This window comes from Tenggerimyces flavus, assembly GCF_016907715.1.
Lineage (GTDB): Bacteria > Actinomycetota > Actinomycetes > Propionibacteriales > Actinopolymorphaceae > Tenggerimyces > Tenggerimyces flavus.
In genome coordinates this window covers 5291038-5403957 of sequence record NZ_JAFBCM010000001.1, presented here as the reverse complement: position 1 = coordinate 5403957, position 112920 = coordinate 5291038, and the positions used below count along the sequence as shown (strand labels likewise).

The 112920-nt window shown below is 69.0% G+C and carries 103 protein-coding genes, 1 tRNA gene, 1 pseudogene and 1 riboswitch (2 of these 106 cut by a window edge); of the genes and pseudogenes, 40 read left to right on the top strand and 65 right to left on the bottom strand.

Going from position 1 to position 112920, the window contains the following annotated elements; all coding sequences use genetic code 11:
- Positions 1-945, top strand: the 3' portion of a protein-coding gene (locus tag JOD67_RS25275; RefSeq protein WP_205120179.1) for an MFS transporter. 291 nt of this gene lie to the left of the window's left edge; the window shows 945 of its 1236 coding nt (coding positions 292-1236); its start codon lies off the left edge, out of view; the stop codon is at positions 943-945.
- On the opposite strand, the gene JOD67_RS25270 is transcribed toward JOD67_RS25275, so the two are convergent.
- Both JOD67_RS25270 and JOD67_RS25265 read right to left on the bottom strand, forming a co-directional pair.
- Complete coding sequence (locus JOD67_RS25270) at positions 903-1730, bottom strand: MBL fold metallo-hydrolase (RefSeq protein ID WP_205120178.1); 828 nt, start codon at positions 1728-1730, stop codon at positions 903-905. The two genes, JOD67_RS25275 and JOD67_RS25270, sit on opposite strands and share 43 nt — an antisense overlap.
- 57 nt (positions 1731-1787) lie before the next feature.
- Positions 1788-2339, bottom strand: coding sequence for a TetR/AcrR family transcriptional regulator (locus JOD67_RS25265; protein WP_205120177.1), 552 nt, complete (start codon positions 2337-2339; stop codon positions 1788-1790).
- A gap of 131 nt (positions 2340-2470) precedes the next feature.
- On the opposite strand from JOD67_RS25265, the gene JOD67_RS25260 reads away from it, so the two are divergent.
- Positions 2471-3931 (top strand): MFS transporter, encoded by a 1461-nt coding sequence (locus JOD67_RS25260; RefSeq protein WP_205120176.1) that lies wholly within the window; start codon positions 2471-2473, stop codon positions 3929-3931.
- On the opposite strand, the gene JOD67_RS25255 is transcribed toward JOD67_RS25260, so the two are convergent.
- From JOD67_RS25255 to JOD67_RS25235, 5 genes are all read right to left on the bottom strand, one after another.
- Complete coding sequence (locus JOD67_RS25255; RefSeq protein WP_205120175.1) at positions 3879-4511, bottom strand: (2Fe-2S)-binding protein; 633 nt, start codon at positions 4509-4511, stop codon at positions 3879-3881. The genes JOD67_RS25260 and JOD67_RS25255 overlap by 53 nt on opposite strands.
- 592 nt (positions 4512-5103) lie before the next feature.
- Positions 5104-6573 carry an ABC transporter substrate-binding protein gene (locus tag JOD67_RS25250; RefSeq protein WP_205120174.1) on the bottom strand — a complete coding sequence of 490 codons (1470 nt, stop codon included), beginning with the start codon at positions 6571-6573 and terminating at the stop codon, positions 5104-5106.
- 32 nt (positions 6574-6605) lie between these two features.
- Complete coding sequence (locus JOD67_RS25245) at positions 6606-7472, bottom strand: carbohydrate ABC transporter permease (protein ID WP_205120173.1); 867 nt, start codon at positions 7470-7472, stop codon at positions 6606-6608.
- The gene (locus JOD67_RS25240; protein WP_205120172.1) at positions 7469-8461 is read right to left on the bottom strand and encodes a carbohydrate ABC transporter permease; all 993 of its coding nucleotides are present in this window, start codon (positions 8459-8461) and stop codon (positions 7469-7471) included. Before JOD67_RS25240 ends, JOD67_RS25245 begins: the two co-directional genes overlap by 4 nt.
- Before the next feature lie 22 nt (positions 8462-8483).
- Entirely contained in the window at positions 8484-10205 is a 1722-nt protein-coding gene (locus JOD67_RS25235; protein ID WP_205120171.1) for a GH39 family glycosyl hydrolase, read from the bottom strand.
- A gap of 131 nt (positions 10206-10336) precedes the next feature.
- Between JOD67_RS25235 and JOD67_RS25230 the strand changes: the two genes are divergently transcribed.
- The gene (locus JOD67_RS25230) at positions 10337-11020 is read left to right on the top strand and encodes a GntR family transcriptional regulator (protein ID WP_205120170.1); all 684 of its coding nucleotides are present in this window, start codon (positions 10337-10339) and stop codon (positions 11018-11020) included.
- Positions 11021-11103: 83 nt separating this feature from the next.
- Here JOD67_RS25230 and JOD67_RS25225 read toward each other — a convergent pair whose 3' ends face one another.
- Positions 11104-11553, bottom strand: coding sequence for an SDR family oxidoreductase (locus JOD67_RS25225; protein WP_205120169.1), 450 nt, complete (start codon positions 11551-11553; stop codon positions 11104-11106).
- Positions 11554-11824: 271 nt separating this feature from the next.
- Here JOD67_RS25225 and JOD67_RS41340 point away from each other — a divergent pair, with 271 nt between their 5' ends.
- Complete coding sequence (locus JOD67_RS41340; protein ID WP_275577175.1) at positions 11825-11956, top strand: hypothetical protein; 132 nt, start codon at positions 11825-11827, stop codon at positions 11954-11956.
- On the opposite strand, the gene JOD67_RS25220 is transcribed toward JOD67_RS41340, so the two are convergent.
- From JOD67_RS25220 to JOD67_RS25200, 5 genes are all read right to left on the bottom strand, one after another.
- Positions 11953-12879: a thermonuclease family protein gene (locus JOD67_RS25220; protein ID WP_205120168.1), complete on the bottom strand. Its 927-nt coding sequence runs from the start codon at positions 12877-12879 to the stop codon at positions 11953-11955. The genes JOD67_RS41340 and JOD67_RS25220 overlap by 4 nt on opposite strands.
- 108 nt (positions 12880-12987) lie before the next feature.
- Positions 12988-14817: a type 2 periplasmic-binding domain-containing protein gene (locus JOD67_RS25215; RefSeq protein ID WP_205120167.1), complete on the bottom strand. Its 1830-nt coding sequence runs from the start codon at positions 14815-14817 to the stop codon at positions 12988-12990.
- A 28-nt stretch (positions 14818-14845) separates the two neighbouring features.
- The gene (locus tag JOD67_RS25210; protein WP_205120166.1) at positions 14846-15838 is read right to left on the bottom strand and encodes an ABC transporter permease; all 993 of its coding nucleotides are present in this window, start codon (positions 15836-15838) and stop codon (positions 14846-14848) included.
- Positions 15839-15842: 4 nt separating this feature from the next.
- Entirely contained in the window at positions 15843-16742 is a 900-nt protein-coding gene (locus JOD67_RS25205; RefSeq protein ID WP_205120165.1) for a carbohydrate ABC transporter permease, read from the bottom strand.
- Positions 16743-16856: 114 nt separating this feature from the next.
- Positions 16857-17555: a GntR family transcriptional regulator gene (locus JOD67_RS25200; RefSeq protein WP_205120164.1), complete on the bottom strand. Its 699-nt coding sequence runs from the start codon at positions 17553-17555 to the stop codon at positions 16857-16859.
- A gap of 260 nt (positions 17556-17815) precedes the next feature.
- On the opposite strand from JOD67_RS25200, the gene JOD67_RS25195 reads away from it, so the two are divergent.
- Positions 17816-18064, top strand: coding sequence for an SDR family oxidoreductase (locus JOD67_RS25195; RefSeq protein ID WP_239554037.1), 249 nt, complete (start codon positions 17816-17818; stop codon positions 18062-18064).
- Here the strand turns inward: JOD67_RS25195 and treZ are convergent.
- Entirely contained in the window at positions 18061-19779 is a 1719-nt protein-coding gene (gene treZ, locus JOD67_RS25190; protein WP_205120163.1) for a malto-oligosyltrehalose trehalohydrolase, read from the bottom strand. The two genes, JOD67_RS25195 and treZ, sit on opposite strands and share 4 nt — an antisense overlap.
- A gap of 19 nt (positions 19780-19798) precedes the next feature.
- On the opposite strand from treZ, the gene JOD67_RS25185 reads away from it, so the two are divergent.
- Positions 19799-20812, top strand: a complete 1014-nt coding sequence (locus tag JOD67_RS25185) for a zinc-dependent alcohol dehydrogenase family protein (protein WP_307782544.1) — start codon at positions 19799-19801, stop codon at positions 20810-20812.
- On the opposite strand, the gene JOD67_RS25180 is transcribed toward JOD67_RS25185, so the two are convergent.
- Entirely contained in the window at positions 20799-21293 is a 495-nt protein-coding gene (locus JOD67_RS25180; RefSeq protein ID WP_205120162.1) for a class I SAM-dependent methyltransferase, read from the bottom strand. The two genes, JOD67_RS25185 and JOD67_RS25180, sit on opposite strands and share 14 nt — an antisense overlap.
- Positions 21294-21389: 96 nt before the next feature.
- Here JOD67_RS25180 and JOD67_RS25175 point away from each other — a divergent pair, with 96 nt between their 5' ends.
- Positions 21390-22574 carry a serine hydrolase domain-containing protein gene (locus tag JOD67_RS25175; RefSeq protein WP_205120161.1) on the top strand — a complete coding sequence of 395 codons (1185 nt, stop codon included), beginning with the start codon at positions 21390-21392 and terminating at the stop codon, positions 22572-22574.
- Here JOD67_RS25175 and JOD67_RS25170 read toward each other — a convergent pair.
- Positions 22571-24616 carry a HelD family protein gene (locus JOD67_RS25170; protein ID WP_205120160.1) on the bottom strand — a complete coding sequence of 682 codons (2046 nt, stop codon included), beginning with the start codon at positions 24614-24616 and terminating at the stop codon, positions 22571-22573. The two genes, JOD67_RS25175 and JOD67_RS25170, sit on opposite strands and share 4 nt — an antisense overlap.
- Before the next feature lie 226 nt (positions 24617-24842).
- Between JOD67_RS25170 and JOD67_RS25165 the strand changes: the two genes are divergently transcribed.
- Entirely contained in the window at positions 24843-25067 is a 225-nt protein-coding gene (locus JOD67_RS25165) for a hypothetical protein (RefSeq protein ID WP_205120159.1), read from the top strand.
- A gap of 77 nt (positions 25068-25144) precedes the next feature.
- Here the strand turns inward: JOD67_RS25165 and JOD67_RS25160 are convergent, their stop codons facing one another.
- From JOD67_RS25160 to JOD67_RS42055, 3 genes are all read right to left on the bottom strand, one after another.
- The gene (locus JOD67_RS25160) at positions 25145-27910 is read right to left on the bottom strand and encodes a glycosyl hydrolase (RefSeq protein WP_205120158.1); all 2766 of its coding nucleotides are present in this window, start codon (positions 27908-27910) and stop codon (positions 25145-25147) included.
- Between the two features lie 67 nt (positions 27911-27977).
- Complete coding sequence (locus JOD67_RS25155; protein WP_205120157.1) at positions 27978-29054, bottom strand: ribonucleotide-diphosphate reductase subunit beta; 1077 nt, start codon at positions 29052-29054, stop codon at positions 27978-27980.
- 13 nt (positions 29055-29067) lie between these two features.
- Positions 29068-33039 carry a ribonucleoside-diphosphate reductase subunit alpha gene (locus JOD67_RS42055; RefSeq protein WP_205120156.1) on the bottom strand — a complete coding sequence of 1324 codons (3972 nt, stop codon included), beginning with the start codon at positions 33037-33039 and terminating at the stop codon, positions 29068-29070.
- A 145-nt stretch (positions 33040-33184) separates the two neighbouring features.
- A riboswitch (cobalamin riboswitch) is annotated at positions 33185-33449 on the bottom strand.
- A gap of 138 nt (positions 33450-33587) precedes the next feature.
- On the opposite strand from JOD67_RS42055, the gene JOD67_RS25145 reads away from it, so the two are divergent.
- From JOD67_RS25145 to JOD67_RS25135, 3 genes are all read left to right on the top strand, one after another.
- On the top strand, positions 33588-34640 hold the full coding sequence (locus tag JOD67_RS25145) for a sensor histidine kinase (protein ID WP_205120155.1): 1053 nt from the start codon (positions 33588-33590) through the stop codon (positions 34638-34640).
- A gap of 112 nt (positions 34641-34752) precedes the next feature.
- The gene (locus tag JOD67_RS25140; RefSeq protein WP_205120154.1) at positions 34753-36027 is read left to right on the top strand and encodes a TolB-like translocation protein; all 1275 of its coding nucleotides are present in this window, start codon (positions 34753-34755) and stop codon (positions 36025-36027) included.
- Between the two features lie 9 nt (positions 36028-36036).
- Complete coding sequence (locus tag JOD67_RS25135; RefSeq protein WP_205120153.1) at positions 36037-36687, top strand: GNAT family N-acetyltransferase; 651 nt, start codon at positions 36037-36039, stop codon at positions 36685-36687.
- Position 36688: 1 nt separating this feature from the next.
- Here JOD67_RS25135 and JOD67_RS25130 read toward each other — a convergent pair whose 3' ends face one another.
- Both JOD67_RS25130 and JOD67_RS25125 read right to left on the bottom strand, forming a co-directional pair.
- A complete protein-coding gene (locus JOD67_RS25130) occupies positions 36689-37345 on the bottom strand; it encodes an adenylate kinase family protein (protein WP_205120152.1) in 657 nt (218 codons plus the stop codon).
- 4 nt (positions 37346-37349) lie between these two features.
- The gene (locus JOD67_RS25125; RefSeq protein WP_205120151.1) at positions 37350-38651 is read right to left on the bottom strand and encodes an alpha-amylase family protein; all 1302 of its coding nucleotides are present in this window, start codon (positions 38649-38651) and stop codon (positions 37350-37352) included.
- A 178-nt stretch (positions 38652-38829) separates the two neighbouring features.
- Here JOD67_RS25125 and JOD67_RS25120 point away from each other — a divergent pair, with 178 nt between their 5' ends.
- From JOD67_RS25120 to JOD67_RS25110, 3 genes are all read left to right on the top strand, one after another.
- A complete protein-coding gene (locus JOD67_RS25120) occupies positions 38830-39024 on the top strand; it encodes a hypothetical protein (protein WP_205120150.1) in 195 nt (64 codons plus the stop codon).
- 106 nt (positions 39025-39130) lie between these two features.
- Positions 39131-39544 carry a hypothetical protein gene (locus JOD67_RS25115; protein WP_205120149.1) on the top strand — a complete coding sequence of 138 codons (414 nt, stop codon included), beginning with the start codon at positions 39131-39133 and terminating at the stop codon, positions 39542-39544.
- A gap of 96 nt (positions 39545-39640) precedes the next feature.
- Positions 39641-41656 (top strand): ABC1 kinase family protein, encoded by a 2016-nt coding sequence (locus JOD67_RS25110; RefSeq protein WP_205120148.1) that lies wholly within the window; start codon positions 39641-39643, stop codon positions 41654-41656.
- Between the two features lie 16 nt (positions 41657-41672).
- Here JOD67_RS25110 and JOD67_RS25105 read toward each other — a convergent pair whose 3' ends face one another.
- The gene (locus JOD67_RS25105; RefSeq protein WP_205120147.1) at positions 41673-43706 is read right to left on the bottom strand and encodes a glycosyltransferase family 39 protein; all 2034 of its coding nucleotides are present in this window, start codon (positions 43704-43706) and stop codon (positions 41673-41675) included.
- A gap of 145 nt (positions 43707-43851) precedes the next feature.
- On the opposite strand from JOD67_RS25105, the gene JOD67_RS25100 reads away from it, so the two are divergent.
- The 3 genes from JOD67_RS25100 to JOD67_RS25090 all read left to right on the top strand — a co-directional run bounded on the left by JOD67_RS25100 (position 43852) and on the right by JOD67_RS25090 (position 47586).
- Positions 43852-45435: an amino acid adenylation domain-containing protein gene (locus JOD67_RS25100; RefSeq protein WP_205120146.1), complete on the top strand. Its 1584-nt coding sequence runs from the start codon at positions 43852-43854 to the stop codon at positions 45433-45435.
- Entirely contained in the window at positions 45432-46679 is a 1248-nt protein-coding gene (locus JOD67_RS25095) for an FNR domain-containing protein (RefSeq protein WP_205120145.1), read from the top strand. Before JOD67_RS25100 ends, JOD67_RS25095 begins: the two co-directional genes overlap by 4 nt.
- A gap of 190 nt (positions 46680-46869) precedes the next feature.
- On the top strand, positions 46870-47586 hold the full coding sequence (locus JOD67_RS25090) for an MBL fold metallo-hydrolase (protein ID WP_307782543.1): 717 nt from the start codon (positions 46870-46872) through the stop codon (positions 47584-47586).
- On the opposite strand, the gene JOD67_RS25085 is transcribed toward JOD67_RS25090, so the two are convergent.
- The 6 genes from JOD67_RS25085 to JOD67_RS25060 form a co-directional block, all read right to left on the bottom strand.
- Positions 47562-48296, bottom strand: coding sequence for a class I SAM-dependent methyltransferase (locus tag JOD67_RS25085; protein ID WP_205120143.1), 735 nt, complete (start codon positions 48294-48296; stop codon positions 47562-47564). The two genes, JOD67_RS25090 and JOD67_RS25085, sit on opposite strands and share 25 nt — an antisense overlap.
- A 4-nt stretch (positions 48297-48300) precedes the next feature.
- Entirely contained in the window at positions 48301-49269 is a 969-nt protein-coding gene (egtD, locus tag JOD67_RS25080; protein ID WP_205120142.1) for an L-histidine N(alpha)-methyltransferase, read from the bottom strand.
- Between the two features lie 13 nt (positions 49270-49282).
- Positions 49283-50017: an ergothioneine biosynthesis protein EgtC gene (gene egtC / locus JOD67_RS25075; protein WP_205120141.1), complete on the bottom strand. Its 735-nt coding sequence runs from the start codon at positions 50015-50017 to the stop codon at positions 49283-49285.
- The gene (egtB, locus tag JOD67_RS25070; protein ID WP_205120140.1) at positions 50018-51370 is read right to left on the bottom strand and encodes an ergothioneine biosynthesis protein EgtB; all 1353 of its coding nucleotides are present in this window, start codon (positions 51368-51370) and stop codon (positions 50018-50020) included. It abuts the gene before it with no gap.
- The gene (gene egtA / locus JOD67_RS25065) at positions 51367-52566 is read right to left on the bottom strand and encodes an ergothioneine biosynthesis glutamate--cysteine ligase EgtA (protein ID WP_307782542.1); all 1200 of its coding nucleotides are present in this window, start codon (positions 52564-52566) and stop codon (positions 51367-51369) included. The genes egtB and egtA overlap by 4 nt, the downstream gene beginning before the upstream one ends.
- Before the next feature lie 244 nt (positions 52567-52810).
- Complete coding sequence (locus JOD67_RS25060) at positions 52811-53281, bottom strand: carboxymuconolactone decarboxylase family protein (protein ID WP_205120138.1); 471 nt, start codon at positions 53279-53281, stop codon at positions 52811-52813.
- 81 nt (positions 53282-53362) lie between these two features.
- On the opposite strand from JOD67_RS25060, the gene pdxR reads away from it, so the two are divergent.
- Positions 53363-54772: a MocR-like pyridoxine biosynthesis transcription factor PdxR gene (gene pdxR / locus JOD67_RS25055; protein ID WP_205120137.1), complete on the top strand. Its 1410-nt coding sequence runs from the start codon at positions 53363-53365 to the stop codon at positions 54770-54772.
- Positions 54773-54776: 4 nt separating this feature from the next.
- On the opposite strand, the gene JOD67_RS25050 is transcribed toward pdxR, so the two are convergent.
- Positions 54777-55367, bottom strand: coding sequence for an SDR family NAD(P)-dependent oxidoreductase (locus JOD67_RS25050; RefSeq protein ID WP_205120136.1), 591 nt, complete (start codon positions 55365-55367; stop codon positions 54777-54779).
- Positions 55368-55427: 60 nt separating this feature from the next.
- Between JOD67_RS25050 and JOD67_RS25045 the strand changes: the two genes are divergently transcribed.
- Complete coding sequence (locus JOD67_RS25045) at positions 55428-55787, top strand: MerR family transcriptional regulator (protein ID WP_205120135.1); 360 nt, start codon at positions 55428-55430, stop codon at positions 55785-55787.
- Between the two features lie 252 nt (positions 55788-56039).
- Here the strand turns inward: JOD67_RS25045 and JOD67_RS25040 are convergent, their stop codons facing one another.
- A complete protein-coding gene (locus JOD67_RS25040; protein WP_205120134.1) occupies positions 56040-56813 on the bottom strand; it encodes an alpha/beta hydrolase family protein in 774 nt (257 codons plus the stop codon).
- Positions 56814-56984: 171 nt separating this feature from the next.
- Here JOD67_RS25040 and JOD67_RS25035 point away from each other — a divergent pair, with 171 nt between their 5' ends.
- A complete protein-coding gene (locus JOD67_RS25035) occupies positions 56985-58106 on the top strand; it encodes a peptidoglycan recognition protein family protein (RefSeq protein WP_205120133.1) in 1122 nt (373 codons plus the stop codon).
- On the opposite strand, the gene JOD67_RS25030 is transcribed toward JOD67_RS25035, so the two are convergent.
- Positions 58103-59062: an RNA polymerase subunit sigma-70 gene (locus JOD67_RS25030; RefSeq protein ID WP_205120132.1), complete on the bottom strand. Its 960-nt coding sequence runs from the start codon at positions 59060-59062 to the stop codon at positions 58103-58105. The genes JOD67_RS25035 and JOD67_RS25030 overlap by 4 nt on opposite strands.
- Between JOD67_RS25030 and JOD67_RS25025 the strand changes: the two genes are divergently transcribed.
- Complete coding sequence (locus JOD67_RS25025; protein WP_205120131.1) at positions 59061-59810, top strand: SDR family oxidoreductase; 750 nt, start codon at positions 59061-59063, stop codon at positions 59808-59810. The two genes, JOD67_RS25030 and JOD67_RS25025, sit on opposite strands and share 2 nt — an antisense overlap.
- Here JOD67_RS25025 and JOD67_RS25020 read toward each other — a convergent pair.
- Positions 59807-60265, bottom strand: a complete 459-nt coding sequence (locus tag JOD67_RS25020; protein WP_205120130.1) for an SRPBCC family protein — start codon at positions 60263-60265, stop codon at positions 59807-59809. The genes JOD67_RS25025 and JOD67_RS25020 overlap by 4 nt on opposite strands.
- A 66-nt stretch (positions 60266-60331) precedes the next feature.
- Positions 60332-61126 carry a phosphotransferase gene (locus JOD67_RS25015; RefSeq protein ID WP_205120129.1) on the bottom strand — a complete coding sequence of 265 codons (795 nt, stop codon included), beginning with the start codon at positions 61124-61126 and terminating at the stop codon, positions 60332-60334.
- Positions 61127-61161: 35 nt separating this feature from the next.
- Here JOD67_RS25015 and JOD67_RS25010 point away from each other — a divergent pair, with 35 nt between their 5' ends.
- Genes JOD67_RS25010 through JOD67_RS24995 form a run of 4 tightly spaced genes read left to right on the top strand, consistent with a single transcriptional unit; the run spans position 61162 to position 64760 of the window.
- A complete protein-coding gene (locus tag JOD67_RS25010; protein ID WP_205120128.1) occupies positions 61162-61731 on the top strand; it encodes an aquaporin in 570 nt (189 codons plus the stop codon).
- Positions 61673-63037 (top strand): amidase, encoded by a 1365-nt coding sequence (locus tag JOD67_RS25005; RefSeq protein ID WP_205120127.1) that lies wholly within the window; start codon positions 61673-61675, stop codon positions 63035-63037. The genes JOD67_RS25010 and JOD67_RS25005 overlap by 59 nt, the downstream gene beginning before the upstream one ends.
- A 13-nt stretch (positions 63038-63050) precedes the next feature.
- The gene (locus tag JOD67_RS25000; RefSeq protein ID WP_205120126.1) at positions 63051-64241 is read left to right on the top strand and encodes an aminoglycoside phosphotransferase family protein; all 1191 of its coding nucleotides are present in this window, start codon (positions 63051-63053) and stop codon (positions 64239-64241) included.
- Between the two features lie 27 nt (positions 64242-64268).
- Positions 64269-64760, top strand: a complete 492-nt coding sequence (locus JOD67_RS24995) for a metallophosphoesterase family protein (RefSeq protein ID WP_205120125.1) — start codon at positions 64269-64271, stop codon at positions 64758-64760.
- Here the strand turns inward: JOD67_RS24995 and JOD67_RS24990 are convergent.
- Positions 64757-65914, bottom strand: a complete 1158-nt coding sequence (locus JOD67_RS24990) for a diaminopimelate decarboxylase family protein (RefSeq protein WP_205120124.1) — start codon at positions 65912-65914, stop codon at positions 64757-64759. The two genes, JOD67_RS24995 and JOD67_RS24990, sit on opposite strands and share 4 nt — an antisense overlap.
- Before the next feature lie 17 nt (positions 65915-65931).
- Between JOD67_RS24990 and JOD67_RS40425 the strand changes: the two genes are divergently transcribed.
- Complete coding sequence (locus JOD67_RS40425; RefSeq protein ID WP_205120123.1) at positions 65932-67173, top strand: transglutaminase-like domain-containing protein; 1242 nt, start codon at positions 65932-65934, stop codon at positions 67171-67173.
- On the opposite strand, the gene JOD67_RS24980 is transcribed toward JOD67_RS40425, so the two are convergent.
- From JOD67_RS24980 to JOD67_RS24970, 3 genes are read right to left on the bottom strand one after another with little or no spacing between them, the layout of a single operon-like run.
- The gene (locus JOD67_RS24980) at positions 67130-67453 is read right to left on the bottom strand and encodes a YciI family protein (protein WP_205120122.1); all 324 of its coding nucleotides are present in this window, start codon (positions 67451-67453) and stop codon (positions 67130-67132) included. The genes JOD67_RS40425 and JOD67_RS24980 overlap by 44 nt on opposite strands.
- Positions 67454-67463: 10 nt before the next feature.
- Positions 67464-68045 carry a dihydrofolate reductase family protein gene (locus tag JOD67_RS24975; protein ID WP_205120121.1) on the bottom strand — a complete coding sequence of 194 codons (582 nt, stop codon included), beginning with the start codon at positions 68043-68045 and terminating at the stop codon, positions 67464-67466.
- Positions 68046-68072: 27 nt separating this feature from the next.
- A complete protein-coding gene (locus JOD67_RS24970) occupies positions 68073-68585 on the bottom strand; it encodes a GNAT family N-acetyltransferase (RefSeq protein WP_205120120.1) in 513 nt (170 codons plus the stop codon).
- Between the two features lie 45 nt (positions 68586-68630).
- On the opposite strand from JOD67_RS24970, the gene JOD67_RS24965 reads away from it, so the two are divergent.
- Positions 68631-69560, top strand: coding sequence for an SDR family oxidoreductase (locus tag JOD67_RS24965; protein WP_205120119.1), 930 nt, complete (start codon positions 68631-68633; stop codon positions 69558-69560).
- 34 nt (positions 69561-69594) lie between these two features.
- Here the strand turns inward: JOD67_RS24965 and JOD67_RS42050 are convergent, their stop codons facing one another.
- Positions 69595-70758: a helix-turn-helix domain-containing protein gene (locus JOD67_RS42050; protein WP_205120118.1), complete on the bottom strand. Its 1164-nt coding sequence runs from the start codon at positions 70756-70758 to the stop codon at positions 69595-69597.
- Between the two features lie 168 nt (positions 70759-70926).
- On the opposite strand from JOD67_RS42050, the gene JOD67_RS24955 reads away from it, so the two are divergent.
- Positions 70927-71226: a putative quinol monooxygenase gene (locus tag JOD67_RS24955; RefSeq protein WP_205120117.1), complete on the top strand. Its 300-nt coding sequence runs from the start codon at positions 70927-70929 to the stop codon at positions 71224-71226.
- Positions 71227-71430: 204 nt separating this feature from the next.
- Entirely contained in the window at positions 71431-72273 is an 843-nt protein-coding gene (locus JOD67_RS24950; protein ID WP_205120116.1) for an SGNH/GDSL hydrolase family protein, read from the top strand.
- A 100-nt stretch (positions 72274-72373) separates the two neighbouring features.
- On the opposite strand, the gene JOD67_RS24945 is transcribed toward JOD67_RS24950, so the two are convergent.
- The 5 genes from JOD67_RS24945 to JOD67_RS24925 are packed head-to-tail and all read right to left on the bottom strand — an operon-like array spanning position 72374 to position 76984.
- Positions 72374-73108, bottom strand: coding sequence for an ABC transporter ATP-binding protein (locus tag JOD67_RS24945; RefSeq protein WP_205120115.1), 735 nt, complete (start codon positions 73106-73108; stop codon positions 72374-72376).
- Positions 73101-73835, bottom strand: coding sequence for an ABC transporter ATP-binding protein (locus tag JOD67_RS24940; RefSeq protein ID WP_205120114.1), 735 nt, complete (start codon positions 73833-73835; stop codon positions 73101-73103). Before JOD67_RS24940 ends, JOD67_RS24945 begins: the two co-directional genes overlap by 8 nt.
- Entirely contained in the window at positions 73832-74854 is a 1023-nt protein-coding gene (locus JOD67_RS24935; protein WP_239554036.1) for a branched-chain amino acid ABC transporter permease, read from the bottom strand. The genes JOD67_RS24940 and JOD67_RS24935 overlap by 4 nt, the downstream gene beginning before the upstream one ends.
- On the bottom strand, positions 74838-75731 hold the full coding sequence (locus tag JOD67_RS24930) for a branched-chain amino acid ABC transporter permease (protein ID WP_205120113.1): 894 nt from the start codon (positions 75729-75731) through the stop codon (positions 74838-74840). Before JOD67_RS24930 ends, JOD67_RS24935 begins: the two co-directional genes overlap by 17 nt.
- Positions 75728-76984: an amino acid ABC transporter substrate-binding protein gene (locus JOD67_RS24925; RefSeq protein ID WP_205120112.1), complete on the bottom strand. Its 1257-nt coding sequence runs from the start codon at positions 76982-76984 to the stop codon at positions 75728-75730. Before JOD67_RS24925 ends, JOD67_RS24930 begins: the two co-directional genes overlap by 4 nt.
- Positions 76985-77098: 114 nt before the next feature.
- On the opposite strand from JOD67_RS24925, the gene JOD67_RS24920 reads away from it, so the two are divergent.
- Complete coding sequence (locus tag JOD67_RS24920) at positions 77099-77788, top strand: sulfotransferase domain-containing protein (protein WP_205120111.1); 690 nt, start codon at positions 77099-77101, stop codon at positions 77786-77788.
- Between the two features lie 319 nt (positions 77789-78107).
- Positions 78108-79091, top strand: coding sequence for a phosphotransferase enzyme family protein (locus JOD67_RS24915; RefSeq protein ID WP_205120110.1), 984 nt, complete (start codon positions 78108-78110; stop codon positions 79089-79091).
- Positions 79092-79196: 105 nt separating this feature from the next.
- Here JOD67_RS24915 and JOD67_RS24910 read toward each other — a convergent pair.
- The 9 genes and pseudogenes from JOD67_RS24910 to JOD67_RS24870 all read right to left on the bottom strand — a co-directional run.
- Positions 79197-79493, bottom strand: a pseudogene (locus JOD67_RS24910) (family 43 glycosylhydrolase); the annotation flags it as partial.
- Positions 79494-79668: 175 nt separating this feature from the next.
- On the bottom strand, positions 79669-81411 hold the full coding sequence (locus JOD67_RS24905; RefSeq protein ID WP_205120109.1) for an FG-GAP repeat domain-containing protein: 1743 nt from the start codon (positions 81409-81411) through the stop codon (positions 79669-79671).
- 10 nt (positions 81412-81421) lie between these two features.
- On the bottom strand, positions 81422-83884 hold the full coding sequence (locus JOD67_RS24900; protein ID WP_205120108.1) for a hypothetical protein: 2463 nt from the start codon (positions 83882-83884) through the stop codon (positions 81422-81424).
- Positions 83885-84114: 230 nt separating this feature from the next.
- Positions 84115-86418 (bottom strand): polysaccharide lyase 8 family protein, encoded by a 2304-nt coding sequence (locus tag JOD67_RS24895; RefSeq protein WP_205120107.1) that lies wholly within the window; start codon positions 86416-86418, stop codon positions 84115-84117.
- A 72-nt stretch (positions 86419-86490) separates the two neighbouring features.
- On the bottom strand, positions 86491-87342 hold the full coding sequence (locus tag JOD67_RS24890) for a PT domain-containing protein (RefSeq protein WP_205120106.1): 852 nt from the start codon (positions 87340-87342) through the stop codon (positions 86491-86493).
- 30 nt (positions 87343-87372) lie between these two features.
- Positions 87373-87870 carry a SigE family RNA polymerase sigma factor gene (locus tag JOD67_RS24885; RefSeq protein WP_205120105.1) on the bottom strand — a complete coding sequence of 166 codons (498 nt, stop codon included), beginning with the start codon at positions 87868-87870 and terminating at the stop codon, positions 87373-87375.
- A gap of 59 nt (positions 87871-87929) precedes the next feature.
- On the bottom strand, positions 87930-89036 hold the full coding sequence (locus JOD67_RS24880; protein ID WP_205120104.1) for a glycoside hydrolase family 183 protein: 1107 nt from the start codon (positions 89034-89036) through the stop codon (positions 87930-87932).
- 199 nt (positions 89037-89235) lie between these two features.
- The gene (locus JOD67_RS24875) at positions 89236-89472 is read right to left on the bottom strand and encodes a hypothetical protein (protein WP_205120103.1); all 237 of its coding nucleotides are present in this window, start codon (positions 89470-89472) and stop codon (positions 89236-89238) included.
- Positions 89473-89486: 14 nt separating this feature from the next.
- Positions 89487-91160, bottom strand: a complete 1674-nt coding sequence (locus tag JOD67_RS24870) for a sodium:solute symporter family protein (RefSeq protein ID WP_307782541.1) — start codon at positions 91158-91160, stop codon at positions 89487-89489.
- 166 nt (positions 91161-91326) lie between these two features.
- Between JOD67_RS24870 and JOD67_RS24865 the strand changes: the two genes are divergently transcribed.
- On the top strand, positions 91327-92319 hold the full coding sequence (locus JOD67_RS24865) for an NAD(P)-dependent alcohol dehydrogenase (RefSeq protein WP_205120102.1): 993 nt from the start codon (positions 91327-91329) through the stop codon (positions 92317-92319).
- On the opposite strand, the gene JOD67_RS24860 is transcribed toward JOD67_RS24865, so the two are convergent.
- Positions 92244-93032 (bottom strand): class I SAM-dependent methyltransferase, encoded by a 789-nt coding sequence (locus tag JOD67_RS24860; protein WP_205120101.1) that lies wholly within the window; start codon positions 93030-93032, stop codon positions 92244-92246. The genes JOD67_RS24865 and JOD67_RS24860 overlap by 76 nt on opposite strands.
- Before the next feature lie 69 nt (positions 93033-93101).
- On the opposite strand from JOD67_RS24860, the gene JOD67_RS24855 reads away from it, so the two are divergent.
- Entirely contained in the window at positions 93102-93800 is a 699-nt protein-coding gene (locus JOD67_RS24855) for a phytanoyl-CoA dioxygenase family protein (protein WP_205120100.1), read from the top strand.
- Between the two features lie 79 nt (positions 93801-93879).
- Entirely contained in the window at positions 93880-95082 is a 1203-nt protein-coding gene (locus JOD67_RS24850; RefSeq protein WP_239554035.1) for an MFS transporter, read from the top strand.
- On the opposite strand, the gene JOD67_RS24845 is transcribed toward JOD67_RS24850, so the two are convergent.
- From JOD67_RS24845 to JOD67_RS24820, 6 genes are all read right to left on the bottom strand, one after another.
- The gene (locus JOD67_RS24845) at positions 95079-95219 is read right to left on the bottom strand and encodes a hypothetical protein (protein WP_205120099.1); all 141 of its coding nucleotides are present in this window, start codon (positions 95217-95219) and stop codon (positions 95079-95081) included. The genes JOD67_RS24850 and JOD67_RS24845 overlap by 4 nt on opposite strands.
- 311 nt (positions 95220-95530) lie before the next feature.
- The gene (locus JOD67_RS24840; RefSeq protein ID WP_205120098.1) at positions 95531-96643 is read right to left on the bottom strand and encodes a hypothetical protein; all 1113 of its coding nucleotides are present in this window, start codon (positions 96641-96643) and stop codon (positions 95531-95533) included.
- A 138-nt stretch (positions 96644-96781) separates the two neighbouring features.
- The gene (locus JOD67_RS24835) at positions 96782-97714 is read right to left on the bottom strand and encodes a hypothetical protein (protein ID WP_205120097.1); all 933 of its coding nucleotides are present in this window, start codon (positions 97712-97714) and stop codon (positions 96782-96784) included.
- Positions 97711-100191 carry an Hsp70 family protein gene (locus tag JOD67_RS24830; RefSeq protein ID WP_205120096.1) on the bottom strand — a complete coding sequence of 827 codons (2481 nt, stop codon included), beginning with the start codon at positions 100189-100191 and terminating at the stop codon, positions 97711-97713. Before JOD67_RS24830 ends, JOD67_RS24835 begins: the two co-directional genes overlap by 4 nt.
- Positions 100184-100690, bottom strand: a complete 507-nt coding sequence (locus JOD67_RS24825) for a nucleotide exchange factor GrpE (protein WP_205120095.1) — start codon at positions 100688-100690, stop codon at positions 100184-100186. Before JOD67_RS24825 ends, JOD67_RS24830 begins: the two co-directional genes overlap by 8 nt.
- Positions 100690-102888: a hypothetical protein gene (locus JOD67_RS24820; protein ID WP_205120094.1), complete on the bottom strand. Its 2199-nt coding sequence runs from the start codon at positions 102886-102888 to the stop codon at positions 100690-100692. Before JOD67_RS24820 ends, JOD67_RS24825 begins: the two co-directional genes overlap by 1 nt.
- A 400-nt stretch (positions 102889-103288) precedes the next feature.
- Between JOD67_RS24820 and JOD67_RS24815 the strand changes: the two genes are divergently transcribed.
- Positions 103289-104248, top strand: a complete 960-nt coding sequence (locus JOD67_RS24815; RefSeq protein WP_205120093.1) for a phosphotransferase enzyme family protein — start codon at positions 103289-103291, stop codon at positions 104246-104248.
- A 51-nt stretch (positions 104249-104299) separates the two neighbouring features.
- Here the strand turns inward: JOD67_RS24815 and JOD67_RS24810 are convergent.
- A tRNA-Leu gene (locus tag JOD67_RS24810) sits at positions 104300-104384 on the bottom strand.
- A gap of 113 nt (positions 104385-104497) precedes the next feature.
- Here JOD67_RS24810 and JOD67_RS24805 point away from each other — a divergent pair.
- Positions 104498-105820, top strand: a complete 1323-nt coding sequence (locus JOD67_RS24805) for a M20/M25/M40 family metallo-hydrolase (protein WP_205120092.1) — start codon at positions 104498-104500, stop codon at positions 105818-105820.
- Between the two features lie 59 nt (positions 105821-105879).
- Here the strand turns inward: JOD67_RS24805 and JOD67_RS24800 are convergent, their stop codons facing one another.
- The 3 genes from JOD67_RS24800 to JOD67_RS24790 all read right to left on the bottom strand — a co-directional run bounded on the left by JOD67_RS24800 (position 105880) and on the right by JOD67_RS24790 (position 108522).
- On the bottom strand, positions 105880-106422 hold the full coding sequence (locus JOD67_RS24800) for a PIN domain-containing protein (protein WP_205123163.1): 543 nt from the start codon (positions 106420-106422) through the stop codon (positions 105880-105882).
- A 2-nt stretch (positions 106423-106424) separates the two neighbouring features.
- A complete protein-coding gene (locus JOD67_RS24795; RefSeq protein WP_205120091.1) occupies positions 106425-107543 on the bottom strand; it encodes a helix-turn-helix domain-containing protein in 1119 nt (372 codons plus the stop codon).
- A 223-nt stretch (positions 107544-107766) separates the two neighbouring features.
- On the bottom strand, positions 107767-108522 hold the full coding sequence (locus JOD67_RS24790) for a tyrosine-type recombinase/integrase (RefSeq protein WP_205120090.1): 756 nt from the start codon (positions 108520-108522) through the stop codon (positions 107767-107769).
- Here JOD67_RS24790 and JOD67_RS24785 point away from each other — a divergent pair.
- A complete protein-coding gene (locus tag JOD67_RS24785) occupies positions 108448-109866 on the top strand; it encodes an MFS transporter (RefSeq protein ID WP_205123162.1) in 1419 nt (472 codons plus the stop codon). The genes JOD67_RS24790 and JOD67_RS24785 overlap by 75 nt on opposite strands.
- Here JOD67_RS24785 and JOD67_RS24780 read toward each other — a convergent pair.
- On the bottom strand, positions 109843-110508 hold the full coding sequence (locus JOD67_RS24780; RefSeq protein ID WP_205120089.1) for a maleylpyruvate isomerase N-terminal domain-containing protein: 666 nt from the start codon (positions 110506-110508) through the stop codon (positions 109843-109845). The genes JOD67_RS24785 and JOD67_RS24780 overlap by 24 nt on opposite strands.
- A gap of 83 nt (positions 110509-110591) precedes the next feature.
- Between JOD67_RS24780 and JOD67_RS24775 the strand changes: the two genes are divergently transcribed.
- Positions 110592-110987, top strand: a complete 396-nt coding sequence (locus JOD67_RS24775; RefSeq protein WP_205120088.1) for a VOC family protein — start codon at positions 110592-110594, stop codon at positions 110985-110987.
- Here the strand turns inward: JOD67_RS24775 and JOD67_RS24770 are convergent.
- Positions 110971-111168, bottom strand: coding sequence for a DUF5703 family protein (locus tag JOD67_RS24770; RefSeq protein WP_205120087.1), 198 nt, complete (start codon positions 111166-111168; stop codon positions 110971-110973). The genes JOD67_RS24775 and JOD67_RS24770 overlap by 17 nt on opposite strands.
- 153 nt (positions 111169-111321) lie before the next feature.
- On the opposite strand from JOD67_RS24770, the gene JOD67_RS24765 reads away from it, so the two are divergent.
- Positions 111322-111996: a DedA family protein gene (locus tag JOD67_RS24765; RefSeq protein ID WP_239554034.1), complete on the top strand. Its 675-nt coding sequence runs from the start codon at positions 111322-111324 to the stop codon at positions 111994-111996.
- A gap of 200 nt (positions 111997-112196) precedes the next feature.
- On the top strand, positions 112197-112920 hold the start of the coding sequence (locus JOD67_RS24760; protein ID WP_205120086.1) for an RHS repeat domain-containing protein. The gene runs 5675 nt beyond the window's last position; 724 of the gene's 6399 nt are visible here — the first part of the coding sequence; its start codon is at positions 112197-112199; its stop codon lies off the right edge, out of view.

Genomic DNA, 112920 nt, shown 5'->3' with positions numbered 1-112920 from the left:
GCCGTGCTGAACGTCCTCAGCATCGAGCAGCTCTTCGTACTGGCGCTGATCGTCGGCACGCTCGACATGTGCTGGCTCACCGCGTACCGGACGTACGTTCCGGCCGTCGTCCCCGAGGAGCACCGAGCCCAGGCGTACGCGCTCGTCGGCGCGAGCGACGGCGTGACGCGAACGGCCGCACCGAGTCTCGCCGGCGGTCTCATCCAGCTGCTCGGCCCGCCCGCCGGCATCGGCGTGACCAGCGGAACGTACGTCGCGAGCGCCATCGCGAACGCGCTGATCAAACGTGCCGACGAGCCGCGTCCCGAGGCCAACCCGCACCCCGTCCAGGCCTTCAAGGAGGGCCTCGCCCATGCCTGGCAGCAGCGCACGATCCGCGCGCTCGCGCTGTCCGAGGCGACGTACATCTTCTTCTGGGCCAGCATGCAGAGCGTTCTGCTGGTGTTCCTCACCGACGACCTCGGGCTCGCGCCGACCGTCATCGGACTGGTCTTCACGCTCGGCACGATCGGTGGGCTCGTCGGCGCAGCGCTCGCGAAGCCGGTCAGGACCTGGTTGGGGGAGAGCCGCGCGATCGTGGTCGGCAACGTGCTGCGCAGCGTCGGCATGGCACTGATGCCGCTGGCCGCGATCCTCGGGCCGCTCGCCGTTCCCGCGCTGATGGTGACCCGTCTGGTGAACAGCTTCGGCTGGACGGTGTGGGAGGTGCATCGCGAGACCGTTCAGCAGCGGCTGCTCGCCGATGCCGTACGCGGACGCGTGAACGGCACCGTGTTGTTCCTCGGCGGCGCCGCGCTCGCGGCGGGCATGGCGGCGGGAGCGGGCATCGTCGCGGTGGTCGGCGTCGTGCCCACGCTCGTCATCGGCGGCGTGGGCACGTTGCTCGCGACGGCTTGGCTCCCTCAGATGTCGTCGTCGAAGTCGCCGCGGATCCAGGCGAGGTAGCGCTCGGCGGAGGCCTTGACGCCGGCCTTCGCGTTCGGGCGGACGACCGTGCCGAAGTTGCTGTAGAGCCGGTCGTACTCGTACGGCTCGAGGTTGGCGACGATCTTGCGCACGGCGGCCTGGGAGAGCGGGATCATGTTCGGGAAGCTGCGCATGAACGAAGCCGAGCCGACGCGCCGGCCGGGCATCACGGTGTCGCCGGCGAGCAGCACGCCGTTGTCGTCGGCGGCGCCTGTCCAGTGCACGGCGGCGCTGCCGGGGAAGTGGCCGCCGACCTGGATCAGCGTCGTGCCTGGCAGCAGCTTGACCGTTCCCTCCCAGAAGCGCACGACGGGATCGGGGCGCATCAGCCAGCGCTTGTCGGCCTCGGGGACGAGCACGGGGGCGTTGCCGAACGCGTGCGACCACTCGACCTGGACGCCGTACATGTGCGGATGGCTGGCGACGACGAACGCGATCCCGCCGAGCTCGCGGACCTTCTCGATGGCCGCGTCGTCGACGTAGCCGACCGGGTCCCACAGCAGGTTGCCGTCGTCGGTCTGGAGCAGCAGCGCGCGCTGGCCGATGCCGACGGCCGGGGTGGTCGAGAGCCCGTACAGCCCGGGCTCGACCTCGGCGAGGTCGATCGTCGTGCCGGCCTCGCGCAGCTCCGTGAGCGTGGTCCAGCGCTGGCCGTCCTCGGGAACGTACTGCCGCTCGTCCGCGCAGATCGCGCACTCGCCGTTCGGCGGCGCCGCCGAGTCACGGTGCTCCACCGCGCAGGTGGCACAGATCCATACGGTCATGACTGCTCACCCTAGGCACCGCCTGCGGCGAGCACATCGGGCTTGCGGCCTAGGTCCTTAGGTCCTTGGGCGCATCGCGTCGAGGAGGAAGTCGAGCAGCCGGTCGGCCTCGCCGTCGCTGACGGAGGCTTCCGAGCAGGTGAGGGCGACGCCGCTCACCAGGCGGAGGACGTCGGGGACGGACAGGTCGGTGCGGGCGGTGCCAGCCTGCTGGGCGTTCGTCAGCAGCTGACCGGCGACCTCACGGATCGCCTGGTGGCAGTACGAGAACAGCTCCGAGTCCATGTCCAACGTGCGCTTCAACGCCATCGCGAGGCCGCGCTTGCCGATCGCGTGCCGGACGAACAGCCTGAGCCAGCTGAAGAAAGCGCGCTCCGGTGGCTCGGTCGAGATCAGCTCCTGGCCGCGGGCGCAGATCGCCTCGACCTCGTTCCGGTACACCGCCTCCTGCAGCGCCAGCCGCGTCGGGAAATGCCGGTAGAGCGTGCCCGAACCCACGCCGGACCGCTTGGCGATGTCGTCCAGCGACGCCTCCGGACCGTGCTCGGCGAACGACTCCTTCGCCACCTCGAGCAGGCGGTCGTAGTTGCGCCTCGCGTCGGCGCGCATGTTGACCGTTCCTTTACTTGCCAAAACGGAGATTGTCTCCGTATCGTACATCGTAGAACCGGGGACTGTCCCCGCTTAGGGTCTGCGGCCGCGAACCCCTCTACCCAGCATTATCCGTACGAAGGAGTCCCATGTCCGAGCGGACCGTCGTGTCGCGCCCTGACTCGTTGAACAGTACGACCCCGGACGGCAATTCCCCGCTGCTCAAACGTCCGGGCATCACCCTCGCGATCCTGCTGTCGTGGGCGCTGATCTACATCCTCGACGCGAGCATCGTCACGATCGCGCTGCCGCACATCCAGACCGACCTCGGCTTCTCGAACGCGTCACTGTCGTGGGTCCTGAACGCCTACACGCTCGCCTTCGGCGGCCTGCTGCTCCTCGGCGGCCGCGCCGGCGACATCCTCGGCCGGCGGCGGGTGTTCGTCGCCGGTGTCATCCTCTTCACCGCCGCCTCGTTCCTCGGCGGCCTCTCGACGTCGGCGGAAATGCTGCTGGTGGCTCGCGCCCTGCAAGGCGTCGGCGCCGCGATCGCCGGCCCGAGCACGTTGGCCCTGATCGTCACGAACTTCTCCGAAGGCCCTGCGCGGAGTCGCGCGTTGTCGATGTTCGCCGCCGTCGCGAGCTCTGGCCTGGCGATCGGCATGATCGCCGGCGGTCTGCTGACCGGGCTGAGCTCCTGGCGTTGGGTGTTCTTCGTGACCGTACCGATCGGGGTCGCGGTCGCGATCCTCGCGCCGCGGTTCCTCGAGGAGTCGCCGCGCAGTCCGGGGCGGTTCGATCTCGCCGGCGCGGTGACGGCGACGCTGGGCATGACGTCGTTGGTGTACGGGTTCATCCGTACGGCCGAGGGCGGTTGGAACGACGGCATCGCCCTCGGCAGTCTCGCGCTGGCGGTGGTGTTGCTGGTGACGTTCGTTCTGCTGGAGGCGCGGGCACGGCAGCCGTTGATGCCGCTCGGGCTGTTCGCCTCCCGGCGTCGGACGAGCGCGTTGCTGATCATGCTGATGGTGCCTGCGACGATGTTCGGGATCTTCTACTTCCTGACCCTGTTCATGCAGACTTTCCTCGGGTTGTCGCCGTTGCTCGCGGGGCTGGCGTTCATGCCGTTCGCGGTGACGATGTTCCTGATGTCGCGGTTCACCTCGCGGATCATGGAGCAGCTGGGCGCGCGGCGGATGCTGATCGTGGGCCTCGTGCTGATGGTCGCGGCGGTGCTGTGGCTCACGCAGATCTCCGCCACGACGCGCTACGACCTCAACCTGGTGGGGCCGCTGGTCATGCTGTCGGTGGGCGCGAGCATGACGTTCCTGCCGGTGAACGTGACGTTCCTGTCCGGCCTGCGCCCGGACGAGTCCGGCGCGGCGTCGGGGCTGCTGCAGACGATGCAGCAGGTGGGCGCGGCCGTGGGCCTGTCGGTGCTGGTGACCGTGTACGGGAACGTGACCGCGCACGCCGCGACGGTCTCGCACGCGGCTCAGGCGGCGGGGATGGCGACCGGCTTCACTGTCAGCGTGGCGTTCGCCCTTACGGCGTTGGTCATCGCGGTGGTCGGTCTACGAGAACGCAGTCCCCGCACAGCCCTCCGTTAGGAACGCGGTAGAACAGGCAGCAGGTCGTACGCCGGAAGCCGGCACCGGGCTCTCCGAAGTGCCCGGCGCCGGCGAGGCGTTCGTCCTGCAGGAGCTGGTCTCTGGGCTCGGTGTTGGCGTTCGGCCTGGCCGTCAAGAGGACCTTGACGGTGCCGGCGAGGGCGGAGGCGGCGTTGCCCCAGAGGAGCTTGGCGGAGATGTTGGTGGTGTGCTTGATGGTGGCGACGAGCGGCTCGAGGTGGTGATCGAGGACGTCGCTCGGCTTGCCACCCGTTGTGGGATTGGCGAGTTGGAGCCTTCCGCCGTCCCAGCGTGTGGTGGCGGGATCTATCGCGGGAACGTCGAGGCCGAGCGCGGCGGCCCCGACGACGGGAGACCAGAGCCGCGCGGCGAGCCCCTGGAACCAGATCGACGCTCCGACCCGCCGCTCGTCCGTGCCGAGTTGCGCGCACACCCGCTCGATGCGCGCGTCGAGCTCCCGCCCCCCGGCGTACAGCTCGGCCAGCGGGGGAGCGTCGGAGGGCCCGACGTCCACGGCGAAGTACTCGCCAACGGCGGCAAGCTCCGCGAACACCTCCACCCGCCCGAACCTACCGCCCACCCGCCAGGTGCGCTCAACGCGCCGTGATCATGAACGTGATCATGAAGCCGAACTGGTCGTATACGCCGGGTTTGCCTTCATGATCACGTACATGATCACGGGTCGGTGGCGGGGGTTTGGGTGAGGGGCACCCTGGTCCCATAGGTTCGGACCGGGGTGCCCCCGACCCAGCCAGACCTCGCCATGCCACCCGCACCAGCTACCCCGACACGTTTGTATGAAGGGCACCTTCATCCAATAGGTTTGTATGAAGGTGCCCTTCATGCAATGGGTCCGCGGAGTGTTGCGGGTGGTGCGGCTCGGGCTCTTCTTGGCGAAGCTCTTCTCGAGGTGGTGCTGTCCGTGGGCTGTTGCGGCGGTCGAGTGTGGTGGCCGGTCCGGGGCGCTTCGCGATCTTCGACCTTGACTCGCCCCGGCCACCAGTTTCTAACGCGCCGCCCCCGCCTCCGGGAACGGGTGCCCGGGCTAGGTCTGTTTGCGGTTCCTGTTTGTTGCCGTGCTTGGGTTGCTTGTGGAGCCCCCGGTCTCTTGTGGTTCAGATGAAGCCGGGTGGTTCGAAACGAACCTGGGGTCAGCTGGCTTGGTAGTCGGCGCCTGGCTTCCAGTCGCTGAAGATGTAGTCGTCCTCCGACACCTCGGCCCCCGAGCCTTTGGCCTTCGTCATCGCCTGCTCGCGGTCGGCCTCCGAAGCGTCGCTCAGCTTCTGCAGCGCCGCGCGCAGGTCCTTGATCGACCCACCCAGGTAGCCCTGCAGGATGTTGCCCACGTGCGGCGTGATCGGCTTGCGCTGCGCGTCGACCGCCGCGACCGCGGGGTTCTTCACGATCGCCTGCGGCATCAGGAAAACGTTCTCCTTGCAGAACGTCACCGCCTTCTTGTACGCGTCGATCGCGTCCGAGCTCTCCACCAGGTCGAGGTTCAGCGGCGGCTGGTCCATCGCCGCGATCATGCCCTTCTGGTACTCGTCGTCCATGAACGACTCCAGCAGCTTCGTCGCCGCCTCCGGGTCCGCGCTGTCCGCCGCCACGAACCAGGTCGCGCCCGGGCGACCTCGATAGGCGAACGACGACGTGCTGGCCGTCGGCTTCAACAACGGCCCCGACCCGATCCGGTCGACCGACTCCGGGACGAGCGCCTTCGAGCCGCCCGCGCACCAGATGCCGTCGATGAACATCCCCACCTGGCCGGCCGCGTACCGGGTCCGCGCGTCCACGACGCCGAAGTTGTTCGAGCCCGGCAACATCAGCTTCGCGTCCCAGAGGTCCTTGAAGAACTCGATCACGGTCACGTACGCGTCGTCGTGGTACGCGTACTCGCCCGTCGTGAACTTCAGCCCCTGGTAGCCGGGGAACCCCGCGGTCTGCGCCAGGTCGTCGATCTGGTCGCGGATCCGACCACCGTCGGCGCCCATCGCGAGCGTCATCGGCTGCACGCCGGCGTCCTTCAGGGCCCCGCAGGCTTCCTTGAACGCCACGTAGTCGCCCGGCGGCGAGTCCGGATCGAGCCCAGCCTTCTCGAAGTGCTCCTTGTTCAACCACACCAGGGTCGAGCTCTGCTGGTAGCTGAACAGCGGGAACCCGTACTGCTTCTTCTCCAGCGTCGTGATCCCGTCGGTGAGGATGTCCGGCGGGATCTTCGCCGTCGCCTCCGAGGACAGCGTCAGTTCGCGCACCCACTTGCCGCTCACCAGTGCGGACAGCGGCAGGCCGATGATGTTCGAGTAGACGTCCGGCATCTTCTTCGCCTGATGCGCCAGCTGGAACGCCTGTTGCGCCTTGGACGCGTCGTAGTACGTGTGCACGACCTTCTTGCCCAGCGCCGTCGACTGCTTCGAAGCCCACTCGTCGTGCAGCTTCTGGAACGAGCTGAAGTGGTCCCACCAGTCGACGCCACCGGAAGCGCCGCCGCCGCCCGAGCCGCCACCCGCGCTGCCGGAACCACCCGACCCGCTCGAGCCGCCGCAGCCGGCAGCGATCCCCGCGACAGCCAGTGCCGAGGCGCCAAGCAAGCCGCGGCGAGTCAGTCTTTTCGAGGCAGTCATGATCGACTCCATCCTTGAAGGTGGAAATTGAGCTAGGACTTCACCGCCCCCGAGATGCCCTCCATGAAGTAGCGCTGCATGAAGACGAAAACCGCGACGACCGGCAGGATCGAGATCACGCCCGCCGCGGCCATTCCCGTCCAGTCCGTCGCGGTCTCGCCGACGAACGCCTGCATGCCGACGCTGACGGTCCGGATCTCCGGGCGGCTGAACGAGAACACCAACGGCAGGAAGAACGAGTTCCAGGTCGTGATGAACGTCAGGATCGCCACGGTCGCGGTGACCGGCATCGCCAGCGGCAGCATCACCGAGAAGAACGTCCGGAAGAAGCCCGCGCCGTCGATCACGGCGGCCTCTTCCAGCTCGCGTGGGATCTGCCGGAAATAGCCGTAGTACAACAGGATCGCGGACACGTACGCCGCGCCGCTCAGGGCCAGGATCATGCCGCCGAGTGAGTCGATCAGGCCGAGCTGCATGGAGACCTTGACGACCGGGATGATCGTGTAGCCGGTGGGCACGAACAGCGTCGCGATCAGCACGCCGAGGAAGAGCTTCGAGCCCTTGAAGCGGTAGCGAGCCAGGACATACCCGCACGTCGCGCAGCGCACGGTGACGATCACGACCGTGATGACCGTGACGACGACGGTGTTGATCAGGTAGCGGCCGAAGTTCGCGTCGTTCCACGCACGGACGTAGTTCTCCCAGACGAGGGTGTCCGGCAGCAGGTTGAGCCCGCCGGAGAACATCTCCAGGTTGTCCTTGAGCGACGCCGAGATCATCCAGACGAACGGGAAGACCCACACCGCGGCCGTACCGACCAGGAACGCCGCGCCGAGCCACCACGGCAGCCGGCGCAGGAACCGGCTCCTCGGACGCGTGACCGCGGCGACATGGGTCATGGGTTCGCCCTCCGCATCCGCCGGCTGGCGTAGACCGCCCAGAGCTGGATGGCCCCGAAGACGGCGACCAGCAGGCCGAAGAACACCGCGGCCGCGGACGCGTGTCCCAGTTGGGGAATTGAGGCCGCGAACGCCCAGCGGTAGATGTAGATCTCGATGATCTCGGTGTTGAAGTACGGACCGCCGCCGGTCAGCGTGTACATCAGGTCGAAGTTGTGGAACGTCTCCTCGATCGTCAGCACGGTGATGATGATCAGGAACGGTTTCATCAACGGCAGCGTAATGTGCAGGAACGTCTGCCGTACGTTCGCGCCGTCGATCCGCGCGGCCTCGTAGATGTCCCGCGGGATCGTCTGCAGCGCCGCCAGCCAGTAGATCATCGTGATGCCGAAGAACTTCCAGACGTACAACGCCGCCGCGACGGGCAGCGCCGTCTTCTGGTCGCCGAGGAAGTCGACGCCTTCCAGACCGAACAGCTGCAGCATGCCGTTCACCGGACCGCTCGCCGGATCGAGGACGAACCGCATCACCACGCCGATGATCGCCGTCGTGGTGACCACCGGGATGAAGAACGCCGACCGCAGCACACCGACGAGCGGGAGCTTGGGGGAGTTCAGCACCATCGCCATCAGCAGGCTGAGCAGGACTCGCGCCGGGACCACCAACAGCATGAACAGCAGCGTGATCCGGAACGAGTTCCAGAAGAACGGATCGGCGAACACCGCCTGGTAGTTGGCGATTCCGACGAAGCGCTGCTCGGAGTCGAACCCGTTCCACTCCACCAGCGAGTACCAGTAGCTCGCGATGATGGGGTAGATCGTGTAGATGCCGTAGAGGATTATGGTCGGGAGCAGGAAGAGCCAGATCCAGGTCGTCCGCTTCCACCCGCGCTCGGGCGCGACCATCTGCTCGTCGACGGTCGAGGCGCGCCTGGCGTTCTTCGCGTTCCTCGACTCGCGCCGGGTGAGCTGTACGGATCTGATCGACATGGCCCGCCCGCTCCCCTCGCAGTCAGTCGGTGGGCTCCAGCACCAGCAGCGACGCCGCCGGCAGCGGAAGGGAGATCTCGACCTGGACGCGTCCCTCGTCCGCCTCGATCGTGCGCGCGGGTTCGAGCTCCTCGAGCCCCTGCCGCGCCTTGATCTGGGCGAGCTCCTCGTCGGTCGGATCTTGCGGTTCGCCGAGTTCCTTCCACCTGGTATGGGCGTTGCTGTGCTCGGCGTCGATGCGGTAGTGGCGTACGCGATAGCCGCGGCCCGGCAGGTTGCGTACGGTCAGCGCGACCGTCGTCTCCTGCTCGCTGGTCTGGTACTGGTCGTCGGTGTGCCGCCACACCAGCGCGGCCACCGCACCGTTGTCGTCGCGCGAGGCGAGAACGTCGACTTCCTCCGGCATGCTACTGCCGTCGGTCTCGTCGAGCGCGCCGAGATCCCAAGCCACGTTGGAGTTTGCCGCGACGCGTTCCCCGCCGAGCAGCGAGAGCATGCGGTAAGCGTTCAGCAGTGGCTTCTCGATCCGGCCCGCGGTCATGAACGAACGGGTGCCCTCGAAGTACCGCTCGGCCTCGAAGTAGAAGCTCCACGAGGTCGCCCGCTGGACCTGCACGATCTCGTTCGCGTTCAGGTCGAGGATCTTCTTCATCAGTTTGACCTGGAACACGGGGTAGTACTCGGTGTTCTGGAACTCGTAGTTGCGGTTGTCGTAGCGGCCGAAGTGCGCGGGAACGGCGGCATCGCATTCGTCAACCACAGCAGGGAGATCGCGGTACTGCTCGTACGTGGCGATGGCCCGGTTGAACTCGCGCAGGTCGTACAGCATCTTCGTCGACGACGGGCTCGCCTGCTCGCTCGGCGGGCTGTCGAACGGGAGGTACTCGCGGGTCGGGAAGCGGCTGCCCTTGGTGTGGTACGAGATGAAGTCGAGCGGCTCGTTCCGGCTCGAGGTGTAGTCGAGGAAGCCCTTGAGGAACTCCAGGCCGCCGCTGGTGACTGTTGGGCCGCCTACCTTCGCGTTCGGGATCACGCTGCGGACGGCTGCCGCCGTGACCGAGTAGAGCTCGTTGAACTGCTGCAACGTGCCGCGCCAGTAGTTGATGTCGGGCTCGTTCCACAGCTCCCACAGCCAGGCGGTGACCTCCTCCTCGGCGTAGCGTTCCAGGCAGTGCTGGGCGGTCGCCGCGATCAGGCCGCCCCACTTGTCGTAGTCCTTCGGCGGGTAGCCCCAGGTGCCGGCCTCATAGGAGGTGTAGACGGTCGGGCTCGGCACGACCTTCAGCTCCTCGGCCTCCGGCGGCACCAGGTCGCGCGGGGTGAACGCGAGCTCGACGAGCACGTGGTGGCCGGCGTTCACGATCGCGTCGTACGTCTGGTCGACGATCGTGAAGTCGTAGTAGGGCTTGCCGTTCTCGTCCTCGTGGTAGACGTTCCCGTTGCCCCAGTGCGGGATGCCGAAGCCGCTGCCGGAGCAGAAGACGTAGTGCGGGCGGACGAGGTAGCCGCCGCCGGAGAAGTCGGCGAACGTCTGGAGCAGGCGCTTGCCGGTGGGGGTGTAGGTCCAGTTGATCTCGTCGTAGCCGAAGCTCTCCCAGACGCGGGTGAGCTCGCCGCGGCTGGCGCTGGCGTCGACCTCGACGGTGGCCTGGAGGACGTGCGGCGCGTCGGGATCGCTGGGTGCCGCGGGCGGGAACGGACCGAGCCGGACTCTGCTGACGTGTGCGGACGTATCGGTGCTCATGGCCCCGGACCAGCCTCGCATTCGGTAGGGAGGCGCTTCCTGGCGAACGTTCGCTCAACCGTGTATCCGAGCTTGGAAACTGTCAACAACAATCGTTTACAATGTACAATCTTGGCCGTACTGTCGTGGGCGTGGTGATCCCCGACGGCGTTGTCCCGCCGCTGCCTTCGCAGCGCGCACTCGGCGATCTGGTCACCGACGTTCTCCGCTCGATGATCACCGAGGGGAAGGTCCAGCCCGGGGAGCACCTGAAGGAGTCCGCGCTCGCCGACGCGTTGAAGGTGAGCCGCGGCCCGATCCGGCAGGCCCTCGCCCGGCTGGAGACCGAGGGCCACGTCGAGCTCCGCCGCCACCGCGGCGCGTTCGTGAGCACGTTGACCGCGAACTCCGTCGAGGAGGTGCACACCCTGCGCGGCGCGATCGAACGGCTGGCCGCGAGCCGGGCATGCATGCGGATGCGGGGTGCGGGGTTCGCGGAGATGGACGAGGTGCTCGAGCAGATGAAGAAGGTCGACACGCGGATCGACCCGGAGGACGCGGTCGTGCTCGACCTGCGGTTCCACGACATCATCTACGCGTACTGCGAACACAGCTGGGTGCAGCGGGTGTGGGCCTCGATCCGCGGTCAGGTCACGGTGTTCCTGCGGGCTCGGAACGCGAGCTTCCCCGACTTCCTCGAGGTGGGGTACGTCGAGCACCTCGAACTGCGCGACGCCCTCGCGCTGGCGGATCCGGAGGCGGCGCAGGACGCGATCGACAGGCACATCACCGGCGCGTACGAACGGCTGAAGCGCCTCAACCTCCCCGCCCGCTGACTCCACCACACCGTGATCATGTACGTGATCATGAAAGGAAATCGGCGTATATCACCAGTCTGGCTTCACGATCACGTACATGATCACCGCCACTGGCGGTCGCCGAGCAGGGCGGCTTCGGCGCCGCCGTCGGCGAAGATCACCTGACCAGTGACGAAGCGGTTCTCCGGGCTCGCCAGCCAGCCGATGAGATGACCGACCCACTCCGGTTGGCCCGGAAAGCCGCCGAACGGTTGTGGTGCGGCTGCCTCGACGGACTCGCGTACCTCGTCGTCGGCGAGGATCCAGGCGGCGGCCGGAGTGTCCTCCACGCCGGAAGCGACCGCGTTGAGCGCGATGCCGGCGCCGGCCCATCCCGGTGTCGGGGCGGATCGTCGTACCCACCCGTTCAGTGCTCGCTTGGCAATGCCGTAAGCAGCAGCGCGCAGTGCGGGATCGGCGTCCACCAAGGCGATCGCCTTGGCTTCGTCGCCGTCCGCACAGGCTTGCAGGACCCGTTCGTCCGCGGGTGCGAGCGAGGAGGTCGAGGACACGGCGACGGCTCGGGGGGGGGGGCGTCGCCGCGCGCCCAGCAAGGGGCGCAGACAGGTCGCAGCCGACGACCTGGCCACCGAGGTCGCGAAGGATCGACGCGGTCGCGGCGCCGATGCCCGACGCCGAGCCGGTGACGACGTAGGTACGCCCGCTCATGCGCCACCCCGGCAGGTACGGTCCGCCCTTGCGCCGGAAGTAGAGCTGACTGCTCACCTCGGCGAGGACGATCAACACCACGAGCTTGAGCGCACCGATCAACGGAACGCTGTCATGGCCGTCACCTACCAGGGCTCGATCGACGTCATGCTCGCGCACCTCGATCAGCATCCCGAGCTCGATCCGCGCGACTACGCGGCCGAGCTCGCGAAGATCCTGCTCGGCGGCATGCAGGCCAAGGCCTAGTCGGCGCTGACCAGTCTCGGGGCGGGGGTGAGGTTGAGGGTGCCGATCGCGGTCTGCACGTCGGCGGGCCAGATCCACAGGCGGTACACCGGCGGGACGTCGATGTAGTCCTCCGGCCCGTGCAGCACCCGGGTCCGCAGGTCGGCGCAGTACCGTTCGCGCCAGCCGTATCGGGCCGCGCCCGTCACCGGCTTGCCGTCCTCGATCCCCTTCTTGGCAATGGAGAACAGCTTCTCCATCGCGCGGTACTCGTACGCCAGCAGGGTGTTCTTGTCGCTCCAGATCCCCTTCTTGCCCTTCACCGCCGCGGCGGCCGCCTCCAGGAACAGCGGCAGGTCCAGCTCGCCCGGGATCGAGGGGTAGAGGATGAACGGCGCGGCCCAGCCGGCGGCGATCAGGTCCAGGTTGAACGTGCCGCGCTGCGCTCGCGTGAGCTTCGCCAGCTCGGTCGTCGAGTAGTTCGGAGCGATGTAGGCGAGCAGTCGGTTGTTGTTGTCGAACGGGGCGTCGGCGATCCGGATGAACAGGTTGCGCTTCTCGTCCTCGTTCGGCGGATCCTTGCGCAGCCGCTTGTCGATGTTCTCGTGCTCGAACGCCGAGGCCGACTTCCCCTGCGTGAAGTGCAGGGTCCCCGCCGATCCCGTGGCCAGCTTGGGCTCCAGCACCTTCGACAGCCGAGCGGAGATGGGCACGTCCGCAGGGCGTTCGCGCATCCACTCCGCGAGCTGCAGGAACTTCTTGTCGACCTTCGCCGCCCCGTCGGGCGTACGAGCCGTCACCTCCGGCGTGTCCACCGACAGCATCCGGATCGGCATCCGGATGTTCGGGGTGTCCCCGTCGGTGACGTCGACGAGCGCGCGTGCGCCCAGCGACGGCATCGACAGGCCGGCAGGCGACCACAGGACCTGAATGGGATCGATCATCGCGAACGTGCCCCCACGGTGGTAGCCGGTGCGTCCCGTACCCCGTGTCCACCGGATGGCTACAGGCTAGGGACCGACCACGACCGTGGGGGCCAGTTCGGGCAATCTTTACTTGTTGTACGCGTCCAGGGCCTCCTGATACGTCTGCAGGTACGACTCCAGACCGATCTGCTCGATCGTGTCGACGTACTTCGTCCAGACCGTGTCGTCCTCGACGTTCAGGCTGCCGATGATGAACTGCGCGGTGCTCGCGTTGATGTGGCTGTTGAGGTTCGTCGCGATCTCCGCCGCGGTCGCGGCCTGGTCCTCGTTCAGATAGACCGGCGGCAGCTGCAGCTCCTGCGCCTGCTTGTGCGGGAAGTAGTTGTCCCGGCTGTTGGTGTACAGCGGCTGCTCGAACGTGGGGTTCTTCGGGTCGACGACCTCACCGAGCCGGTAGTCGTTGGACCGGTAGTTCGTGCCGTTCTGACCCCACCACGTACCGTCGGGCAGCTCCGACCAGGTGCCGATCGTGGTCCAGAGCGCCTGCTTGCCGCTGATGCCCATCTCGCCCTGCTTCGCCCAGCGCCAGGTCTTGTCCTTCACGCCGCTGTACGAGCGCATCTGGGTCTCGAGCTCGTACTGCCCGTCGGCCCACATCACCGCCACCGCGGGGTTCTTGCAGGCGTTGGTGACGACGAACCGGCCGTTGGCCCACGGCGCGTAGTAGTCCCACGTCGAGATCTGCGTTCCGGACGGCCCCTTGAGCGTCGGGACACAGACGTAGTCGCGCCACGGGGCGTCGGGGGAGTCGTCGTCGATGGTGAGGAACGAGCCCCAGTAGAACGCGCGGACCGCGCCGAGGATCCGGTCGCCCTTCTTGTCGCCGACGCGCCGCAGCTGGTCGCCGTTCTGGGTGAAGCTCTCCTTCGCGATCAGGCCTTCCTTGTAGAGGCCGGCGATGTAGCGCAGCCCCGCGCGCCACTCGTCCCTGTTCGCGACGAACTGGACCTTGCCGTCGTCGCCGACCACCAACCAGGGGTCACGCGCGTTCGTGCCGGTGAACGGGATGTACATGAACGAGCCCATGAAGTAGTTCGTGAGGAACGTCTCCGAGTCCGCCATCAACGGCGCTTCGTCGTTCTTGCCGTTGCCGTTCGGGTCGCGCGTCTTGAACGCGATGAGCATGTCGCGGAACTCGTCGAGCGTCTCCGGCATCTTGAGCCCGAGCTTGTCCAGCCACGGCTTGTAGACCCACATCCGCTGGCCGCCGGCCTTGCAGTGGTAGCAGTCGTTGACGTACGGCATCGAGTAGATGTGTCCGTCCGGCGCCGTGATGACCTTCTCGGTGTCCGGGTAGTCCTTGTAGACGCGCTTGATCTCCACGCCGTAGTCGGCGATGTACTTCTCCAGCGGGAGGAACAGCCCTTGCTGGCCGTACAGCATGAGCTGGGAGTTGGAGAACTGGATGTTCATGAAGACGTCGGGGATCTCGCCGGCAGTGATCATCGCGTTGACCTTGGCCATCGTCTCCGGCCACTGGTCCTCGATGCCGACGGATTGGAACTCGGCGTGCACGCCGGTGCGTTCCTCGTACCACTTCGAGAACTGGTTGTTGTTCCAGTCCGCGGTCTCCTTGTCCTTCGGGACCACGATCTTGAGCGTGACCTTCTCTTCCCCGACGACGAGCTTGCCCTTCTCGGACGCCATCGGGCCGATGTACCCGTCGGGGTAGATGACGCCCTTCAACGGTGTGGTCTTCGGGCCGCCCTTGACCGCGGCGGCGTCCGCGACCGGAGCCGCACCGGACCCGCCGCTGCCCTTGCCGCCGGAACAGGCGGCCAGCAGGCTGCTGCCGGCGGTGGCGGCCAAGCCGATGCCCAAGGCGCCGAGTACGAACTCGCGACGTGATCGCGCTCGGCCAGGTGACTGAGCCCCGTGCGTGTTGTCCTGCGTCATCGTCCTTTCCTTCCTGCTACGAGGTTCCTCACCAGAGGCTTGTCTTGGCGAGACGGCGGGCGATCTGGTTGGCGATCACGAGCAGGACGAGCCCGATCACCGCGCGGAACAACCCGATGGCGGCCGCGTACGAGATCTGCGGGACCTGAGACGCGATCCCGACCTTGTAAACGTAGGTGTCGATGACCTCGGCCGTTCCCATGTTCAGCGGCGTCTGCATCAGCAGCACCTTCTCGAAGCCGACGCTGAGGATCGAACCGATGTCGAGAATGAGCAGGATGACGGCGATCGGCATGATGCTCGGGAGGTCGATGTGCCACATACGTTGAAGTTTCGTGGCGCCGTCGACGACCGCCGCCTCGTGGAGCTCCTGCGGAACGCTCGAGAGCGCGGCGAGGTAGATGATCGCGGAGAAGCCCATGCTCTGCCACGCGCTGGACCACACGTACACGTGCCGGAACATGCCCGGGTCGCCCATGAAGTTGACGCCCTCGATGCCGACGAGGCTCATCAGGTTGTTGAGCAGCCCGGTGCGCGGGTCGAGGAGCAGGAACAGGATGCCAACCACGACGACAGTGGAGATGAAGTGCGGTGCGTACGTGATCATCTGCACGGAGGCCCTGAACCAGCGCACCCGAACGTGGTTGAGCGCGAGCGCGAGGATGATCGGCAACGGGAACCGCACGACCAGCTCGTACACATGCAGGAACACGGTGTTCTCGATCAGCGGCCAGAACTGGTACGCGTTGATGAACCGCTCGAAGTGCTGCAGCCCGACCCACGGGCTCGCGGAGATTCCGTCGATGGGGTTGAAGTTCCGGAACGCGATCTGCACGCCATACATCGGCCAGTAGTGGAAGACGATCATGTACGCGACCGGCAGGATCAGCATGACGTACAGCTGCCAGTTGTGCTTGATCTGCCGGCCGATCGCCGCGCGCTTGGCTCGGCGGACGCCTCGGTCCCGGCCCGAACCGCTTCGACGGGTCTGAGGCCGGCGCTCTTTCGTCAGGGTCGCCATGTCCTCATCCCTTCAACGAGCCGATCATGATCCCCTTGACGAAGTGCTTCTGCACAAAGGGATACGCGATCAAGGGCGGTATCAGTGCGATCACGATCAGGCAATACTTCAGCAGGTCGCGAAGCTCCTGGCGTCTGGCGAGCTCGCTCGCGTCGACCATCGCGCCGGGGTCGATGCGGTTCTGGATGACGATCTCGCGCAGGACCAGCTGTAAGGGGAACAACGTCTGGTCGGTGAGGTAGATCAACGCGTTGAAGAACTGGTTCCAGTGGCCGACCGCGTACAGCAGCGCGTTCACCGCGATGATCGGTTTCGACAGCGGGACGACGACCCGCCAGAAGAAGTTGAAGTCGTCGCAGCCGTCGAGCCGGGCGGCCTCGTGCAGCTCGTTCGGGATCGTCACCTGGTAAAAGGTGCGGGTGATGATCATGTTCCAGACACCCATGGCCGTAGGGAGAATCAGCGCCCAGCGGGTGTCGAGGAGGCCGAGGTCCTTGACGACGAGGTAGGTGGGGATGAGGCCGCCGCCGAACAGCATCGTGAACGCGAAGAAGAACATCAGCACGTTCCGGCCGTAGAGGTCACGGCGGGCCAGCGGGTACGCGGCGAGCAGCGTCAACGTGACGTTGATGATCGTGCCGACGCCCGCGTAGAACAGCGAGTTGAGGAAGCCGGAGACGATCGTGCGGTACTCGATCACCGCCTGGTAGCCGTTGAACGTGATGTCGACCGGCCACAACCAGACCTCGCCGCTCGACACCGCGATCGGCGAGCTGATCGAGGCGCTGATGATGAACACCAGGGGATAGAGCACGACCAGCAGGAAGATCGTCAGGACGAAGTAGTTGACGACGTTGAACGCCTTGTCCTGTTTGGGTTCCTTGACCGCAGTAACTGTCGTCATGGTCGCTACTCCGCTCCCTTCTTCTGGTCTGGCACGAGGGCGCACTGAGGTACGCCACGCTCCACCCGCGTGCGTTTCTCCGTTGTCTGGTGCGGCTTTGTCGCTGTGTCGGCGTTAGCGGTCGGTCGGGTCGTCGTAGACGGGCAACAGCCGGTCGCGCGAGGCCTCGAGGTGTGCGCACATGGCCGCCTCGGCGGTCTTGGCGTCACCCGACGCGATCGCGGCGACGAGCTGTCTGTGTTCGCGCAGGGCTGCCGTTCCCATACCCCCGCGATACCGCAGCCGCAAAATGTGCAGATGACAGTGCGTCCTGGCCAGGGCGCGCCGCATGTGGTCGTTGCCGGACAAGGACTGGATCAGGTCGTGCAGGCGTTCGTCGTGCGCGGACAGGCCGCGGTAGCTCTGGTAGTACTGCCCGGTCGGTGCCTTCGGGCAGGTGGCCAGTTCGGCCTTCAACGCCGCGACGCCCTCGGGCGTGATGCGTTCGGCCGCGCGGGCTGCCGCCCACGGCTCGACGACGAAGCGGAACTCGAACAGGTCGTACAGCTCCTCCTTGCTGAACAGGGGAGTCGTGGAGTAGCCGCGGAACGGTTCCTTGGTGACCAGGCCGACCGCTTCCAGCCTGACCAGCGCCTCACGCAGCGGAGACTGCGAGACGCCGAGCTGCCGGGCGGCCTCGTCGAGGTTCACTCGCGAGCCGTGGTCCAGGTTGCCGTCCATGATGAGCTCTTTGAGCGCCTCATAGACGCCGTCGGCGAGATTCTGTCGACGGGGCAGCGGCGCGGAGGTCTGCCACGTCACGTCTCCCGCCATCGCAGACCTCCGAGGGGTTGGATCAGTTCATCCTCGATCCACGATCCTATTTTCCGTACGATCCCGCAATAGCTCCGATGTTTACACGGCTGACCACATGAGGACACCGGAACGACATACCGACTGCATAATCAGCGCGTGCTGTTCTGCGTCCTCGGACCTGTTGAGGTCCTGGCGGCTGACGGGTCGGCCTCAGCTCTGGTGGACGTTCGGGACCTGCCGTTCGCCGAGGCGTCGTCGGTGTGGCTGGAGGAATGCGGTTGGCGGTCGAGGTCGCTGGACGTGAAACGTCGGAGGTCTGCTTCGTGGACCTCGCACCTGTTCCCGCCGGATCATCCGATCTTCTCCTGGTGGCCGTCGCCAGCGTGACGGCGCTTGGGCGGATCGGCCAGCCGGACGAGATCGCGAACGTCGTCGCCTTCCTCGCCTCCGACGAGGCCAGCATGATCACCGGTGCGACGGTCGACGTCAGCGGCGGCACTTGGCTCGGGCCCAAGATGCCCGCCTAGCGGACAACAGCCACCGAACGGCCGGGCACGGAGACCACTCCGTTCCCGGCCTTCGTGTCGTCCGGCCGCCACGCGAGCACGACCGACCCGGTCAGCGGGACGTCTTGGGCGTCCTCGGCCACGTTGAGCACCACCCGGAACCTCCCCCGCGCGACCACCAGCCACCCGGCGGCCTCGTCGTACGACACGTCGACCCGATCCAGCCGTGGATCGGCGAGGTCCGGCTCGGTGCGGCGCAGCTGGATCAGGTCCCGGTACCAGCGCAGCAACGCGTCGTGCGGTGCCCGAGCGGGCTCCGACCAGTCCAGCTTCGACCGTTCGAACGTCGCCGGGTCGCCGGGATCGGGCACCTCCGAAGGCTTCCAGCCGTACGGCTCGAACTCCCGCCGCCGCCCCGTCCGCACCGAGGCCGCCAGCTCCGGATCGGGGAAGTCGGTGAAGAACTGCCACGGCGTCGCAGCGCCCCACTCCTCGCCCATGAACAGCATCGGCGTGTACGGGCTCGTCAAGATCAACGCGGCGCCGATCGCCAACTCATCGACGGACAACCGGTCGCCAGCAGCCCGGTTGCCGATCTGGTCGTGGTTCTGCACAGAGGCGACGAACCGCCACCCGGCGGTCCGCTCCCGATCCACCGGCCGGCCGTGAGTACGGTCCCGGTAGGCCGACCAGGTCCCGTCGTGGAAGAACGCCGACGACAGCACTTTTGCCAAGCAGGCAAGGGATCCGAAGTCGCAGTAGTACCCGTCCCGCTCGCCGGTCACCAGAGCGTGCAGCGCATGGTGGACGTCGTCGTCCCACTGCCCGTGCACGCCGTACCCGCCCGCCTCGCGCGGCGTCACCGTCCGCGGGTCGTTCCGGTCGCTCTCGGCGATCAGCCACAACGGTCGCCCAAGCGCGGCAGCGGTGGCGTCGATCTCCTCCGACAGCACCTCCAGGATGTGCACCGCGCGCTCGTCGTGCAGCGCGTGGACGGCGTCCACCCGGAGCGCGTCGACGTGGAAGTCGCGGTACCAGCCGAGCGCGTTGTCGATCACGAAGCGCCGCACCTCGTCGGAGCCGGCGTCGTCCAGGTTGACCGCGGATCCCCACGGCGTCGAGTGCTTGTCGGTGAAGTACGGCCCGAACTCCGCGAGGTAGTTGCCGCTCGGCCCGAGGTGGTTGTAGACGACGTCGAGGCACACGCCGAGCCCGCGCGCGTGGCAGGCGTCGACGAGGCGCTTCAGCCCGTCGGGGCCGCCGTACGGTTCGTGCGGCGCGAACAGCGCGACGCCGTCGTACCCCCAGCCGTGGACGCCGTCGAACGCGGCGACCGGCATCAGCTCGACCAGCGTCACCCCGAGCGAGACGAGGTGGTCGAGGCGTTCGATCGCGGCGTCGAACGTTCCTGACGCGGTGAACGTGCCGACATGGACCTCGTACGCCACGGCGCCGGCCAGCCCGACGCCCCGCCACGCGTCGTCGGTCCACGCGAACAGGGAGTGCTCGTACACAGCGCTCGGCGCGTGCACGCCGTCCGGCTGCCAGCGCGAACGCGGATCGGGACGAGCCGGACCTTCGTCGACGGAGAACGCATAACGCGTGCCCTGACCGGCATCGGACACCTCCGCGGTCCACCACCCGCGGTTGTGCCGCTCCATCGGCACGGTCACCGGACCGAGGTGCACGGTGACGGTGTCCGTCGCGAGCGGCGCCCAGAGGCGGAACGTGGCCATGACCCGTACCTTGTCAGACGTGGCAGCTGCCAAACCTGAGGCGATGCGGGCGTGGGTGGTGAAGGCGCCGGGGGAGCTCGAGCTGGTGGAGCTGCCCGTGCCGGCTCCGGCGCCGGACGAGCTGTTGTTGCGCGTGGTCGCCTCGGGCGTCTGCCGTACGGACCTGCACGTGCTCGACGGCGACCTGCCACCGCACAAGTCGCCGGTCGTGCCGGGCCATCAGGTGGTCGGCGAGCTCGTGGCCTCGGGATCGAAGGTGCCGCCGACGTACGTGCCAGGCGTCCGCTACGGCGTCCCGTGGCTGCGGCGGACCTGTGGCGCGTGCGTGTTCTGCCTGCGGGGCAAGGAGAATCTCTGCCCCTCGTCGGTCTACACGGGGTGGGACGCCGATGGCGGGTACGCGGAGTACGTGACGGTGCCGGCCGCCTACGCCTACCAGCTGCCGTCCAACTACTCCGACGAAGAGCTGGCGCCGTTCCTGTGCGCGGGCATCATCGGCTACCGCGCGCTGCGGCGCTCGGAGCTGCCGCCGGGTGGCCGGCTGGGGATCTACGGGTTCGGCGCGTCCGCGCACCTCACAGCGCAGGTCGCGCTGGCGCGGGGTGCCGAGGTGAACGTGCTGACCCGGTCCGCCGCGGCGCGGGCGCTGGCGCGCGACCTCGGCGCGTCGTGGGTCGGCGACTCGACCGACCGGCCGCCGGAGCCGTTGGACGCGGCGATCATCTTCGCGCCGGCGGGGTCGTTGGTGCCGGTGGCCTTGGAGGCGCTCGGGCGGGGCGGGACGTTGTCGATCGCGGGGATCTACCTGTCGGAGATCCCGCCCCTGGACTACGACCGGCAGCTGTTCCAGGAGCGCGACGTGCGGTCGGTAACGGCGAATACGCGGCAGGACGGGAACGAGTTCATGTCGCTGGCCGCGATCCACCCGTTGCGCGTGGAGGTGTCGCCGTACCCGTTCGCGCGCGCCGACGCCGCCCTGGCCGACCTGCGCGCCGGCCGCATCCGTGGCGTCGGCGTGCTCACCATGCCCTGACACCCATGCAGTGCTCGGTGCGGACCGGCTCGGTCTCGAAGCCGCCGGCACGCAGCGCCGCGGTGATGGGCGCGGTGACGCGATCGGCCGAGCTGGGGCCGTCGGTGCCGTAGAGAACGTGCAACGTGCCTTGGGGCTTGAGGGCCGCGCGGAGGATCGCGACCTCGTGGGCGGGGTCGCGCGTCCAGAACAGGTTGACGTTCAGGCAGAACGCCTTGTCCAGGCTCGCAGCCGGCAGGTCCAGCTCTTCGAGCGATGCCTGGCGGACGACCAGCCGGCCGGCGGCGAGGTGCTCGGCGTTTCGCGCCTCGGTCCGCTGAACGGCGACCGCCGACCGGTCGACGGCCAGCAGCTGCCCGTCGCCGAGCCGTGCGCAGACGAGGCCGGCGGAGACGCCAGGCCCGCCGCCGAGCTCGAGAATCCGCTCGCCTGGTTGGGGATCGACGAGGTCGACGGCCGCACGTACCCGGTCCGGAATCATGCTCCATCATGCGCACGAAGTGCGGGTCGGGCCAGGGGAGGGCGGGGGAACATCCCCGATGGTCAGCGGTGGCCGGTCGCTGCGAGGGTCGGACGCATGGGCTTTCGTGCGACTATCAGGAAGAACTGGCGGTCCGGCGTCGCGGTCGTCGCGGCGGGGGCCGTCGTGGCCGCGGGACTGAGCGGAGGGGCGGCGGCACAGACTGTGGACGATCGAGGCGACAGACCGAAGCAGTTGCAGCGTGACGCCGACGCGGTCCTGGCCACGGAGGCCAGCGGCGTGCTGGCCTCGGTGACCACCCCCGAGGGGCGGCAACGCGCGCGCAGCGGCGTCGCCGACCTCCGTACCAAGCAGCCGGTGCCCTGGGACGCGTACTTCCGGATCGCCAGTACCACCAAGCCGTTCGTGGCGACGGTCGTATTGCAGCTGGTGGGCGAGGGCAGGCTCTCCCTGGACGACAAGGTGGAGCGGTGGTTGCCCGGTCTGGTGCGGGGCGACGGCATGGACGGCCGCGAGATCAGCATCCGGCAGCTCCTCCAGCACACCAGCGGAATCCCGGAGTACGACGGCGTGGCACTGGAGCAGGTAACGACGCCGGAGGGGTGGCGCGCGGAACGCTTCCGTACGTACGAGCCCGAGGAGCTCGTCGCCATGGCGATGCGGCAGGAGCCGGTGGAGGGCTGGTCGTACTCCAACACCAACTACGTCCTGGCCGGGATGGTCATCGAGAAGGTGACCGGCAACCCGTGGCAGCAGGAGGTCCACCAGCGCATCATCGAGCCGCTCGGCCTGCGGCACACCCTGATCCCGGGCACGTCCGCGAACCTGCCGGAGCCGAGGCTGTCGGTGTACAAGCGGCTGAGTCCGGACGGCCCACTGACCGACATCTCCGAGTACGCCGCCGGCCACCCGGACAGCTCGATGATCAGCACCACCGACGACGTCGGTCGCTTCTTCCGCGCGCTGCTGGGCGGCAAGCTGCTTCGCCCCGCCGAGCTGAAGCAGATGACTGAGCAGACAGTTCCGGCGGGGCAGTACCAGCAGGTCTGGAAGGACGCTCGGTACGGCCTCGGCCTGATGAAGCGGAAGCTGGACTGCGGCGACTGGGTCTGGTTCCACGCCGGCGGGGTGTGGAATTCCCTGTCGGACAACGCGGTCACCTCCGACGGCCGCGCGAGCGCGTCGGTCGCGATCGCGAGCCTGCTCGGACCCGGCGTGCCTCCGATCGAGCAGTACCAGAGCAGCGCCGCGCTCATCGACCACGCGCTGTGTCGGACCTAGCTGGCGAGTGCTTCCGGCAGCGGGGTCGAGTGCACCACGTGCAGCGTGGAGACGGCTCGCGTGAGCACGACGTACAACCGGTGCAGGCCGCGCGGCTCGGCGGCGACGATGTGGGCTGGCTCGGCGACGACGACGCCGTCGAACTCGAGGCCCTTGGCCAGGCGGGCGGGGACGCAGACGAGCCGTGCGGACTCCATCGCGTCCTCGGTCTCGCCGAGCATCGCCGACTCCAATCCTGAAGCCAGCAAGGCCTTCCGGAACGAGGCGATGTCCTCGTCCGCGGCGATCAGCGCGACCGAGCCCTCGCCGGCGAGCGCCGAACGGCAGGCCGAAGCGAGCCGCGCGGCGAAGTCGTCCGACCCCGTCGCCACCACCTGCAGCGCGTCGGGCATCGACCGGACGCTGCGGGTCCGGGCCAGCGTCGGCGCGATCGTCGGCAGCAGCCTGGAGGCGAAGTCGATGATCTGCGCCGGCACCCGGAAGCCCCGGTCCAGCTCGACCAGCGTCGCGTCGGCGATGCCCAGGTGTCCCAGCACGTCCGCCCACGACAACGGAGCCCATGGCGTGGTCGCCTGCGCGAGGTCGCCGAGCACGGTGACCGACCCGTTCCGGCACCGCCGCGACAGTGCCCGCAGCTGCATCGCCGACAGGTCCTGCGCCTCGTCCACCACGAGATGGCCCAGGGCGGTCGGCTGGTGCTCGAGCAGGTCGGCGAGCTCGTCCAGCAGAACGGAGTCCGCCTCGGTCCACTTCACCGACTTCACCGACCGCGGCGCCTTCGCCCACAGCAGGTCGGTCTGCTCCTCGGCGGAGAGCACGCCGTCGGCGGCCGAGGCGAGGAACGAGGCGTCCGACAGCAATCGGTGCAGGACGAGCTCCGGCGTGAGCTTCGGCCAGACCGCGGTCACGACGTCCTTGACCGGCTTCGAGCGCGCGGCCGCGTTCTGCGTCCGGTCGTCGGTGATCTCGCCGCGTTCCTCCATCTTCACCAGGACGGCGTGCGCCAGCCGTTGCGGGAGCGCTGCCCGCGCCGGCTCGTACCTCGTCGCGCTCTGGTGCAGCGCGGCGACGATGTCGATGACCTGGTCGGCATGGACGCGGTACCGCATCGAGCCCTTCGCGTAGAGGATCCCCTCCGACGGCGTGCCGACGTTCAGCCACACCGCCCGGCGCAGCACCGCGGCCATCCGCGCGTCGCCCTTCACCCGCGGGGCAGGGCCGGACTCCGGATGCAGCACCCGATAGGGCGCGATCACCTCGTCGATCGTCGACTGCTTGACGTTCACCTCACCCAGCGCCGGCAGGACCTTGCGGATGTAGGAGAGGAACGACTTGTTCGGCCCGACGATCACGACGCCGTCGCCGCGGCCGAGCCGCTCGCGTTCGGTGTAGAGCAGGTACGCGATCCGGTGCAGGCCGATCGCGGTCTTGCCGGTACCGGGCGCGCCCTGCACGCAGATCGACGGGTGCAGCGGTGCGCGGACCAGGTCGTCCTGCTCGGGCTGGATCGTCGCGACGATGTCGCGCATCGGGCCGGTACGAGGCCGTTCGATCTCCGCCCGCAGGTACGCCTCGCCGTCGGCGGGAACGGAGCCGTCGGTCAGCGGCTCGTCCTCGAAGCCGGTCAGCTCGGCGGCGTCGGAGTAGCCGTACCGCCGGCGCAGCAGCACGTGCTGGCGGTCCGTGCGGGTGGCTCGATAGAAGGGAACGGAGACCCGGGCCCGCCAGTCGATGACCAGCGGCATGCCCCTGTCGTCGATCACATGGCGGCGGCCGATGTAGAGCCGGTCGGACTCCTCGACGGTGCCGTGCTCGTAGTCGAGCCGGCCGAAGAACAAGGGGACGTCGGGGAGGTCGACGAGTGCCTGGGCGCGGATCCAACGGTCCCGCTGGTAGGCCTCGTTGGTGAACCGTTCGTCGTTGTCCTCGCCGCCGATCAGCGGGGTGTCGAGGTTGACGACTTCGGAGTGCATGCGGCGCAGGGCCGCACGGGCTTGCAGGAGGTAGGCGCGTTCGATGGCGAGTGCAGGGTCTTCTTCCATGGGAGTGGAGGCTCCTGGGAGGCGATCGGCTGGGTGGTGAGGGGAATCCCGCCCCGGACTGCTGTCCGGTTCGTTCCGATCCCAGACGGACCGACGAACGTATCAGGCCGTCCAGATGGCCAGCTACCGAATATTCCTCGAACGAATTCTGCCGGCAGCGATGATTTCTCGAGCTCGGCTCCGTCTACCTAGCAACAGGGCAAGAAACCAGGAAGGAAGGCCCGACATGAGCACCGTACTCACTCTCCCAGCAGTCCACGCTCGTACCTCCCGCGGCGACCTGCTCGGTCAGCTCGAAGACCTGGCCGAGGTCCTGCACGACCAGGGCTGCGGCTGCCGCGCCGTCGGCGACCGCCGCGGCTGCTGGGCCTGGACCTCCGGCCGCTTCCACCGCGCCGCCGAGCGCGCCCAGCGTGACGGCGTCCGCCTCACCGACCGGGTGGCCGCGTGAGCTACCTGACCCAGAAGTGAACGTGCGGCCCTGCCTGCGCTGCTCCGAAGGGGAGCAGAACGGACAAGGCCGCATGATCACGCGACAGACACCCGCACCGGCCCGATCAGGCCGCTGGGACGCTCGACCTCCTCGAACGCGTTCGTGTTCGTGTTCGCCACCTCGATCTCGAGCAGGTTGTCCCCGACGACCACGTGCTCGGTGACGTCGAGCCGGTACGGCGGAAACGCCAGGGGAGCGAGCGGTAGGCAGTTGACGAAGACCTGTGCGGTCTCGAGCACGGTGCCGAGGTCGAGGAGGACGCGGCCGCGACCTGCGACCTGGAACCGGCTCGTGTAGCGGCCGACCCCGGAGTATCGCGCCAGCCCGAGCTCGTGCCAGCTGCGTAGCGGGCCGCGGAACGTCCGGCCGGCGACCTCCAGCTCCCAATCGTTCAACGCCTGCGTCACACCGCCCTCGACGTCCCGGTCCGGTGCCGCCGATCCCTCGCTGGACAGGACCAGCAGGTACGACTGCCACGGTGCGAAAGCGAGGTCGACCTCGACGGCTCGTCCCGCATCGACGGTGGCGGCTCGGCTCCACCGCTCACCCGTCACCGGATCCCATTCCTCGACCCGCTGGACGGGACCACCGGCGGCGAGGCGGACGTGCGCCGCGAGTTCGTGGCCGGACTCGTTCACGAGGAAGTAGACGTCGTCGTGACCGACCCGGCGACGGACATACCGGACGAAGCTGGACGGGCGATGGAGCTTGGTGTCCTTGCGGCCTCCGCGCCGGGCCTCGTCGACGAGCACCAACGCGGTGTCGCCGTCGCCGAGGTCGACCACGACGTCGGGTGATACGGCCTCGGCGAGCAGGGACGAGACCGCGCCGACGCCTGCTGGCACGTACCCGAGCCGGCCGGCTCCCCACGGCACGTACCCGGGATCGCGCAACGCCACCAGCCGCGCGCGAACATCTGCCCAGGACGGCGGCAGGTCGCTCCACACCGCCCGGCTCGGCGGCTCCTCGACGAACACGACGGTGCCGCCAGCCTCCGCGAACGCCAGCAACTGACCGAGCGCCGGTCCGGAAATCGTCTGGAGCGGCGGGACGACCACCGCGCGGAACGTCTCGTCGCCGACCTGCAGCAGTTCGCCGTCGACCTTGGCCTCCTCGACCGCGACATGGTCGAGCAGGTCGACGTCCCACTGGGTGCCGAGCAGGGTCTGGGTCAGCCGGATCATCGCCAGGTCGGTGCGCTGCAACGCGAGGCCGCGTTCGGGCAGCTCCCACGGCTCGGTCGCCGCGCCGTCGAACGGCCCTGGTGCCGTCGGCGTGAGCTCTGCCCACGCCGCGTCGATCGGGTAGTAGACGCCGACCGGTGCCGCATGCCGTCCGGCCGACAGCACAGCGGACAGCCGCGACACGTACGTCCAGAGCGGACCGCTGTGCTCCCACCAGGGGTTCTGGAAGAACTCCGAAGGCGGGCACTCGTACTTCCGGTGCCCCTCAATGCTGTAGTAGAAGCCGTGGCAGGACAGCCAGTTGACGCCGCGGACGTACTGGTAGTCGACGATGCGTTTCATGTACGCAGGCGCGAGCTTCCAACCGGCCAAGGCGAACGTCTCGCTCAGCACCCGCGACCGGCCGTTGAGGTGCGCGATCGACGACACCAGCTTCTCGGTGATCTTGTCGGTGGCCTCGTCGATCCGGTCGAGCGCGGGGACCTGGAACGGGGCGAGCGCGCGGAACGGGCTGGCGGAGTGGCGGGTCATCGTGAACAGCCACTCTTCCCACTCCAGGTGGCCGGTGAGGCTCACGCCGTGGGCCGCGCACCAGCGGGCGAGCTTGCCGAAGAACCGTTCGTCCAGCAGCTCCGCGACCGTCTTCCACAGGTCCGCGCGCAGTTCGTGGCTGTGCACGCCGAGGTCTTCCCAGAGTCCGGGCAGCAGCGGGAGGAGCTCGTACCCGCGCCGCGCCGCGAACTGCTCGGCGAAGTCGCCGGTCCACGGGATCGAGCCGGGGTTGCGATCCCAGAAGTTGTTGTAGAAACCGGGTTCGTCGACGAAGAAGCCGATGATCGTGTCGCCGAAGTACTCCTCGAACCGGCGGTAGTACTCGTCGTGCGTCTCCTCGATGAACGCCGTCGTCGCGCCGTCGTTGATGAGGTCGGTGTACGGGAACGCGCTGTAGACGGCCATCCAGTCCGTGGCAGTGACCCGTGCCACAGTCACACACCACCGTCCCGCCGGCGCCTCCCAGGTGACGCCGCCGTCGTCGAACGCGACGGCCTGCGGTGCCTCCTGCGCGTAGGTGTGCTCGAACGCCGCGGTGTCGGACCAGTCGGTGGGCAAGGCCGCGTTGACATGATGCACGCGCAACGGGTCGACTGGCTTCGGCCGCGCCTCGGCGATCCGCGCGGCTCCGACCGCGACCACCTCGTCCGGCCGGTCGAAGTCTCGTGCTACGCCGAGGAAGTCCAGCCGGAGGACGTCCGGGCCTTCCACGTAGTGCCGCTCGATGCTGAGGTTCTGCCCCACGTAGCCGGGATCCCTCGCCACGACCCGGCCGCCGGCGTAGCCACTCGGCCAGTTCAGGTCGTCGTAGACCCACACCTTCATTCCGAGCCGGGCGGCCTCCTCGATGACGAGCCGGCAGCGGTCGAACCAATCCTCAGACAGGTAAGGGATCCCGAGCCCTTCGCGGCCGTGGATGACGAACCCGAGCACCCCTCGTTCGTGCATGAGGTGCAGTTGGCGCAGCAGCTCGTCCGGCTCCAGGTCGCCGTTCCAGAACCAGAACGGGCAGGCGCTGTGCTCGGCGGCCGGGTTCGCGAAGAGTGCGCGCAGGTCGGCTGACATGGCCAAGACGCTGCCGCCCCGCGCGCACTCTTCGGAACCCCGGTTCACATGCCTGAACCTGTGGCCGTCAGTCCCAGGTCAGGGCGCCACCGCTCTGGTACTCGATCACGCGGGTCTCGAAGAAGTTCTTCTCCTTGCCGAGGTCCATCAGCTCCGACATCCACGGGAATGGGTTCTCGGTCTCGCCGAAGACCGGAGCGAGCCCGATCTGCGCGCACCGCCTGTTCGTGATGAAGTGCATGTACTGCGTGCACACCTCGGCGTTCAGGCCGAGCACGCCGCGGGGCATCGTGTCCCGCGCGTACGCGATCTCCAGCTCGCACGCCTCGGTCAGCATCCGCCGCAGCTCGGCCTGGAACTCCGGCGTCCACAGGTGCGGGTTCTCCAGCTTGATCTGGTTGATCGCGTCGATGCCGAAGTTCAGGTGGATCGACTCGTCGCGCAGGATGTACTGGTACTGCTCGGCGATCCCCACCATCTTGTTCCGCCGGCCGAGCGACAGGATCTGCGCGAAGCCGGTGTAGAACCACATCCCCTCGAAGATCACGTAGAACGCCACCAGGTCGCGCAGGAACGCCTGGTCCCGTTCCGGCGTGCCGGTCGAGAAGTCCGGGTCCTCCAGGTGCTGGGTGTAGTCCAGCGCCCACGCGGCCTTGTCGGTGATCGACGGCACCTCGCGGTACATGTTGAACAGCTCGCCCTCATCCAGGCCGAGGCTCTCGCAGATGTACTGGAACGTGTGCGTGTGGACGGCTTCCTCGAAGGCCTGCCGCAGCAGGTACTGCCGGCACTCGGGGTTGGTGAGGTGCCGGTAGACGGCGAGCACGATGTTGTTCGCGACCAGCGACTCCGACGTCGCGAAGAAGCCGAGGTTGCGCTTGATCATCAGGCGCTCGTCGTCGGTGAGCCCGGTCGGCGACTTCCACAGCGCGACGTCGGCCTGCATCGAGACCTCCGTCGGCATCCAGTGGTTGTTGCAGCCGGCGAGGTACTTCTCCCAAGCCCAGCGGTACTTCAGCGGCAGGAGTTGGTTGACGTCGGCGCGAGCGTTGATCATCGCCTTGTCGTCGACGCTGATGCGGCCCGCGCCGCGCTCGATCTCACCGAGCCCGGTGGTGTCAATGCTGGATTGCGTATCGGTCATGTCCATGAACTTTCTACTGGCAGGCTTCGCAGTCGGGGTCGTCGATCGAGCAGAACGCGGCATCGCTGTCCGGCAGCTCGATGTCGACGGTAGGCACGGTGGCCGGCACCGGCACGGCGGGAACGGTCGCCGCCGGCGTGGGCACCGGTGCCGGAGCAGCCGCTGGAACGGGGATCACCGGCGAGACCGCGTTCAGCTTCCCGTCGGTGCCCTTGATCGTCGACTTCTCCACGTGCGTTGCCGATTGCGAACGCAGGTAGTACGTGGTCTTGAGCCCGCTCCGCCACGCGTGCCGGTACAGCTCGTCCAGCTTGCGCCCGTTCGGCGCCGCGACGTACAGGTTCAGCGACTGCGCCTGGTCGATCCACTTCTGCCGGCGCGACGCCGCGTCGACCAGCCAGCTCGAGTCGATCTCGAACGCCGTCGCATACAAGTCCTTCAGGTCGTCCGGCACCCGGTCGATCGGGCCGAGGCTGCCGTCGTAGTACTTGAGGTCGCTCACCATGACCTCGTCCCACAGCTCGCGCTCCTTGAGGTCGCGCACGAGGTGCGGGTTGACGACAGTGAAGTCGCCGGACATGTTCGACTTCACGTACAGGTTGCGGTACAGCGGCTCGATCGACTGCCCGACGCCACAGATGTTGGAGATCGTGGCGGTCGGCGCGATCGCCATCACGTTGGAGTTGCGCATGCCGACGGTCTTGACCTGCTCGCGCAACGTCGCCCAGTCCAGCGTCGACGAGGTGTCCATCAGGACGTCGCCGCCACGTGCCTCGGAGACCAGCGCCACGGAGTCGATCGGCAGAATCCCCTTGCTCCACAGGGATCCGGGGAACGAGGCGTACGAACCGCGCTCGGCCGCGAGCTCCGACGACGCCGCGATCGCGTGGTACGAGATCACCTCCATCGACTCGTCGGCGAACTCCACCGCCTGCTGCGACGACAGCGGGATCCGCAGCGCGAACAGAGCATCCTGGAAGCCCATCAGCCCGAGCCCGACCGGCCGGTGCTTGAGGTTGGAGCGTCGTGCCTCCGGGATCGTGTAGAAGTTCACGTCGATCACGTTGTCCAGCGCGCGAACGGCGGCGCGCACGGTCCGCGCGAGGTGCTCCTTGTCGAGCTTACCGTCCCGCACGTGGTTGAGCAGGTTGACCGAGCCGAGGTTGCAGACCGCGACCTCGTCGACCGTCGTGTTGAGCGTGATCTCCGTGCACAGGTTGGACGAATGCACCACGCCGGAGTGCTGCTGCGGCGAGCGCAGGTTGCACGGGTCCTTGAACGTGATCCACGGGTGCCCGGTCTCGAACACCATCGACAGCATCCGGCGCCACAGCTCGACCGCACGCATGCGGCGGTGCACCTTGAGCTCGCCGCGTTCAGCCGCCGCCTCGTACTCCTCGTACCGCTTGGCGAAAGCCGTTCCGTAGAGGTCGTGCAGCTCCGGCACCTCGTTGGGGGAGAACAGTGTCCACGGCCCGTCCGCCTCGACCCGCTGGATGAACAGGTCGGGCACCCAGTTCGCGGTGTTCATGTCATGCGTCCGGCGCCGATCGTCCCCGGTGTTCTTCCGCAGATCGAGGAACTCCTCGATGTCGATGTGCCACGTCTCGAGATACGCGCACGCCGCCCCCTTACGGCGCCCGCCGTTGTGAGCGAGCCCCGCGACGGTCATGTAGGACTCGTCGCCCTCGACCTCGAGGTCGAAGACCGTGGGTGCGATCTCGGTCTCGTGCACGTCGCGAACCCTCGTGAAGAGCATGCCGCGGTGCTCGAGCCAGTTCTTCTTGTGGATCGGCCGAGCGCCGACGAGCTCGGCGATCTCCGGGACCGCGGGGACTCGGACGTCGAACGCCTTGGTCACTCCACTGAACGTGATCTCGGACCCGTCGGAGCGATGACCCACATGGCTCGTGTCCCGTACTCGATACTGGCCGGCGGTAGGGATCCCCAGACGCAGCAGCTGGTACCGGAGGCCGGCGGTGAGCGGCCTCGAAGTGGAGGTGAAGGAGATCTCTACGCCGCGCGACACACCCCCGTCTGTCTCGAGCAGGCCGCGCAGGAGCGCACGGGTCTGAGCATGCGGCAGGTGCGAGAAGCGTCGGGAGATGCGCTTGTCGCCATGCTCGTCGTAGAGATCGTCGCCCGTCAAGGGAAGCGTTGGCTCACCCGACGCCCATCTGATCGAGGCGAAGGTGTGGCCGCGGTGAGCTTCCCAGAAGTGGATACCGCGAGCATTGAGGTAGTCGCGGACGAACGACAGATGGGCGTCTCGCTGCGGGTTTCCGCACACTCCCCACTCGAGTCCGTCCTTCGCCAGGTGTCCGTCACCCAGCAGGACCCCGTAGAGGCGCGCGTCGTCGTCGGTGAAGCCAGGGACGGGAACGACTTCCTTCGGCACGACCTGGGCGACATAGTCGCCCTTGCAGAGCTTGCCGGCCGCTACCCAGTCGGGGCGTACCTTGCCGCTGGCCAGCGATGCGTAGGTGCGCTTGGTGTCTTGTTCGAGCGGAACCCCCTGGATGGCGTAGAACGGGTGGCCTGCCGTGACCGTCACGGGGTCGATCGCATGCTTGACGTTCACGTCGACGGTGATGTCGACGTTGTCGTAGACGAACTTCTGGGTGACCTCGCGGTACGTTCCACTGATTCCCAGAACAAGGTCGCCCACCTCGACGGCCTGGATCTCTTTGACGCCATCTGCTGTGTAGACGGGTGTTGCTGGCGCAAAGCATTGATTGACAGCCACCGCGGTGTCGTTCGCGACCTTGAGGAACGGGACGACGCCCTGGGACTTGCCGTTCGTGCCCTTGATGTGGGCGCCCATGCCGCGCACAGGCGTCCAGTCGTTGCCGAGTCCGCCGGAGTACTTCGCGAGCAGGGCGTTGTTCTTGATGCCCTGGAAGATGCCGTCGAGGTCGTCGTCGACCGTGGTGAGGAAGCAGGACGACAGCTGCGGCCTGGTCGTCCCCGCGTTGAACAGCGTCGGCGTGGAGTGCATGAAGTCGAACGAGGAGAGCAGCTCGTAGAACTCGATCGCGCGTGCCTCGCGGTCGATCTCGCGGATCGCGACACCCATCGCGACGCGCATGAAGAACGCCTGCGGCAGCTCGAAGCGGATGCCGTCGGAGTGTTGGAAGTACCGGTCGTACAGGGTCTGCAGGCCGAGGAACTGGAACTGCTCGTCGCGCTCGGGCTTGAGCGCCTTGCCGATCCGGTCCAGGTCGAACCGGGCGAGCTCGGGGTCGAGCAGCTCCAGCTCGATCGCGCGGTGCACATACGACTTGAAGTACGCCGGGTAGCGCGAAGCCATCTCCTCGCGGCGCGCCTCGTCGGGACGGTCGGCGAGGAACGTGAGCGCCTCGCGCCGCAGCTTGTCCAGCAGCAGCCGGGCACTGACGAACGCGTAGTCGGAGTCGGCCTCGACGAACGTCCGGGCCGCCATGATCTGGGCGACCTCGAGCTCCGCGACCGTCATGCCGTCGTACAGGTTGCGCCTGATCTCGGCGAGCACCGCCTCGGCGTTCGCTCCGTCGAGCCCGGCGCAGGCGTCCTCGACGAGACGCGTGAGGCGGGCGGTGTCGAGCGGGCGAAGCTCGCCGTCGATCTGCTTGACCTGTAGCTGCGGCGTGGCTTCGGACTCACCGGGGACGTCGCGCTCGAGCCGTGCGCGGGCGTGCTCCTCGCGGTACAGGACGTACGCGCGAGCGACCCGGTGGTGGCCGTCGCGCATCAACGCGAGTTCGACCTGGTCCTGGATGTCCTCGATGTGGAACGTCCGGCTCTGGTGCCTCGTCAGGGAAGCGGCGACCGACGCCGTGAGCTCTCGTACGGTCTCGTGGACGCGGCTGGAGTCACCGGCCTGGCGTCCCTCCACCGCCAGGAACGCCTTGGTCAGGGCGACCGAGATCTTGCTGGGGTCGAACGGCGACGTGCTGCCGTCGCGGCGGACGACCTGCTGGGTGGGTGCTGGTGGTGCTTGGGTCACGGAACTCTCTCCTCGCGAGCTGCGGTCTGGCGTTCGCGGCTTCGACTTCGCGGCAGGGGAGAGGGCAGCGCCCGACCGAGGGGTCGGCGCTGCGCGTCCCTGAGCCCTCCCGCGAGGCTCGGCACCTTGCGCGCCCGCTTGTCCTCGCGGGCGCACACCGATGGCAGGTCTTCGGACTCGCGGGCAGACCACCGACCGGAGGGGGAAGGTCGGCGGGGGTGGCCTAATAGCCGTCGCTTCCCAGGCTCGTGGTGACACCCAGTGCTCGACCCTCCAGCGATTGGGGCTCGCTGGATGGTGACGGCGTTCGTTCCCGCTCACCGCTGCGGGGCAGTCCCCGATTCGCACGGGGTTCCCTCTTGCCTCGACCGGCCTGGCGAGCCGGTCGAACCATCAGCTCGACAGACACTACATGCGGGGTCCGACAAGTCGTTGGACCGCAAGATCTGGCGTGTCGTGACCTCCGTCGTCCGTACGCCTGCGCCGCGCCTAGGCTGTCCGCCAACGGGCGAACGAACGGGGATCCGCGACACATGAGGCGAGTTTGCGTGGCGTTACTGGGCGTGGTGATCGCGGCCACCGCCTGTACGTCGACCACCGACGAACCGGCCGTTCCCGAGCCGCGACTCCCTTCTCCCGACGCGTGCGCGCTGGTCTCACCGGCGACGCTCGACGAGGTGGTCGGCCCGGCCGTGGCGGACCCGACCGTGTCGGAGACCGTCCCCAACAACACGCGGTCGAGGTGTGGGTGGGACTTCTCCGCGGACACCAGCGGAGCCGACCCTGGCCGGCGCCCGTTCACCCGCAAGCTGTCGGTCGCGACGGAGGCGAGCTCCGAACAGGACTGCGACGAGTACGCCACGTACCGCGCCGGCGGCGGCAAGGACGAGAACGTGCGGCCCGTCGAGGTTCCCGGGACACGGGCGTGGATCGACTCCGATGCCGTCGACGAGGAGCTGTTGGTCTGCCGGCCGGACGGCGTGCTCGAGGTGGAGCTGTACGCCCGCGACTGGGCGAACGGGAAGCAGGTGCGGGTCGACCGCGCGACGATCGAGCGGATCCTGCTCGCCGTCGGCCGCGAGGCCAACGCGGCTTGGTCGAAGGTGCCGACGGTCGAGGCGGTGTACACGCCGCCGCCCTCGGAGACTCCCGTTCCCGAGCCGACCGCATTCGACCTTTGTGCGCTGGTGCCGGCGGACACTCTCGCGGCGGCGGGTACGCCGAAGGAGACCGTCGGCTTCCGCGCCGAAGCGCCTCGTGCCGCGGCGTGCGACTGGTCGGACAACGGTGAGCCGTTCGAGGTGCGACCCGACCAGGTCTCCCGTGCGCATGCCGGTCTGTCAGTGAGCCTGCGCGTGCACGACGACGCTAACGACGCCGAGCTCGAGGTCCGGCAGTGGGCACACGGCTGGTCTGCCAAGCCTGTCTCGCTCGGAGACCTTTCCGCGACGAGCACGGTCGGCAACGTCGCCAGGATCGCCGTGGCCGCCGGTCGGTACCAGCTCACGTTCCTGCACTTCGGGCCGCGTCCACCAGCACAGGTGGAGGCGTCCGTGCTGCGCGTCGCGCGGGAGCTCGTCACCGCCTTGCCTGCTCGCTGAGGCGAAGTGGTCTACGCCTGACAGCTTGCTGCCGCGAGAAATCGCGAGAAACCAATGCGATCGACATCCCCTCGGCTTGGATGACCCGCACGGTCTTACGGGAGGGGATCACATGCGCAGGTCTGTCACGTTGCTTGTCGTCGGCCTTCTCGGCCTGGGGATGTCAGTGGGGACCGCGTACGCGGCGCCTTCGACCGAGCGCGCGAGCGTGAGCTCTGCTGGTGCGCAGGGGAACGACGACTCCGGAAACCCCGCGATCAGCGGTTCCGGGCGGTACGTCGCGTTCCAGTCGGGGGCGACGAACCTGGTGCCGGGCGACAACGGTGCGGGCTTCGACGTGTTCGTCTGGGACCGCGTTGCCGGGACCACTTCTTTGGCGAGCGTCGCCTTGGGCGGTGGGTACGCCAATGGCGGCAGCAGCGAGCCGAACCTCAGTGCTGACGGCCGGTACGTCACGTTCAGCTCTTCCGCGTCGGACCTGGTCGCCGGGGACACGAACGGGCAGAGCGACGTGTTCGTGCGCGATCTCGTCGCAGGGACAACGGTTCTGGTGACTCCAGGTGGGAACGGCTTCAGCGGGCGGCCGGGGATCAGCCCGAGCGGGCGCTACGTGGCGTTCATCGCGGGTGCGTCGAACCTCGTTGCTGGGGACACGAACGGCGTTGCCGACGCGTTCGTCGCCGACCTCACGACGGGCGCGATCGCGCGGGTGAGCTTGAGCACGGCGGGCGTGCAGGGGAACGCCGAGGCGTACGCGATGCCCACCGCGGTGAGCGACAACGGCCGCGTGGTGTTCCGCTCCGGTGCGACGAACCTGGTGGCGGACGACACGAACGGGCGTTGGGACCTGTTCGTACGCGACACTCTGGCGGGCACCACCGTGCGGGCGAACCTGAACAGCTCGGGTGCGCAGACGCAGGGCGACGTCTTCGACGAGTCGATCAGCGCGGACGGCCGGTACGTCTCGTTCGCCTCGTACGCGACCGACCTGGTGGGCGGGCCTTTCGTCGGTGGCCCGGAGGTCTACGTACGCGACCTGCAGCTGGGCGCGACGAGCAAGGCGAGCGTCGGTCCGGCCGCGGCGAACGGGTGGAGTGACCAGTCTTCTGTCAGCCCCAACGGGCGGTACGTGACGTTCCGCTCGGTCGCCTCCAACCTGGTGGCGGGGGACACGAATGAGACGGCGGATGTCTTCCTGCGCGATCGCCAGGCGGCGACGACGACGCGGGTGAGCGTGAGCACGTCGGGCGCGCAGATCACGTCGGGAATCGGGAACGGCTTCCCGACAGTGAGCGACGACGGTGTCGTTGCGTTCGCCTCGGACGCCGCCAACCTGGTCGCGGGGGACAGCAACAACGCGGACGACATCTTCGTGCGTACTCGCTAGCCTGTCGCCATGCTGATCGACCACATCCCCGTGCTAGGCCTACGTGTCCGGACCTCTCGGCTGGAACTGCGGTTCCCCTCCGGCGACGAGCTGGCCACGCTGGCTGAGCTGGCCGCCGAGGGGATCCACGAGCCGGACATGATGCCGTTCGGGAACCCGTGGTCGGAGCTGCCTGGTCCGAAGCTTTCTCGCCGGGTGATCCAGCAACATTGGAAGCGCCAGTCCGAGATCAAGCCGGACTCGTGGGCTCTGAACCTGGTCGTCTTCGTCGACGGCGACCCGGTGGGCGTGCAGGAGGTGGAGGCCGACGACTTCGCCATCCAGCGCCAGGTGACTTCCGAGTCGTGGCTGGGGTTGCGTTACCAGGGTCGTGGCATCGGCACCGAGATGCGCGCGGCGATGCTGCACCTGGCCTTCGCCGGCCTGGGCGCGGAAGAAGCGGTGTCGACCGGCTACCTGCACAACCCCGCTTCGCTGACGGTGTCGCGCAAGCTCGGGTATGCGGAGAACGGGATGGGGCGGGGCATCTCTCGCGGCAAGGTCGCTCTGGAGCAGCACTTCCGGCTGACGCGGGAAGCGTGGGAGCAGCACCGTACGGTCGACGCGACCCTCGAAGGCGTCGAACCCTGCCTGGCCTTTCTGGGCGCGGAGAAGGAGTAGCTCAGCTCTCCTCGCCCTGGTAGGGCGGGAGGTTGAGCTTGGCGCGGATCTCCTGTTGCACGGTCGCCTTGTCGGCGCGGGCGTCGACGGCGAAGACGAACTCCTTGCGGCGGAAGAGATCCAGCAGGGGATTCGTCTTCTCGTGGTAGTCCTTCAGCCGTGCCGCCAACGCCTCTTCGGTGTCGTCCTCGCGGCTGACGAGCTCGCCGCCGCAGACGTCGCAGCGGTCGGGCACCGTGGGGCGGTCGGCGATGAGGTTGTAGTCCATGCCGCACTTGGAGCACAGGCGACGGGCGAGGATGCGGCGGCGGACCTCTTCGTCGGGCAGGTCGAGCTGGATCACGCCGTCGATGTCGTAGCTCTCCAGGAAGAACTCGGCCTGCCGCGCGTTCCGCGGAAATCCGTCGACGATGAAGCCGAAGTTCCAGTCGTGCTGCTCCAGGCGCTGACGTACGAGCGACTCCACCAGGTCGTCCGGCACCAACTCGCCGGCGGCCATCACGCGGCGGACCTGGGCGCCGATCTTCGTGTGGTTCTTCACGTGCCAGCGGAACATGTCGCCGACGCTGATCTGCACCAGGTCGAGGTCGACCGCCAGCAGGTCGGCCTGGGTGCCCTTCCCGCTGCCCTGGACGCCCATGATCACGTACTTGCGCATCACATCACCCCAGGATCGACCACCCGTGTGCTTCGACGATGGCAGGTTCTCCCGCCTCGCGCGAGCCTTTCAGCTTCACCATGCCCGCTGGGACGTCGAACCGAAACGGATCGTCGGCCAGGTTGAGCAGAACGAGCAGCCGTTCCTCGGTGTCCGCGGCGGAGACGGTGTACGCCAGCTGCTGGTTCGCGAGCTTGTCCACCCGCACCGACGCCCGCACCAGCCAGGCATGTCGCCGGCGCAGGCCGATGAGGTCCTGGTGCAGCCGATACAGCGGCCAACCCTCCGACGCCAGCGCGTCCGGCGCGGCCGGGAACGCCGGCCGGATCTCGTCGTCGCCGCCCTCCCGATCCTCCTTGACGCCGCGGAACGCCTGCTCGTCGCCGGCATAGACGCTCGGCACGCCGCCCAGCGTGAACAGGACCGCGAGCGCGTGGCCGAGATGCCGTTCGTCCACCAGCTTGCTGACGATCCGCGTCACGTCGTGGTTGCCGACGAACGTCTGGGGAACGAACTCCTCGAGCAGCTTCGCGTGCCGGTCGAACGCCCACGCCAGCTCGAAGAGGTTGCGATCGTTCAGCGAGCTCCAGATCGCCTTCCACAGTTCGTACTGCGTGGTCGAGTCCAGGCCACCCTCGCGGACGAAGCCGGCGTAGTCACCGTGGATCACCTCGCCGAACAGCCACGCGTCCGGGTGCCGCGCGTGCACCCGATCGGTGACCTGGCGCCAGAACGGCAACGGCGCGGCGTAGGCGACGTCGAGCCGCCACCCGTCGATGCCGCGGTCGAGCCAGTGCGTCATCACCTCGGCCACGTACTCGACGACGGCGGGCTCGTCGTGGTTGAGCGCGACGAGCTGCCGGTGACCCTCGAAGTCCGCGTAGTCGAAGCCGTCGTCGGTCCAGTCGAGCCGGAACCAGTTCGCGTACGCCGACGCGCGGCCGTGCGCGAGCACGTCCTGGAACGGGCCGAACCCGCGTCCGACGTGGTTGAACACGCCGTCGAGCAGCACGCGGACACCCTTCGCCTGGCAGGCGGCGATCAGCGCGTCGAGGTCGTGCGTGTCGCCGAGCCTGGGGTCGACCCGGAGGTGATCGACGGTGTCGTACCCGTGCGTCTCCGACGCGAACACCGGCCCGAGCGCGAGCCCGTTGCAGCCAAGGCCGACGAGGTAGTCGAGCCACGCCTCCAACCGGTCGAGGCGATGCACCGGTTCAGCGTCCGGCGGCAGGGCGGAACGTTCCGCGCCGACGAAGCCGAGCGGGTACACCTGCCACCAGATCGCGTGGTCGGCCCAAGCTGCCATGGCCGCGTCCCTTCCTCGCCGGATCGACCTCACGCTATCGGCCGGTACGGGATCGCCTCAGGTCACCTCGAACGTTTGTCCACACCTCCTCGACGCAACTGGTTCATGTCGGTGAGCTGTGCAACCCTTGACCTAGTGATGCGTTGGCGATGCGCAAGTGACCGAGAGGAGGCTGGCCATGAGCCCCATTACCGGGGAGCCCGGTGTTGTCGAGCTCGACCGCGCCGAGGGCCGCGAGATGCTGGACGAGCGTACGCGGCGGCTGCTCAATCTGACGCTGGAGCAGTTCGAGGCGGCGTACGACGCAGGCCAGTTGGATCTCGATGATCGCGACGTTCTCCACCTGATCATGCTCCTCCCCTTTGCCCGGTAGGTCAGCTGCCGCAGCCAAAGCTGCGTTCCTCGAGCCCCTCAAACGGGCCTTGTCGTGCGTGACGAACGCTCAGGTGTTGGCGAGTGGGGGCAAGGGACATGACCAAGTGGGGGCGCTGACTCTGTCCGTCGAACCTCTCAAGCTGCGCTCGACGAAAGGCGATGTCCACTTCGGCCTCGCGCACAGCTTCCGGATGGTGGAGGAGGCTCCGAAGGTCTGGCATGTCAGCACGGTCGCCTACGACTACCGCCTCGATGACGCCGACGGGCGGGAGCTGATCTCCTGGCATTGGCACCCCACGCCGCTACCCGGTGTCGACTTCCCGCATCTCCACGTGAGTTCCAGCGCGCTGGATCGGCACGCCCACATCCCCACCGGCCGGGTCAGCATCGAGTCCATCCTCCGGCTTCTGTTGACGGACTTCGGCGTCCATCCAACTCGCGAGCACAGGACCGACTACCTGGACGTCCTGGACGCGAGCGAGCAACTCTTCGTCGACCATCGGCGCTGGCACGCCTGACGGCTATAACTGGCGACGCCATCGACGACGCGCCGAGGCCCGGGTAGACCCCTTACCTGTAAGCCGTTCACCGGCCGCAGCCCTAGACTCCGGCGGGTGAACCAGCCACCGCCGTTCCTCGACAACCCGGTGTTCATCGTCATCATCGCCGTGGTCACGGTCACGACGTTCATCGTCACGATGACGCTGTTCTCCCTCGCGGCCCGGCGAATCCTGGGCATGCAGGTCGGGTTCCTCCGCAGCGTGATCGCCGGGTTCATCGGGCTGATGGTCAGCAACGGGCTCCTCCAGCTGCCCTGGCGAGTCGAGGCAACGAGCTTCACCCCGGCGTGGATTGGTGTGTTCACGATCTCGCTCGGCTTCGGCCTGCTGGTCGCGATGATCTTCCTCGTCGCGCTCGAGGCGGCGGCCGCGAGTGGTCTCCGGATCGCGCCGATCCAGTGGCTGCGGGCGCTGCGGCGTGCGCTCGGCCGTGGCCGCCGGTACAGCAAGATCACCATGATCGCGTTCCGGCACGGCCTCGGCCCGTACCTGCGCGGCCGGCGCACCGCGCCGAGCGACGGGGGACGGCAGGGGCAGGTACGGCTCGCGCAGTCGCTGCGCGAGGCGCTCGAAGAGGGCGGCGTCACGTTCGTCAAGCTCGGCCAGGTGCTGTCGACGCGGCGCGACATGCTGCCGATCGAGTTCGTCGAGGAGCTGAGCCGGCTGCAGGACCAGGTCCCGCCGGCGCCGTGGGAGCAGATCGAGGCCGTTCTCACCAGCGAGCTGAACGCGCGGCCGAGTGAGGTCTTCGCCGAGATCAGCAGTACGCCGTTGGCCGCCGCCTCGGTCGCCCAGGTCCATCAGGCCAGGCTGAAGACCGGCCAGGACGTCGTGATCAAGGTGCAGCGACCGGACATCCGGAAGATTGTCGATCGCGATCTCGACATCGTGATCCGGCTGGCCCGCACGTTGGAGGTCCGAACGTCGTGGGGCCGCTCGTTCGGCGCGATCGCGCTCGCCGAGGGGTTCGCCGCGGCACTGCGAGAAGAGCTCGACTTCGACATCGAGGCTCGGAACATCGGTGCCGTCAGCACCGCGACCCGCGACCGCGGCGGCGACACGGGCGTCGTGCTGCCGACGGTGTACGAGGAGATGTCGACCTCGCGCGTACTCGTCCTCAGCCGGCTCGAGGGTACGCCGCTCGGCGCGCTGGAGTCCGTCGTCGAGGAACGGGAGCTCGACCGGCTCGAGCTCGGGCGAGCGCTGCTCGGCGCGATCCTCAAGCAGGTCATGCTGGACGGGGTGTTCCACGCCGATCCACATCCGGGCAACGTGTTCCTGCTCGCCGACAATCGCCTTGGCCTGTTGGACTTCGGCTCGGTCGGTCGGCTCGACGGGATGATCCGTACGTCGTTGCAGCACCTGCTGCTCTCGCTCGAACGCGGCGATCCGGCGGGCATGCGTGACTCGCTGTTGGAGATCGTCACGCGGCCGGAGGACATCGACGAGCAGCGGCTGGAACGCGCGCTCGGTCAGTTCATGGCGCGGCATCTCGGGGCGGGCTCGACACCGGACCTGGCGATGTTCAGCGACCTGTTCCGGCTGATCGCGTTCTACGAACTGTCGATCCCGCCCGAGGTTGCGGCGGTGTTCCGCGCCTTGGCAACGCTGGAAGGGACTCTGGCGCAGCTGTCGCCCGGTTTCAACATCGTGTCGGAGGCCCGTGCGTTCGCCACGTCGCAGCTGACCTCGCAGCTCACCGGCACCTCGCTGCGCGAGACCGCGACCGCCGAGCTGATGTCGCTGCTCCCGATGCTGCGGCGGCTGCCGCGGCGGATCGACCGGATCTCCAGCGCGCTGGAACAGGGCCGGTTCAGCGTGAACGTGCGGCTGTTCTCCGACGAACGGGACCGCCGGTACGCCTCCGGGCTGCTGCACCAGCTCGTGCTCACGTTCCTCGCCGCGGCCGCCGGCTTCATGGCCGTCTACCTGCTCGGCAGCGACGAAGGCCCACCGTTCGTCGCCGACGTGAGCCTCTATCAGCTGTTCGGCTACAACATTCTGCTGATCGGCTGTGTCCTCGCACTCCGCGTGCTGTACCTGACGTTCCGGGCACCACGCCGCGAGTGAAGCTCGAACGCAGGGGTCAGATGCTCGCCGAGGCGGTCGAGCCGGACGAGAGGTCGTAGACGGTGGAGGTCCCGATGGTCTGGGCCTCGAAGTTGGCCGCGACCCATTCGGCGATCTCGGTCGAGCTCGAGCTGCCGCCGCGGCTGCCGAAGCCACCGCCGCCGAGGAAGTAATGGATCTGACCGGAGGCGACGTACTGCTGGAACTGCGCCAGCGTCGGTGACGGGTCGCTGCCGTTGAAGCCGCCGATCGCCATCACAGGCAGGCCACTCGCGAGCTGGTAGCTGGCCGCGTTCTGCGAGCCGACCGAGGCCGCGGCCCAGGTGAACGAGGTGCCGCCGGCCTTCAGCAGCGCGACCAGCTCGGTGCTGACGTTCGCGCCGTTCAGCAGGCCGCCAGCGCCACCACCGCCACCACCGCCACCACCGAAGCGACCACCTCCGCCGGGCGGCGCGCCCTGCGGTGCCTGGCCCTGGCCGGGGCCGAACATCCGCCCACCACCGCCGCCAGGCCCGCCGCCGCGCGCGTTCGCCACCGCGGGACCCGCCGTCGGGATCGAGCCGGTGTGCGCCGCGGCCGCGGTCTGCAGCGAGTAGGCCGCCGGCCCGGCCAGCGCGACGAGAGCGGCCACCGCCGCCACACCCTGCGCCAACCGTCGCGGCAGCAGCTCCACCACCAGCAAGGCCAGCGCCGCGAAGATGCCGACGACGAGGATCACCGTCCGCAGCCACGGCACGAACGTCGCACTCCGGCCGAGCAGCACGTAGGCCCAGACCGACGTCCCCGCGAGCGTCAGAGCCAGCACGATCGGCACCCAGATCCGCCCCCGCTCCCGCCACAGAGCGACCACGCCCATCCCCACGACAGCGCCGATCGCCGGAGCCAGCGCCACCGTGTAGTACGCGTGATAGATCCCCGCCATGAAGCTGAACACCAGCGCGGTCGCCACTAACCAGCCGCCCCACAGCACGAACGCCGCACGGGGCCGGTCAACGAGCGGCGAACGGCCACGCAGCACGAGCCCCGCGATCAGGAGGACCAGCGCGGCAGGCAGCAGCCACGCGACCTGACCACCGTTCTCGGCGTTGAACAACCGCCCGATCCCGGTCTCGCCCCAGCCTGGCCCGCCCCCGGCGCCACCTCCACCACCGACCGAGCCGACCTCCTCACCGTTCAGCCGACCAAGACCGTTGTAGCCGAACATCAGATCCAGCACGCTGTTGGTCTGCGAGCCGCCGATGTATGGCCGGTACTGCGCGGGGATCAGCTCCACCACCGCCACCCACCAGCCGCCGGACACCACCAACGCCAAGCCCGCCAGCAGAAGCTGACGGATCCGCCGGCCCCACCCCGTCGGCGCCGCGAGCAGGTACACCAGAGCGAACGCCGGAATCACCAACAGCGCTTGCAACATCTTGGTGAGGAACGCGAAGCCCACCAGCACGCCGACGAGCATGAGCCACTTCGCGCTCGCCTTCTCGACGGCCCGCACAGTCGCGTAGGCGCCAAGAGTCAGCAGCAGCACGAGCAGAGCGTCCGGGTTGTTGAAGCGGAACATCAACGTGGCAACGGGAGTCAGCGCCATCACCGCGCCAGCGATCAGTCCAGCCGAGGGCGGGAACCACCGCCGTACGGTCGCGTACAGCACCCCGACGGTCGCCACGCCCGCCAGAGCCTGCGGCAGCAGGATGCTCCACGAGCTCAGCCCGAACGCGCGCACGGACAGCGCCATCAGCCACAGCGACGCCGGCGTCTTGTCGACCGTGATCGAGTTCGCGGCGTCGGAGGAACCGAAGAAGAACGCCTTCCAGCTGTCCGCGCCGGCCTGGGCGGCGGCGGAGTAGAAGCTGTTCGCGTAGCCGGACGCGCCGAGCCCCCAGACGTACAGGACCGCGGTCGCGGACAGCAGAGCCAGGAGCGTGGGACGTACCCACCGAGGGTCGTATGAGTTGCCGCGGACGAGCCCGACGACCCAGCGCCGCCAGGCGGCGGGAGTCCGGTCGCTGGCGGCAACGGCTGCCGGCGGGTTGCCGGGAATCGTCGTTGTCATGCCTCGCACCTTCTCCGGCCGACCTGGGAGGCACCTGGAACCCGGGTGTGAGTTCGGTCGGCAAGAAGTTACGAAGTTCTGAGTGAACCGGGTTCTCCCTCACTTCGTGGTCTTGACCAAGACACCCGAGCGAAGGGGGATTCCCATGCAGTCACCGTCTCGTGCTACGCCGAGGCAGACGTGGCCGGAGCCGCTGCTCCACCAGCTCGCTCCCGCGGACCGCGAGCTGGTCAAACGGTTCGGCACCGGCCCGAGCGTCGAGGTTCCGTACGGCCTCGTCCATCGCGCGTTCGAAGCCCACGCGGCCACGGCACCCGATGCCGTGGCCGCGATCGATGTGGGCACGGGCGACACGATCAGCTACGGCGAGCTCGACCGGCAGGCGAACGCGGTGGCGCACCAGCTCGTCACGGCGGGCATCCGGCCCGGCGACAACGTGGCACTGTTCGTACGCCGTTCGATCCCGATGCTGGTCGGGCTGCTCGGCACGTTGAAGGCGGGTGCCGCGTACGTTCCGCAGGACGTGGGCATCACGCCGCTGCCACAGCTGGCCCACGTCGTCGCGACCGCGCGCACCCGCGTGATCCTGACGACGTCCGCCCACCTCGATCGGGTGCCGGAAGGTCCGCACGTGTGGGCACTCGACACGCCGTCGCCCGGCGCGTCGACGGCGCCAGAAGTGGCGAGCGAGCCGGCCGACGGGTGCTACGTGCTCTTCACCTCCGGCACGACCGGCAAGCCGAACGGGGTCAAGGTCACCCATCGCAACGTCGCCAACATCCTGCTCACCGCGCCGGGGTCGCTGGGGATCCGGCCGGGCTGGCGGGTGGCGCAGCTGCTGAACGTCGCGTTCGACATGGCGGCGTGGGAGATCCTCGGCTGCCTCAGCCACGGCGCGACGCTGGTGATCCGCGGCACCGACATCGGCGCCGCGGCCCGGATGGCGGACGTGCTGATCGCCACGCCGACCGTGCTCTCCGTGGTCGATCCGGCCGAGTGCTCCCAGGTGAAGGTCGTCGCTGTCGCGGGCGAGCCGTGCCCACGCCCGCTCGCCGACCGGTGGGCGTCGCGCTGCGATTTCTTCAACTCCTGTGGGCCTACCGAGACCACGATCGTGAACACGATGCAGCGCCACGACCCGTCGGCGATCCGGTTGTCGATCGGGCGGCCGACCCCGAACAACACCGTGTACGTGCTCGACGACGAGCGGAAGCTCTGCGCGATCGGCGAGGTGGGGGAGATGTGGGCGGGTGGCGACTGCGTCTCGGCCGGGTACCTCGACAACCCCGCGCTGAACGCCGAGCGGTACGCGCCCGATCCGTTCCTTGGCGGCGGTCGTCTCATGTTCCGTACCCGAGATCTCGGTCGGTGGACACCTGACGGCGAGCTGGAGCATCTCGGTCGTACCGACGACCAGGTGAAGGTGCGCGGGTTCCGGGTCGAGCTGGACTCGGTTTCTTCTGTCCTGGAAGGCGTTCCGGGATGCGCGCGGGCGGTGACGTTGAAGCTGGACGACCGCAACCTGGTGTCGTTCGTCACGCCCGCCGACGTCGACGTGGATGCGGCGCGGGCGGCGGTCGAGTCGGCGCTGCCGTACTACTGCGTGCCGTCGTCGGTGTACGCGGTCGGGTCGCTGCCGGAGACCAGCCGCGGCAAGGTCGACAAGCGGGCTCTGCTCGCGCTGGCCGAGGCGGCTCCGCTGGCGGCGCGGGTGGCGGTGGCGTCATGAGCGTGTTGACTGTCTCCCGACCCGCTGCGCGCACCCAGGCGGAGCCCTCCGCCTTGCGGCGTTTCTTCAAGCATCCTTGGCTGATGCACCACAACCGGCTGGCCGCGTTCGTGCTGCTCGTCAACGTCGTGTTCCTGCCCGGCGTCTCCCCACAGAGCATGGCCAATCTCGTGCTCGGCAACCTCGCGTTGGCGATACTGGTGCGACAGCAGTACGTGATCAACCTGCTGTTCCGGTTGGCGACGAGTGTGCCGACGAGCTGGCCGCTGAAGCTGCGATGGACGCTCGGCAAGGTCTACCACTTCGGCGGACTGCACGTCGGTGGTGCGCTCGCGGGGACGCTGTGGTTCGTGGCGTACGTGGTGTCGCTGCTCGGCTCCCCGCCGACCGCGACGAGCGTGGTGGCGTACGTCCTGGTCGGGCTGCTCGTCGGGATCAGCGTGACGGCGGCGCCGCCGTTCCGCGCGCGGTTCCACGACACGTTCGAGAAGATCCACCGGTTCGGCGGGTGGGCAGCGCTGGTGCTGTTCTGGGTGCACACGGTGCTCGGCGGGTCCGTGGTGGGGATCGTTGTGCTGGCGGTCGTCACGTTCAGCGTTGCCCTTCCCTGGTTGAGACTTCGGCGCGTTCCGGTGCACCTCTCGCGACCGTCGTCGCACGTGGTGCTGGCCCGGTTCGACCACGGGGTGACGCCGTTCTCGGGTTCGTCGACGGCGATCAGCCGGCGGCCGTTGCTGGAGTGGCACTCGTTCGCGAACGTGCCCGCGCCGGACGAGCACGGCTTCCGGCTGACGATCTCGCGGGCGGGCGACTGGACGGGCTCGTTCATCGACGACCTGCCCTCGCACGTGTGGGTGAAGGGGATCACGACGGCGGGCGTGGCGAACATCGAGACGTTGTTCACGCGGGTGATCTACGTCGCGACGGGCTCGGGGATCGGGCCGTGCCTCCCGCACCTGTTGGCGCAGAAGGTGCCGGCTCGGTTGGTGTGGGCGACGCGCAACCCGCGGTTGACGTACGGGGACGAGCTCGTCGACGAGATCTTCGCGGTGCAACCGGACGCGTTGGTGTGGGACACCTCGGCGCACGGCAAGCCGGACATGGTCGCGCTGGCGTACGAGGCGTACCGTGACTTCGACGCGGAGGCGGTGATCTGCATCTCGAACAAGAAGCTGACCTGGCAGGTGGTGTCGGGAATGGAACGTCGAGGGATCCCGGCGTACGGCGCGATCTGGGACTCCTAGGCCGCGTTGCGAAAAGATCGCCTGGCGCGCGACACCTCGCATCCCGCCTGGCTGCGTTGCAGATCGGCGGACGTACAGACGAGTACGACCTTGACCTGCACCACACCCAGCCAGGCGCGATGCGCCGCGCGCCATCGCGCTGCGCGCGATGACCGACGCTATTTTCGCAACACGACCTAGGCTTAGCCAGGTGACGTTCTCTTTGTTGGCGGGGCGGGTGTTCGTGTTTGCGTGCGACCCGGATCCGGACAACGTGCAGCCCTGCGTGACCGTGATCGCGGACGAGCGGGGGAGTGTGGTCGTGGACGCCGGCAACAGCCCGGGCCGAGCGCTGGTGGTGCAGGAGGCGCTTCGCTCGGCCGGGCTGCCGGCGCCGCGGTGGCTGGTCTACACGCACTCGCACTGGGACCACGTGTGGGGCGCGTGCGCGTGGCCGGCCGATGTGGAGATCGTCGCGCACGAGGCCGCACTCCCGGTGCTGACGGCGGAGGCCGAACGGCCGTGGAGTCACGCGTACCTGCGCGCGTGCGTACAGGACAACCCCCGCCTCGCCCTGAGCTTCCGCGCCCGCGCCTGGGCGATGCCGTCGTGGGAGGCCTTCCGCGTGCTGCCGCCGACCACGACGTTCGCCGACACGTTGACCTTGCCGAACGGCGTCGAGCTCCGTCACGTCGGCGGCCAGCACAGCGAGGACTCGCTGGTGGTCGTCGACCCGACGTCCCGCGTCGTGCTGCTGGGCGACGCCGTCTACCCGCCGCCGTACCACCTGCGGAAGGAGACCGACACCGCCGACCTCGCCCTGCTGCGCCGGCTCCTGACGCCGGATCTCGACTGGTACGTCGGCGCCCACGAGCCGCCTGCCACGCGCGACGAGGTGACCGCCTACGTCGAGGGAAACGTCCAGTAGAGGGACGTGACGTACGGCAGCTCGAGCTCCTCGCTCAGCCCGAAGCGGCGTACCAGTGCGTCGAGCTCCCGCAGGGCTTCCGCTCGCCCCGTCGGCGGGAGCCCGGAGATCACGCTCGACGACAGGAGCCGATCGGCGAGTCCTTGTCGCGTGGTCGGCCACGGGTTCGGGAACCGCGCCTCGCGCAGCGGCTCCCAACCGGGCACCTCGTCGAAGCTCTCCTTCCAGCTGCCACTTCGGGCGCTGGGCGAGCTGGACGACCTGCGGTCGCTCGCGATCCGGGCGTACGTGCCCACCCACTCGACAGACTCGTCGTAGTCGTTCCACAGCAGGCCCAGGCCGCTCGCCGGTGTCGCCAGCAGCCGAGCGACCTCGCGGGTGGCCAGGTGCGCGTCGAACCAGTGCCAGGCGGTCCCCGCGACCACGGCGTCGGCGCAGCAGTGGGGGAGACCGGTCCGTTCGGCGGTGCCCTCCACTGCGGTGATCCCGCTGAGGTCGCCGCGCATCGAGGCCTCGGGTTCGACCGCGGTCACTCGCAGACCGCGCTCGGCCAGCTGCCTGCTGAGGATTCCCGTCCCGGCACCGAGGTCGACGACGCGGTCGCCTGGTCGCAGACCGAGCTCGCGCGTCAGCGCGTCGAGCGCGGCATCGGCGTACCGCGGGCGAGACTGTGCGTACGGAGTCGCCGCGTGGGCGAACGGGCTGGTCACCGTTCTAGATCGGCGTCGCCAACGAGAGCGCGAAGTCTCCTGGAGCGTCGGTCCACCACGAGGTCAGCGCGAAGCCGGCGGCGGCGAGCTCGGCCTCGACCCCCTCGCGGCGGAACTTGGCGGAGATCTCCGTGCGCATTTCCTCGCCCGCCGCGAACGACACCTCCAGATCCAGCGCGGCGATGCGCACGCTCTGTGCTGTCGACGTACGCAGGCGCATCTCGATCCACTCGGCCGACTCGTCCCACACCGCGACGTGGGCGAAGGCCGAGACGTCGAAGTCCGCGGACAGCTCGCGGTTGATCACATGCAGCACGTTGCGGTTGAACTCCGCCGTCACGCCGGCCGCGTCGTCGTACGCCGCGACCAACCGCTCGCGCGGCTTCACCAGGTCCGTGCCCAGCAGGAACGAGTCCGACGGTGACAGCTGCTCGCGCACCGACGCGAGGAACGCCGCCCGTTCCGCCGGCGCCAGGTTGCCGATCGTGCCACCCAGGAACGCGAGCAGTCGCGTGCCCTCCTGCGGCAGCTGCTCCAGATGGTGCTCGAAGTCCGCCACCACGCCGTGCAGCTCGATCGAGGGATACTCCTCGGCCAACAGCCCCACCGCGTCGAGCAGCGCCGAATCGCTCACGTCCACGGGGATGTAGCGCTTCAACGTCCCCGTCGCCCGCATCCCGTCCAGCAGCAGCCGCGTCTTCGACGACGACCCCGACCCGAGCTCGACCAGCGTGTCCGCACCCGACACCTTCGCGATCTCCGCAGATCTCGCTTCCAGGATGGAACGTTCCGCCCGCGTCGGGTAGTACTCGGGCAGCCGCGTGATCTCCTCGAACAGCTCACTGCCTCGAGCGTCGTAGAAGTACTTCGGCGGCAGCTCCTTCGGCGTCGAGGGCAGACCGGCCCGAACGTCGCGCGCCAACGCGGCCGCGAGGTCCGAGTCGGTCAGGTGCTTGTCTATGCGAGGGGACACGAATCCTCCGTCATCAAAGGGCAATCGAAGTCACGCGCAGGCCGGCCGAGTCGACCTCGACCAGCGAGTTGTCGGGAATCTCTTGCCAGGCAGGCGAATCGTCGTACGGCTCCGATGCGAGCACGACACCGTCCGCCAGCGTGAGCGCGAACAACGTGTCGCCGCACGCCGTCGCCGCCAGGGAGGAGCCGTCGGACGCGAGCAGGTTCAATCGCCCTCCGCCAGCGGCGAGGACGGCCGACACGACGCCGACCAGACCGTCGCCGAGCGAGGCGTCCGCACGCCACAGCGACACCGCGAGCCCGAACAGCGCCGCCGAGTCGACCGGCGCCAACGACTCGTGCACCTCGGTGTCAACCGGCAGCAGCTTTCGTACCTGCGACCAGTCGGAGACCCGCCCGTTGTGGCTGAAAAGCCAACGCCCAAAGGTGAACGGCGCCGCGTTCGACTCGTCGGCCGGATACCCGGCGGTCGCCGAACGGACCGCCGCGACCACACATCCCGACGACACGGTCGGAGCCAACGACGCGAACGACGGGTCGTTCCAGATCGGTACCGAACGCCGGTACCGCGCCGGCTCGGGCCGCACCGACGGCACGTACCAGCCGACCCCGAAACCGTCCGCGTTCACCGTCCCGTGTCGCTGCCGCCGCGGCGCCCACGACTGCTCATACAACGAGTGCGAGGGCGCCATCACCAACGACGCAAGGGAAATCGGCGCGCCGAGGTAGCCGAGGTGTCGGCACATCTACGCGGTCCGGGCGCAGCGGAAGCCGGCGAAGATCTGACGTCGGATCGGGTAGTCCCAGTTGCGGAACGTGTTACGCACCGCGAGCGGATCGGTCGCCCACGAGCCGCCGCGCAGCACCTTGTAGTCGTCGCCGAAGAAGACCTCGGAGTACTCCTTGTACGGGAACACGCAGAACCCCGGATGCCCCGTGAACGACGTCGACGTCCACTCCCACACGTCGCCGAGCAGCTGCCGCACCCCGTACGCCGAAGCGCCGGCAGGGAACGATCCCACCCCCGTCGGGTGAAACCGCAGCTGACCGAGGTTCGCCGTCGAGGAGGTCGGTGCCGCGTCGCCCCACGGATACCGCCGCTTCGACCGCGAAGCAGGATCCCAGGAAGCCGCCTTCTCCCACTCCGCCTCGGTCGGCAGCCGCTTGCCCGCCCATCGGGCGTACGCGTCGGCCTCGAAGTAGCAGACGTGCTGCACGGGCTCGGTGTCCGGCAGCGGCTCGAGCCGGCCGAAGCGCCGCCGGAACCACGACGTCCCCTCCCGCACCCAGAACGCCGGCGCACGCTTGCCCGACTTCGTCCGCCAGTCCCACCCTCCGGGAGTCCACCAGCGCGGGTCGTCGTACCCGCCGGCCTCGATGAACGCGCGGTACGACGCGTTCGACACCGGCGTCGTGTCGATCCAGAACGACGGCTGCTCCACCACGTACGCGGGTCGTTCGTTGTCGTACGCCCACGGGTCCGTCGACGTGCCCATCACGAACGGACCACCCGCGACCAGTACCTCCTCGGCCAGCAGCGAGCCGTCGGTCGGTGCCGGCAGGCCGTCGGTCGCCGGAGGCAGTACCGGGTCGCCGCGCCGGAGCTGGTGCGTCCCGAGCATCGTCTCGTCGTGCTGGTGTTCGTGCTGGACGACCATGCGATAGACGAATCCGTCGGCCAGCAAGGGTTTCGACGGATCCAACCGTGCCACAGCGAGCGAGTCGAGCACCTTCCGCCGCACCAGCCCGATGTAGTCGCGCGCCTCGGTCGGGCTCAGCAGCGGCAGCGCCGGACGCTCCGATCGCGGATGCTCGAACGCGTCGTACAGGTCGTCGATCTCCGGACGCATCGCCTCGATGCCGGCGGCCTCGCGGAGCAGCCACAGCTCCTCGTAGTTGCCGACATGGGCGAGGTCCCAGACCAGCGGCGACATCAGCCGCGAGTGCTGGGCGGTGAGCTCGCTCTCGTCGAGGACGTCGGTGGTGAGGCCGAAGCTGCGGGTACGGACGCGTTCCAGCTCGTCGGCGACGAGCTGCTTGAACGCGTCCTCGTCGACCTCCTCCGAAGCGGGTTGCGGCAGATCGTCGAGCAGGCTCATACGAGCTCCTCCGTGGTGGGGCTGAAGCTGCCCTCGTCGAGGGCGTCGTCGGCCGGACATCGCGCCCGGTCGACGTAGCGTTCGGCGTAGTCGCCGACCAGGTCGATCAGCGCCGGGTCGGCGCCGATCCGGGGGAGTGCCGCCAGCGCGGCGCCGAAGCAGGCGCTGGCCGCGGCGGCAAGCTCGGGGATCGCGAGTCCGTGGCGCGCGGCCTGGATCCAGCGCCCGCCGAGCCCCTCGACGGCCTCGAGCGCGGCGGCGCTCGCCTGCGCGTCCTCCACGAGCGCGGTGAGCACGGCGACGGGCACCGGCCACAGCCCGTCCGGTTGCGCGTCGACGTACCGCACCTCCAGCCAGCCGCGCGCGCGGACCGGCGGGAACAGCGTGCTGAGGTGGTACTCCAGGTCGTCCTCGGTCGGGCGATCGTCGCCGCGTTCGATCCACTCGCGGAACGACAAGCCGGGGTTGACGGTCCACGGCGGTGTCGCCGTCCGTCGCAGCATGACCGCGGCGTCCAGCGCGTAGTCGGCGAACGAGGTGACCGGGTCGTCGCCCAGCGGGACCGACGTACGCGATGGGTCCAGCAGCTGCCAGACCAGCTGGCGGCTGGACTTCCACCCGGTCACGCGACCCGCCTGAATGGGGGAGTTGGCGAAGGCCGCGACCATCGTCGGGCCGAGGCGGTTGAGGAGCTTCCAGCGCCGGGCCACGTCGGTGGAGTCGGCGCCGGCGTCGAGGTTGACCTGGACGGCGGTGGTCGAGCACATCATCAGCCGGCCGTTGATGCCGCGGAGGTCGAAGTACGCCTCCATCGCCGCGTATCGCGGATCGTCGACGAGCTGGCGGTGCGGCTCGCGGTAGGGGTCGATCGCGGAGGGAAGCACGGTGAGGTCCGCCCGCGCGAGCGCGGCTCGAAGGTGCTGGGTGTCGAGCTCGACGCGGCGCCAGCAGTCGTTGAGCCCGTCGCCGGGAGCGGAGCTCAGCTCGAGCTGACCGCCCGGCTCGTACGTGACGCGTCCCCCGCCGGGGAGTGGTCCGGCGACCTCGACGAGCTCGCGGAGCTGGTCGAGGGGGACGCGTTCGTGCGGATCGGAGACCGGGGCGACGAGCCACTCCAGCTCTGCGCCCACGTAGCGCGGTGGACCGGTACGAAAGCAGCTGCGGCCGACATAACGGTGTGCGTCGTCGGTTGTCACGATGCCGCTGTGGGGAGGCACGTCAGCCATTCGACCACGCCCTGCCGACAGGTTCCGGGGCGCAAGAGAACGGTTGCCGCGTTATCGGAACCGGCATAGCCATTTCGGTGGTTGTGTAGCGCTTCACCTTGGTTGCACCCGGACGGCCCGACGCGAAAGACGACCGAATAAGTTGCTTACGAGTTCCTGACGGGCGCTTCGGGTGCCGGATCGGCGGCGCCACGACCGGATCGGGCCTGTTCGCCTACCCCTCTGGAGCGGCGAACGAGTCGGGGACCGTGCGGGTCGCGACGCAGATCCGGTTCCAGGCGTTGATGGTGGTGACGGCCATGACGAGCTCGGCGAGCCCGGTGTCGCCGACGTGCTTCCCGGTGGCGGCCCAGAGCTCGTCCGGTACGCGGTCCTCGACGTCCGCGATCTTCGTGAGTGACTCCGCGAAGGCCAGGACCGCTCGTTCGAAGTCGTCGAAGCACGGGGCCTCGCGCCACACCGCGACGGCGGCGACCCGGGCGGCCGACTCACCGGCGGCAAGCGCATCGGTGGTGTGCATGTCTACGCAGTAGGCGCAGCCGTTGAGCTGGGAGACCCGGAGTCTGAGCAGGTCGAGCAGCGGCGCGGGTATCGAACTGGAGTTGCGGTCGACGGTGGTGCTGAGGTGCACCATCGCCTTGTAGGTGGCGGGAGCTTGTTCGCTGAGGTTGAGTCGTGCGGTCATGGCGCTCACGCTATTGCTCGGATTGGGTCAGGCGAAGCGCCAATCTTGACCGATCTGATTGGGCCAATGTAGACATCGTCCGTGGACGTGCACATCAGCCTGGCCGGGCGGGGTGACCTGGCGGCGCGGATCTACCGGCAGCTGCTGGAGGCGATCCTGGACGGGCGGTTGCTCGCGGGCGAGCAGCTGCCGCCTTCGCGGGAGCTGGCGCGGCAGTTGGAGGTTTCCCGCAACACGGTGGCGGTGGCGTACGAGCGGCTCACCGCGGAGGGGTTCTGCGAGGCTCGGGTGGGCGCTGGCACGTTCGTCACCGCGCGCCCTGCGTCGTCGGGGACGCGGCGGGCGCCGGTGGGCGACGAGCTGCGGCCGCTCCGCGTGTGGGACTCGGTCGACGTGCGCGCTTCGACCGAGCAGGTGACCGTGCCGTTCGACTTCAGTGTGGGCGTGCCGGACGTTCGGCTGTTCCCGTTCGAGAGCTGGCGGCGGCTGCTGTCGCGGGAGTACCGGCCGTCGATGGTGCAGTCCGCGGTTTACACCGATCCGGCCGGGCATGCAGGGCTGCGTGCGGAGATCGCGCGGTACGTGGGGGTGTCGCGGTCGGTGCGGGCGGGTGCGTCCGACGTTCTGGTCACGCACGGGGCGCAGCAGGCGTTCGACGTGATCGGCCGGGTGCTGGTCGCGCCGCGCAGTGTGGTGGCGGTCGAGGAGCCTGGCTATCCGCCGGCGCGGGAGCTGTTTCGTTCGCTCGGCGCTCGCGTGGTCGGTGTGCCGGTCGACGCTTCCGGGATCTCGATCGAGGCGTTGCCGTCGTCCGCGCGGTTGGTGTACGTGACGCCGTCGCACCAGTTCCCGACCGGGACGCCGATGTCGATGGAACGGCGTTCTGCCTTGCTGGATTGGGCGAACCGGCGGAACGCGGTGATCGTGGAGGACGACTACGACAGCGAGTTCCGGTACTCCGATCGGCCGTTGGAACCGTTGCAGAGCATCGACCGCGGCGGGCGGGTGATCTACGTGGGCTCGTTCTCGAAGACGTTGCTGCCGATGCTCCGGCTCGGCTTCCTGGTGGCGCCGGCGTCGCTGCAACCCGCGCTGCGTAAGGCGAAACAGCTCACCGACTGGCATACCGAGACCCCTCTGCAGGCGGCGTTGGCGCGGTTCATCGCGGAGGGGATGCTGGGTCGGCACGTGCGCAAGGCGACGAAGGAGTACGCGGCGCGGAGGTCGCAGATCGTGTCGGGGCTCGAGCACTACCTCGGCTCGTCGCTGTCCTTGGTGCCTTCGGCGGCGGGGTTGCACGTGTGTGCCCTGGTGCGTCGTCCGGTCTCTGTGTCGTCGGTCGTGGACCGGGCGTTGGAGGCGGGCGTGCGGGTGGAGCCGTTGTCCTCGTACTGCATGGGGTCGCCGGTCGAAGGGTTGGTGATCGGCTACGGGGCGATCGCCTCGGACCGGATCGAGCGGGGGCTGCGTCGCTTGGCGCGGTGCTTCTAGGCTTCTAGAGCGTTCGCTCGCGTTCCCACTGGTGCTTGGGTTGGGTGTGGAGCTGCCAGTAATGCTCGGCGATGGCGTCGGGGTCGTACTTCGTGCCTTTGACGACGTCGCCGCCGATCGTGATGGTGGCGACGTGGAGGTGGTCGTACTCCTCGGCGAGCAGGGTGGTGAGGGTGCGGAGGGCCCCCTTGCCGATGGAGAGTGAGAGGTAGCCCTTGACGGGGTGGGGCATGCCGCCGGTGAGCAGGAACGAGCCGTTCTTCATGCGGGGCGCGAGGTGGGCGGCGGCGGTGAAGGCGCCGCCGACGTTGACCTGGAACGTTCTGGTGAGCTCGTCGGCGGTGATCGTCGCGGGGCCGTCGGGCTGGATGACGGCGGCGTTGTAGACGACGACGTCGGGGATGCCGTGCGCGTCGACGGCTTGGTCCAGCGCCCGCTCCAACCCGTGCACGTCGGCGACGTCGGCGGTGAACGTGACGGCGTCCTTCTTGGGGGTGCGGGCGATGAGGGCGACCGGCATGCCCTCCTTGGCGAACCTGGCGGCGACCGCTCTGCCGACACCCGGGCCGGCTCCGATGACGACGATTCCTGGCATGTCGGTGACGGTAAACTCTCACATGGATGTGAAGGCAAGGGCTTGGAGGCTGGGTTCGATATGCGGATCGGTGAGCTGGCGCGGCGTGCTGGGGTGAGCGAGCGGCTGCTGCGGTACTACGAGGAGCAGTCTTTGCTGCACCCGTCACGACTGCCGAGCGGATACCGGTCGTACGCCGAGTCGGACGTCCTGGCGGTGGGCCGGATCCGTACGTTGCTCGGGGTCGGCCTCTCGACGGCCACCATCGCCGAGCTCCTGCCATGCCTGACGGGCTCGGAGCACCTGATCCCGACGTGCGCTGTCTTGCTGGAGAAGCTGCAGGAGGAACGCGCGCGCATCACCGACACCATCGCGGCGCTCGAAGGTTCCCGCAGTTTGCTCGACAACGTCCTCGCCGCAGCCCCGGCAGAGCTCTCCTAGCCTCAGGACTTCAGGTGTTGGTGGGCGACGCTGGCCTGTGAAAGACGGAAGTGCCTGTCCTGCTGGGGTGGCTCGGGATGGCGACGTCTCCGAGTGATCCGAGCCGGTCGGCACTCCGTGGGTGAGGCGTCGTGTTCGCCTTACGCCGCGAGTGGCCCCGCTACCTGGCGTCCACCCCACGTAAAGCGGCCAATGATCATGTTTACATGATCATTGGCCCCAGGGCGGGGCCGGGACGGTCGAGGCTCCGCCTCAGATCCGCAGGGTGCGGTGCAGGAAGGTGAGGCGGCTCAGGCGGGCTGGTTCGTGGCCGACCAGGTCGTGGCCGCACTCGAACTCGGCGAGCTCCTTGTCGCCCGCCGCCGCGTACCAGAGCTCCTGGACCTCCTCGGCGGGGATCTGGTCCAGCCGGCCGAACTGCAGCAGCAACGTCCGCCGGCCCTCCATCGCGAGGTGGCGGATCGGGTCCGCCTCGCCGACGACCGCGAGGTACGCCGCCTTCTCCGACGCCGGTCGCGAGTGCAGCGACCAGACGAACTCCGCCACCCTCGGCCCGGTCGCCGCGACGACGACGGCGGCGAGGCGGGGCTCGACGCCGGCGAGGATCGCGGCCTGGGTCGCGCCCCAGCTGTGCCCGACGACCCCGAGCCGGTCGGGGTCGACGTCGGCTCGCTGGGTCAGAACGTCGAGCGCGATCCGTTCCAGCGCCACCGCCGTCTCGGCGACCCGAAGGTCGCCCGTCGCGTCGCCGGTGGTCGCGAAGACCGTCTGCGGAAGGATCGCGACCGCGCCCTGGCTGGCGAGGGCGACTGCCTCGTCGAGGAACCGGTCCTTCGTCGCCCCGCCACCATGCGCGTACACCACGCCCGGGAGCGCCTCGTCGGCCTCGGCCGCCGGCCGGACGAGGTACGCGTCGGTTCGGTGCTCGCCGGTCTCGTACGTGATCGTCTCCACGACGACCCCGTCGCGCTCGTACTCCCCGTGGCTTTCGACCTTGACCGGCAGGGACTCGTGCTCGAATGCCATGCCTGCCATCAAACCAGCGCAAGTCGGCTTTGCCTTGGGGAGAAGGCCAAATCCGGCCACGGAAAGAAATCTACAAGTCTCTCCCCGCCAATAATCTTCGGTCGTACAGTGCGCGAGGACGAGTTCTTACGTGCCACGCAGGATCAGCCAGGACCAGCAGGAGGGACAACCATGGGCGACCAGGTCGAGCCCGGTCGACGGACCGTGCTGAAGGCCGGCGTCGGCGTCGCGGCCGCGGCGTTCGTCGGGACCGGCATCGTGAGCGCTCCGGCGGCGCAGGCGGCGCCCAGCCAGAAGTTCCCGTGGATCATCGACTGCGACGGCTGGGGCGCCCGGCCGCCCGCCGGCGAGCTGCCGCTGAGCGCGATCCCGACGAACAAGATCATCCTGCACCACATGGCGTTCCCGAACGTGACGGATTACTCCCGTGCACAGGGCATCAAGCTCGCGAAGGACTGCCAGAACCTGCACATGGACGGCAACGGCTGGACCGACACCGGGCAGCACTTCACGATCAGCCGCGGCGGGTACGTGATGGAGGGGCGGCGCGGCAGCCTCGCCCAGCTCGACACCGGCGGCAATCAGGTCATCTCCGCGCACTGTCCCGGAGAGAACGGCCGGTCGATCGGCATCGAGCACGAGGGCACGTACATCACCGACATCCCGACGGAGGCGTTGATCGACTCGTCGGTGCAGCTGTGCGTGGCGATCTGCGAGCAGTACGGGCTGCACGGGTACGACCTGTTCGGCCACTGGGACTTCCGGCACACGCAGTGCCCGGGCATCGCGTTCTACTCGATGTTCCCGGCGATCAAGCGTCGCGTTGCTCGCGGCCTCGGCGAGGCGATGAAGGACGCGCCGGAGCGGCGTTGGCCGGACGTGTGGCGGTTCGTGAACAGCGAGTCGGTCCGGACGGCGCAGTACCTGCTGAACTCGCGCGGCTACACCCTCACCACCGACGGCGCGTTCGGTCCGATGACGGTGGCAGCGGTGCAGGACTGGCAGTCGCGGCAGGGCATCCCGGTCGACATCGACGCGACGCTGACGCCTTCGACCTGGGAGACGCTCGTCCAGGTCCTACGCCCGGGCGCGACGAGCCCGGCGATCTCCGCGGTGCAGTCGATGCTGGCGATGAAGGGCTTCGGGACGACGGTGAACGGGGCGTACGACAACGTCACGTTCAACGCCGTCCAGCGACTGCAGCGCCTGCACGGTCTGCGCCCGAACGGCGAACTGACCGAGTCGACGTGGTGCGCCCTCGTCGGCGGCACCGTCCGGGAGTCCTTCCGCTAGATCAGCGTCTGCGGGAGGGCGAAGAACGGGATGACGGTTTCGTCGAAGCGGGTCATGGCGGCGATGTGGTCGCCTCTCACCGTGAGGACGATGAGGCCGGTTGCTTGGCCGTGCACGTACGTCCCGAACGCGGGTTGGCCGTTCGCGCGTGTCGGGAGCAGCCGGTAGCGGCGGGTGGTGAAGAGGTTTGCGCAGAAGGTGCGGGCTGCTTCGCGGCCGACGTACTCGTACGGCATCGGCGGCATCGAGATGAACACGTCGTCGGTGAGCAGGTCGACCAGCGCCTCGAGGTCGGCTGACTCGTACGCCGCCACGAAGCGTGCCGCCAGCGCCTCGTCGGCCGGCGACGGCACGACAGGAGTCGCGGGGAGTCGGGCACGCGCACGCTTCAGCGCACTCTCCACGGACGACACCGTCGTGTCCAGCATCGACGCCACCTCCAGCGCCGGGAAGTCGAGCACGTCCCGCAGCACCAGCACCGCTACTTGGCGGGGCGGCAGCAACTGTAACGCCGTGACGAACGCCAGCGACAGCGACTCCGTCCGCTCGTAATCGAGCGCCGCGTCCGGGTACGGCTGCAGCCACACCACCTCGCCGAGACGCGAAGGCTCCGGCAGCGTCACTCCCGGAACGTTCCACGCCACCGCGGGCCGCCGCCGAGCAGAGCGCAGCGCGTTCAGGCAGCGGTTCGTGGCGATCCGGTACAGCCACGTCCGCAGCGACGCCCGCCCTTCGAACGACCCGAACGACTGCCACGCCGCGAGCAGCGTGTCCTGCAAGGCGTCCTCGGCGTCCTGGTACGACCCCAGCATCCGGTAGCAGTGCACGTGCAGCTCACGCCGGTACGGCGAGGTCAAGGCATCGAACGCCTCGCCGTCGGAAATCTCCGCCACCCGCCCAGTCTGGCAACGCCGCGGTGTCTGCACGAGCAACGCACCCGAAAGGACACCCACCATGCTCGAAGGCAAGGTCGCCGTCATCTACGGCGCGGGCGGCGCGATCGGCGGCGCCGTCGCCCGCGAGGGCGCCCGGCTCTTCCTCACCGGCCGCAACCCCAGCACGTTCGAAGCGCTCGCCAAGGAGACCAACGCCGCGGCGGCCGAGGTCGACGCCACCGACGAACGAGCGGTCGAGGACCACCTGAGCACCCTCGACCGAGTCGACATCTCGTTCAACGCGATCGGACTCTCGGACCCGACCCTGCTCGGCACCCCGCTCACCGACCTGGACCTCGCGACGTTCACGCAGCCGATCACGACCTGGGTGAGCTCGTACTTCCTCACCGCTCGCCTCGCCGCCAGGCGCATGCTCGAGCACAAGCAAGGTGTGCTCATGACCGTCACCACGCTCCACTCGCGGACCGGCCTGCCGCTCGTCGGCGGCTACGGTCCGGCGATGGCGGCCAAGGAGGCGCTGACCCGCGAGCTGTCCGCCGAGCTCGCACCGCACGGGATCCGCGCGGTCGGGCTGCGGCCGAACGCCATCCCCGAAGCCGCCACGACCCGGGCGGCGTTCATCCCGCGGGCGAAGGCGATGGGGATGAGCTGGGAGCAGTTCCAGGAGGTCCTTGCCAGCAGGACGCACCCGAAGCGCCTGACGACGCTCGCCGAGGTGGGCGACACCGCCGCGTTCCTGGCATCGGACCGGGCGAGCGGAATGACCGGGACGACCGTCAACCTCACGATGGGCTGCCTCGACGACTAGGCGTAGATCGCTTCGAGCTTGTCCAGGCACTGCTCGAGACCGCCCCGCGAGATCGCGGCGGCCTCGGCTGAGGCGTAGCCGAACTCGACGACGGTCAGCGTGGTGCCGCCCTCGGGAAGGGCCGAGAACGTCACCACGTGCGGCACCTCGTTCGGGATGTCGGGCATCGGCGGATCGTGTGGCGCACCGTCCTTGTCGGTGAAGCGCAGTACGTACTCGATCCGCTCGTGCGGGACGATCCGGCTGTACGTCCACGTGTTGTAGATCTCGCCGAAGCCCGGCGCGGTCATCGAGACGAGCGTCCGGCCGCCCTCACGGAGGTCGACGTCGGCGGTTGGACAGGTGAAGCCCTGCGGACCCCACCACCGCTTGAGGTAGTCGGACGACTCCCACGCCTTCCAGACCTCGGCGGGTGGGACGGGCAGCGTTCGCGTCGAGCTCACGTCGTGTGTCATGACGCCAGCCTGCTCCGGCGCCGCGCTGTGCGGATCCGTATCGGCCACGTGTCCGCCACGCGCCGGCTACGCGGCCTCGTGCGCAGCGGTCCAGGCACGCACCGGAGCGAGCTCCTCGGCGGAGCAGCGCGCCGCCAGGTCGCGGAGCATCGCCCGGCCCGCCCACGCCAGGCAGGAAGCCGGGATCGAGGACGCCTCCGGGCCGTAGCCGGCCGCCCACCCCGCTGCCAGCTCGGCGACACCCTTGCGTTCGACAGGGGAGAGCTGGGAGAGCGCCGGGTCGATGGTGAGCAACGTGTGCGTGCGGGCCAGGTCGGCGTACGGATGCCCAGCCCGCGCGTTGTCCCAGTCGAGCACCGCTGTCAACGCGCCGTTGTCGACGAGCACGTTGAGCGGATGCCAGTCCAGGTGCAGCAATGCGTCGCCGTCGGGCAGCCCGGACGAGTCGATGGGGTACGTCGGCGGTCCGAAGGGGTCGTCCTTCACCCGGGGCAGCGACGCCGGAGCCGTGATCCCATGGATGTGGCGCTGGGTGATCCCGAGCTGCCGGCCCATCTCGCCAGCTGAGGAAGGGTCGCGGGTGAGGGCCTCCGGAACGCTCAAGCCGGACATCCACTCGAACAGCAGCGCATGCCCGTTCGTCCAGTCCGCTTGGCGAATCAGCGCCGGCACCGGCAGTCCCGCACCGCGCGCGGCGTCCATCGTGGCGAGCACGCCCACCACCGCCGATGCGGCCGACACGAGCCGGAGGGCGTACGTCGAAGCCCCGACCGAGACCCGGAACAGCTCCCCGGTCGCGCCGGTCGTTGGCTCGCACGGAGCGTCGGCGGGCAGGCCGACAGCGGTGAGCGCCGAAGTCATGATCGGCAACGTACACTCCGCAAACGGCCAGGACCGTGACACCGCGAGGGGTTCGCGCCCACTTCAACCCGGTCGTCTCCGCCGCCGACGCCTGGCTCGGCCGCGGCAAAGGCGGCCTGAGGAGCAAGGAACTCGCGGCGTACGTCGGTGCCCAGGTCGTCGGCGGCATCGGCGGCGCGCTGCTCGCGAACGCGATGTTCGCTGTACCGCTCGGCTGGTCGACGACGCAGCGCGGCGGGGTCGGCCAGTGGCTGGGGGAGTTCGTCGCCACCGCCGGGCTGGTGTTCCTGATCTTCGCGCTGGTCCGGTCCGACCGGGCCGGATCCGCACCGGCGGCGGTCGGCGCGTACATCGGCGCGGCGTACTGGTTCACCTCGTCGACGTCGTTCGCCAACCCCGCCGTGACGATCGCGCGGGCGTTCAGCGATACCTTCGCTGGTATAGCGCCGGGATCCATCCTGCTGTTCGTCGTCGCCCAGCCAGCCGGGCGTACCACGCGAGCTGACCGGTTGATCCGCCCGGCAGACCTTGCGAGGATGCGCGACCATGACCGATCTCACCGCCCGCTCACTCAGCGAACTCGTCCAGGCACTGTCGGCCGGTGAGGTGACCGCGACCGAGGTCGTCCAGGCGCACCTGGACCGGATCGCCGAGCTCAACCCGCGGCTGAACGCGCTGACGCCGATCGACGCCGAGGCCGTTCTCGCCGCGGCCGCCACGGCGGAAGGACCGCTCGGCGGCGTCCCGTTCACCGTGAAGGAGAACCTCGACGTCGCCGGCTCGGCCACGACGTGGGGACTGCCCGCGCTCGCGGGCGCCATCGCGCAGACCGACGCGCCGGCCGTCTCGCGGTTGAGGCAGGCGGGTGGCGTCCCGATCGGCCGCGGGAACATGCCGGACTTCGCGCTGCGGTGGCACACCGACAGCTCGCTGCGCGGGCAGACGCTCAACCCCTGGTCGCCGGACGTGTCGCCCGGCGGTTCGAGCGGCGGCGAGGCCGCAGCCGTCGCGAGCGGCATGAGCCCGCTCGGGTTGTGCTCCGACTACGGCGGCTCGGTCCGCGTACCGGCCGCCGCCTGCGGAGTCGTCGGGCTCAAGCCGACGCCCGGCCGGATCCCGGCCGCAAACGCGCCGACCTCCGGCGTCCCCAACCTCGGGCAGCAGCTGATGGCGACGCTGGGTGTGGTCGTCCGTACGGTGGCCGACGCGGCGCTCGCGTTCGGGTTGCTCGCCGGAGCTGACCCGCGCGACCCGGCGAGTACGCCGATCCCGTTCACCCCCGGCCGGGAAGGCGGTCCGCTCCGGGTCGGCATCACGACCAACGCCTGCGACGCCGAGGTCGGCGGCGCGATCCAGCGCGCTGCCGAGCTGCTCGCGAAGGCCGGCCACCACGTCGAGACCGCCGAGCCGCCGATCGTCGACGCCGCCGACTCGTGGCTGAACGAGACCGTCACCGAGATCTCGGTCGGCACGCTCCCGCTGATGCGCCAGGCGGGCGGTCCCGCTGCGAACCAGATCGTCGACGAGATGCTGCGGCTCCGCCCGCCGCTGGACCTCGCCGGCTACCAGGGACTGTTCCCCGCGCGGCTGCTGCTGGCGCGGGCGTGGAGCGCGTGGTTCGCCGAGTACGACGTGCTGCTCGGTCCGGTCTCCGGCCGGCCGACGCCGGCGCCTGGGTACGACCTCGAGCCCGGCTCGCTGGACCAGCTTCGCGAGGACATGCTGCTGACGTTGGCGGTGAGCGCGATGGGCCTGCCGGCGGTCAGCCTGCCCGCCGGTCTGGACAGCCGCGGCGCTCCGCTCGCCGTGCAGATCGTGTCGTGGCGCTACCGCGAGAACGTCTGCCTCGACGTCGCCGCCGAGCTGGAGCGCTCGTTCGGTTCCCTCGCGCCACCCCCAGCAATCGGCTGACAGACTCGCCGGCATGGAGCATCGGATCGTCCACGCCCTGGTGAGCGTCGATGGACAGTACGTGGGCACCGCGCCGCCGTTCGAGGACGCCATCCCCTGGTGGGGCGAGGTCGCGGACCTCACCGCGCACCTGGACGCGTTGCTCGGCGTTCCGACCGCGGTGCTGCGGGTCGCCCCGACCGCCGGCCAGTCGCAGCCGGGCGGGCACGTGCGGTACCACGTCGAGGCCTACGGCACCCCACGTGCGGGCGTGCTCGACCCGACACCGCCATCCGACTGGGCAGAGATCGTCCGTCCGCAGCCGCTGCGCGCGAACTGGGCGGAGATCGGCGGGCCGCGGCGGATGGTGGAGTGGGCGGGCGGCATCGTTCCGCTGGCCGGCAAACCCGTCCAGGTGAAGACGTGGAACCTCTCCTGCCTCCTCCGGCTGCCGATCTCGGACGGCCTGGCCTGGGCGAAGGCGACGAGCGCTTTCGCGTCGGCGGACGGCGACATCATCCGGCACGTCCGGGCGTGCGACCCGTCGCTGGCTCCTGAGCCGATCGCCGTGGATCTGGAACGTCGATGGTCGTTGCTCGCGCACGCGCCGGGTGAAGACTGCTGGGAGCCGGACGACGCGACGGTCGAGCTGGTGCTTCGGCGCTGGGTCTCGGTGCAGGGCGTTCTCGCCCACCAGGTGGGCTCGATCGATGCGCCTGCGACGCCGTCGAACGGATTCCCGGCAGCGCTCGACGAGCTGGTCGAACGGGTCGCCGCCGACCTCACGCCGGCCGACCGGGAAGGCGTCGCGGCGTTGACCGCGCGGCTCCCTTCGTTGCTTTCCCAGCTGGACTCGGCAGGGCTCCCGCACACAGTTGTGCACGGCGACTTCCACCCGGGCAACTGGCGGTCGGACGGGCTCCACCGGAAGATCGTCGACTGGGCGGACGCGTACCTCGGCCACCCGGCCGCCGACATCGACCGGCTCGTCGGGCGAGTGCCTCCCGAGCAGGGTGCGCTGGCGGAGAAGATCTGGGCCGACGCGTGGCGTGCGACGGCTCCGGGCTCCGACCCGGCGGCCGCGATCGCGCCGATGGCGGTGCTGTCGAAACTGGTACGCGGCGTTCTGTACCAGCGGTTCCTGGACAACATCGAGCCGGACGAGCGGATCTACCACGAGGGCGACCCGCTCGCGATGATCCGCGAGGCGGTCGAGGCGATCTAGCCTCATCCCTGGCGCCATGATGTGCGCATGAAGGTCGTCGCGATCTCCGACACACACGCGCCGCGCCGGTGGCGGACGATGCCGGCCGCGGTCGCCGCGCAGCTGGACGGCGCGGAGCTGATCCTGCACGCCGGTGACGTGTGTGTGCCGAGCGTGCTCGACGAGCTGGCCGCGTTCGCGCCGGTGCACGTCGTGCAGGGCAACAACGACGGTCCGGACGTCGCGGCGTGGGGCGCTCCCGAGACGCTCGAGGTGACGATCGAGGGTCTGCGGGTGGGCATGATCCACGACGCCGGGCACAAGGACGGCCGAGCCGCGCGGATGCGGCGGCTGTTTCCCGAAGCCGGCTTGGTCGTCTTCGGGCACTCGCACATTCCCCTGGATCAGTCGGGCTACGGCGTACGCATCCTCAACCCTGGTTCGCCCACGGATCGTCGCCGGCAGCCGCATGGCACGCTCGGCGTCCTCGAGATCGCGGACGGCGCGCTGGTCTCCGCGCGTCTCGTCGAGGTGACCTAGCCGAGATCGCGCTCCATCAGGTCGTTCTCGGTCCCTCTTCGGACGACGACCTTCGCCGTGCCGCCGTTGACGGCGATCACCGGCGGGCGGCCGACGAGGTTGTACGACGAGGCCATCGAGTGGTGGTAGGCGCCGGTCGTCGCGACCGCGAGGAGGTCGCCCGGGTGGGTGTGGGTGGGGAGCAGGACGTCGTGCGCGATGACGTCGCCGGCTTCGCAGTACCTGCCGACCACGCTCATGGGTTCCATCCGGCTGTTGTCGGCGCGGCTCAGCGACCGCACGGTGTAGCGGGCTTGGTAGAGCGCGGGGCGCGGGTTGTCGCCGAGCCCGCCGTCGACGGCGACGTAGCACCGCCCGTTCGGCAGGCGCTTCACCGACACAAGGCGGTAGACGGTGACGCCGGCTCGGGCGGCGATCGCGCGACCTGGTTCGAGGCTGAGGCGCGGTACGTCGATGCGCAGCTTGGCGCAGACCTCGTTCACCTTGCGGTGGACGTGGTCGGCGAACGTACTCAGGTAGAACGGCGGATCCTCTGCCTCGTACCGCACGGGGTGGCCGCCGCCGAGGTCGAGGTCGGCGAGCGCGGCGCCGTACTCGCCCTGCAGGGTCGCGGCGAGGGTGAGCACGCGCTCGATCGCCTGGTCGAACGCGGTCGGGTCGGTGATCTGCGAGCCGAGGTGGCAGTGCAGCCCGGCGAACTCCAGCAGCGGTTGCTCGACGATCCTTCGTACCGCCTCGTGGACCGCGCCGCCGGACCAGGGCAGGCCGAACTTCTGGTCCACGACGCCGGTGTTGATGGCCGCGTGGGTGCGCGGGTCGACGCCGGGGGTGACGCACCAGAACGCCTTGGCGGCGTAGATGATCTCGGCGTTCGGGAAGGCCTCCTTGTACCAGCGGCAGCGGGCGCGGAGGTCTTGCTCGTCGACCACGTAGGCGGCGGTGCCGAAGCGTTCGGCGAGCTGCACCAGGCTGACGCCGCCGACGTGCAGGTCGCCGAGGGCGCCCTGCTCGGTGGTGAGTGGCCAGGGCGCGCCGTCGCGGATCGTGTACGTGCACCCGCAACACCTGAGGTGAAGGATCCATGCCTGCGACGCTAGGACCGCGTGCCTCGGAAGGACCTTGAGCTTGACGTGATCTTGACGGCTTCGCGTCAAGCCTTCACGATCTCCGGGTGACAGCTCATGAGTCGCCCTACGCGCAGGTGCCCGTCGACCCTGCGCTCGCGCGGCTCCGGCTGCTCGCCGAGGGGTTCCTGCGGGACAAGGCGGACGAGGACCTGCTGGGGCTGGTCTCCGAGCTGCGGTCGGACGCCGAGGTGTGGCCGCACCTGTGGGCGCCGGGCTGCGCTCTCGCGGCGGCGCGGTTGGGGCGGGCGGGGGAGGCGCGGAAGCTGCTCGACGAGGCTCTCGCTGCGGGCTTCTGTCAGCCTTCGCTGTTCGGTGAGGAGCTTGCCGAGTGGTTCGGCGACCAGGACGGGTTGGTCCGGAGCGTTCCACCGCCTTCGGTCGAGTTGCTCTCCTTCCCGGACCCGGCTCCGCACGTTCCGCTCGAGTTCGAGCGCATCGCCGGCGATCGCGTGGCCCTGCTCCGGGAGCTGCTGCCGCCGGTTCACGCGAGTGCCTGGGCGACCGCTAAGGCGTTGTTGACCTGGGTGCACACGCGGTGGGAGCACGCGAACGACCACGTCGAGCTGATCGACGCCGTACACGTGCTGGAGCGCGTGGCCGCGGGGGAGCGGTTCGCGTGCGTCGAGTACAGCATCGTGCTGACCCAGGCGCTGAACGCGGTCGGCATCCCCGCGCGGCGCGTGTTCCTCTACAGCCGTGACCACCACGTGGGCCTCGGGCGGTCGCATGTCGTGTCGGAGGCGTGGATCGACGACCTTGGCCGGTGGGTGATCCTCGACGGGCAGAACGGCGCCTATTGGTCAACCCAGCAAGGCGATCCACTCGGCCTGCCGGCGCTCCGCCACGGTCTCCTCAAGGGCGGCGAGGTGCCGCGCATGAACGGGCTCGTCGAGAGCTACGACGAGGCGACGGCGTCGGCTTGGTGGCAATACTTCGCGAGCGGCTGGACGACGGGTGTCGCCTGGGGCGATGGTGCGTCGTTCGTGCCCGTCGTTCAGCAGCTGCGGCTGATGCGGCCCGAGCGCGTCGTCCGCGATCCCGCGGTGGCGTACCCGTCGATGCACGACGTGGCCGTCGGGCTGGCCGGGACCGTGCGCGAGCCGGTGTTGACGTTCACATCGTCGCATCCGTACGTGCGCGGGGTCCTTGGCACGCTGGAGCTGTCGGCTGGGGAGCACGTGGCGCCTCTCGCCGTCGTGACGCCGTACGGAGAGTTCCCGGCTGGCGAGGTGCGCTACCGCGTCACCGTGCCCAGTCCAGAGAGCGGACCTCGACCGGCAGGGTAGCGGCGTCGCTCAGGCGCTTGGCCCAGTCGAGGGCCTCGTCGTACGTGCCGACGTCGATGACCACGAAGCCGCCGACGTGTTCCTTGCCCTCGACGTATGGGCCGTCGGTGACGAGGCCCTTCCGTACGACCCGCGCGCCCGAGCCGAGGCCGCCGGCGAAGACCCAGGCGCCGGCGGCCTTGCCCGCGGCCTCGACCGCGTCGACGTCGCGCGCGACCTGGCCGACGTCGTCGACCGGGTCGTGGTCGGGCTGGTAGATGCTGAGCAGGTACTGCGTCATGTGCACCTTCCTACCTGGTCGGGCGGTACGTCGCGATGACCACGCCGCTGCCGGCTGTCACGACGTCGACGAGGCCGAGCTTCGCCTGCGCACCGTCGGGGAACATCCGCTTGCCCTTGCCGAGGACGATCGGGAACGTGAGCAGCTGGTACTCGTCGACCAGGTCGTGCTCGCGGAGCGTCTGGAGCAGCTGGCCGCTGCCGAAGACGACGAGGTCGGCGCCGTCCTCGTGCTTCAGCTTGGCGACGGCTTCGGGCACGTCGTCGAGGATGACCGTATGCGCCCACGTGCCCTCGCGGAGAGTGGTGGACGCGACGTACTTGGGCATCCTGTTCATCGCCGCGACCGCGGGGTCGTCCTCGGACTGGTGCGGCCAGATGGAGGCGAAGGCCTCGTACGTCTTCCGCCCGAGCAGCATGCCGCCCGCCTTCGTCGTCGCCTCCTTCATGACGCGTGCGACGGTCTCGTCGACGTACGGCGGCACCCAGCCGCCACGGTCGAAGCCACCCTCGGTGTCCTCGTCGGGGAAGAGGACGGACTGGATGACTCCATCGAGCGACTGGAAGTTGACGACGACGATGCGGCGGCTCATGGCTGGATCCTTCCCGTGGTGGGGTTGTCACCCTTCACACGGTCGGGCGTCGCCGTTCTCGACATTTCGCGCCAGGTAGAGCATCGGGAAGGTTTCGCCCGGCGGCGGGTCGATGTCGGTGTAGCCGAGGCGGCGGTAGAAGTCGATGACCTGCTTCCGGCTGGGGAGGACATCGAGGACGACCCGCCGCATGCCTCGTTCCGCGGCGCGCTCATGCAGGTGCTCCATCAGCCGCCGGCCGACACCGTTCGAGCGGTGCTCGGGTCGTACGTACAGCCGCTTGACCTCGCCTGGTGCCTTGAGTCCGACGACGCCGGCGGGCTCGCCGTCGACGTACGCGACCAGCACGAACCCCGGCTCGGGATAGGCCGCCGCGAGGTCCTCGCACTCGACCCGCAGGCTCGGGGGCAGATCCGTCACCCGCTCCGGCACCGGCCGGTCGATCTCGACGGCCGTGAGCGCGAAGTACTCGAACACCAAGGTGGTGGCGTCCCGTTGTCGCGCGGGATCGCCCAGCTCCACGACCTCGACCCCCGTCATCGCTTCCTCCCAGACCTGTCGGTGCGGAGTGGCATCGTCCCAGGCATGACGAGAGCACTCGAAGGACAGGTCGCCCTGGTGACCGGCGCGACCCGCGGCGCCGGCCGCGGGATCGCGATCGAGCTCGGCGTCGCGGGCGCGACCGTGTACTGCACGGGGCGGACGACGCGCGCCCAGCGATCGCCGCTGAACCGGCCGGAGACCATCGAGGAGACCGCCGAGCTCGTGAACGAGGCCGGCGGCACCGGCATCGCCGTGCAGGTCGACCACATGGACATCGAGCAGGTGCGCGCGCTGGTCGCGCGGATCGAGCAGGAGCAGAACGGGCGGATCGACCTGCTGGTCAACGACATCTGGGGTGGGCAGGGGGAGCTGACCGACAACCACGCCAAGCCGTTCTGGGAGCACGATCTCGAGCACCGGCTCGGGATCCTCCGCAACGCGGTCGACACGCACGTGATCACCAGCTGGTTCGTCGCGCCGCTGATGGCGAAACGCCAGAAGGGCTTGATGATCGGCATCACCGACGGCGCGCCGGACATGTACCACGACAACCTGTTCTACGACCTGTGCAAGAAGTCGGTGATGCGGCTGGCTGTGGGCTATGGCACCGACGGCAAGCCGTACGGGATCACCGGCGTGGCGATCTCGCCCGGGTGGCTGCGCTCGGAGGAGATGCTCGAGTGGGCCGAGGTCACCGAGGAGAACTGGCAGGACTACTACTGGCGCGACCCGGAGCACCGCCACAGCTTCTGGCTCCGGTCGGAGAGCCCGCGCTTCACCGGTCGCGCGGTGGTCGCGCTGGCGAGCGATCCCGAGGTGGCGCGATGGAACTGCCGGACGATGTACGCGGAGCAACTCTCGGTGGAGTACGGGTTCACCGATCTGAACGGCGTGACACCAGGGCAGGGGATCTACAGCGCAGCGGTGATCGATGGCCAGGCACTACGGCGGGAGGACTACCTGCCGCGATAAGCGGTGTGAGTCATGACGATCATGGCCGCTGGCGTTACGTGATCGACAACCCGATCGGTACCGCTGCCTGATAGCCGAGACGAGTCGCCAACGCGTGGGCCGTGGTGGGCTCGACGTCGGGGATCGACAGCAGCGACGAGATCAGCTCGTCCAGGCTGGCCGCGCCGTCGAGCCGCACCTCGCCCGCGTGTACGCGTACGGCCAACTCCCGCACCGTCGCCGGCAGTCCCAGCGCCTCCACATCGGCGCTCGCTACCACCTCGGCCGAGGGGAAGGCGTAGGCCAGACCGTGGGTCAGGCCCGGGACGAAGGTGCCCAGTGATCGCACCAAACCGCCGAGCCCGGACTGCGCCGACGACTGCACGGCCAGCAACTGCACACCCGCCTCGAACGAGCCCCAAGCCCCGGGCTGCTCCAGCCCGATGCCCGCCACCTGCGCGGCCCGCGAGACGACGTGGATAAGCCCTTCCCAGTAAGGCAGATGTGCCACCAGCACCAGATGGTCCGGGCCGCCCACGCTGAGCTCGAGTACGCCCGGCCCGCCGTCGAGCATGATCGTGCGGCGGTACGTTCCGTCCTCCACCGAGTCGACGCCCGGGATGACCCGCGCGGCGAGGAACGAGAGCGCCGCGCCGAAGTCGTACGGCTGCTCGTACGGGATCCGCAGCCCCAACCCGCCGTCCGTCAGCAGCCGGTCGTGCCGCCGGCGCCGGTCGCGCAGCTCCTTCGGCGACGAACGGAACACCTCGCGCATCGCCCGGTTGAAGTGCCGGATGCTGCCGAACCCCGACGCGAACGCGATCTGCGCGATCGACAGGTCGGAGTCGTCCAGCAGCCGGCGCGCGAAATGCGCCCGCCGCGACAGCGCGAGCTGCGTCGGCGTCACGCCGAGGTGCTCGTGGAACAGCCGGCGCAGATGCCTGGCCGAGACGCCGATCCGGTGGCCGAGCTGTTCCTCGGTCGCGTCGTCCAGTGCGCCGTCGAGGACGAGGCGTACGGCCCGGCACACCAGCTCGGGCGACGTGGGGGAGACCTCGCCAGCCACGCGGTACGGGCGGCAGCGCAGGCACGCGCGGAAGCCGGCGGCCTCGGCCGCGGCGGCGAGCTCGAACGTCGTGACGTTCTCCGCCCGAGGCCGCGCGCCGCAGCCCGGGCGGCAGTAGATGCCGGTCGTTCGGACGGCTGAGTACGTGGTCACACTGTCCGTTCTACCGGGAGCACCGACAACGGACTAGCCGGATTCGGACCTCGCGTTCGGTAGGTCCGAATCCGTCCACTGCAGGACCAGATCCGGCCAGACCCGAGACCGCCGAAGTCGAAGGATGGGACTCGTTCGATCCCCCCGATGAATGAGGAGAAACACCCCATGTTGGTGAAGGTCTTCCCGATCGAGCTCAAGCCCGGCCGCCAAGCTGCGATGGAGGAGCTCGTCCGCGAGTTCGCGCCGATCGGGCCTGGTCAGGAGCCGGGAACGGTGTCGTTCCGCGTGTACCGGGACAAGAACCGGCCCGACTACCTGCTGTTCGTCGAGCACTTCGCCGACCAGGCCGCCTACGACGCGCACACGACCTCGGAGGTCTACAACAAGCTGATCGCGGGCCAGTTCGCGAACGAGATCGTCGAGTTCGTCGAGCTCGACCACGAGCTGGTCGCCAGCCACCTCTGAGCAGCGGGCGGCGCTCGCCCGTGATCATGTACGTGATCATGAAGCCAAACTGGTCGTATACGCCGGGTTCGCTTTCATGATCACGTACATGATCACCGCGCAGGCGGTTAAGACGGGCATGCCAACTCACGGTCGGCCATTGACCGGTTGCTGAGGGTGGGCGTAGCCTCCCGCGTTACCGACGAGTAACGCGGGAGGCTGCCCATGAGGATTCGTGTGGCGCTGGTGGCGCTGAGCACGACGGTTGGACTGCTGGCCGCCCCCGCGGTCGCGCAGGCGGACGAACCGGTCGAGTACGTCGCCCTCGGCGACTCCTACGCGGCAGGCTCCGGCGTGCTGCCGATCGTCAAGAACCGCAACCCGCTCTGCCTGCAGTCGAGCCGCAACTACCCGCACGTCCTCGCGGCGAGCATCGGCGCGAACCTCGACGACCGGACCTGTGGCGGCGCGGCGACCAACGACTTCAATGAGGCGCAGTACCCCGGCACTCCCGCCCAGCTCAACGCCGTCGACGAAGCGACCGACCTGATCACGATCAGCATCGGCGGCAACGACGGCGGGCTGTTCGGCACGGCGATCCAGGAGTGCGCGCTCGCCGGCCTGTCCACCGGCGGCTTCGGCAACCCGTGCGAACGCAAGTACGGCAGCAAGTACCTCGACATCATCGACACGATCGTCTACCCGAACGTCAAGCAGGCCTTGCAGCTCACCAAGGACAAAGGCCCGAACGCGCGCATCGTCGTCGTTGGCTACCCGTGGATCATGCCCGCAACCAGGGGCTGCTTCCCGCTGATGCCAGTCGCACGCGGCGACGTCCCGTACGTCCGCGCGCTGCAAGCGAGGCTGCACGACCGCATCGCCCAGGCCAGCAGCGAAGAAGGCGTCGAGTACGTCGACCTCGAGCAGGCCTCGGAGGGCAAGGACACCTGCGGCTCGATCAAGACCCGCTGGGTCGAGCCCGTCCTCGGCGGCACCAACCCGGTCATCGTCCACCCCAACGCCCGCGGCGAAGCCGGCATGGCCGCCGTCGTCCAGGCAACCCTCTAACCCCCGAGCACCCCGCTAGCCTTCCCCCAAGTGTGGGGTTCTGGTACAGACACGCCGGCGTGTCGGTACCAGAACCCCACACTTTGGGGGGGATGGGGGGCTACGAGGGGTGGGGGGTGCCGCCGAGGTAGAGGGCGGCGAGCTTGGGGTCGGCGAGCAGCGAACGGGCTGGCCCCGAGATGTGTACGCGCCCGAGGTCCAACACACAGCCGACGTCGGCCAGCTCCAGCGCGCGCCGGGCGTTCTGCTCGACGAGCAGCACCGCCAGCCCCAAGGACCGCATCCGCCCGATCTGCTCGAAGACCACCGCCGTCGTCTTCGGGTCCAGGCCCATCGACGGCTCGTCCAGCAGGATCACCGCGGGCTCGAGCATCAACGCGCGGGCGAACTCGACCTGCTTCTGCTGCCCACCCGACAACAACCCCGCCGGCGACCTCCAGCGCTCGCCGACCACCGGGAAGATCTCCCGCACCCGCGCGCAACGCGAAGCCACCAAAGACGAGTCCCGCACGGTGTAAGCACCGAGCCGAACGTTCTCCTCGACCGTCATCTCCGGAAACACGCTGTGCCCCTGCAGCACGTGCGCGACGCCCCTGGCCAGCAGGCGTTGCGGACCGAGCCGCGTGACGTCCTCGCCGCTCAGCACGAGCGACCCGGAACGTGGCGGGAGCAGCCCGCTCGCGACCTTCAGCACGGTCGACTTGCCCGCGCCGTTCGGCCCGACCAGGCACACGATCGACCCCGCCGCCACGTCGACCGACAGGCCGCGCAGCACCGGCGCCGCCCGGCCGTAGCCGGCGACCACGTCGCGCACGCTGAACAGAGGATCAGACACCGAGGTACGCCTCCAACACGCGCTGGTCCGACCGGACCTCGGACGGCGTCCCGGCGGCGATCGGAGAGCCTCGGTCGAACACCACGATGTGGTCGCAGAGACTCATCACCAGTTCCATGTTGTGCTCGACGACGAGGAACGTCCGCCCCTCCCGAACGTTGAGCTCGCGCACGAGATCGGCGATCCGCTCCGTCAAGGCGGGGTTGACGCCGCCGGCGGGCTCGTCGAGCAGGACGAGAGCGGGCTCGGCCATCAGCGCAGCGGCGAGCTCGAGCAGCTTCTGCTGGCCGAACGACAGATCGCGAGCCTCGGCACGTTCCAGATGGTCGAGTCCGACCCGCGCCAGCCACTCCCGCGCCCGCAGGACATCGGCTCGACCGGCCACGCCACCGAGCAGCTCGCGGAGCCGCGTACGCCGCACAGCGACGAGCATGTTCTCCAGCACAGACATCCGCGGAAACACCCGGCACAGCTGGAACGTCCGGCCGAGCCCGGCGTGCGCGATCCGGTGCGGCGACCAGCGCGTGACGTCCGTGCTGTCGATCAGCACCCGACCCGAGTCCGGACGGATCATTCCCGTGACCAGGTTGAAGAACGTGGTCTTGCCGGACCCGTTCGGCCCGATCAGCCCGTTCACCTTGCCGTCCAGGAACGCGACACTGACGTCGGAGACCGCGACCACCCCGCCGAACGAACGGGTCAGTCCCCGCGTGGAGAGCGTGGTCACCGGCGCACCTCCCGCAGCTCCTCCTGCGACTGCTCGCGGATCGACGTCGCCGCCGGCCGGAACCGACGCACCAGCCCACGAACGGCAGGGATGATGCCGTCCGGCATGAACAGCACGACGATCGCCAGCAGCAACCCGGACGCCACGATGTGCGCCTGCGTCTCGCCGAACGCGATCAGGAAATACTCGCCAGCGGGCACGACGATGAACGCGCCCAGGGTCGGACCGAGCAGGTGTCGCGCGCCGCCGAGCAGCGCCATCAGCACCAGGTTCGCGCCGACGATGATCGAGAACACGAAGATCGGGTCGAGGTTGCCGAACCAGATGCCGTACAGCCCGCCCGCCAGCGCCGTGAAGAACGCGGACAGGCCGAAGACGAACACCTTGTAGGCCGCGGTGGGGACGCCGAGCGCTTCGGCCTTGTCCTCGTCCTCGCGGATCGCCTTGAGCCCGGCCCCGAAGCGCGAACGGTCGATCACCCACCAGGTCAGCAACACGACGCCCAGCAGGGCGAGGAACAGGTAGAAGAACACGAGGTGGTTGGACGTACGGTCCAGACTCTCCAACAGGGCTGGGACTCTGAGGCCGCTCGATCCTCCGGTGAGTCCGCGGGCGCTCTGCGCGATCAGGTTCATCATCGCGACGAGCGCGATCGACACGATGACGAACGAGGCGCCGCGGACGCGCACGGCCGCGATGCCGACCAGAGCGGCGAACACGGCAGTGAGCAGCGCCGCGCCGAGCAGCGCGACGACGTGGGGGAGTCGCAGCTCGATCACGCCGAGCGCGGTCGCGTACGCGCCGATGCCGAAGAACGCGGCGTGACCGAGCGAGACGTAGCCGGTGAACCCGCCGACGAGACTCCACGAGGTCGAGAGCGCCGCGTACATGAGCACGAGCACACCGGCGTACCGGAAGTAGCTGTTCGGCATCAGCCACGGGAACGCGAGCAGGACGGCGGCGCCGGCGACGAACAGCAGCCTGCGCAGCAGAACAGCCCGGTCAGAATCGTTCGGCAAGGCGACCTCCGAACAGACCCTGCGGACGCAGCAGCAACGTCGCGAACAGGAACAGGTAGAACAGCAGCGCGGCCGGCGTTGCCCCGGCCGTCACGAGCACGACACCTTCGACGACACCGAGCAGCAGCGCCGCGATCGCCGCGCCCTGGATGCTGCCGAGCCCACCGACGACGATGATCGCCATCAGCTTGCCGATCCACCCCCAGTGCGCGGCGGGGAAGAACGTCGTGATCAACGCGAGCACCGCGCCACCGATCGCGGCGGTCGCGAGGCCGAGCCCGAACCCGATGCCTGTCACGCGCTCGGTGTCGATGCCAACGAGGCGGGCCGCCGTACGGTGCTGGATCGTCGCCCGGAGCGCCCGGCCGAACCGCGTCGCGCGCAGCAGGAGGAAGAGCGCCGCGAGCGTGACCGCCGCGATGCCGAAGCCGATCAGCCGGTCGACCGGGAACGACACACCGAACATCCGGAGCGAGCTCGACGCGTAGTCGACCGTGACCGAACGGTACGAGCCGGTCGCGACGACGCCGAGGCCGCCCTCGATCAACAAGGCAAGGGCGAACGTGAGCAGCACCGACATCGTCGCCAGCGACTCCGGAGCGAGCCGAGCGACGAGGAGCCGTTGAATCCCTATGCCCAGCAGGAAGAACACCGGCGCCGTGATGAACATCGTCAGCAGCGGGTCCATGCCGGTGGTGACGTGTAGGAAGTACGTCCCGTACGCCGCCAGGAACAGGAACGCGGGGTGCGCCACCATCACGATGCGCATCACGCCGAAGTAGAGCGTGAGCCCCGACGACAGCAGCGCGTAGAGACCGCCGGTGAGCACGCCGAGCGCCAAGCCCTGGGCGAGCAGGCTCGCCGAGGGGAGTGTCACCAGGTCGCCTTCGGGAACCGGAGCTCCTTCGTCTGGACCTCCGAGTCCGGCAGCACGATCTCGATCTTGCCGTCCTGCCACTGCTGGATCATGTGCGCGGCCAGCGGGCGGCCGTCCTTGTCGAACTTCAGCGGACCGACGATCGTGTCGAACTCGTTCGCCCGAATGTGGTCGGCAAGCTTGCCTTGACACGCCTCGCCCTGCTCGGCGCAGCCGACGGCCTCGACCGCCGCGGCCACGATCTGCCCCACGGTGTAGCCGTTCGCCGCGTCCTCGTTGGGCTCGGCCTTGAACAGCTTCTTGTACCGGTCGACGAACTCCTGGTTGCCGCTGAAGCCGGACTCCGCCGCCCATCCCGTCGGCGACAGGATGTCGTTGCTTCCGCCCTTCACAGCCTCGTCGAACTCGGGCAGCGTCGGACCGGTCGAGAACGCGGCGAGCTTGGGCTGGTAGCCGAGCTCCTGGAACGCGCGGACCAGACCCACGGAGTCCTCGAACTGCGTACCGCCGACGAAGATGTCGGCCTTCTTGTCCGCGATGCGCGCGGCGATCGCGGCGAAGTCGGTGTTCTCGGGCGGGTAGACCTCGTTGATCACGGTCTTGATGCCGGCCTTCTCGAGGTTCTCCTTGAGCCCGTACGCCGTGCCCTGGGCGAACGGGTCGTCGAGCGACGCGTACGCGGCGGTCTTCGGGCGTTGGTCTGCCGGCAGCTTGGTGATCCACTCGGCCAGGTAGTCGTAGTGGTCGCTCGCGATCGCGGGCGCGGCGTAGAACAGGTACGTGAAGCCCTGCTCGAAGACCTCCGGCGCGGCGCCGGCCGGCTCGACGAACAGCATGTCGTACTGCTCGGCCACCTTGGCGGCAGGGATCACGAGGCGGCTGGAGAACGGCCCGAAGACGAGGTCGACCTTGTCGCGGGTGATCAGGCTCTCGTAGTCGGAGACCACGCGGTTCGGGTCGGAGGCGTCGTCGCGGAAGATCAGCTCGACCTTGCGGCCGTCGAGGCCGCCCTCGGCGTTGACGGCGTCCGCCCAGGTCTCGTAGCCCCGCCGGATGCCGGAGCCGGGTTCGGAGAAGTCGCCGCTGAGGGGGAGGGAGATCCCGATGCGCACCGGGTCGCCGGACGGCGTGGCGCCGGTCGTCGCCTGCGGGTTGTCGGACTCACCGCCGCCGGCGGTGGGGTCCTCCGGCGTACCGCCGCACCCCGCGAGCAGGACAACAGCGAGGAGCAAGGGGCCAACGACCTGACGCATGCTGCCTCCCGTGGGCCGTCCGCGATCTGGTGGAGGCAGGCTACTGGCCGGAGCGGGTTTGGGAAAGCGCTCTCACGGTGGTGCGTTGTCGGCGCTCGCCGGTACGGTCTGCGGATGATCACCTGGGTGGCGTCGTATCCGCGTTCGGGTAACACGTTCCTGCGCATCGTGCTGCGGCGCGTCTACGAGCTGGAGACCGCGGTCGTCTACGACGTCGACGGTGTGGCCGAGCGGATCGGCAAGGCCCTGGTGGGATATCGGGATCTGGCGGCCGACTACGAGGAGCTTCGGAGCTCGCCGGAGCTGCATCTGGTCAAGACCCACAACCAGCGGCGAGATCCCGTACAGAAAGGGGATCCGGCGATCTGTCTCGTGCGCGACGGGCGCGACTCGATCGTGTCGTACGCGCGGCTTCGCGTCGAGGAGTGCGGTGGCCGGTTCGAGGACGAGGTGCGCGCGGCGATCCTCCGCCCGGCCGAGTCGGGCGTCGGCGGTTGGGGCCGGAACGTCCTGAGCTGGTTGGCCGATCCCGATCCGGCGCATGCCGTGCTGCGGTACGAGGACCTCGTCGCCTCGCCGCTGACCTCGGTGGGTGCGACCCTCGACCGGCTCGGCCTGGACGTCAAGCCGGCGGACGACGCGACGGTGCCGACGTTCGCCGAGCTCCAGCGGACCGACTCCGGCTTCTTCCGCCGCGGCCGCACCGGGAGCCATCGCGACGAGCTGCCGGACGAGCTGCACGAGCTGTTCTGGTCGGTGCCGGACAACCGCGCGGCGATGGAGCTGCTGGGCTACCTGCCCTAGCCTCGGGACTTCAGGTGGGTGGGCGACAGTGGCCTGGGAAAGCCGGACGTGCCCGTCCTGCTGGGCACACTTGGGGTGGCGACGTCTCGAGTGATCCGAGCGGGAAAGCTACTCCGTAGGTGAAGCGTCGTGGTCGCCTTACCCGGCCAGTGACCGCTCTACCTGGCGTCCACCCCACGTAAAGCGGCCAATGACCATGTAAACATGATCATTGGCCCAGGGTGGGCCGGACCGGTCGAACCCACCGCCGGACGAAAGATCGAAGCTAAAGGGCAAAATCGCCTGGCGACGAACGAGGCGTCGGCGCTACGTTGCGCGGATGCCCGAACTGGTGTCCAAGCGCGCGCAGGTCGCGCGCATCCGCCGCCTTGCCGTGCGGGCGCTCGCGGCCTATCCGATCGACGAGCCACGCCTGACGTTCATCGCGCACGGCGAGAACACCACGTTCCGGGTCGACTCCGGAGATACCCGATTCCTGCTGCGCGTCCACCGGCCGAACCGGCACGGCCCTGGCGTCGACTCGCGGGTCGCGGTCGGGTCGGAGCTGGACTGGCTGGCCGCCCTGCAAGCAGAGACAGAGCTGAGCGTCCCGACGCCGATCCGGGCTCGCGACGGACAGTGGACCGCCGTCGCCAACGACCGAGTCTGCTCGCTCCTCGGCTGGCAGAACGGACGCATGCAGGCGTCGCACCCGCGGGCCGTGCACTTCCGCCGGGTGGGCGGCATCCTCGCCCGCCTGCACGAGCACGCTTCGGCCTGGACCCCGCCCTCCGGCTTCGTCCGCATGCGGTGGGACTGGGAGACGTTCTTCGGCAACACCATGGAGTACGGCGGGGTGTCCGCGGCTGGGTGCTGGGACCTACTGCCGGCGCCGGTGCGGACGCAGTTCGACGAGGTCGCGCGCCGGATGCGTACGGTCGTGGCGGAGGTCGGGTCAGGGCCGGACGCGTTCGGCCTGATCCATGCCGACCTGCATCTGGAGAACGCGCTGTTCGACGGCGACGCGGTCCGGCTGATCGACTTCGACGACTGCGGATTCGGCTACTGGCTCTACGACCTCGCGGTTCCCCTGTGGGACAACTGCTGGCGGGACGACTACCCGGAGTTCCGTACGGCGCTGCTCGAGGGCTACCGCGAACGCCGCGCGCTGCCCGAGCTGACGCACCTGGACGACTTCATCGCCACTCGGTTCGTGTCCTTCGGCCTGTGGTTCGCCGGCATGGCCCAGGTCAACCCGGCGATGGCGGGCGACCTGGACAAGACGATGGGCTGGATAAAGCGGTCCCTCGACGACCTCCTCTAGAGCAGAAACGTCCGCACGGGGTCGGTGAAGCCGGCCCCGATGACGACCGAGGTGCCGTACGATGTCGGGCGCCTCGATGACCTCGGTCCCGTTGCGGGTGAGCATCGCGTACCGCGGGCCGGTCAGCGTGCGGCCGTTGTTCGTCGTCTGCTGCACCCACAGCGTGTTCGGCAGCCCGATCCGGTTGCCGTCGTTCTTCCACGTCAGCCAGCGCGTGCCGTTGGCGTCGAGGTGCGTGTTGGCGTCGATCGAGCCGCCGAGGTCCGACTGGCAGATCAGCGGGCCGCTGCCTTGCGGGAGGAACGGGCCGGTGGGGCTGCTCGCGACCGCGACGCCGATGCACTCCTTGTTGATCGAGGGGTTGAGCGCTGTGTAGGTCGGCGTGATCGTGCCGTCGGGGTTGGGGAAGACGTCCGGTGCCCAGGTGGCGCCGTCAGCGGCCCAGCTTCGGGACTTCCGGGACGGGTGCGGCGGTGGCGTGCGCGGCTGGCGCGGTCGAGAGGGTGAGAGCCAACGCGGCGGTGAAGGTCACGAGCAACTTCGGCATGGCGCGATCTCCTCACTGGTGGGAAATGCGTCAGAACAGAACGGTTGATGCGGTGGGCCAGCTCGCGCCGGCGGGGTGGTTGGCCGGCCAGGGGTTGGCGGTGGTCGAGCCGTTGTGCGGGTGGATCCAGACCGTGCCGTCGGCGTCGACCGCGACGAGCTCCGGCAGGTCGGTCCCCTCGACATCGGCCACGGCGAGGGTGCGGGTCGTACGCCAGTCGCCCGCGACACGGATGGGCGCCGACGAGGAGCCGGTGGGGTAGATCCACAGCGAGCCGTCGCGTTCCCGGTCGACGAGGTCGTTCGACCCGTCCCCGTTCACGTCGGCGAGCGCGAGCGACGCGGCGGTCTGCCAGCCGGACCCGGCCCACTGCCTGGTGCTCAGCCAGGGGTTGCCGGTCGTCGTGCCCGTGTGCGGGTAGATCCACAGGTCACCGGCGCGGTCGCGCAGCAGGATGTCCCGCCGGCCGTCGCCGGTGAGGTCGCCGAGCTGCAGCTCCACCGCGAGGTTCCAGCCGGTGCCCGCGAGCACCCGCGGCAGCGTCCACGGATTCGCACTGGACGATCCGTCGTGCGGGTAGATCCACAGCGCGCCGTCGGCATCGCCCGGGTCGCGTGCGACGAGGTCGGGCCGGTGGTCGCCGGTGACGTCGCCGAGCAGCAGCTGGTTCTCGTACGTCCACCCCGCGCCGGCACTGATCCGCTGGGTCCACGGCGTGGCGCTCGCGTCGTTCGGATGCACCCAGAGATCGCCGGCTCGCAGCCGCGCGAGCAGGTCGGATCGCCCGTCCCCGTTGACATCCGCGACCACGAACGTGTTCGCGATGCTGTTCCAACCGGTGCCCGCCGCGTAGCGGGGGACCGTGAACGGATTGCCCGTCGCGGCACCACTGCTCGGATAGACGAACAGCGTCCCGGACGCGTCGATCGCCAGCAGGTCGTTGTGCCCGTCGGCGTTGGCGTCGCCGACCAGCAGGGTCTTCGCGAGGTCCCAGCCGCTGCCGGCGGCGAACCTCGACGTGTACGGGTTGCCGTTCGTCACGCCGTTGTGCGGGTAGATCCACAGGCCGGACGAGCTGTCGCGGAGGAGTGAGTCGGGCAGCCCGTCGCCGGTGACGTCGGCGAGCAGGACGACGTTGCCGATGTTCCAGCCCGTTCCGGCCCAGAGCCTGGTGCTCGCCGTCCACGGGTTGCTCGTCGACGATCCGTTGTGCGGGTAGATCCACCTTGTCCCGTTGGCACTTCCCTGCTCGCGCGTGACGAGATCGAGCCGCCCGTCGCCGTTCATGTCGCCGAGCTGGAGCAGACCGTGCGCGTTCCAGCCCGTTCCGGCCTGGAAGCGCGTCGTCCACGGGTTGCCGGTCGCGGCGCCGTTGTGCGGGTAGATCCACAGCGTGCCGTTGCCCGCGAACGGGTCGCGGGCGACGAGGTCGAGGCGGCCGTCGCCCGTGATATCGCCGAGCAGCAGCGCGTCCGCGAAGTCCCACGCGCCGCCGAGCGAGGTCGGCGTCGCCCACGGGTTGCCGGTGGTCGCGCCGTCGTGGACGAACGCGCGCAGCGTCCCGCTCCACGCTCCGGGGTCGCGAACGACGGCGTCGGCGAGCCCGTCGCCGGTCACGTCGTCGCTGGATGCCGTTGCCAGTAAGGACATCCGGTGCGTGTGCGGCAGCTCGAGCCGCCGCTCGTTCTTGCCCTTACTCGCGCCGGCCAGTGCCGGCGTTGCGGTGAGACAGACGATCGCGAGTGCGACCGCGACAGCTCCGCGTGGCGTCATCGCGTACCTCTCAGAGCACGATTGTGTCGGCGGCCTTGCGCCGACGGCCGTTGACGATGACGAACAGCAGGCCGGGTATCGGCGGGCAGTGCAGCACGATGCGGGCCGGTTTCTGCTTCCAGGTCTGGGAGAACGTCACAGCGAGCTCGCGCCCGTCGGCCTGCAGCTTGAACCGCAGCGACATTGGCCCGAACTGCGTCGGCATCCGTTCGAAGCTGGTCTCCTCGGTCGCGCTGATCCAGGCCAGCGGGCAGAGGCGCAGCAGGTGGAGCTCGCCCGGCGTGATCGCGTCGTCGATCACCGCGTGCCGTGCGGCCCAGGTGACGAGCGGCTGGACGAACAGCGACCCGTACATCGCGTTGCGGTGCTCGGAGGCGATGTACGTGTCCGGCGAACACGCGCCGATCATGAGGCCGTACATCCCTTCCAGGAAGCGATGCCGGTCCTTGAGCTGCCAGGTGTGGAACAGGTTCCAGCTGTAGCAGGGCTCGCCGCTGCTCTGCTCGTGGTCGAGCACGACCCGGTCCAGCGCGGTGTGGTGGTTCGGGTCGAACAGCTTGGTGTTCGGCCCGACGCGGAAGAAGTCGACGAACGAGCGCATCAACGGATCGCTCGCGTCCATCAGGCCGGACCACACCGTCGAGAGCGCGCCGGAGTCGAACGCCTCGAGGAACGGCCACGGGCTCTCCGGGCCTTCGAACTTGCTCGGCAGCACCGGATGCCTGCTGCCGTCCGGCGCCGTCCACTTCGGTGCCGTCGCGGCGGCGTCGCGCAGCGCCTTGGCGTACGTCGCCTTGAACCCGTTCGCGAGCGTGGCGAACTCCGCGGCTCGCGGATGGTTGAGCCGCTTCAGCAGCTCGACCGAGCTGGCCAGACCCTTGTAGTTCCACACCTGGATCCAGACCGACTGCTGCTCGACGCCGGTGTCGTTCGACGCCGCGGCGGGCATGAGGCCCTTGACGCCGGTGTGGTCGGTGTATTCGCAAACCCGCTTGATGAAATCGCAGGCCTTGATGATCAGCTCGAGCCACAGATCGATGAACGCCTGGTCTCGACTGAGCAGCGCGTGCCTGGCGACGGCTTCGAGGATCGCGCCGTGGTCGCCGAGCCAGTCGAACGACTGCAGGCTGAGCGGCGTGGCGAAGAAGCCGTCCTTGGAGAGCTGCGCGTACGCCTTGCCGGGTGGCTGGCGTTTGCCCTGGACGTCACGGTAGAGGTCGAGGTGCCGCGCGACGATCTCGTGCTGGCCGAGCAGGTCGAGGAACATGTGGCTGACCATCGAAGTCGGCGTGCTCCACAGCAGGTCGTAGCCGAACGAGCCGGTGAGGAACGTGTACTTGCCCGAGTCCGGGCTCTTCTCCGCGATGACCTCGGCGAGCTGGACGCTGCGGCGGAAGTACTCGTTGACGTGGTCTTCGGGGGTGCTGATCTTCGCCGCCTGCGGTGGGCGCCAGAACGTCTGGCACTCCGCGAGCGCGCCTTCGCGGCCCTGCGCCCACTCCCGTTCAGCCTCCGCCGCGGGCTGGGGGAGCATCGGGAGCAGGACGTCGATGTGGTTGCCGACCGTCACGGGCAGGCTGAGGTGCAGGTCGAAGACGTTCTCGTAACCGTCGGCCGGGCGCATGCTGATCGTGCCCTTGGCCGGCGTGCCGACGATCAGGCGGACGTCGTCGTTCTCGTCGCGGATCTTGACGGTGAGCGGTTTGCCCTCGGGGTTCCAGACGCGGTCCATCACCAACGGGTTCGCCAGTGGCGCTGCGGACGGCGTGAGCTGGATGGTGAGGAACGCCTCTTGTTGCTGGGGCGGCCCGACGAAGTGTTGGTAGTACAGGCCGCTGAGGCGGAGGACGAACTCGAAGTTCGCCGGTGCCTTCAGCTCGTCCACATGCGCGATCTCGTACCGCGTCCAGTTGTAGATCGGCTCGAGCGCGGTGTCGACTGCCTGGCCGCCTTTGATGTGGGCGAACTGCGACTGGCGGAGGACAAGGCCCTCCTGGCGCCGCCAGTCCGTACGGAGGACGGGAGTGTCAACGTCGGCTTGCCAGCTCTGGATGCCGACGCCGTAGTCGGTCTTGTACAGGTAGATGTTGTCTTCGGGCAGGTTGGGGAAACCGCCGCCGTCCGGCATGACCGGCGTGACCTGGAAGTCCTTGCCCTTGTAGGGCGTGAGGTACGGCTTGAGCGTGGGTGCGCTGCTCGGTGGCAGCGCAATCGCGGGTTGACAGATCGTCGCGCCGTTGTAGAACACGTCGAACCGGAACACGTGTCCCTTCCAGCCGACCGGAGTCCACACCTGTCGCTGCGGCGACCACCAGGTCTTCGCGACCTCGACGTTCGGCTCAGCCTTTGACTCGGGCGTGCTGGCGCTGCTCATCGGTGATCCCGTCTCCGGCTCCGCCCACGCGGTCGTGGGCGCGGCCAAACTACCCGCCGCGGCGCCTCCACCCAGCGCGAGCAGCGTCCTGCGGGTCATGTCCGCACGGGCCCCTCCGAGGTTGTCGTTCTCGTATTTCGTAAACGTTTCTCGAAATACGTTCGAACGGTAACCGCGCACAGGCGGGCAGCGCAATGAGATGGCCGAAGCCGGCTCCCGGCCAGCTCGCGCCCTGAGGCAAATGATCATGTTTACATGATCATTTGCCCCTTTACGTGGGGTGGACGCCAGGTAGGGGGGCCACTGGCCGGGTAAGGCGGCACGACGCGCTAGGCGGTGCGCACCTGGACGGACTTGGTGGAGCCGGCGGCTCCGGTGAGGTTGGCGTTGATCGTCAGCGGATTCAGCGACGTCACCTGGAGCCCGGCGTCGGCGGAGACGACCGAGGTCGCGGTGAGCGCGATGGTCGCCGTCATCGTGGTGGTGGCGTGCTTCGGGTCGGCGAGCGCCACGGTCGCCAGGCCCTCGCCGGTGGAGATCACGGCCGACACGCCCTGGTTCGCGGTGACGATGGACGCGGTGCCGGGCTGCCATAGGTTCGCGCACGTCACCCCGCCGGCGCGGACGACCTGCGCGTTCGACGTGTTCGCCAGCACCGAGGCGCCCTGGCTGGCGGCGAATGCCTCGGTCTGGGCGGGCGTGGCGGTCGGCAGCATGACGTACGCGTACGCCTGCCCGTTCGGGTTGATTCCGTGGTCGAGCCAGGCGGTCAGGTACGTGTGCGTGATCGGCGTCGTCAGCGCCCACGACTGGTGCGTGGTGATGTCCGCCCATCTCCGCGTCCGGACCTGCCGGATGAGGCCGAGGGTGACCGGCGCCGGGAAGACGTAGCCACCGGTGCCGGCGAGGTGCAGCCAACGCACCTTGGCGATCGTCGCTGTGTCGCCCGACGCGGGCACCACGACGGAGCCGTTGACGAGTACGGTCTCGTTCGCCGCCGCGGACAGCCGGCGGTTCTCCACCACGGTCTCGATCCGGTGCCCGCCGGTCGCCTTGATGCCGGTGCCGAGCGCGACCACGAAATCGTCGAAGCACATCCACGACTTCTGCAGGCCGAGCGTGCCGCCCTGCACCGCGACGTTCATGCCGCCGGCGGTATAGCGCCCACCCAGCGACGCGCCGCCGGCCCAGCGGTTCGGGCTCTTCGCTCCGGCGCCCTCGCCCTGAGCGCGGGACCGGACGTCGACGGTCGTGCCGGGCAGCCGGATCGGGTTGACCGTCGGCCAGTAGCCGTCGACGTACTGCCGGGATCCGTTCACGTACAGGTACGCGGCGCCCTCGGCGGTGGTCCAGCCGCGCAGGTTCTCGCCGTTGATCGACTCGAAGTTCGCGATTCGCGCGGAGTACATCGAGACGGCGAGCGCCCAGGTCGGGCGGCGGTGCACGATGCGGTCCATCCGCGGGAACACCTTGCTCACCACGAGCTCGCCCCGCCGCGCCACCGAGCCGTCCGCGACCAGCGCCCGTGCCGCCAGTAGCGACGGGACCGTGTCGGTCGGCGTCGGGTCGGACTCCGGGTCACACAGCAGCCACTCCTTCAGCACCGACCGCAGCCACGCGCGATCCGCCGCGGGCGCCGACGGAGCCAGCGCGAGACCGGCCTTCAGCACGCGCTGGTAGTGCACGCGTTCGGTCTCGTCGAAGCGCGCGATCGTCCGCCCGGCCACCGTGTCCATCAACGCGCCGCGCCACATCACCGGGTCGAACGAGTCGCGGTACCAGGCCATCACCGTGGCGGTGTTCACCTGCCACGTGGTGTTGGCGACCGTGCACGCCAGCGGGGCGATCGCCTCGAGCAGCAGCGTGCCGTACGTGCCGGTGTACGGGTGGGCGCCGTGCTGGATGAACGAGCCGTCCCGGTAGAAGCCGTCGCCGGACGTGACGTACGGGAACACCGGGCCCAGTCCGTTGACGCCGCTGCCGACCGCGGTCGCGTTGCCGGCGAGGACGCCCCAGCCGACGACCACGTACGACGACAGCGCGCGGTTGGCTGCGGTGCCGAACGGCGCGGGCGTGTAGTGCGCGACTGCCCTTGTGTACTTGGCGATCTGCGCCGCCGACAGCCGGTCGTACACGAGGACGATCGCGTCGTTGAACCAGGTCGGGCCGCTGATCTGCCACTCGTACCAGTTGCCGACGATCGAGCCGGTCTCCTTGTAGAAGTTCGCGACCATCCACTCGAAGCCGCCGATCAGGTCGGTCAGGAGGGTGGCGTTTCCCGCGAGGCGGCTGCCGGGGGTGGCGTACGCGAGTGCCATCGCCCGCAGCCGGTCGAACGACCTCGAGATCGCGAACGACTGGTGCTGGCTGAGCTGCGCGTCGCTCCACAGGTACGTGCGGTTCGCGGCCTTGTTCATCGAGTTCCACCACGACTGCGCGGTGTCCGCGATCCGCGTCAGGACCGGCGCGATCGCCGGGTCGGCGGGGTCGTACCCCTCGGCGACCAACTGCGCCCGCCACTGCTGCCGCATCAACGCGAAGTCGTCCGCCGCGTGCGCCCTGGTCGGTAGCGAGCCGACGATCGCGGCCGCGGCGCCCGACAACAGCAGCCCACGACGAGTCAGCGGGTTCATCGGCCGCACTCACCTCCGGCGACGGAAAGGCCTTTCTACGCCGTCACCCTAGGCGTCGCCGGAGGAGCGCTGTCAACGCACGGGCAGCTTCTTGCCACTCTTCCGCCAGCGCGGATCCTGGGCCAGCGCGGTCAGCTTGTCGACGCTGAACAGGGGGAGCGTCCGGGTCTTCGGCTCGCCCTTCTCGGCGATGGCGTTGTACGTCGTGAGCGACACGTGCAGACCGTCGGCGCGTCCCAGCGTCGCGGTGTTGTAGATCACGCCGAGGTCGCTCGGATGGCCCTTCGTGTACTCGGGCGTGTTCTCCATGGTCTGGACCACCGAGCCGTCGGGGAAGCGCTGGCAGTCGCCCGGCGGTTCGACCGGGCAGCGGAGCTCGTCGGACACGCCCTGGACCAGGACGGACAGCTCGGTGGCACCGCCGCCGTCGTCCACCGTGATCCGTGCGCCCGCGAAGCTCTCGTCGCCCCAGGTCTCGGGGTCGGAGATCTTGTAGCTCGGGGGCACGATGGCCCGCAGGACCGCGAGGGTGTCCTTCTGGGACGGGCTCCAGCCGGTGTCGCGCGACGAGGTGGGCCCGCCCGTCGGCTCGTTCTTTGGCTGCTTGCTTGGCGTCGCGGACGGTTGCTCGGACGGTTGCTCGGCCGGTTGCTCGGCCGGTTGCTCGGCCGCGGCGGAGGGCGTGGGCGGCGGATCGGCGACCTGGAGGTCGTTGCCGGGCAACATTGTTCGCACGGCGAACGCGCTGGTCGCGGCGAGCACGACGGCGGAGGCCGCCACGATGCTGATCCCTATCGTCCGGCGGCGCCGGAGCTGGGCGCCCCTGCGTACGCCGCGCTCGACCAGGGCCGCAGCGTCGGGCTGCTCGAGCCGGTCGGTCGCGCGCCGCATCAGCTCGGGCAGGAGCTCGTCGGTGTCGTTCATGGGTGCGTTCTCCACAGTGGTTCAGGTACGTCAGGACAGGGCGAGGTGGGCGAGGTCCGCGCCGAACACCGTCCGGATTCGGTTCAGGGCACGGGAGGTGCGACTTCGTACGGCGTTGGAGCTGGTGCCGAGATCGCGAGCGACCTGTTCGACGCTGCGATCTTCGAAGAACCGCAGCACCAGAACGGCGCGATCTTGAGGCGACAGCTCCGACAACGCCGACTGCAGGGCCATGCGGAGGGTTTGGTCGCCCTCGTTCGCCATCTTCTCTGGCACGGTCTCGGTCGGTCGTTCCGTCGAGCTGCGCTTGCGCCGCTGGGAGATGAACGTACGTACAAGCACGGTCTGCGCGTACGCGCTCGGGTTCTCCACCCGGTCCAGGCCGCGCCAGGCGAGGAACATCCGCGCCAACGTCTCCTGCACGAGGTCCTCGGCGAGGTGGTGGTCGGCGCAGAGCAGCCATGCCGTGCGGAACAGGTGAGGAGTCCTGGCCAGGGCGAACTCCTCGAAGTCCACTTTCGATCGCATCCGTGCCTCTCGGGTATGGGCCTTCTGTCTCTAAGACGCGATGACCCTGCCCGAATGTGTCACACGGATCCGACGAACTGGCTCATGTGGTACGCCGTCGACTGGCCGGCGCCGTTGCGACGCCAGGTCGAGACCATCAGATGGAGGCCGTCCGGCTCGCTGGTCGACCAGGGGTGGATGAAGCCGCCGTACAGGTTGGGCTCCTGCGCGATGGTGATCTGCACCTTCTCCGGCGTCCAGACCTGGTCGGGGCCGGCGGCGGTGCGGGTGACGATGTTCAGCGTGGTGGTGTTGAGGTACGCCATCACCCAGGTGCCGTCGGCCAGTCGCCGGACGGAGGGCTCGCCGAACCTGCCGGTGAGGATCGGGCTCGGTGGGCGGCCCCAGCCCCAGTTGCTGCCGTTCCACCCCCAGCCCTCGTACTCGGCGGGGAAGAACATCCGGTCCCAGCGGACCCTGCGCAGCATCATCGGGCCGTCCTGGCGGCCGGATCGGACCGAGAACACGTAGACGTAGTCGCCGTCGCGCTGCATCGACCACATCTGGAACGGGTCGGCGTTGTCGCCGTCGTTCATCCACTCCAGGTTGGTGCGAACGAAGTCGTTGCCGTTGTCGGAGTAGGCGAGCCCGGCGTAGCGGGACTTCCAACCGGCACCGCGCGGGCCGGGGTTCCAGTTCTCGATGCTCATGTAGCTGATGAGCTGGCGGCCGGTCTCGGGGAAGCTGATGCCGTCGTTCGGGATGACGGTGACCTCGAAGCGGCCCTCGTGGTCGTTGCCGTTGTGGCCGTTGTGCATGAGCTCCGGGGCTCTGCCGTTGCCCGCCACTCGTGCCGCGCTGTCGAACACGACGCCGCCTGGTTCGCCGGGGTGGATCGCGCTGCGGAGCATGACGGGGGAGCGCCAGTCCTGGCCGGACTCGGGCCACGGGGTGCTGAACGTGTCGCCGAACAGGTAGCCGATCGAGCCGTTCTCGAGGACGTACGGGATGCCGAGGTCCGTGCCGGCGACATGCCACCTGCTGGCCGTGTCCAGGTCCGCGCCGGTGAGGCGCTTCTTCCAGGTGGCGGCCTGCGCCTGGTGCGGGGCGATGATGTCGGGGATGGTGGCGGCTGCCACGCCCGCGCCGGCGACCGTACCGAGGAATGCTCTGCGGCTGAGGCTCATCCGTTCCTCCGTGCTGGCTCTCTGTGGGCCGGTCTGGTCGCTAGCTTGCCCACATTGGGAATCGATTTCTCGCCTCGGCTCCGGGAAACTTGTTTCTGGCCACTTGACGCCACGACGTCAGCCGTCGGGACGCAGTTTTGGTGCGGAGAAGCGAGCGCGAACGTGCGGACGTCCTCCCACGAAGACATAGGGCCGCGCGCTACTGCACGGCCACCGGGCGGAGGCGGGCCCAGAGGACGAAGACGATCGCCATCGCGGCCATCGCGAGGCCGGCCCAGAGGTTGGCGTTGACGTCGCCGGTCTTCGCGCGTTCCGCCGCCGTGTCCGCGAACAGGCCCAGCGCGATCAGCACGATGCCGTAGAAGCCGACCAGGGCCGCGATCACGTTGCGGACGTCGAACGCGCCTGCCTTGTGCGGTGCTCGAATGTCGCTCATGCCACAACCTCCGTTCAGTGAAAGACGATGTTCAATGCGATGACGAGAACGAGCGCGACGCCCGCGAGCTTCGTCGGCGACTGGTACCAGGGCGGCCGGCTGACCTCGGGGTCGGAGCGCTGCGACTTCGGTGTCTCCGAGTACACCAGCCCCACCAGCTCGGAGTCGGGCTTCGGCCGCGTCACCAGGCTGACCAGCACGCTCACCACGATGTCGAGCACGAACGCCACACCGGCCGCGACGAACGCCGCGCCCTGGCCGGGCAGGGAGATCACGCCGACCTCGTTCAGCGCCCAGACGAACACCGCGCCCGCCGTGCCGGACACCAGCCCGATCCAGCCGGCCGTCGCCGTCATCCGCTTCCAGAACATGCCGAGGATGAACGTCGCGAACAGCGGCGCGTTGAAGAACCCGAACAGCGTCTGCAGGTAGTTCATCAGGTTGCTGTAGCCGGCCGCGATCAGCGCCGTCCCGACCGCCAGCAAGGTCGCGCCGACCGTCGCCCAGCGGCCGACCTTGAGGTAGTACCCGTCGGGCTTGTCCTTGCGGACGTACCGCTGCCACAGGTCGTAGCTGAAGACCGTGTTGAACGCGGAGATGTTCGCCGCCATGCCGGCCATGAACGCGGCCAGCAGTCCGGCCAAAGCCACGCCGAGGAGACCGTTCGGCATGATGTCGCGGATCAGCAGCAGGATCGAGTCGTTGTACGTCAACCCGTTCGCCGATCCACCCGCCGCCTTGATCTGCGCCGCCTCCGGCACCAGGACGGCGGCGATCATGCCCGGGATCACGACGACGAACGGGATGAACATCTTCGGGAACGCGCCGATGATCGGCGTCCGCCGCGCCGCCGACATCGAGCCGGTCGCCATCGCCCGTTGCACCTCGACGAAGTTCGTCGTCCAGTAACCGAACGAGAGTACGAAGCCGAGGCCGAAGACGATGCCGACGACGGAGAGGAACGAGTTCGTGAAACCGGACAGCTCGAGCCCCGGCCACGAGGTGAGCTGGGTGGCTCCGCCCGGCGAGGCCGTGACCTTGTCGATCAGCCCGCTGACCCCGCCGACGCGGTGCAGGCCGATGAGTGTGAGCGGCAGGAGGGCGGCGACGATCACGAAGAACTGCAGTACCTCGTTGTAGATCGCCGCGGACAGACCGCCGAGCGTGATGTAGCTGAGCACGATCGCGGCGGCGACGAGCAGCGCGACCCAGAGCGGCCAGCCCAGCAGGCTGTTGACGACCGTGGCCAACAGGAACAGGTTGATGCCGGCGATGAGGATCTGCGCCACTGCGAAGCTGATCGCGTTCACCAGATGCGCGCCCGGGCCGAAGCGGCGGAGCATGAACTCCGGGACGCTGCGCACCTTCGAGCCGTAGTAGAACGGCATCATCACGACGCCGAGGAAGAGCATCGCGGGGACGGCGCCGATCCAGTAGTAGTGCATTGTCGCCATGCCGTACTCGGCCCCGTTGGCCGACATGCCGATGATCTCGACAGCACCGAGGTTGGCCGAGATGAACGCGAGGCCGGTGATCCAGGCGGGCAGAGATCTTCCGGAGAGGAAGAAGTCGAGGCTGTCGGAGATGCGTCGCCGGGCGGCGAACCCGATCAGCAGGACGACGGCGAAGTACACGACGACCAAGGCGTAGTCGACGAACGTGGCATCGATCCGCAGTGGGTTGTCCACTGGTCTCACTCCCTCAGCGACCAGGAGATTGGGCGGTTTCTCACCGTATTGATCTTCCCTCGCCCTGCCCATTCGACGCGTCAACGGATGACGCTGTGTGCTGGACGGCCGAGCGGCGTCGGCGAACGGCGCATCGAGCAACCCGAACGCGCCTACGCTGCGAGGAATGAGGGCAGCGATCTACGCCAGGTACGGGCCGCCGGAGGTCGTGCGTGTCGCGGAGGTCGACCGCCCGCGGATCGGCGACGGGGACGTGCTCGTCAAGGTCCATGCCGCCACCGTGAACCGGACCGACTGCGGCTATCGGGCGGCCCGGCCGGGCGTCATCCGGATCTTCACCGGCCTCAGGCGACCGCGCCGGCCGGTGCTCGGCACCGAGTTCGCCGGTGTGGTCGAGGCGCTCGGCGATGCGGTCACGACCTTCGCGGTCGGCGACCGGGTCTTCGGCTACAACGAGAACGGCGGGTTCGGGACCCACGCCGAGTACGTCGCCGTACGCGCGACCGGCATGCTCGCGAACATCCCCGCGAACCTCACGTTCGCCCAGGCCGCACCTGCCACCGAGGGCTACCACTACGCGCTCACGGCGCTGCGGACGGCGCGCGTCGAGGCCGGGCAGGACGTCCTCGTCTACGGCGCGACCGGCGCGATCGGATCGGCCGCCGTCCAGATCCTGAAGATCCAGGCCGTCAACGTGACAGCGGTCTGTGACACGGCGAACGTGGACGTCGTCCGAGCGTTGGGGGCCGACCAGGTCGTCGACTACACCGTGCGGGACTTCACCGAGACCGACCAGCGCTACGACGTGGTGTTGGACGCGGTCGGCAAGAGCACGTTCAAGCAGTGCAAGAAGCTGCTGAAGCCCACGGGCACGTACCTGTCCACCGACCTCGGCCCCTGGCTGCAGAACCTCCTCCTGCCGCTGGTCACCCGCGTCGGCGGCGGCAAGCGGGTGCGCTTCCCGATGGCGCCGCAGCCACCGGAGCTGATGGCCGAGCTCCGAGCCCACCTGGAGAGCGGAAGGTTCCGGCCGGTCCTCGACGAGCGGACCTACCCGCTGGATCAGATCGTCGACGCCTACCGCTACGTCGAGTCCGGCCGCAAGATCGGAAACGTCGTCCTCACCGTTGGCTTCGACCAGACGGAGACGCTGGAGTAGCTGTCGCCGGTGAACTCGGCTCGGTCCCAGCCGGCATAGCGTGCCACCAGGTCGAGCTCCGCCAGCTTGGCCATGACGTCCAGCTCGGAGGGCCAGACGTAACGATGGGGAGTCGACCCGGTCTCGACGACCTTGCCGTTGTCCAGCCGGTAGTGGTGGGAGACCAGGCGCTGGGTGACGAGGTCGTAGGTGTCGAAGATGAGCTGGTCGTCGCTGACCGTTCCTGGTACCACGGTCTGGCCCGGGGGTAGCAGGCGCAGCTGGGGAACCCAGACCTGGATCACGAAGTGACCGCCGGGTCGCAGATGCCGGGCGGCGTTCTGGAAGCAGGCGATCTGCTCGTCCTGGTGCAGCAGGCAGCTGATCGCGTTGGCGATGAGGTAGACGAGCCGGTAGTCCCGCCCGGGGGCGTCGGCGGTGGCCATGCTTCCTACGGTCGCGGGCAACTCGTCGGCTGGCATCGCGGCATGGAGGACGTCGATCATCGCCGGTGACACGTCGATCCCGGCCACGCGAACGCCACGCCGGGCCAGCGGGACCGCGATCCTCCCCGTACCGATGGCGAACTCCAATGCTGGACCCTCGCCGGCCAGCTGAGCGAGGAAGTCGATCATGGGAGTGGTGGCTTCGGTCTCCACTGCCTCGTCCGGGCTCCAGCCGGCAGCGATCCGGTCCCAGATCTCGCGTTGCTCGGCGCTGGAGTCCGTCACCATCGTGCGATCCTCACACCTGCGGCCCGTACCGGCCATTGAGTTTCGCTCGGTCGCGGACGGACGTGTGCCGTGCTCGACGACCTCGGGCTGGAAGACCTCGACGACCAGGGGCGCAAGGGCCGGCTGGAGTGGCTGCCCGACCTCGGTCAGCCGTTCGTCGATCTGATCGATGACGAGCGGATCCTGCCGTATCTGCTCGCATTCGTCGATGACTACGTACGACTCGACCACAGCTACGGGATCCAGATGATGGACGGCTCGCCGGGGCTCGGGCTGCACGGCGAACCGGACAACCGAGCCCCCAACTGCGCCTGGTACCACGTGCGCAACGGAGTCATCTCCGCCGGGCTCACCGTGGTCAGCTACGCGCTCACCGACGTCCCTGCCGACGCCGGCGGGTTCGTGTGTGTTCCCGGCAGTCACAAGGCGAACTTCTCCTCCCCGTACCTCGACCAGGCCGCCACCGCTGTGCGCGAGCACCTCGCCCATGCCGAGCTCCGCGCAGGAGACGCCGTGATCTTCACCGAGGCGCTGACGCATGGCTCGCTCGACTGGGCCGGCCCAAGCGTCCGTCGCGCGCTGTTCTACAAGTACGCCCCAGGACATGCCAGCTGGCTCGACTACCGCTGGGCGGAACGGGACCTCGAACGACTCACGCCCCGGCAGCGACAAGTGGTCGCACCACCCGGCGTCTTCGATGGAGTCACCGCACAAGCACGGCAGCCCATCGCCCTCGCCGACCAGGAGCATCGTCCTCACCGTGGCTGAAACCTGACGCCAGGCGGGTCGGCGAGGGGATTCGTGGCACGATCGCGTTCTTTGGTCGGCTGGGTGTTCGGGGGTTGGTATGGAGGGGCACGCGGTCAGTTATCGCGCCGTGTTCGGGGTGCGGGAGTTTCAGGCGCTGTTCGCGGCCTACACGGTCTCGGTCGCGGGGGATCAGCTGGCCCGGGTGGCGTTGTCGATTCTCGTCTACGACCGGACGGGGTCGCCGGCTTGGACGGCGCTCACGTATGCGCTGACGTTCCTGCCCGACCTGATCGGCGGGCCGCTGCTCTCCGGCTTGGCCGACCGCTACCCGCGAAGAGCCGTCATGATCGTGTGCGACGCCGCCCGCGCTGGGCTGGTCGCGCTCATGGCGGTCCCGAACATGCCGCTCCTGCTCGTCGTCGCCCTCCTGGTAGCCGTCCAACTCGTCGGCTCGCCCGCCACCGCCGCCCGCGGGTCGCTGTTGCCGCAGGTGCTCGGCGAGGACGCCTATCCGGCCGGCCAGGCGGCGATGCAGACCGTCTTCCAGATCGCGCTCGTCATCGGCTTCGTCGGCGGCGGGGGACTGGTCGCCACGATGGGGACGAGTGGCGCGCTGCTGGTGGACGCGGCCACGTTCGTGTTCGCGGCCGGCATCGTGTGGTGGCGGGTACGCCCCCGTCCCGCCGCCGCGGGGGACCAGGAAGTGGTCAAGCGCGGCTGGTGGAGCGACGTCGTCGCCGGCGCCGGGCTGGTCTGGGGCGACCTCAAGCTCAGGGCGCTCGTCGCGTTCGCCTGCGTCTCCGGCTTCTACGTCACCGGCGAGGCACTCGCGACGCCGTACGCGAAAGGCCTGGGCGGCGGTCCGCTCGCGGTCGGGCTGCTGTTCGCCTCGTACGCCGTCGGCTCAGCAGCAGGCATGCTGGCGCTCGGCAGACTGGACAAGCCCCTTCGGCTGCGGATGATGCCGCCGATGGCGGTGGCGAGCTGCCTCCCGCTCGTCGTCTGCTTCGTCAACCCGCCCTTGCCCGTCGTCGCAGCGCTGTTCGTCCTGTCTGGCCTGGGCGCCTCGTACAATCTGGTCGCGTCGACCACGTTCGTCCTCGCCGTTCCCGACGACCGGCGCGGCCAGGCGTTCGGGCTCGCGGTCACGGCGCTGCGCGTCGCGCAGGGCCTCGGCGTCGCGCTAGCCGGGCTCGCCGCGGAGTACGCGCGACCGCATCTCGTCCTCGGCGTCATCGGCACGCTCGGCGTCCTCTTCGCGCTCGGCGTCTGGCAGACCTGGCGACGAGCCAACGCCTAGTCGGAGGAGGAGCCGCCGCCGTCGGCGAGGTCGCCGGCCGTGTCCACGACCGCCCAACCGAGCAGCTCGGCGCCGCCTTCCTCGCCACGACGCCGCGAGAGTCGCCACACGCTGTCGGAGTCCGTTCCAGCGAGCATCATCCCGATCGTCGCGCGGGATCGTGACCTGCCGCTCGGTCTCAGCGGTCAACGTGAGTTTCCCGTTGTCCGCTTGGGCCAATCCACGTTCGACCAGGTCGGTCACCATCGCGTCGACCATGCGTCCGGGTCCGCCGCTGAGCATGCCCAACGTCTTCGGATCCTGGTCGAGCTGGCCGATCGCCTCGTCCATCCTTGCGCCATCCACAAGACGATCCCGGACGATCAGCGTGAGTGGTACGGCGATGCCGATCAGCACCGCGAGCCCGTAGAGAATCCACAGGCCGAGCATGCTCCCCCCCCGAATGCCCTTACTGCGTGAGGTTGTGACCCGTCACTTCGACCTGGAACACGTTCGGGAACTCTTCGTACACCCCGGCGCCGGGCTCGGTGCTGAGGTGCATCTGCTGGAAGTCGGCCCGGTGCACCCGCGCCTCGGAGTCGTTCAGGCTCGTCGTCAGCCACGTCTGCGTCTCGGGGCTCATGCCACCCATCGTGAAGTCCGTACTGGTGACGAGAAACTCGAAGATCCGCTCGTACTGCGCGTTGGGCAGGTTGTTGCCGAACCCGACACTCGCGCTGACGCTGTACGCCGTGTGGTCGCGGCAGATCAGCTCGTACTTCTCGGCGTCGGTCAGGCAGGGGTCGAACGCGAGGATCGTGTAAACCGCGCCCTTCTCCCGCTGCTGGCACTTGAGCGACTCGAGCTTGGTGTCGATCTTGCAGGTGAACTTCTTGCCTTCGTAGTTCTTCTTCAGATCCGCGATCGTCACGGCCGTGCTGCCGTGCGCGATCGGCGTTTCCTTCTTGCCCTTGGCGGCGAGGTCGAGGTAGTACGCCCGCTTGTCGTCGGAGACGAAGAGGCGCGACGTTCCCCAGGCGAGCGTCTGGTTGTTGTGCGTGCCGGCGCCGGAGACCTGGTCGTCGGTACGGCCGTTCAGCACCTTGGCGGCCTCGGCCTGGTCGAGCAGCGTGCCCTCGAGGGCGTGCACGGTCTTCTGGAACAGCGCCAGCGAGGCCTTCGTGTCCTCGAAGTAGCTGATCTTGACCTCGATCGCCGCGATCTTGCCGTCCGGGCCGGTCTGGATGTGGAGCTGCTGCTCATCCAGGCTTCGCGTGCCGGGCTCGAGGTAGCAGCTGTGCACGAGAATGGGCTCGGTGACGGCTTGGTAGCACGCGTACCCGGCCCGCTTCAGCCCCTCCTGGAGCTTGACGAGCTCGGCGCTCGGCTCGGGCGGCTGGTCGTCGTCGGTCGGCTCAGTCGAGGGCTCCGGCTCGGGCGTGGGCGCCGTCGTGGGATCGGAGGTCTCGGCGGGCTGCGTCGGTGCGTCGGACGTCGTCGTGCTGCCCGTCGTCCCGATCGTCAGCGCGGCCGCGATCCCCGCGCCGCCGAGGACGAGGTTCACGATCAGCAGGATGGTCATCGTCCGTACGCCTTGCCGCCTGGACTGCAGTCGATCCATAACTCCGCCCGCTCACGCCTGGAAATGCCTCGCGAACCGTATCCGAGGCTCGCCGTGTCTTCTGACGGGGAACCTGCCCAATGCGTTCCGCGCCGATACCTACGCCGCGCGCGGGGTGAGCAGCACGGTGACGGTGCGGTTCTGGCGAGCCGTCCGGAACGGGGTCTCGCGCTGGTCGGCGGCCTGCAATGTGAAGGCGGCGAGGGGGAGACCAGACGCCTCGCTCAGCTCTCGGGTCGCGGTCCGGGCGCGGGCGAGTGCGGTCGTGGAGCCGCCCGTCGGCTTGTCGGGGAGGGCGACCGAGTGGCCGACGACGGTGATCGCGGCGTCCAGCCCGCTGAGGCGTTTCCCCAACGCCGTAAGGGCATCGCGGCCCGTGGGAGTCAGCGCGGTGCCGTACGCGTACAGCCCCTGGGAGAAGAGGACCCGCACGGCACCCGACTGCCGGCGGACGACGACGCCCGGGCCGGCGACCTGCCGTGAGAGCTGGTCCAGCTTGGCAGCCAGCGCGGCCGCGTCGGAACGACTCCGCGCCTCGATCGCGGCGAGTTGCGCGGCCAGCTCCTCCGCACGCTCCCGGTCCGCGTTCACCGTCGGATCGGCCGTGGGAACAGGGGAGCCGGTCGACTGGGCAGCCGGCCGGGTGGGTGGCTGGTCGACGTCGCCGAGCCGTACCGCCCCGAACGCCAGTGCCGCGACCACCGCGACGCCCGCGACCGCGCCCGCAACGGGCGCGACCGGCCGAGGTCGGCGGCGGCCCGCGACGATCGCCGCGACGGTCTCGCGCCCCGCGGCGGCGGCAGGGTCGTCCGGCCGCAGGTCCTGCAAGCGGGCCCAGTACGTGTCGGCCTCCGACCACCGTTCCTGCTGCGCGCGGATCCGCGCCAACAGGTCCAGCAGCTCCGGCGTGGCGGCGCCCGCCTCGTCGAGCGCGACCAGTTCGTCGCCAGCCGACTCGAGGGAACCCCGCTGCGCGGCCTCGGCGGCACGGCTCAGCGCGAGTTGCGCCTGCAGCACGTCGAGAACGGTCACTTGATCAGCCCGATGATCTTGCTCTGCTCGTCCTGCGGGATCAGCCGGACGAGCCGCTGGTTGACCCGTTCCAACGCGCGTTCGTCGCCGGCCGAGATCGCCTGGTTGCCCTCCCGCACCAGGTCGTCCGCCTCCCGCGTCGGCGGCAGCAGACCGGGCTGCTCGGTGATGCCGTAGAACAGCCGCGACGGCCACCCAGGCTGGCGGCTCTCGAGCCGGACGAGGAACGCGGTCGTCCGCTCGATCTGGACCTGGACCGCCCGGAGATCCTGCTCGTCGATCGCGCGCTGGGCCTGCTCGCGCAGCTGCGCGAGCTCCTGGTCGTCGCGGGCGGCGTTCGTCCGCGCGGCCAGCGCACTGGCCTCGTCGAGCAGCTCCAACAGCTGCCGTACGAGCGGCGGCAGCTTCGCGGCGTCACCCACGTCGTCCAACTGGGCGTGCAGGTCGCGCAGCCGGTCCTCCGCGGTCGCGGCCGCGCCGGCGTCGGTCGAGGCAGCTCGGACCTGTTCGCGGACGGTGGTCAGCGTGCCCTCTGCCTCCAGCTTGGCCAGCCGTTCGCGCACCTCCGGGAGGTCGTCCGACGCGCGTGCCTCGTCGAGGCGGCGCTCCGCCTCCGCGAGCTGCTGGTGCAGCGACTCCGCGGTCGGCGTACGGATCGAGTCGAGGTCGATCTCGGCCTCGAACTGCGCCTGGATCAGCGGGACGTCGGCGACGACGGTGACGAGGTTCGACGCGTCGACCTCGAACGTCACCTCGACCTCGGTCCCGGCCGGCAGGTCGAGCCGGACGTCGACGGGGCGGATCTCGAGTGTGCCGACCAGTCGGTTCCGATCCGCGCGGGGCCGCTCGCCCTGCACGACCGGGATCCGGATCACCGCCTCGTCGTCGCGGCGGTGCAGCGCCTGCGCGGTCCGGAACGTCTCCCGGGCTTGCGTCGGAACGACCGCGCCCTTGCGCAGGATCGGCGAGAACCCGCGGTCGGCCAGCTGGATGCCGAGCGAGTGGGTCAGCCGGGCGCCGCCGAACTCGACCTCGCGATGGGTGATCGACAGCGTGTTCGGGGTCAGCTTCTGCGGCGCCCCGGTCGGGTCGTACAGCTCGAGGGTGAAGCGGGACGTCCGGCGTTCGTCGATGGTCACCTCGGCGGCGAACGCGCCGGCCCGGTTCAGCGCGATGTTCGCCGAGCGGAACGGTGGCATGCCGTCCGGATTCGCCAGCACGACGGAGAACCCGGTCCAGTCCAGCTCGCGGCCGGCCCGCAGCCGTCCGGCCACGGTCGGGGTGGTGGTCGTGACGCTCGGCTCGTACGCGAGCTGGACGCCGTACTCGCCGGCCGCGGGCGCCGTCGCCGCCGGAGCGGGATGCCTTACGGTGCTGGCGAAAACGGCGGCTCCGTGCGCCACCACCGTGGTCGGGTCGAGCCTGGTGTCGAGCTCGATCCCGAGTCCGGCCTGGGGGTCGGCGAGGCGTTCGCGCAGCCCCGGCGTCAGGGTGACGCCGCCGACCAGCAGGAGCTTGTCGATCGCGTCCGCCGCCAGCCCGCTGTCGCGCATCGCCTCGCGGCAGAGGTTGATCGCGCGGACGTAGTACGGCTCCGCGACTTGGTCCAGCTCGCCTCTCGTCAGCGTGTACTCGAACATCTCGGTCATACCTGATTGGGTATCGAGCTCGACCATGACCGCGGTCGACGCGGTCCGCGACAGCGCGATCTTCGCCTCCTCGGCGGCCGTCTTCAGCCGGGCGAAGCTGTGCCGCCAGGCCGGGTCGTCGCGGCGGAAGTTCGTCAGCCCGAGCTCGCGGGCGGCGGCCGGCGCGAGCACCCGGTCGACCAGCGCCCAGTCGATCAGCTTGCCGCCGAGGTAGGAGTCGCCGGCGTGGTTGAGTACCCGCAGGTCGCCGTCGCGCTTGCTCACGACAGCGGCGTCGAACGTTCCGCCGCCGAAGTCGAACACCATCCAGTACGCGCGGTCGGAGGCGTCGCGGAACCCGTACGCGAACGCGGCGGCGGTCGGCTCCTGCACCAGCGGGCACCCGGGCACGAACCCGGCCAGCACCGCGGCCTCGACCGTCGCCTTGTTCTGGTTCAGCGAGAACGAGGCTGGGACGGTGATCACGGCTGCGGTCGGCGGCGGGCCGTTCAGGTACGAGGCGGCGTCGGCGCGGAGCGCCTTGAGGATCTCCGCGGACAGCTGCGGCGGCGTGAGCCGTACGCCCGCGCGGGCGAAGCTCTTGCCCGCGTCGGCCAGACCCATCTCCAGCTTGAACTCGACCGCGGTGTTGTCCGGGTCGAACTCGGCTCGGTCGCGTGCCTTCTTGCCGACCTGGATCAGCCCCGGTCTCGGCAGCCAGACCGCGGATGGGGTGATGTCGCGGCTGTCGTCGTTGCTCTTGATCACCGTGACCGTGTCGCCGTCGGCCACCGCGATCGCGCTGTTGGTGGTCCCGAGGTCGATGCCGAAGTCGATCGTGTCACGCATGGCTGTCCTCGGGGTCGGCGGTGGGTACGGCGACGATCACCTGGGCGGTCTGGATCCGGCGGCCGTGCTGGTAGACGGCCGGGCGTACGGTCTCGGCGACGGTCTCGGCGCCAACGTCCGGGTCCTCGGAGTAGACGAGGACCTCGATGGACTTGCCGGCGTGGAACGGCTCGCCGTCGTGGTCCTGGACGGTGAGTCCGGCTTCGGCGAGCGCTTCGGCACAGGTCCGCAGGTAGCGTGCGGCCTGCTTGGACTGCGAGTCCGGCTTGCCCTGCGCGAGCTTGCGCTGCGCCCGCCACAGCTGCGTCGCCGCGGTGGCCATCGAGCCGTCGTCCAGGGTGTCGCCGGTGGGCACTGGTTCTTGCTCGGCTGGCTGGGTGAGCTCCGCGAGCTCGTTCAGGTACCACGCCAGGTCGTCGCGTTGGGCCTCGGGCCAGCGCGGCGGCGCGATGCGAAACGCCTTGTGCTGCCGCCACTGGCGGGTGCTCAGCCAGCTCATCACAACCGTCCCTCCCACGGCTTGCCGTCGACGCGATGCGCCGCGCAGAACGTATAGATCGTCAGCTTCGGGTTGTCCCACCAGGTCTTGTCCGGGAAGCCGACCGAGGTTGTGAACCCTTCTCGGCGCGAGATCAGCTTCGCGCACGCCTGCTTGGCCCGGTCGAACACCGCCTTGTCGCCAGGCCACTTCTCGCCTTGCTTGCCGATGGCCGGATAGCCGACCACCTGAGCCCAGTGCTTGGCCTCGCAGCGTACGACCGGGACCTTGCCGATCACGCCGCCCTGGGCGATCTTGCCCTGGCTCTGGATGCAGGTGCCGACCGGCGCGTTGGCGGCGATCGCGCCGCCGTACAGCTCCATCTGCACTGGCATCGGGACGTCCGGCACGGCGGTCTTGAGCTTGCGCCCGGCCGAGATCGGTTGGTCGTCGGTGCCTCGGAGGATGCAGACCGCGTAGTTCTCGTACTCGTAGCCCTCGACCTTGCCGGTGTTCCAGTCCTTGGCGCGGGAGTGGACCTCCTCGGCCTGGTACAGCCTGGGCAGCCGTTGCCGCGCCAGCTGCTCGCCGCAGGAGAACGTCGCGAGTGCGGTCGCCTGGTCGTCGCCGGGGTAGGGGCCGGGGACCGGGCCGAGCCGCACGTACCCGAGGATCTCGGCCCAGTGCGGCTGGCCACAGTCGATGGAGCGGAGTGCGCCGGGATTCGCCCGCCAGTCGCCGTTCTGCTCGTCCAGGCAGGTGCCGACCTTGGCGTTGTCGGCGATCTTGGCCGCCCACGCGTTCACCGCGTTGGGCCCCGGCCCTTCCTGCCCGAGCTGTCCGATCAGCGACCCGAGCGTGCCCCATTGGTAGAGCGCGAACACGACCGCGGCGGCGACCGCCAGCCAGAACACGACCCGGCCGGTCCGGCCGCGGCGCTTCGGGCGTTTCGGGCGCTTCGGACGACGCGCGCGCGGGGGCCGGGTCGGAGTCGGTCGCGTGGCCGCGGGCTTGTACGTACCCCGGCGTTCCTGGTGCCGGCGCGTGAACGTGCCGGCCTTGATCTCCGCGAGCATCCGGTCGACCGCGTCCCGCACAGGTTGCGCGTCGGTCGAGCGATGGACCTCGTGGAGCGTGAACAACGCCGCGAACTCGCCGCGGCGGGTGTACTCGTCGTAGATCCGCTGCTCGAAGTCGCCCAGCACCTGGGCGCTCGTCCGGAGTGCCTGCTGGTTCTCGGCGACCAGCGCCTGCTCGCGCGGGTCGATCGCCAGTTCGGCCGCGAGGCTGAGCCACGTCTCGGCCCGGCCGTCGGTGACGTCGCCGGTGTCGAGCAGCTTGACCGCGCAGTTGTTCAGCAGGATCGCGAGCTGGTCGTGCAGGGTCGCGGTGCGGTGGTGCCGGGCCGGTGGCAGCAGCGCGTCGAGCTTCTCGAGCAGGGGGAGGAGGGTGCGCTGGATGTCGTTCGCGACCGGGTCTGGCGGGCCCTCCGCCTGGAGCTGGTCGGTGAGCCTGAGCCTGTGCGCGTCGAGCTCTTCGTACAGCGGCTGCGCGGCGCGCTCGAGCAGCTGGGTGGTGAGCTCGTTCTCGGCCGGCCAGGCGTTGGCGAGTGCCGCCAGCCTCGGCGCCTCGGCGGGGTTGGCGGTGGCGAGGTCGGTGAGCGGCTTGAGCAGGGCGCGGGGGAGCTCGTCCTCGATGCCGTCGAGCGCGCGCAGGTCGAGCTGCCGGTCGTCCAGCTGCTCGACCCGGCTGACGAGGTGGTCCCAGGTCTCCTCGCTCTCGAGCACGTTCGCCCAGAGGTGGCTGGCCGCCTTCCAGTACGCGTCCCGTTCGGCTGGGGATTGTGTGCCCGCCAGCTCGGCCTCGATCGCCGTGGCGTGCGCATCGACCGCGGCGTCGTGGCGGCGGTGGAAGTCCCGCTCGCACTCGCAGGCGCTCACGTCGTCGCCCCAGGGCCCGAACACCTCGTGCACGAGGCGTCGGCGCGGGTCACCGAGAATGAGGTCGCAGGCGGCCTGGAGCTCGTGCGGATCCCTGGACGCGGTGGTGCCGAAGTCGACGTCGGCACCGACCTCGAGGGCCGCCTTGAGGCGCTGCAGTAGCTGTCTGGTCGTGCGCCGGTCGACGTTCGCCGGCAACCCGCTCAGCCGGAACGCGTTACGCCGGTACAGCTCCGCGCCCGCGAGCGAGCGCAGCTCACCGACGATCGCGTCCGTCAAGTCCCGCCCCGTATCCAGGTCGCCTCATCGACTGGTCACAGTCTCTGTTCTTTGTATCCCCTCGTCCACCGGCGCGAACCCGACGGGTTGAGTCCGTCCGGTCCCGGACTCTGGCAACCGAGGTTCTCGACTCACCGCTCGCGAGTTACCTGGTCCTCGCCTGAGGCGACCGCGTTGTCGGTGGCCAGCGAAAGACTTAGCCCCGGCGACCTGACCGAGGTCAGCGGTCCACCGGGGCTTTCAGATGCAGGCTACCGCGAGGAGGATGGCCGGGACATCGGAGGTTTCGCGCTGCTAGGCAAGCGGCCGTGATCGCCGGCCTTGGGCATCTCCCAATGGCCGGATCCGGTCAATGGAGAAGTCGTGCGGGCAAGGACCGTGCGCGCCTAGCGTGCCGGGCATGGATGAACGCGGGGCTCTGGCTGGCTGGACGAGCGTTGTCGGTCCAGCGGCCCGGGTCGAGCCGATGGAGAAGGTCAACAACCCGATTTGGAAGGTCACCGGCGAGGACGGGCGGGAGTGGGTGCTCAAGCACCTGCCGGAATGGCCACCCGGAGTCGGCCCTGTCGAGGAGTACCGGGTGCTGTGTTACCTGCAGGCCGGCGGACTGCCCGTGGCGGTGCCGGTCGTCACCGACGATGGGCTGATCGCGTACAACGCCGACAATCTCGGGACCGACCCGGTAGAGAAGCAGCCGACCGGCCCTGACGCGTACGTGCTCATTCCCCTGCTCCCCAACGATCCTGAGCTCAAGGAGTCGCCGGAGGAGGCGCACACGATCGGCCGCGGCATCGGCCGGCTCGACAGCATGCTGGCCGCGTGCCCGTGGCGGGTGACGTCGTTCACCGACGATCCCGCGCCGGACATCCTCGGCGACGACTACGCCAAGCTGCCGGCGGAGCTGCGCGACCTGGTCGATCCCTTGCGGGAACGCCTCTGGGCCGCGCTCACCGACCTGCCCACCCAGCTCACCCACGGCGACTGCAACGTCGGCAACGTCCTCGTCCACGACGGCGAGGTCACCGGCTACATCGACCTCGACCACCTGCCGCACGGCCCAGGAGTCGGCGACCTCAGCTGCTACCTCGCCAGCCGCCTCCGGGGCCAGATCATCGACGGCGATCCCCAGGCCATGACCGCCGTCCTGCGGCACTATGTCGCCGGCTACCACGAGATCCATCCGTTGACCGAACGCGAGCTCGCGGCCGTCGTCCCACTGCTCCTCACGTCCCTCGTCGGCGGGGCCGGCTGGTCCCTGCACGGCTGGGTGCCCAATCCGAACGGCTACCAGCGCAACCTACGAGCCATCACCTGGATCGCGCCCCGCTACGACGAAACGGTCGTCGCAGCGGCCCTGTGAACGAAGAAAGCGGGCGGTCGACGTACTCGACTGCCCGCTCCTGAATTCGTGTGTCCGAGGGGGGACTCGAACCCCCATGCCCTACACGGGCACTAGCACCTCAAGCTAGCGCGTCTACCTATTCCGCCACCCGGACCAGCGCACGCATTTGCTCTCGCGGCGCGGCGCTCACTGTAGCAAACGGTAGCTGATAGGCCCGCCAGGTGGCTCGGCGTTTACGGTTCGGGCGCGCCGGGAGAGGATGGCGGCATGACTGAGCGGGTGGAGTACCGGCCAGAGGCTGAGGTCGTCGAGCTGTGCCGAGACCTGATTCGGATCGACACCTCGAACTACGGGGACGGATCGGGGCCGGGGGAGCGGAAGGCCGCGGAGTACGTCGCCGAGAAGCTGTCCGAGGTCGGGATCGAGCCCACGCTCTACGAGTCCTCGCCCGGGCGTACGACCGTCGTCGCCCGCTGGGAGGGGACCGACCCTGCCGCGGAGCCGCTGCTCGTGCACGGTCACCTCGACGTCGTACCCGCCCAGGCGGCGGACTGGACCGTGGACCCGTTCTCCGGCGAGATCCAGGACGGCTGCGTCTGGGGCCGCGGCGCGGTCGACATGAAGGACTTCGACGCGATGGTGCTGTCGGTCGTCCGTTCCCGCGAACGCGCCGGCGCGCGGCCGCGGCGGCCGCTCGTTCTGGTCTACACGGCGGACGAGGAGGCCGGCGGGTACGACGGCGCGCACTGGCTGGTCGACAAGCACCCGGAGCTGCTCGCGGACTGCAAAGAGGCGATCGGGGAGGTCGGCGGGTTCTCGTTGACGATCCGCGACGACCTGCGGCTCTACCTGATCCAGGCCGCCGAGAAGGGCATGGCCTGGATGCGGCTGCGCGCTCGCGGGACCGCGGGACACGGGTCGATGACGAACGACGACAACGCGGTGATCGCGCTCGCCGAGGCCGTCACGCGCATCGGCCAGCACAAGTGGCCGCTGCGGATCACGCCGACGGTGGCGGCCTTCCTGGCCGAGCTGTCCGACGTCTTCGGCGTCGACCTCGACCCCAAGTCGGCGGACCTCGAGGCGACGGTGGCGAAGCTCGGCACGGCCGCGCGGATGATCGGCGCGTCGCTGCGCAACACCGCGAACCCGACGATGCTCGAGGCCGGCTACAAGCTGAACGTCATCCCCGGCGAGGCCATCGCGTACGTCGACGGCCGCTTCGTCCCGGGCGCGCAGGAGGAGTTCCTGACCACGATCGACTCGCTGATCGGCGACAAGGTCGTGCGCGAGATGGTCAACCTCGACGTCGCGCCGGAGGCCGAGTTCGCCGGAGGGCTGGTCGAGGCGATGAAGGCTTCGCTGATCGCCGAGGACCCCGCCGCCCGCCCCATCCCGTACCTGATGTCGGGCGGCACGGACGGCAAGGCCTGGAGCCGGTTGGGCATCCGTTCGTACGGCTTCGCGCCCCTGAAGCTGCCCGCCGACCTGGACTTCGTCGGCATGTTCCACGGCGTGGACGAGCGAGTCCCGACCGACGCGCTGGAGTTCGGGACGAAGGTCCTGGACCGGTTCCTCGACCAGGTCTAGCCGCCGACCACCCGCTCGAGCGATGTGACGACACAATGGCATGGACCCAACGACAGTGCTCAGCCGTATTCGATGAGTCCTTGCTCGTAGGCCCACTGCCTGAACCCACCCTTTGCGAAGGGTAGGTAGTAGTCCCCGGACAGCAGGTCGTCGGCGAGCGCCTCTACCGTTGCGACGGCCAACTGGCCTTCGCGAATCGCGTGGCAGAGTAATGGCAGCGTCGCCGTTACTTGGATGCCGTCCTCCTTCGCAACGGCCCGCGGCACGGCGTCGTCAAGGACAGCTTCGAATCCTCTAGTCCTGCCGAGGGCAAGAACACCACACTCACCGCGATTCTGTTCCCCGACGGCGAGACGCCGCTCATACTTTGCGAACGCCATCAGAAACGGGAGGTCGTCGCTCCGATCGACCTCGATCCAGTCCGCACCGAGAACTTGGAGCACAGCGGGAACGTCGTGGGCTTGCCTGTTGAGTTCGTACTCCACGCTCGCTGGGATGACGACGGCGCGATCCCCCGCGACAAACTTCAACACACCAAGCCATCCCTGCACCGCAAAATGACGCAACGGACCGGTGTCGAAGACTAGTGCGGATGGCGGCATGCTCACGACACGAACGTCCAGATCTCGTCTTCACGGCGGGGCCGGAGCGCCGGTAGATCAGCTTCTGCGAACGTGTTGTGGAGTAGCTCCAGGGCGCGTTCCCGGCTGATCCGTTCGTCCCTGAAAGCTCGCAAGACCGCCTTCTGGTACGGCACGGGAAGGCTGGTGCCTTCGAGGTCAGACGGGACGTAGAGACCAAACTCCACGATGTCGGCACGCGTCGTCGTTGTGCCGCGGACGAGAGCTACGTCGTCGCGGTCGATCAGACCCAGCTCATTCAGCCTTCGGGCGAGTGTCGCCATGTCGACTCGGAACCTGCTTGCCAGCAGCACCGCCATCTCACGAAGCGTCCGCGGTTCGTGCTGAGCCCACGACGCACGGACCCCAGCATCAGGTAGCAGGACCGACCGTGCGAATCGGTCCAGAAGCGACTCGAGGTCACCACCACGTTGGTCGGCGACACGCCAATCGACCGTATATTCGTCGGCCACCAAGTAGTGGCCCAGTTCGTGGGCCAACGCCAGGCGTCGACGTCCAACCTTGTTGTGACTGTTCATCAGGCAGACCCCGCCTTGACGCAGCAGGATCGTTCCAGCGTCGGCAGTGTCCACGCCCAGATCGGTAGAGAACGCAAGGAGCCCAACCGAGGCAACCCGGTCAACCAGGTCGCACAGGGGCTCTGCACTGTCAACTCCGAGCATGGTCCTCGCAGTTGCCGCAAGGTCCTCGGCTTCGGACGAACTGGTGGGACGGGGCTGCTGTGTCGCTTCACCTGGGAGTGCAAGTTCGTCCGGAGCTAGCTCATTCACGAACTCCACGTCGGCAGCTATGCCCGCCAGCAGTCGGTCAATCTTGGAGTCGGCGGTATCAAGACCTTGACTGGAGCGGTGCGAGACTAGTGCCGGAGTTGGGTCTTCGAAGAATGAGGACATCCGCACGCCCAGGGCCGTCGCGATGTCGGATAGTTCCAGGGCGGTGACTTTGCGGATGCCGGTCTCGATCCTGTTGACGGCAGTTCGATCGAGGTTCACGAGCGTCGCAAGCTCGCCTTGCTTCAGGCCCGCCCGCTCACGTGCTACTCGGAGCCGTTCACCCAGGGTTTGAATGTCCACGTCAGCCATGTGTGCGATTTTCGCACACGCAGAGCCGGTGTGCACACATGTCCACATCAGATTCCGCACAAGCCTTCATGCGAGCTGCTGTCGCTTGCGAAGGGCCATTCGGCTGCAGCCGAGCCGCGAGATGCGACACGTCCGTTGAGCTAGGCGAGGAGGTGGACGAGCGGGTCCCGACGGACGCGCTGGAGTTCGGGACGAAGGTCCTGGACCGGTTCCTCGACCAGGTCTAACGCCGGTACGCGTTGGTCGTCTGTACGCGCTTGTGACCCATCAGCGCCGCGACGTCGTGGGGGTCGGTGCCGCGGTCGAGCAGGTTGGTCGCGAACGTACGCCGCAGCAGGGCCGGTGTGACGACTCGATCCAGCGACGCGGCCTGGCTGATCGCCACGACCAACTCGGTGACCCAGCGGGTGCTGAGCCGCCCGCCGCGCCGGTTGACGAACAGGGCGGGGGACCCCGTCCATCGCGACCGCTCGCGTAGCCAGCCGCGAAGCGGGATCTCGGAGTGCGGTGACATCGGCAGCTCGCGGCGCTTGGCGACGTCGTCATGTCGAACGATCAGACTCGCGGTGCCCCGGCGAACGTCGGGAACGTCGAGGGCCACCAGCTCCGAGGCGAGGAGCCCGGTGTCCACGAGCACGAGCGCGATCGCCCGGTCCCGAACAGCCTGCCGGCGGGCGACCGCGTGCTGGAACGCGTCCAGTTCGTCCGGGCTCAACGCCGGCGGTGCCGCGGCCGGCTGGTCGACGCGGGCGGACTCGAGCTCGCTGATTCCCTGGTAGGCGTGGAAGTGGTCGAGGGCGGTGAGGGTGGCGTTCACCGTCGTCGGCTTGGCGGCGCGCTCGGACTCGATCCATGAGCGGTACTCGCGGACCGCTCGCCTCGCGGTGACGGGGTCGGTGAGCGGATCACCGGTTCCGAGGTCGGTGCCGCCGATCTCGGGCCCCGCGAGCCAGCGCAGGTAGCCGCCGACCCGCGACACATAGGCGCGACACGTCCCTGGCGACAGGTCGGCACCCGCCAGCGTCCGCTCGTAGTCGGACAGGAGCTGGCGAGCCCGCGACTCCGAAATGACGCTCAGCGAAGCCTCCCAATATCAGAACCAACAGGCTACCGTACTTCTGATATTGGGAGGTGTGAGCTGAGCGCGTTCTGGAGATTCTGGGCAGCGAGTTCCGTCGCCCGCCTCGGCGGCGGGACGGGTGCGGCGGCGTTCCCGCTGGCGGCGGCCGCGTTGTCGTCCGAGCCCATCCACGTCGCCGGGATCGCGGTCGCCCTCGAGCTGCCGTGGCTGCTGTTCGGGCTGCCCGCGGGTGCGCTCGCCGACCGCCGGGATCGACGAACGCTCGCGGTCGCCGCCACCGCGACGCAGGGTGCCCTCGTGATCGTCCTCGCCGTGGCCATGATCACCGGCGTCGCCGGGATGGCGATGATCTATGCGGCCGCGTTCGGCATGGGGACGTGCGCCACGTTCGCCGGTTCGGCCGTAAGAACGATGACTCCGGCGCTCGTCGAGCCCGCTGACCTGGAACGGGCCAACGGCCGCATCATCACCGCTGGTAACGCCAGTGGTGAGCTCGTCGGCCCGCCCCTGGGCAGCGCCCTCTTCGGTCTCGTCGCCGCCGTGCCGTTCTTCTTTCAGGGGTTGACGAACGTGGCGGCGACCTTCCTCCTCGGTTCCCTTCCCGATCGCTTCGCGCCGGGCCGGCAGACGACGACGGTCCGTGGCGCGCTGAGCGAGATCTGGGAAGGGATCCGATGGCTGGTCGGTCATCGACGGCTTGGCAGCATCACGGTTCTCACCATGGTCTTCGTGATCACCGACAGCGCGTGGTTCGCGTTGCTGGCGTTGTACGTCACCGAGATCCTCCACCTTCCGCCGAGCGCGTACGGGATCGTCGTCGGCATCGCGGCTGCCGGTGGTCTCGTCGGTGGTCTAGCCGCGGCGACGATCGCCAGGGTCCTGCCCACCCACGTTCTGCTGCCCGGGCTCCTCGTCGCCGCGGCCGCGGGTCAGGTCGTGCTCGCCGTGACCGGAGGCGCCGTCGTGGCGACAGCCGCGCTCGCGGTGAGCGCCTTCGCATTCGGGATCTGGGACGTGGTCACGGTCACCCAGTTCCAGCGGCACACGCCGAACGGTCTGATGGGCCGGGTGATGGCCGCCGATCGGACCGCGATCATGGGCGCGTCTCCGCTCGGCGCGCTGCTTGGCGGACTTGCCGCGAACGCCTGGGGACTACGCGCCCCGCTCCTGCTCGGGCTGCCGATCCTGCTGGGAGGCGCCTTCCTCGGCTGGCGGCTCCTACGCACCGCCCGACTGAAGTAGGTGGGCGAACGGGATCGGGTCGGGGGTGGGGTGCGGCTCCCAGGGCTCGTCCAACGGTTGGCCGCGCCAGCGCCAGTCCTCGGGCCGCTCATGGCCGGGGAGGTCTCCCCGGCCGGTGGACCAGAGGAGCTTGGGCCACGGCTCTGCTTCGACCTCCGCGTGGTGCGGGAACATCCGCCGCAGGACGCGGTCGCAGAGGCCGGTGGGTGGGTTGAGGGACCGGCCGAGGCCGGTGGCGATGTCGTGGCCATGCGCGATGGCCTCGATGCAGGCCATGCCGGCGAAGCCTTCGGGGTCGGTGACGCCCATCGGGTGGAAGGCACGGGCCGACGGCGGTGCCGAACGGACGACGACCGCGAGCAGGCGGCCGCCCGCTTCGACGAAGTCGAGCACGCCGTCCGGCGGGGCGCCCTCCTGGGCGCGGGCGGCCCAGCGGACGTAGCGGGTCGTTGCCCGGAGGGTGAGCTGGGAGGCCCAGTGGGTAAGGGCTTGGCCGAGATGTTCGCCGGTCTCCCAGCAGGACCAGTCCAACGTTCCGGCGGGAACGGACCAGTCCTGGGTCGAGACGGGCCGGAGCGTGTCGAGCAGGTGGTCGATGACGGTGTCGAGGTCTGCGGCTGTGACGGGTTCGCGTTTCTCCACGAGGGTTGAGTGTGGGGCGAAATCGGACAAAGAAACAGTCTTGTTCTCGGCAGGTCGCGCGTGGGACAAATAGGGAGAGGGCGATGCCGCTGTTTCGGAAGGTCGACGCGGTCACGGTGCCGGTGCCGGATCTCGACAGTGGGCTGGCGTTCTATCGCGACGTTCTGGGCCACGCGCTGATCTGGCGCAACGACGAGCTTGGGCAGGTGGCACTGCGGTTGCCGGAGAGCGACGCCGAGCTCGTGCTCAGCACCGGGTTGACGTACGAGCCGAACTGGCTGGTGGACTCCGCCGACGAGGCCGCGCGGACCATCGTCGAGGCGGGCGGGAGGCTGCGGGAGACGTTCGACATCCCGGTGGGACGGATCGCCGTCGTGGACGACCCGTTCGGTACGAAGCTCGTGCTCGTCGACCTGTCGAAGGGCCTCTACACGACCGACGACAAGGGCGAGGTGACGGGCGTCAGCTCACCGGACTGAGCGTCTTTCGCACCCGGATGATCCGGCGGCGCAGGGTGACTTTCCGGCGGCCGTCGGGGTAGAGGCGTACGCGTGCGAGTTCCCAACCGTCATATTCAGCCCGGTCGACGAGAAGCTGTCGCACGACTCTGCGGGACAGGGTGCGCGGCAGCTGGAGGTGATGGAACTCGTACTCTGCCATCGCTCCATGGTGGCACGATCCACTGCGGAAACCCCCACCTTGTCCGGTGGTGCTCAGACCCGAACAGGTCGATGGTGGGCCTCATAGGGAAACCACAGGCGCGCACCGTACCGTTCCGGGGTAAGTCGTAGACGTAAGCGAACGGGAGCCCCGATGTCCTTCCTGCCCATGGCCGCCACGGCCGCCACCTCGCCCGAGACGACCGGCGGCCTTGTCGGCTGGGTCACCTCGGTGATGGAGGCACTCGGCGGCCCTGGCGCCGGTCTGCTGGTCGCGCTCGAGAACCTGTTCCCGCCGATCCCTAGCGAGGTGATCCTGCCGCTCGCGGGCTTCGCCTCCAGCCAGGGCAACTTGAGCCTCGTCGGCGCGATCATCTGGACCACGCTCGGTTCGCTCGTCGGGGCCACCGTTCTCTACTACATCGGCGCGTTGGTCGGCCGCGACCGGATCCGCTGGATCGCCGACAAGCTGCCGCTGGTGAACGTGGCGGACTTCGACAAAACCGAGGCCTGGTTCAGCAAGCACGGTACGAAGGCGATCCTGATCGGCCGCCTCATCCCGATCTTCCGCAGCCTCATCTCCATCCCCGCCGGGATCGAACGGATGCCGCTGCCGATCTTCCTCGGGCTCACCGGCATCGGCAGCCTGGTCTGGAACTCCGCGCTGATCGGCGCCGGGTACGGGCTGGGGGAGAACTGGCACGTCGTCGAGCGCTACATCGGCTGGTTCCAGGCCGCCGTGATCGTGGTCTGCGTTCTCGCCGTCGGCTACTTCGTCGTCACCAGGCTCCGCCGCCGACGCGCCGAAGCCGGCAAGCACGCCGGCTGAGGTGGCCGAAGCCGCCAGCGATACGCCAGAACCGCGCCAGCACAGGGGATTTGGCGTCGCGACGCCATGGCGGAACTCCGCACTGAACAAGGGCGGCAGCAGGGTGCCACAAGTCTTCTCCCGCGGCTCGATCGCGCGGTAACCTCCCGAGGATTTTCAACGCTGGAAACTGGCGTCACCCTTGGGGAGGGGCACCGTCCATGTCGTCTGTGCGCATCAGCCTGTCCACACTCCGTACGGCCGCGATCATGCTCGCGATCGTCACCGCCCTGGCCCTGATCGCCACGCTGTGGGGTCCCTCAGCGCAGGCCACGCCGAAGGCGGACGACCCACTGTGGAAGCCAACGGAGGAGAAGTCCGTCCCGGTAAGGGACATCAAGCCCAAGGCGCCGCCCGTCGACCAGGCCGAGCTGGCGGCGACGAAGTTCACGCCCAAGGTCAGCTGGCCGAAGGCCGGCACGGCCGAGGTCGCCGTTCCGCAAGCCAAGGCGAACGTCGGCCTGCTCCTCGCGAGCGGACGTACGGTCACGCCGAAGGCGCGCGCCGGTGTGCTGCCGGTCGCGGTCGGCGCCGCCGAGAAGGCGAGCGCTCGCGCCGGTACGCCAGGAAAGGTCCGCGTCGACCTCGCCCGCCGCGGCACCGACGGCCTGCTGGTCAAGGTCGCCCGTGCCGACGGCGTGAAGCAGAACGGCAAGGTGAGCCTCCAGCTCAACTACGACGCCTTCCGCGACACGTTCGGCGGCGACTGGGCGCTGCGGCTGCGGCTGCTCGAGCTCCCCGGCGGCACGCCCGTCGAGACCCGCAACAACGGCGACGGCACGCTGACCGGCGACGTCACGGTCGGCGACACCACCAAGACGTACGCCATCCAAGCGGCCGCATCGAGCGGCGCCGGCAACTTCGGCGCCTCGCAGCTGATGCCGT

Excerpts from the sequence above, each read along its gene's own strand:
- egtB (WP_205120140.1), bottom strand. The coding sequence starts at position 51,370 with ATGAGCCTGCTCGACGATCTGCCGCAACCCGCTTCGGAGGAGGTCGAC.
- JOD67_RS24885 (WP_205120105.1), bottom strand. The coding sequence starts at position 87,870 with ATGCGATCGAAAGTGGACTTCGAGGAGTTCGCCCTGGCCAGGACTCCT.
- JOD67_RS24880 (WP_205120104.1), bottom strand. The coding sequence starts at position 89,036 with ATGAGCCTCAGCCGCAGAGCATTCCTCGGTACGGTCGCCGGCGCGGGC.
- JOD67_RS24955 (WP_205120117.1), top strand. The coding sequence starts at position 70,927 with ATGTTGGTGAAGGTCTTCCCGATCGAGCTCAAGCCCGGCCGCCAAGCT.
- JOD67_RS24865 (WP_205120102.1), top strand. The coding sequence starts at position 91,327 with ATGAGGGCAGCGATCTACGCCAGGTACGGGCCGCCGGAGGTCGTGCGT.
- egtC (WP_205120141.1), bottom strand. The coding sequence starts at position 50,017 with ATGTGCCGACACCTCGGCTACCTCGGCGCGCCGATTTCCCTTGCGTCG.
- JOD67_RS25105 (WP_205120147.1), bottom strand. The coding sequence starts at position 43,706 with ATGACAACGACGATTCCCGGCAACCCGCCGGCAGCCGTTGCCGCCAGC.
- JOD67_RS24970 (WP_205120120.1), bottom strand. The coding sequence starts at position 68,585 with ATGACGGGGGTCGAGGTCGTGGAGCTGGGCGATCCCGCGCGACAACGG.
- JOD67_RS24825 (WP_205120095.1), bottom strand. The coding sequence starts at position 100,690 with ATGAGCTGGCTGAGCACCCGCCAGTGGCGGCAGCACAAGGCGTTTCGC.
- JOD67_RS24875 (WP_205120103.1), bottom strand. The coding sequence starts at position 89,472 with ATGAGCGACATTCGAGCACCGCACAAGGCAGGCGCGTTCGACGTCCGC.
- JOD67_RS25045 (WP_205120135.1), top strand. The coding sequence starts at position 55,428 with ATGCGGATCGGTGAGCTGGCGCGGCGTGCTGGGGTGAGCGAGCGGCTG.
- JOD67_RS41340 (WP_275577175.1), top strand. The coding sequence starts at position 11,825 with ATGGCCGTCACCTACCAGGGCTCGATCGACGTCATGCTCGCGCACCTC.
- JOD67_RS25260 (WP_205120176.1), top strand. The coding sequence starts at position 2,471 with ATGTCCGAGCGGACCGTCGTGTCGCGCCCTGACTCGTTGAACAGTACG.
- JOD67_RS25270 (WP_205120178.1), bottom strand. The coding sequence starts at position 1,730 with ATGACCGTATGGATCTGTGCCACCTGCGCGGTGGAGCACCGTGACTCG.
- JOD67_RS24905 (WP_205120109.1), bottom strand. The coding sequence starts at position 81,411 with ATGACGCCACGCGGAGCTGTCGCGGTCGCACTCGCGATCGTCTGTCTC.
- JOD67_RS25095 (WP_205120145.1), top strand. The coding sequence starts at position 45,432 with ATGAGCGTGTTGACTGTCTCCCGACCCGCTGCGCGCACCCAGGCGGAG.
- JOD67_RS25030 (WP_205120132.1), bottom strand. The coding sequence starts at position 59,062 with ATGGTGGGTGTCCTTTCGGGTGCGTTGCTCGTGCAGACACCGCGGCGT.
- JOD67_RS24950 (WP_205120116.1), top strand. The coding sequence starts at position 71,431 with ATGAGGATTCGTGTGGCGCTGGTGGCGCTGAGCACGACGGTTGGACTG.
- JOD67_RS24765 (WP_239554034.1), top strand. The coding sequence starts at position 111,322 with ATGTCCTTCCTGCCCATGGCCGCCACGGCCGCCACCTCGCCCGAGACG.
- JOD67_RS25015 (WP_205120129.1), bottom strand. The coding sequence starts at position 61,126 with ATGACTTCGGCGCTCACCGCTGTCGGCCTGCCCGCCGACGCTCCGTGC.
- JOD67_RS24890 (WP_205120106.1), bottom strand. The coding sequence starts at position 87,342 with ATGAACGACACCGACGAGCTCCTGCCCGAGCTGATGCGGCGCGCGACC.
- JOD67_RS25245 (WP_205120173.1), bottom strand. The coding sequence starts at position 7,472 with ATGACCCATGTCGCCGCGGTCACGCGTCCGAGGAGCCGGTTCCTGCGC.
- JOD67_RS25025 (WP_205120131.1), top strand. The coding sequence starts at position 59,061 with ATGCTCGAAGGCAAGGTCGCCGTCATCTACGGCGCGGGCGGCGCGATC.
- JOD67_RS25035 (WP_205120133.1), top strand. The coding sequence starts at position 56,985 with ATGGGCGACCAGGTCGAGCCCGGTCGACGGACCGTGCTGAAGGCCGGC.
- JOD67_RS25265 (WP_205120177.1), bottom strand. The coding sequence starts at position 2,339 with ATGCGCGCCGACGCGAGGCGCAACTACGACCGCCTGCTCGAGGTGGCG.
- JOD67_RS24815 (WP_205120093.1), top strand. The coding sequence starts at position 103,289 with ATGGATGAACGCGGGGCTCTGGCTGGCTGGACGAGCGTTGTCGGTCCA.
- JOD67_RS25155 (WP_205120157.1), bottom strand. The coding sequence starts at position 29,054 with ATGACCGATACGCAATCCAGCATTGACACCACCGGGCTCGGTGAGATC.
- JOD67_RS24920 (WP_205120111.1), top strand. The coding sequence starts at position 77,099 with ATGATCACCTGGGTGGCGTCGTATCCGCGTTCGGGTAACACGTTCCTG.
- JOD67_RS25005 (WP_205120127.1), top strand. The coding sequence starts at position 61,673 with ATGACCGATCTCACCGCCCGCTCACTCAGCGAACTCGTCCAGGCACTG.
- JOD67_RS25180 (WP_205120162.1), bottom strand. The coding sequence starts at position 21,293 with ATGATTCCGGACCGGGTACGTGCGGCCGTCGACCTCGTCGATCCCCAA.
- JOD67_RS24980 (WP_205120122.1), bottom strand. The coding sequence starts at position 67,453 with ATGACGCAGTACCTGCTCAGCATCTACCAGCCCGACCACGACCCGGTC.
- JOD67_RS25160 (WP_205120158.1), bottom strand. The coding sequence starts at position 27,910 with ATGTCAGCCGACCTGCGCGCACTCTTCGCGAACCCGGCCGCCGAGCAC.
- JOD67_RS24800 (WP_205123163.1), bottom strand. The coding sequence starts at position 106,422 with ATGCCGCCATCCGCACTAGTCTTCGACACCGGTCCGTTGCGTCATTTT.
- JOD67_RS25200 (WP_205120164.1), bottom strand. The coding sequence starts at position 17,555 with ATGGCGGGAGACGTGACGTGGCAGACCTCCGCGCCGCTGCCCCGTCGA.
- JOD67_RS25170 (WP_205120160.1), bottom strand. The coding sequence starts at position 24,616 with ATGGAAGAAGACCCTGCACTCGCCATCGAACGCGCCTACCTCCTGCAA.
- JOD67_RS25050 (WP_205120136.1), bottom strand. The coding sequence starts at position 55,367 with ATGCCAGGAATCGTCGTCATCGGAGCCGGCCCGGGTGTCGGCAGAGCG.
- JOD67_RS24900 (WP_205120108.1), bottom strand. The coding sequence starts at position 83,884 with ATGACCCGCAGGACGCTGCTCGCGCTGGGTGGAGGCGCCGCGGCGGGT.
- JOD67_RS25040 (WP_205120134.1), bottom strand. The coding sequence starts at position 56,813 with ATGGCATTCGAGCACGAGTCCCTGCCGGTCAAGGTCGAAAGCCACGGG.
- JOD67_RS24805 (WP_205120092.1), top strand. The coding sequence starts at position 104,498 with ATGACTGAGCGGGTGGAGTACCGGCCAGAGGCTGAGGTCGTCGAGCTG.
- JOD67_RS25240 (WP_205120172.1), bottom strand. The coding sequence starts at position 8,461 with ATGTCGATCAGATCCGTACAGCTCACCCGGCGCGAGTCGAGGAACGCG.
- JOD67_RS24860 (WP_205120101.1), bottom strand. The coding sequence starts at position 93,032 with ATGGTGACGGACTCCAGCGCCGAGCAACGCGAGATCTGGGACCGGATC.
- JOD67_RS25060 (WP_205120138.1), bottom strand. The coding sequence starts at position 53,281 with ATGACCGCACGACTCAACCTCAGCGAACAAGCTCCCGCCACCTACAAG.
- JOD67_RS25020 (WP_205120130.1), bottom strand. The coding sequence starts at position 60,265 with ATGACACACGACGTGAGCTCGACGCGAACGCTGCCCGTCCCACCCGCC.
- JOD67_RS25120 (WP_205120150.1), top strand. The coding sequence starts at position 38,830 with ATGAGCCCCATTACCGGGGAGCCCGGTGTTGTCGAGCTCGACCGCGCC.
- JOD67_RS24995 (WP_205120125.1), top strand. The coding sequence starts at position 64,269 with ATGAAGGTCGTCGCGATCTCCGACACACACGCGCCGCGCCGGTGGCGG.
- JOD67_RS24915 (WP_205120110.1), top strand. The coding sequence starts at position 78,108 with ATGCCCGAACTGGTGTCCAAGCGCGCGCAGGTCGCGCGCATCCGCCGC.
- JOD67_RS25135 (WP_205120153.1), top strand. The coding sequence starts at position 36,037 with ATGCTGATCGACCACATCCCCGTGCTAGGCCTACGTGTCCGGACCTCT.
- JOD67_RS25100 (WP_205120146.1), top strand. The coding sequence starts at position 43,852 with ATGCAGTCACCGTCTCGTGCTACGCCGAGGCAGACGTGGCCGGAGCCG.
- JOD67_RS25215 (WP_205120167.1), bottom strand. The coding sequence starts at position 14,817 with ATGACGCAGGACAACACGCACGGGGCTCAGTCACCTGGCCGAGCGCGA.
- JOD67_RS25250 (WP_205120174.1), bottom strand. The coding sequence starts at position 6,573 with ATGACTGCCTCGAAAAGACTGACTCGCCGCGGCTTGCTTGGCGCCTCG.
- JOD67_RS24830 (WP_205120096.1), bottom strand. The coding sequence starts at position 100,191 with ATGCGTGACACGATCGACTTCGGCATCGACCTCGGGACCACCAACAGC.
- JOD67_RS24975 (WP_205120121.1), bottom strand. The coding sequence starts at position 68,045 with ATGAGCCGCCGCATCGTCGTCGTCAACTTCCAGTCGCTCGATGGAGTC.
- JOD67_RS25130 (WP_205120152.1), bottom strand. The coding sequence starts at position 37,345 with ATGCGCAAGTACGTGATCATGGGCGTCCAGGGCAGCGGGAAGGGCACC.
- JOD67_RS24845 (WP_205120099.1), bottom strand. The coding sequence starts at position 95,219 with ATGCTCGCTGGAACGGACTCCGACAGCGTGTGGCGACTCTCGCGGCGT.
- JOD67_RS25205 (WP_205120165.1), bottom strand. The coding sequence starts at position 16,742 with ATGACGACAGTTACTGCGGTCAAGGAACCCAAACAGGACAAGGCGTTC.
- JOD67_RS25235 (WP_205120171.1), bottom strand. The coding sequence starts at position 10,205 with ATGAGCACCGATACGTCCGCACACGTCAGCAGAGTCCGGCTCGGTCCG.
- JOD67_RS24925 (WP_205120112.1), bottom strand. The coding sequence starts at position 76,984 with ATGCGTCAGGTCGTTGGCCCCTTGCTCCTCGCTGTTGTCCTGCTCGCG.
- JOD67_RS25175 (WP_205120161.1), top strand. The coding sequence starts at position 21,390 with ATGGGCTTTCGTGCGACTATCAGGAAGAACTGGCGGTCCGGCGTCGCG.
- JOD67_RS25220 (WP_205120168.1), bottom strand. The coding sequence starts at position 12,879 with ATGATCGATCCCATTCAGGTCCTGTGGTCGCCTGCCGGCCTGTCGATG.
- JOD67_RS25165 (WP_205120159.1), top strand. The coding sequence starts at position 24,843 with ATGAGCACCGTACTCACTCTCCCAGCAGTCCACGCTCGTACCTCCCGC.
- JOD67_RS24850 (WP_239554035.1), top strand. The coding sequence starts at position 93,880 with ATGGAGGGGCACGCGGTCAGTTATCGCGCCGTGTTCGGGGTGCGGGAG.
- JOD67_RS24775 (WP_205120088.1), top strand. The coding sequence starts at position 110,592 with ATGCCGCTGTTTCGGAAGGTCGACGCGGTCACGGTGCCGGTGCCGGAT.
- JOD67_RS25125 (WP_205120151.1), bottom strand. The coding sequence starts at position 38,651 with ATGGCAGCTTGGGCCGACCACGCGATCTGGTGGCAGGTGTACCCGCTC.
- JOD67_RS24965 (WP_205120119.1), top strand. The coding sequence starts at position 68,631 with ATGACGAGAGCACTCGAAGGACAGGTCGCCCTGGTGACCGGCGCGACC.
- JOD67_RS24795 (WP_205120091.1), bottom strand. The coding sequence starts at position 107,543 with ATGGCTGACGTGGACATTCAAACCCTGGGTGAACGGCTCCGAGTAGCA.
- JOD67_RS25210 (WP_205120166.1), bottom strand. The coding sequence starts at position 15,838 with ATGGCGACCCTGACGAAAGAGCGCCGGCCTCAGACCCGTCGAAGCGGT.
- JOD67_RS24895 (WP_205120107.1), bottom strand. The coding sequence starts at position 86,418 with ATGAACCCGCTGACTCGTCGTGGGCTGCTGTTGTCGGGCGCCGCGGCC.
- JOD67_RS25140 (WP_205120154.1), top strand. The coding sequence starts at position 34,753 with ATGCGCAGGTCTGTCACGTTGCTTGTCGTCGGCCTTCTCGGCCTGGGG.
- JOD67_RS25000 (WP_205120126.1), top strand. The coding sequence starts at position 63,051 with ATGGAGCATCGGATCGTCCACGCCCTGGTGAGCGTCGATGGACAGTAC.
- treZ (WP_205120163.1), bottom strand. The coding sequence starts at position 19,779 with ATGGCCACGTTCCGCCTCTGGGCGCCGCTCGCGACGGACACCGTCACC.
- JOD67_RS24840 (WP_205120098.1), bottom strand. The coding sequence starts at position 96,643 with ATGACCATCCTGCTGATCGTGAACCTCGTCCTCGGCGGCGCGGGGATC.
- JOD67_RS24770 (WP_205120087.1), bottom strand. The coding sequence starts at position 111,168 with ATGGCAGAGTACGAGTTCCATCACCTCCAGCTGCCGCGCACCCTGTCC.